The sequence below is a fragment of the Musicola paradisiaca NCPPB 2511 genome, from assembly GCF_000400505.1.
Lineage (GTDB): Bacteria > Pseudomonadota > Gammaproteobacteria > Enterobacterales > Enterobacteriaceae > Musicola > Musicola paradisiaca.
In genome coordinates this window covers 2,346,257-2,461,599 of sequence record NZ_CM001857.1, presented here as the reverse complement: position 1 = coordinate 2,461,599, position 115,343 = coordinate 2,346,257, and the positions used below count along the sequence as shown (strand labels likewise).

At 53.4% G+C, this 115,343-nt stretch carries 96 protein-coding genes, 6 pseudogenes, 1 riboswitch and 1 other annotated feature (1 of these 104 cut by a window edge); of the genes and pseudogenes, 45 read left to right on the top strand and 57 right to left on the bottom strand.

The genetic code is table 11. The features are described from left to right. The 3 genes from DPA2511_RS10780 to DPA2511_RS10770 form a co-directional block, all read right to left on the bottom strand. A protein-coding gene (locus DPA2511_RS10780; RefSeq protein WP_015853795.1) for a phage tail sheath protein crosses the window boundary here: on the bottom strand, positions 1–845 show its 5' portion. The gene continues 325 nt to the left of window position 1, outside the view; 845 of the gene's 1,170 nt are visible here — the first part of the coding sequence; its start codon is at positions 843–845; its stop codon lies off the left edge, out of view. A 209-nt stretch (positions 846–1,054) separates the two neighbouring features. Then, positions 1,055–1,669, bottom strand: coding sequence for a tail fiber assembly protein (locus DPA2511_RS10775; protein WP_015853794.1), 615 nt, complete (start codon positions 1,667–1,669; stop codon positions 1,055–1,057). Next, positions 1,669–2,220 carry a phage tail protein gene (locus DPA2511_RS10770; RefSeq protein ID WP_015853793.1) on the bottom strand — a complete coding sequence of 184 codons (552 nt, stop codon included), beginning with the start codon at positions 2,218–2,220 and terminating at the stop codon, positions 1,669–1,671. The genes DPA2511_RS10775 and DPA2511_RS10770 overlap by 1 nt, the downstream gene beginning before the upstream one ends. A gap of 421 nt (positions 2,221–2,641) precedes the next feature. Between DPA2511_RS10770 and smrA the strand changes: the two genes are divergently transcribed. Beyond that, on the top strand, positions 2,642–3,208 hold the full coding sequence (gene smrA, locus DPA2511_RS10765) for a DNA endonuclease SmrA (RefSeq protein WP_015853792.1): 567 nt from the start codon (positions 2,642–2,644) through the stop codon (positions 3,206–3,208). Between the two features lie 109 nt (positions 3,209–3,317). On the opposite strand, the pseudogene DPA2511_RS21565 reads toward smrA, so the two are convergent. The 14 genes and pseudogenes from DPA2511_RS21565 to DPA2511_RS10695 all read right to left on the bottom strand — a co-directional run bounded on the left by DPA2511_RS21565 (position 3,318) and on the right by DPA2511_RS10695 (position 14,154). Then, positions 3,318–4,660, bottom strand: a pseudogene (locus DPA2511_RS21565) (MFS transporter). Positions 4,661–4,866: 206 nt separating this feature from the next. Next, on the bottom strand, positions 4,867–6,222 hold the full coding sequence (locus DPA2511_RS10755; protein WP_015853790.1) for an esterase-like activity of phytase family protein: 1,356 nt from the start codon (positions 6,220–6,222) through the stop codon (positions 4,867–4,869). 367 nt (positions 6,223–6,589) lie between these two features. Next, positions 6,590–7,201, bottom strand: coding sequence for a phage tail protein I (locus tag DPA2511_RS10750; RefSeq protein WP_015853789.1), 612 nt, complete (start codon positions 7,199–7,201; stop codon positions 6,590–6,592). Continuing rightward, a complete protein-coding gene (locus DPA2511_RS10745) occupies positions 7,194–8,102 on the bottom strand; it encodes a baseplate assembly protein (RefSeq protein WP_015853788.1) in 909 nt (302 codons plus the stop codon). The genes DPA2511_RS10750 and DPA2511_RS10745 overlap by 8 nt, the downstream gene beginning before the upstream one ends. A 4-nt stretch (positions 8,103–8,106) precedes the next feature. Further along, positions 8,107–8,454: a GPW/gp25 family protein gene (locus DPA2511_RS10740; RefSeq protein WP_015853787.1), complete on the bottom strand. Its 348-nt coding sequence runs from the start codon at positions 8,452–8,454 to the stop codon at positions 8,107–8,109. Beyond that, on the bottom strand, positions 8,451–9,092 hold the full coding sequence (locus DPA2511_RS10735; RefSeq protein WP_015853786.1) for a phage baseplate assembly protein V: 642 nt from the start codon (positions 9,090–9,092) through the stop codon (positions 8,451–8,453). The genes DPA2511_RS10740 and DPA2511_RS10735 overlap by 4 nt, the downstream gene beginning before the upstream one ends. Positions 9,093–9,263: 171 nt before the next feature. Next, entirely contained in the window at positions 9,264–9,545 is a 282-nt protein-coding gene (locus DPA2511_RS24110) for a phage tail protein (RefSeq protein ID WP_264176036.1), read from the bottom strand. Positions 9,546–9,585: 40 nt separating this feature from the next. Beyond that, the gene (locus DPA2511_RS24105; RefSeq protein ID WP_264176035.1) at positions 9,586–9,732 is read right to left on the bottom strand and encodes a phage tail protein; all 147 of its coding nucleotides are present in this window, start codon (positions 9,730–9,732) and stop codon (positions 9,586–9,588) included. 45 nt (positions 9,733–9,777) lie between these two features. Continuing rightward, the gene (locus tag DPA2511_RS10725; protein WP_015853784.1) at positions 9,778–9,981 is read right to left on the bottom strand and encodes a tail protein X; all 204 of its coding nucleotides are present in this window, start codon (positions 9,979–9,981) and stop codon (positions 9,778–9,780) included. A 540-nt stretch (positions 9,982–10,521) separates the two neighbouring features. Continuing rightward, entirely contained in the window at positions 10,522–10,743 is a 222-nt protein-coding gene (locus DPA2511_RS10715) for a hypothetical protein (protein ID WP_015853783.1), read from the bottom strand. A gap of 98 nt (positions 10,744–10,841) precedes the next feature. Beyond that, the gene (locus DPA2511_RS10710; protein WP_026595176.1) at positions 10,842–13,061 is read right to left on the bottom strand and encodes a replication endonuclease; all 2,220 of its coding nucleotides are present in this window, start codon (positions 13,059–13,061) and stop codon (positions 10,842–10,844) included. Positions 13,062–13,161: 100 nt separating this feature from the next. Continuing rightward, complete coding sequence (locus DPA2511_RS10705) at positions 13,162–13,356, bottom strand: TraR/DksA C4-type zinc finger protein (protein ID WP_318842330.1); 195 nt, start codon at positions 13,354–13,356, stop codon at positions 13,162–13,164. Positions 13,357–13,367: 11 nt separating this feature from the next. After that, positions 13,368–13,556 carry a DUF2732 family protein gene (locus DPA2511_RS24255; RefSeq protein ID WP_226376659.1) on the bottom strand — a complete coding sequence of 63 codons (189 nt, stop codon included), beginning with the start codon at positions 13,554–13,556 and terminating at the stop codon, positions 13,368–13,370. 88 nt (positions 13,557–13,644) lie between these two features. Continuing rightward, entirely contained in the window at positions 13,645–14,154 is a 510-nt protein-coding gene (locus DPA2511_RS10695) for a hypothetical protein (RefSeq protein WP_015853779.1), read from the bottom strand. Between the two features lie 462 nt (positions 14,155–14,616). Between DPA2511_RS10695 and DPA2511_RS10690 the strand changes: the two genes are divergently transcribed. Beyond that, complete coding sequence (locus tag DPA2511_RS10690; RefSeq protein WP_015853778.1) at positions 14,617–15,480, top strand: phage repressor protein CI; 864 nt, start codon at positions 14,617–14,619, stop codon at positions 15,478–15,480. Positions 15,481–16,196: 716 nt separating this feature from the next. Beyond that, positions 16,197–18,203: a methyl-accepting chemotaxis protein gene (locus DPA2511_RS10680; RefSeq protein ID WP_015853777.1), complete on the top strand. Its 2,007-nt coding sequence runs from the start codon at positions 16,197–16,199 to the stop codon at positions 18,201–18,203. A gap of 233 nt (positions 18,204–18,436) precedes the next feature. Here the strand turns inward: DPA2511_RS10680 and DPA2511_RS10675 are convergent, their stop codons facing one another. The 4 genes from DPA2511_RS10675 to yebS all read right to left on the bottom strand — a co-directional run bounded on the left by DPA2511_RS10675 (position 18,437) and on the right by yebS (position 24,308). Then, positions 18,437–18,637 (bottom strand): YdfD/YebW family protein, encoded by a 201-nt coding sequence (locus DPA2511_RS10675; protein ID WP_015853776.1) that lies wholly within the window; start codon positions 18,635–18,637, stop codon positions 18,437–18,439. A gap of 231 nt (positions 18,638–18,868) precedes the next feature. Next, complete coding sequence (gene rsmF, locus DPA2511_RS10670; RefSeq protein WP_015853775.1) at positions 18,869–20,314, bottom strand: 16S rRNA (cytosine(1407)-C(5))-methyltransferase RsmF; 1,446 nt, start codon at positions 20,312–20,314, stop codon at positions 18,869–18,871. A 111-nt stretch (positions 20,315–20,425) separates the two neighbouring features. Continuing rightward, a complete protein-coding gene (locus tag DPA2511_RS10665) occupies positions 20,426–23,056 on the bottom strand; it encodes a PqiB family protein (RefSeq protein WP_015853774.1) in 2,631 nt (876 codons plus the stop codon). Next, a complete protein-coding gene (gene yebS / locus DPA2511_RS10660; RefSeq protein ID WP_015853773.1) occupies positions 23,025–24,308 on the bottom strand; it encodes a membrane integrity lipid transport subunit YebS in 1,284 nt (427 codons plus the stop codon). Before yebS ends, DPA2511_RS10665 begins: the two co-directional genes overlap by 32 nt. Before the next feature lie 254 nt (positions 24,309–24,562). Here yebS and DPA2511_RS10655 point away from each other — a divergent pair, with 254 nt between their 5' ends. The 8 genes and pseudogenes from DPA2511_RS10655 to pepT all read left to right on the top strand — a co-directional run bounded on the left by DPA2511_RS10655 (position 24,563) and on the right by pepT (position 33,169). Then, positions 24,563–25,069 (top strand): GAF domain-containing protein, encoded by a 507-nt coding sequence (locus tag DPA2511_RS10655; RefSeq protein ID WP_023638311.1) that lies wholly within the window; start codon positions 24,563–24,565, stop codon positions 25,067–25,069. Positions 25,070–25,153: 84 nt separating this feature from the next. After that, entirely contained in the window at positions 25,154–25,891 is a 738-nt protein-coding gene (proQ, locus tag DPA2511_RS10650; RefSeq protein WP_023638310.1) for an RNA chaperone ProQ, read from the top strand. A gap of 19 nt (positions 25,892–25,910) precedes the next feature. Further along, positions 25,911–27,934 (top strand): annotated as a pseudogene (gene prc / locus DPA2511_RS21555) (carboxy terminal-processing peptidase). Between the two features lie 294 nt (positions 27,935–28,228). Continuing rightward, positions 28,229–28,477, top strand: coding sequence for a FeoA family protein (locus DPA2511_RS10640; RefSeq protein ID WP_015853770.1), 249 nt, complete (start codon positions 28,229–28,231; stop codon positions 28,475–28,477). An 11-nt stretch (positions 28,478–28,488) separates the two neighbouring features. Further along, a complete protein-coding gene (locus tag DPA2511_RS10635; protein WP_015853769.1) occupies positions 28,489–28,716 on the top strand; it encodes a FeoA family protein in 228 nt (75 codons plus the stop codon). Positions 28,717–28,740: 24 nt separating this feature from the next. Then, a complete protein-coding gene (gene feoB, locus DPA2511_RS10630) occupies positions 28,741–31,065 on the top strand; it encodes a Fe(2+) transporter permease subunit FeoB (RefSeq protein ID WP_015853768.1) in 2,325 nt (774 codons plus the stop codon). Between the two features lie 21 nt (positions 31,066–31,086). Next, entirely contained in the window at positions 31,087–31,308 is a 222-nt protein-coding gene (locus DPA2511_RS10625; protein WP_015853767.1) for a FeoC-like transcriptional regulator, read from the top strand. A gap of 592 nt (positions 31,309–31,900) precedes the next feature. Next, entirely contained in the window at positions 31,901–33,169 is a 1,269-nt protein-coding gene (gene pepT, locus DPA2511_RS10620; RefSeq protein ID WP_023638309.1) for a peptidase T, read from the top strand. A gap of 234 nt (positions 33,170–33,403) precedes the next feature. Here the strand turns inward: pepT and DPA2511_RS10615 are convergent, their stop codons facing one another. The 8 genes from DPA2511_RS10615 to rluE form a co-directional block, all read right to left on the bottom strand. Further along, on the bottom strand, positions 33,404–34,525 hold the full coding sequence (locus tag DPA2511_RS10615; protein ID WP_015853765.1) for a ribosomal protein uL16 3-hydroxylase: 1,122 nt from the start codon (positions 34,523–34,525) through the stop codon (positions 33,404–33,406). A 227-nt stretch (positions 34,526–34,752) separates the two neighbouring features. Further along, a complete protein-coding gene (gene phoQ / locus DPA2511_RS10610) occupies positions 34,753–36,204 on the bottom strand; it encodes a two-component system sensor histidine kinase PhoQ (protein ID WP_015853764.1) in 1,452 nt (483 codons plus the stop codon). A gap of 19 nt (positions 36,205–36,223) precedes the next feature. Next, positions 36,224–36,895 (bottom strand): two-component system response regulator PhoP, encoded by a 672-nt coding sequence (gene phoP, locus DPA2511_RS10605; protein ID WP_015853763.1) that lies wholly within the window; start codon positions 36,893–36,895, stop codon positions 36,224–36,226. Between the two features lie 177 nt (positions 36,896–37,072). After that, complete coding sequence (gene purB, locus DPA2511_RS10600; protein WP_015853762.1) at positions 37,073–38,440, bottom strand: adenylosuccinate lyase; 1,368 nt, start codon at positions 38,438–38,440, stop codon at positions 37,073–37,075. Between the two features lie 111 nt (positions 38,441–38,551). Then, positions 38,552–39,181: a high frequency lysogenization protein HflD gene (gene hflD / locus DPA2511_RS10595; protein WP_015853761.1), complete on the bottom strand. Its 630-nt coding sequence runs from the start codon at positions 39,179–39,181 to the stop codon at positions 38,552–38,554. Between the two features lie 311 nt (positions 39,182–39,492). Continuing rightward, positions 39,493–40,605 carry a tRNA 2-thiouridine(34) synthase MnmA gene (mnmA, locus tag DPA2511_RS10590; protein WP_015853760.1) on the bottom strand — a complete coding sequence of 371 codons (1,113 nt, stop codon included), beginning with the start codon at positions 40,603–40,605 and terminating at the stop codon, positions 39,493–39,495. 122 nt (positions 40,606–40,727) lie between these two features. After that, on the bottom strand, positions 40,728–41,180 hold the full coding sequence (locus tag DPA2511_RS10585; RefSeq protein WP_015853759.1) for an NUDIX hydrolase: 453 nt from the start codon (positions 41,178–41,180) through the stop codon (positions 40,728–40,730). Beyond that, positions 41,173–41,799: a 23S rRNA pseudouridine(2457) synthase RluE gene (rluE, locus tag DPA2511_RS10580; RefSeq protein WP_023638308.1), complete on the bottom strand. Its 627-nt coding sequence runs from the start codon at positions 41,797–41,799 to the stop codon at positions 41,173–41,175. Before rluE ends, DPA2511_RS10585 begins: the two co-directional genes overlap by 8 nt. Before the next feature lie 132 nt (positions 41,800–41,931). On the opposite strand from rluE, the gene icd reads away from it, so the two are divergent. From icd to htpX, 3 genes and pseudogenes are all read left to right on the top strand, one after another. Further along, positions 41,932–43,185 carry an NADP-dependent isocitrate dehydrogenase gene (gene icd / locus DPA2511_RS10575; protein ID WP_015853757.1) on the top strand — a complete coding sequence of 418 codons (1,254 nt, stop codon included), beginning with the start codon at positions 41,932–41,934 and terminating at the stop codon, positions 43,183–43,185. Positions 43,186–43,929: 744 nt separating this feature from the next. Next, positions 43,930–46,085: pseudogene (locus DPA2511_RS21550) on the top strand (putative bifunctional diguanylate cyclase/phosphodiesterase). 329 nt (positions 46,086–46,414) lie between these two features. Continuing rightward, a complete protein-coding gene (gene htpX / locus DPA2511_RS10565) occupies positions 46,415–47,299 on the top strand; it encodes a protease HtpX (protein WP_015853755.1) in 885 nt (294 codons plus the stop codon). 47 nt (positions 47,300–47,346) lie between these two features. Here the strand turns inward: htpX and DPA2511_RS22820 are convergent. After that, positions 47,347–48,174, bottom strand: a pseudogene (locus tag DPA2511_RS22820) (IS4 family transposase); the annotation flags it as partial. 410 nt (positions 48,175–48,584) lie between these two features. On the opposite strand from DPA2511_RS22820, the gene ogl reads away from it, so the two are divergent. From ogl to ihfA, 11 genes are all read left to right on the top strand, one after another. Then, positions 48,585–49,751 (top strand): oligogalacturonate lyase, encoded by a 1,167-nt coding sequence (gene ogl, locus DPA2511_RS10555; RefSeq protein ID WP_015853754.1) that lies wholly within the window; start codon positions 48,585–48,587, stop codon positions 49,749–49,751. A gap of 209 nt (positions 49,752–49,960) precedes the next feature. Then, on the top strand, positions 49,961–50,752 hold the full coding sequence (gene kdgR, locus DPA2511_RS10550; RefSeq protein WP_015853753.1) for a DNA-binding transcriptional regulator KdgR: 792 nt from the start codon (positions 49,961–49,963) through the stop codon (positions 50,750–50,752). A gap of 180 nt (positions 50,753–50,932) precedes the next feature. Beyond that, positions 50,933–51,184 (top strand): YebO family protein, encoded by a 252-nt coding sequence (locus DPA2511_RS10545; RefSeq protein WP_404821625.1) that lies wholly within the window; start codon positions 50,933–50,935, stop codon positions 51,182–51,184. A 302-nt stretch (positions 51,185–51,486) separates the two neighbouring features. Then, positions 51,487–53,415, top strand: a complete 1,929-nt coding sequence (gene thrS, locus DPA2511_RS10540; protein WP_015853751.1) for a threonine--tRNA ligase — start codon at positions 51,487–51,489, stop codon at positions 53,413–53,415. Positions 53,416–53,418: 3 nt separating this feature from the next. After that, a complete protein-coding gene (infC, locus tag DPA2511_RS22815; protein ID WP_015853750.1) occupies positions 53,419–53,961 on the top strand; it encodes a translation initiation factor IF-3 in 543 nt (180 codons plus the stop codon). A gap of 93 nt (positions 53,962–54,054) precedes the next feature. Beyond that, on the top strand, positions 54,055–54,252 hold the full coding sequence (gene rpmI, locus DPA2511_RS10530; RefSeq protein WP_015853749.1) for a 50S ribosomal protein L35: 198 nt from the start codon (positions 54,055–54,057) through the stop codon (positions 54,250–54,252). A 40-nt stretch (positions 54,253–54,292) separates the two neighbouring features. Beyond that, complete coding sequence (rplT, locus tag DPA2511_RS10525) at positions 54,293–54,649, top strand: 50S ribosomal protein L20 (protein WP_015853748.1); 357 nt, start codon at positions 54,293–54,295, stop codon at positions 54,647–54,649. Between the two features lie 136 nt (positions 54,650–54,785). Next, positions 54,786–54,909, top strand: a sequence feature (Phe leader region). Continuing rightward, the gene (pheM, locus tag DPA2511_RS23445; RefSeq protein WP_133845469.1) at positions 54,791–54,835 is read left to right on the top strand and encodes a pheST operon leader peptide PheM; all 45 of its coding nucleotides are present in this window, start codon (positions 54,791–54,793) and stop codon (positions 54,833–54,835) included. Its footprint overlaps the feature before it by 45 nt. 99 nt (positions 54,910–55,008) lie before the next feature. Beyond that, entirely contained in the window at positions 55,009–55,992 is a 984-nt protein-coding gene (gene pheS / locus DPA2511_RS10520; RefSeq protein ID WP_015853747.1) for a phenylalanine--tRNA ligase subunit alpha, read from the top strand. 14 nt (positions 55,993–56,006) lie between these two features. Continuing rightward, positions 56,007–58,394 (top strand): phenylalanine--tRNA ligase subunit beta, encoded by a 2,388-nt coding sequence (gene pheT / locus DPA2511_RS10515; protein ID WP_015853746.1) that lies wholly within the window; start codon positions 56,007–56,009, stop codon positions 58,392–58,394. A gap of 4 nt (positions 58,395–58,398) precedes the next feature. Further along, a complete protein-coding gene (gene ihfA / locus DPA2511_RS10510; RefSeq protein WP_015853745.1) occupies positions 58,399–58,698 on the top strand; it encodes an integration host factor subunit alpha in 300 nt (99 codons plus the stop codon). 362 nt (positions 58,699–59,060) lie between these two features. Here the strand turns inward: ihfA and DPA2511_RS10505 are convergent, their stop codons facing one another. The 3 genes from DPA2511_RS10505 to nadE form a co-directional block, all read right to left on the bottom strand. Continuing rightward, complete coding sequence (locus tag DPA2511_RS10505; protein ID WP_015853744.1) at positions 59,061–59,456, bottom strand: nitrous oxide-stimulated promoter family protein; 396 nt, start codon at positions 59,454–59,456, stop codon at positions 59,061–59,063. A gap of 49 nt (positions 59,457–59,505) precedes the next feature. After that, positions 59,506–60,393, bottom strand: coding sequence for an aromatic amino acid DMT transporter YddG (gene yddG, locus DPA2511_RS10500; protein ID WP_015853743.1), 888 nt, complete (start codon positions 60,391–60,393; stop codon positions 59,506–59,508). Between the two features lie 79 nt (positions 60,394–60,472). Continuing rightward, positions 60,473–61,294, bottom strand: coding sequence for an ammonia-dependent NAD(+) synthetase (nadE, locus tag DPA2511_RS10495; RefSeq protein WP_015853742.1), 822 nt, complete (start codon positions 61,292–61,294; stop codon positions 60,473–60,475). Positions 61,295–61,619: 325 nt separating this feature from the next. Between nadE and osmE the strand changes: the two genes are divergently transcribed. Next, positions 61,620–61,952 carry an osmotically-inducible lipoprotein OsmE gene (gene osmE, locus DPA2511_RS10490; RefSeq protein WP_015853740.1) on the top strand — a complete coding sequence of 111 codons (333 nt, stop codon included), beginning with the start codon at positions 61,620–61,622 and terminating at the stop codon, positions 61,950–61,952. A 52-nt stretch (positions 61,953–62,004) separates the two neighbouring features. Here the strand turns inward: osmE and DPA2511_RS10485 are convergent, their stop codons facing one another. The 11 genes and pseudogenes from DPA2511_RS10485 to kduI form a co-directional block, all read right to left on the bottom strand. After that, a complete protein-coding gene (locus tag DPA2511_RS10485) occupies positions 62,005–63,396 on the bottom strand; it encodes an L-cystine transporter (RefSeq protein WP_015853739.1) in 1,392 nt (463 codons plus the stop codon). 148 nt (positions 63,397–63,544) lie between these two features. Further along, positions 63,545–64,129, bottom strand: a pseudogene (locus DPA2511_RS21540) (metal-dependent hydrolase). 154 nt (positions 64,130–64,283) lie between these two features. Further along, positions 64,284–65,229: pseudogene (gene paeX, locus DPA2511_RS21535) on the bottom strand (pectin acetylesterase PaeX). 205 nt (positions 65,230–65,434) lie between these two features. Then, positions 65,435–66,148 (bottom strand): oligogalacturonate-specific porin KdgM, encoded by a 714-nt coding sequence (kdgM, locus tag DPA2511_RS10470; RefSeq protein WP_015853737.1) that lies wholly within the window; start codon positions 66,146–66,148, stop codon positions 65,435–65,437. A gap of 449 nt (positions 66,149–66,597) precedes the next feature. Continuing rightward, positions 66,598–67,890: an ABC transporter substrate-binding protein gene (locus DPA2511_RS10465; protein ID WP_015853736.1), complete on the bottom strand. Its 1,293-nt coding sequence runs from the start codon at positions 67,888–67,890 to the stop codon at positions 66,598–66,600. 15 nt (positions 67,891–67,905) lie between these two features. After that, positions 67,906–69,033 (bottom strand): ABC transporter ATP-binding protein, encoded by a 1,128-nt coding sequence (locus DPA2511_RS10460; RefSeq protein WP_015853735.1) that lies wholly within the window; start codon positions 69,031–69,033, stop codon positions 67,906–67,908. A gap of 13 nt (positions 69,034–69,046) precedes the next feature. Next, a complete protein-coding gene (locus DPA2511_RS10455) occupies positions 69,047–69,949 on the bottom strand; it encodes a carbohydrate ABC transporter permease (RefSeq protein WP_015853734.1) in 903 nt (300 codons plus the stop codon). Next, entirely contained in the window at positions 69,942–70,832 is an 891-nt protein-coding gene (locus DPA2511_RS10450; RefSeq protein ID WP_015853733.1) for a carbohydrate ABC transporter permease, read from the bottom strand. Before DPA2511_RS10450 ends, DPA2511_RS10455 begins: the two co-directional genes overlap by 8 nt. 46 nt (positions 70,833–70,878) lie before the next feature. Further along, the gene (gene pelW, locus DPA2511_RS10445) at positions 70,879–72,510 is read right to left on the bottom strand and encodes a pectate disaccharide-lyase PelW (RefSeq protein WP_015853732.1); all 1,632 of its coding nucleotides are present in this window, start codon (positions 72,508–72,510) and stop codon (positions 70,879–70,881) included. Between the two features lie 258 nt (positions 72,511–72,768). After that, positions 72,769–73,530: a 2-dehydro-3-deoxy-D-gluconate 5-dehydrogenase KduD gene (gene kduD, locus DPA2511_RS10440; RefSeq protein WP_015853731.1), complete on the bottom strand. Its 762-nt coding sequence runs from the start codon at positions 73,528–73,530 to the stop codon at positions 72,769–72,771. 79 nt (positions 73,531–73,609) lie between these two features. Further along, positions 73,610–74,446 carry a 5-dehydro-4-deoxy-D-glucuronate isomerase gene (gene kduI / locus DPA2511_RS10435; protein WP_015853730.1) on the bottom strand — a complete coding sequence of 279 codons (837 nt, stop codon included), beginning with the start codon at positions 74,444–74,446 and terminating at the stop codon, positions 73,610–73,612. A gap of 320 nt (positions 74,447–74,766) precedes the next feature. Between kduI and DPA2511_RS10430 the strand changes: the two genes are divergently transcribed. Beyond that, positions 74,767–75,099, top strand: a complete 333-nt coding sequence (locus tag DPA2511_RS10430; protein WP_015853729.1) for a cupin domain-containing protein — start codon at positions 74,767–74,769, stop codon at positions 75,097–75,099. Between the two features lie 246 nt (positions 75,100–75,345). Further along, positions 75,346–75,894, top strand: coding sequence for a YniB family protein (locus tag DPA2511_RS10425; protein WP_015853728.1), 549 nt, complete (start codon positions 75,346–75,348; stop codon positions 75,892–75,894). Positions 75,895–75,943: 49 nt separating this feature from the next. Here the strand turns inward: DPA2511_RS10425 and DPA2511_RS10420 are convergent, their stop codons facing one another. Continuing rightward, positions 75,944–76,804 carry a fructosamine kinase family protein gene (locus tag DPA2511_RS10420; RefSeq protein WP_015853727.1) on the bottom strand — a complete coding sequence of 287 codons (861 nt, stop codon included), beginning with the start codon at positions 76,802–76,804 and terminating at the stop codon, positions 75,944–75,946. A gap of 1,152 nt (positions 76,805–77,956) precedes the next feature. Here DPA2511_RS10420 and DPA2511_RS22810 point away from each other — a divergent pair. The 3 genes from DPA2511_RS22810 to rlmA all read left to right on the top strand — a co-directional run bounded on the left by DPA2511_RS22810 (position 77,957) and on the right by rlmA (position 79,225). Then, positions 77,957–78,073, top strand: a complete 117-nt coding sequence (locus DPA2511_RS22810) for a DUF2627 domain-containing protein (RefSeq protein WP_071597672.1) — start codon at positions 77,957–77,959, stop codon at positions 78,071–78,073. A gap of 38 nt (positions 78,074–78,111) precedes the next feature. Further along, positions 78,112–78,321 (top strand): transcription antiterminator/RNA stability regulator CspE, encoded by a 210-nt coding sequence (gene cspE / locus DPA2511_RS10415; RefSeq protein ID WP_015853726.1) that lies wholly within the window; start codon positions 78,112–78,114, stop codon positions 78,319–78,321. A 79-nt stretch (positions 78,322–78,400) separates the two neighbouring features. Then, the gene (rlmA, locus tag DPA2511_RS10410) at positions 78,401–79,225 is read left to right on the top strand and encodes a 23S rRNA (guanine(745)-N(1))-methyltransferase (RefSeq protein ID WP_015853725.1); all 825 of its coding nucleotides are present in this window, start codon (positions 78,401–78,403) and stop codon (positions 79,223–79,225) included. A gap of 45 nt (positions 79,226–79,270) precedes the next feature. Here the strand turns inward: rlmA and mntP are convergent, their stop codons facing one another. The 5 genes from mntP to manX form a co-directional block, all read right to left on the bottom strand. After that, a complete protein-coding gene (gene mntP, locus DPA2511_RS10405; protein ID WP_015853724.1) occupies positions 79,271–79,843 on the bottom strand; it encodes a manganese efflux pump MntP in 573 nt (190 codons plus the stop codon). Between the two features lie 14 nt (positions 79,844–79,857). Next, a riboswitch (yybP-ykoY riboswitch) is annotated at positions 79,858–80,030 on the bottom strand. A gap of 196 nt (positions 80,031–80,226) precedes the next feature. After that, a complete protein-coding gene (locus DPA2511_RS10400; RefSeq protein ID WP_015853723.1) occupies positions 80,227–80,685 on the bottom strand; it encodes a DUF986 family protein in 459 nt (152 codons plus the stop codon). Positions 80,686–80,761: 76 nt separating this feature from the next. Then, positions 80,762–81,601: a PTS mannose transporter subunit IID gene (locus DPA2511_RS10395; protein ID WP_015853722.1), complete on the bottom strand. Its 840-nt coding sequence runs from the start codon at positions 81,599–81,601 to the stop codon at positions 80,762–80,764. Positions 81,602–81,614: 13 nt separating this feature from the next. Next, positions 81,615–82,412, bottom strand: coding sequence for a PTS mannose/fructose/sorbose transporter subunit IIC (locus DPA2511_RS10390; RefSeq protein ID WP_015853721.1), 798 nt, complete (start codon positions 82,410–82,412; stop codon positions 81,615–81,617). A 69-nt stretch (positions 82,413–82,481) separates the two neighbouring features. Next, positions 82,482–83,438 (bottom strand): PTS mannose transporter subunit IIAB, encoded by a 957-nt coding sequence (manX, locus tag DPA2511_RS10385; protein ID WP_023638305.1) that lies wholly within the window; start codon positions 83,436–83,438, stop codon positions 82,482–82,484. Positions 83,439–84,027: 589 nt separating this feature from the next. Between manX and DPA2511_RS10375 the strand changes: the two genes are divergently transcribed. Continuing rightward, positions 84,028–85,581, top strand: a complete 1,554-nt coding sequence (locus tag DPA2511_RS10375; protein WP_015853719.1) for a TerC family protein — start codon at positions 84,028–84,030, stop codon at positions 85,579–85,581. Positions 85,582–85,745: 164 nt separating this feature from the next. Here the strand turns inward: DPA2511_RS10375 and DPA2511_RS10370 are convergent, their stop codons facing one another. The 3 genes from DPA2511_RS10370 to pabB form a co-directional block, all read right to left on the bottom strand. Beyond that, positions 85,746–87,110: an L-serine ammonia-lyase gene (locus DPA2511_RS10370; protein ID WP_015853718.1), complete on the bottom strand. Its 1,365-nt coding sequence runs from the start codon at positions 87,108–87,110 to the stop codon at positions 85,746–85,748. Between the two features lie 195 nt (positions 87,111–87,305). Beyond that, entirely contained in the window at positions 87,306–87,917 is a 612-nt protein-coding gene (locus tag DPA2511_RS10365; protein ID WP_015853717.1) for a CoA pyrophosphatase, read from the bottom strand. Positions 87,918–88,047: 130 nt separating this feature from the next. Beyond that, positions 88,048–89,406, bottom strand: coding sequence for an aminodeoxychorismate synthase component 1 (pabB, locus tag DPA2511_RS10360; RefSeq protein ID WP_015853716.1), 1,359 nt, complete (start codon positions 89,404–89,406; stop codon positions 88,048–88,050). 145 nt (positions 89,407–89,551) lie between these two features. Between pabB and DPA2511_RS10355 the strand changes: the two genes are divergently transcribed. Further along, positions 89,552–89,737, top strand: coding sequence for a YoaH family protein (locus DPA2511_RS10355; RefSeq protein ID WP_015853715.1), 186 nt, complete (start codon positions 89,552–89,554; stop codon positions 89,735–89,737). 17 nt (positions 89,738–89,754) lie between these two features. On the opposite strand, the gene DPA2511_RS10350 is transcribed toward DPA2511_RS10355, so the two are convergent. Next, positions 89,755–90,102: a Rid family hydrolase gene (locus DPA2511_RS10350; protein ID WP_023638303.1), complete on the bottom strand. Its 348-nt coding sequence runs from the start codon at positions 90,100–90,102 to the stop codon at positions 89,755–89,757. A 199-nt stretch (positions 90,103–90,301) separates the two neighbouring features. Here DPA2511_RS10350 and DPA2511_RS10345 point away from each other — a divergent pair, with 199 nt between their 5' ends. The 5 genes from DPA2511_RS10345 to rnd all read left to right on the top strand — a co-directional run bounded on the left by DPA2511_RS10345 (position 90,302) and on the right by rnd (position 96,922). After that, complete coding sequence (locus DPA2511_RS10345; RefSeq protein WP_015853712.1) at positions 90,302–92,221, top strand: ATP-dependent DNA helicase; 1,920 nt, start codon at positions 90,302–90,304, stop codon at positions 92,219–92,221. 62 nt (positions 92,222–92,283) lie between these two features. Further along, positions 92,284–92,985, top strand: a complete 702-nt coding sequence (gene tsaB, locus DPA2511_RS10340) for a tRNA (adenosine(37)-N6)-threonylcarbamoyltransferase complex dimerization subunit type 1 TsaB (protein ID WP_015853711.1) — start codon at positions 92,284–92,286, stop codon at positions 92,983–92,985. 133 nt (positions 92,986–93,118) lie between these two features. Further along, a complete protein-coding gene (locus tag DPA2511_RS10335; RefSeq protein ID WP_026595172.1) occupies positions 93,119–93,685 on the top strand; it encodes a Slp family lipoprotein in 567 nt (188 codons plus the stop codon). Positions 93,686–93,909: 224 nt separating this feature from the next. Next, positions 93,910–95,586, top strand: coding sequence for a long-chain-fatty-acid--CoA ligase FadD (fadD, locus tag DPA2511_RS10330; RefSeq protein WP_026595171.1), 1,677 nt, complete (start codon positions 93,910–93,912; stop codon positions 95,584–95,586). A gap of 211 nt (positions 95,587–95,797) precedes the next feature. Further along, on the top strand, positions 95,798–96,922 hold the full coding sequence (gene rnd, locus DPA2511_RS10325; protein WP_023638302.1) for a ribonuclease D: 1,125 nt from the start codon (positions 95,798–95,800) through the stop codon (positions 96,920–96,922). Positions 96,923–96,966: 44 nt separating this feature from the next. On the opposite strand, the gene minE is transcribed toward rnd, so the two are convergent. From minE to minC, 3 genes are read right to left on the bottom strand one after another with little or no spacing between them, the layout of a single operon-like run. Further along, a complete protein-coding gene (minE, locus tag DPA2511_RS10320; RefSeq protein ID WP_015853707.1) occupies positions 96,967–97,251 on the bottom strand; it encodes a cell division topological specificity factor MinE in 285 nt (94 codons plus the stop codon). 3 nt (positions 97,252–97,254) lie between these two features. Further along, entirely contained in the window at positions 97,255–98,067 is an 813-nt protein-coding gene (gene minD / locus DPA2511_RS10315; protein ID WP_015853706.1) for a septum site-determining protein MinD, read from the bottom strand. 21 nt (positions 98,068–98,088) lie between these two features. Continuing rightward, positions 98,089–98,766 (bottom strand): septum site-determining protein MinC, encoded by a 678-nt coding sequence (minC, locus tag DPA2511_RS10310; RefSeq protein WP_015853705.1) that lies wholly within the window; start codon positions 98,764–98,766, stop codon positions 98,089–98,091. Between the two features lie 136 nt (positions 98,767–98,902). On the opposite strand from minC, the gene DPA2511_RS10305 reads away from it, so the two are divergent. The 7 genes from DPA2511_RS10305 to DPA2511_RS10280 all read left to right on the top strand — a co-directional run bounded on the left by DPA2511_RS10305 (position 98,903) and on the right by DPA2511_RS10280 (position 115,316). Then, positions 98,903–99,196, top strand: a complete 294-nt coding sequence (locus DPA2511_RS10305) for a YcgL domain-containing protein (protein WP_015853704.1) — start codon at positions 98,903–98,905, stop codon at positions 99,194–99,196. 414 nt (positions 99,197–99,610) lie between these two features. Next, a complete protein-coding gene (locus DPA2511_RS10300) occupies positions 99,611–100,267 on the top strand; it encodes a fumarylacetoacetate hydrolase family protein (RefSeq protein ID WP_015853703.1) in 657 nt (218 codons plus the stop codon). Between the two features lie 124 nt (positions 100,268–100,391). After that, positions 100,392–100,838, top strand: a complete 447-nt coding sequence (locus DPA2511_RS10295; RefSeq protein ID WP_015853702.1) for a YcgN family cysteine cluster protein — start codon at positions 100,392–100,394, stop codon at positions 100,836–100,838. 603 nt (positions 100,839–101,441) lie between these two features. Next, positions 101,442–103,091, top strand: coding sequence for a ShlB/FhaC/HecB family hemolysin secretion/activation protein (locus DPA2511_RS10290; RefSeq protein WP_015853701.1), 1,650 nt, complete (start codon positions 101,442–101,444; stop codon positions 103,089–103,091). 287 nt (positions 103,092–103,378) lie between these two features. After that, entirely contained in the window at positions 103,379–106,084 is a 2,706-nt protein-coding gene (locus DPA2511_RS24160) for a two-partner secretion domain-containing protein (protein WP_051122246.1), read from the top strand. Next, positions 106,072–114,966, top strand: coding sequence for a hemagglutinin repeat-containing protein (locus DPA2511_RS21530; RefSeq protein ID WP_051122245.1), 8,895 nt, complete (start codon positions 106,072–106,074; stop codon positions 114,964–114,966). The genes DPA2511_RS24160 and DPA2511_RS21530 overlap by 13 nt, the downstream gene beginning before the upstream one ends. A gap of 5 nt (positions 114,967–114,971) precedes the next feature. Continuing rightward, positions 114,972–115,316, top strand: a complete 345-nt coding sequence (locus DPA2511_RS10280) for an immunity 8 family protein (protein WP_015853699.1) — start codon at positions 114,972–114,974, stop codon at positions 115,314–115,316. Positions 115,317–115,343: the final 27 nt, after the last annotated feature.

Below are 115,343 nucleotides of genomic sequence, written 5' to 3'. Positions count from 1 at the left end.
TCAAACAGAAACAGTGCATCGTCGGAGCAGGTACGGTTGCCCCAGAAGCGGAACCCGTCTTTGCGAACCAAGGTGGTGACGCCGGCTTCGTTCAACAGGTCGGCATCGCTGCCGATGGTTTGCAGATCCCAGTACACGCTGGCAGAGATACCGGTGACGCCGTTGACGCCGACGTTGGACAAGGTTTTGTGCCAGCCCGTTTCCTGATCGATTTTGGCGCGTAAGCCCAGTGCACGGGCGGTGGCGTAAGCAGTGGTGCTGGCGTTGGCGGTGCTGTCCCAGGCGATAAAGTCCGGCCAAATCAGCATCAATTCGCGCTGGCTGAAGTTGTCGCGGTACTTGATAGCGTCGGACAGCGTTTTACAACCATAGGCGCTGATGTAGCCGAAGGCGCGCAGCGATTGACAGATGGACGCCAGCGCGGTGGCGACAGGCTGGGAATCCAGCCCGGGAACGCCCAGGATCCGCGGTTTGACGCCGGTAACGGCTTGAGCGTCCAACAGTGCTTTCATGCCGGTATACTTACCGTTGGCATCAGCGCCGCCGATAATGTTGGATACCGTTTCAGCTTCTGTGGCGCCTTCGGCAACACGTACCACGATAGTGACCGGTTTGGTCTGATCGCCGATGGCCTGCAAAGCGGCCGCCAGGGTGCCTTGGGTGCCGGCGTTGCCGACGGCGGTCAGGACATCGGTAATCAGCACCGGTGTGTTGAGTGGAAAGGTGGCGGCGTCGGCGTCGGGTCCGGTACAGACCATGCCGACAATCGCGGTAGATACGGTTGAAATGACGCGGGTTCCATCGTTGATTTCGACGACCTGCGTACCATGATGAAAGTCACTCATCAAGAAGTTCTCCTGTTGTGGGGTGCGAGTCATAGTGCCTTGGCGGCAAACGGAAGGCATGCGAATGGAGTTTGGTATGGGATGGCACAACAGTATCGCGATGAGCTTGTTTTTATTGGTATTAAAAACAATTGATTACGTAAAAATAAAAAACGGATGCCGCAGTGACGGCACCCGTGTCGGGGAACATACGATACGGCCTATACCGCTTAGGCCGGTATGGTTGGCCAATCAATCGACGGCGCTTCCGATACATCAACCCGATTTAGCAGAACCAGATAGGTTTTCCAGTCCGCCAGACGTTGGGTTTCCTGTTCGGTGGCGATATTCAGATCTACGGCATAGTGCAATACGGTAATTTGCTTTTCCGCCTCGGCGATATCATCGGCCAATTGCGCTTTAGCTACCTCGACCTGCGCCGTTTTCTGCGCCTGCGCATCAGTAACCCAGCCATCATCCTGCCAGACATCATAGTCGGTAGTGGGAGAGAGCAGCGTCAACTGATCAGACAGTTCCCCAGGCTGTGTGACAAGGACAGACTGTCGGGTTTGTTTATTGTAAGCCGTTTTCCCACGGTAATCGGGCGTGAACACCCAACTTACCCCGTCTTCGCTGCGGACAATCGCTTGTTTAGCCTCCGAATCCGGCGGAGTATCAATGAAACTGTATGCTGGAATACCCACGCCCTCCATGAGAAATTCTCGGGAGCTGCCAATATATTCCCGGGTCTGTGGCGCGATATGATAAACCGTAATATAACCTGCACTCATACTCAGCCCTTGGGTATTAAGCTGAATCTCTGTGTCGTTTAGGGTTGCCATCATTAACCTGCCTTAACAATATAATTGAAAGAAATATTACGAGGGCGAGTCACGCCCCAATACGTTGGCCCTGTCAGACGATCTGTTTTGGTCGCGGGTATCCAGTAAATCGAGCGGGCATTTGAATCAGGTGAATCCACATGACACTCTGTGATATTTCCAATTCCCTGAACGCTGGGTTGTGAATCACTATCACCGGTAATATACGTACCTGATTGAGCGGAAACTAACTCTCGACTCGTATCCACACCTCGTCCGTCATCCCAACCACGAATAAATTCGCCGCGTAAATCCGGTAAAGTACCGCTCGGGTAGCATTTCGCCAGTTCAGGATATTTGGCCGTATCAAACGCCTGCCCATTACATTTCAGCCAGCCTTCCGGAGCATCGGCTAACGGCCAGGGTTGGGGGATGCCGATAAGCGCCTTCAGGCTATCGACGGATTCATCAGCGCATTTGCAACAACACACTGAAATATTGTCGATACGAACCCGATTGTTTTTATAAAAATTCTCTTTACCTAACGTCAGATCAATAGCGTGACTTTTTTTCATGATTCCTCCAGAAATTAAAACCGGGTGTTATTTTCCCGATGTGTATTTTGCCGGGGGGAATGAAAATTTGTTTTTTCGCCTGTTGTGTGAGAAACGGCTAAACATGTTTTTTATTTTCTCTGCGTAAATAATGAAGGGGCATTGTTATTAGTCATAACGGTTATTAGTCATCACGGTTATCAGTCATGACCTTTATTAGCCATAGCATTCAAAATGTATTACGCGGCAATATCTGATAAATAAACCCTATTAGTTAACATGGCGCGCAGCCATTTTTATCGATGCGGGTTCGTGATGTCAGCGGATGGGGACAAGGTGATCGGTTAACCGCGGAATCGGGGAAGAACGCCGGTGAGCGGATGATCTTTCCCGGAGCTCTCGCTATAGTAGGCCGGTTGTTTCAGTAAAGGTGGGTGACACGATGACCCTTGACGAGAAAGACCTGTTTTTAAACGCCATGGATGATGTCAAACCGCTGAAGCCGTCTGCATCCGTTGTACATCTGAAGCCTTCGTCGACCAACGCTGCCCCGGTGGTATGTACCGAATCGGCAACGGATAATTTTCTGATCACCAGTTTCATTGACCCTATTCCCATCACGGCCCCGCTTGAATTCCGCCAAGAAGGTATTCAACAAGGGGTATTGGATAAACTGCGTCAGGGGAAGTACCCACTGGATGCCAGCCTGAATTTGCTGCGTCAGCCGGTGGCTAGCTGCCGGCAGAATCTGTTTGCTTTCATGCAGCAAGCACAGAAGGACAGCCTGCGTAATCTCCTGGTCATTCATGGGAAGTCTCGCGACGATAAATCGCATGCCAACATCGTGCGCAGTTATTTGTTCCGGTGGCTGCAACAATTTGAGGCGGTACAGGCGTTTTGCGTTGCGCAGCCGTTTCATGGCGGCAGTGGAGCCTGCTACATTGCGCTGAAAAAATCCGAACAGGCGCGCTGGGATAATCGTGAACGTCATGCCAAGCACAGCCGTTAGTTTAGTACGGCGCTCTGTCAATGAGACAACATAACAACGCCGCGAACCGGGCGTTGTTATGATTGTCATCCCCAAACCACTTGCCGGGGAGGCGGTAATGGTTCAGCGGTCAGTAGGCGGCCTCGAGTACGGCGGGACGAGTCTGGCTGAACTGGCCTTTGGCCAGAATCATCGCCGACGTGAGAAATGCCGGCAGCGACAGTATGGCGAACATAACCACCAACCCCCATCCCATATTCACCATCTGAGCACCCACGAAGGCGCTCATAATGGCGCCGAAACGCCCGATGCCGTGCATCCAACCGGCGCCGGTCGCGCGGGCTTCTGTCGGGTAATAGCGAGCCGAGAGAGCGTTCATCCCGGTGTTGGCGCCGTTGAGGCAGAACCCGCTGCCGAAGGCGATTAACGCCAGCAGGACGGTACTATTCGATATGCCGAGCAACGCCGTTGCCATGCCGCCGACGGCGTAGATGGCACCCAGCGCCAGATGCGGATTGATACGATCCATCAGCCAGCCGGCGAACAGGGAGCCGAACATGCCTCCCGCCTGATAGAGCGCGGTGATCACGGTGGCTTCGGTGACGCTCATGCCAGCGTCCTTGATCACTGTCGGCAGCCAACTGCCGAGCAGGTACACCATAAACATGCCGCAGAAATAGCCTCCCCACAGCATAACGCTGCCAAAACGATAAGACTTCGACAACACCAGTTGAACCGAGAACCCCGGTTTTTCTCGGATGAAGGCATGACGAACTGACTGTCCGCTGTGCTGACGCCGGGTGCGACTTTCTCGATAACACGATGAATGTGTTGTGATGAGGCGCGTCTGGTCACTAGGAAGCGAACGGACTCCGGCAGTTTCCACAACAGAAACGGCGTCAGCAGCAGCGGCAGAATGCCACCCAGCCAAAAGACGGACGGCCAACCCCAGTGAGGGATCATCCAGGATGCCGCGAAGCCGCCGCTGGCGGCGCCGAAACTGAAGCCACAGAAGACGACTGTAATAATAAATGAACGCCTTTTTTCCGGCGCGAATTCGGAGATTAACGTACCGACGTTCGGCATGGCGGCACCGAGCCCCAGACCGGTCAGAAAACGGAATATCACCAGGTGCTGTAAATTTTGCGAGTAAGCGGCCATCAGGGTCCACAGGCCGAACATCAACACGCTGAACACAATAATCGCCTTGCGGCCTTTCCAGTCAGCCAGCGGGCCTGAAACCATGGCGCCGACGGCCAGGCCGATCAGCGCCGAACTGATGACCACGGCCAGCTCGGCGTTGCTGATCCCCCAGGCGGCTTTCAGCGAGGGGCCGATAAACCCCATCAGTGCGATGTCCATGCCATCAAGGGCGATAATGCAAAAAGCCAGAAAAACAATCAGTTTCTGATAAGAACCAAGGGGGCGTTGATTAATCAACTGGCGAACGTCGATTGCGGTAGAACCCGTCACGCTTTATTCTCCAACAGTGCAGCAAGATGTTCATAATGGCTTACACTGTAAACAATAATTGCCGATAGGGAAATACGGTGATGGGAATAAATTTTATCTGTGCAGTGAAAGCAAGCCGTGATTGGTCAACCCGCCATTTACAACCTGGGTTAGGGGCGCCTAACCTCTCGTAGCCGCCCCGTTGGCCCGTCGCGTTAACTGATCAGTTATTTCAGCGGTTGGGGGAGGTGAATGATCCAGAGCTGGCTGGCGGCTTCGTCGCTGGACAGCGGTTCCAGTTCAACACCCGCCTGGGTGGCTTTGCCCTCCAACGATAAAGTGCCTTCAGCGTTGGCCTGGTAGCTGCCGATTTTCTTTACGCCATTCGCCGGATGCGTCAGGACGGATTGCAGGCCGAAGTCATTGTCATTGGTCACGGCCAGCGTACTGGCGTCAATCAATGCCAACCCTTCCGCTTTTTCCGGCTCCCAACCCAGTGCCCGCAAATCGACGATTTGCTGTTTGTCAGCCAGCCGAATTCCCCGACTGGCCAGGGTAGCGGCATCGTTCCATTCGGCAGGTTGCTGTTGATCGAAAGTGGTCAGATCGCTGGCATCGCCAAAATCAACCCGATAAATCAGGTTGTGCATGACTTTGTCCTTGTCGGCGCCCTGTTCGATAACCAGTATTTGATGATTCTTTAGCGCGACGATATCGCCGATTTTGGCGTCGCCCATCTTTTTCCAGTGGCTCGGATCCAGTGGGTAGCCGTACATGGCGGTTTTCCCCGTCGCCGGATCGAAGCTGACCAGCCGGGTAAACAGGGCTTTATCGCGCGTCTTCCCGTCGATATCCAACGTACTTTGCACCGCCGCCAAAATACGGCCGTCCGGCAGGCGAGTAACGCCTTCAAATCCACGATTGGGCTGACGCCATTTGATGATGTTGGGCAACCCGGTGGCGATGCCGGTTTCGCCATCAGCCGGAGTGGGCCCGAATTTCTGCAGAATGTTGCCGTCAGCGGCGATATGGAGCAGGAACGGGCCGTATTCGTCGGAGAGCCAAAAGCCGCCGCTGCCATCCGGCGTAATGGCCTCTGTATCCACGCCACGCGCGTCGTCCGGCAGTTTCTTTAATTGGTCGCTCAGTGCGACTTCGCGTGTGCTGCCCACCAGTGTTGCCGGCAGGGGCAGGCCGCTGACCGGCCCTTTTTCGTCATGTAAGGGATGCAGGGCGGACGCTGTCGCCTGATTGCCGTCGAGGGTGAGGGTCATGATGGATGGCGTAAAGTCAGGGGCGGCGAAGATCTTGCCTTCCTGACCTTGATAAGCGGGCGCATCGGCGTTTGGCCCGCGATCCGTGACGGTGACAAAGGTCAGCTGGTTGCCGTTCCGACCGGTAAACGTCAGCCCTGAGCCGATCCCCATCGGGAAACCGGTAGGAAATCGCGTTTTCCAGGCACCCTGATAGGCAACCCGATCCTGATTGGGGAATGCAATTTGGTAGTGTTCGGCGTGAATGTCGGCCGCTGGTGCGGCGGCGGTGGCGAAAACAGCGGAAAACAACAATGAGTGCAGACGCATAGTGGTAGTCCTGATGATGTAAAAATTGCATTTACATTAGGAAACCAATACGACAGTAACATGACAGCCGGATCGCCGGAGAAGCATTGCAGGCGGTGGGAAAAGCACCGTCTCAGCCGGCTGACACACCTGTCAGCCTTTATCAACCGGCGATATTGCGAGGGCGGGAGATGCTGCAACATGCAATTACTCATCAGATTGACGGCGTGTGGCGAGGCCCTTGACGGGAATAACCCGGCGCGGATGAGCCTCATCGGATGGTTTAATCCACGGGAATGAGGTTCCCCGCCGGCGTTTCCGGCAGTGACCGGTGCGCACAAGACGGGGAAAAGCAGCGCGGATGTTGTCTCTGTCGGCGGTAAGCCGCTTATCCGCTGACACTGATACTGTCGATGATATGCAGCGCGGCGCCGTTAACGTCCTCGCCGGAGACGATGACGGTTTCCGGGAAGTACGGGTAGATGGTCAGTTCGTCGCCGCTGTAACTGCTGGCCCCCAGGATAACGGTACCTTGACTATCCAGAGTGATATTCAGGCCCAGTAAATGCCGACTGACAGGTTTGGCATCGGCGATCAGGCGTTCCAGTTCACGAAAAGACTCTTCGGTAATTCCATTTTCCTGAACGCCGATGTCCAGCCTGAATGTCCCTGGGGCATCTCCGGTTTGCCACCACTCTTTGATGCGGATCAGATAGCCTTGCGGTTCGACCACCCGGCGCAGTGCGCCGACGGTGCCTTTGTGGCGATGAAGGAAAAAAGCGCTTTTGATAACCCTGCGTTTGGTCGCTTCGGGCCATGTTTCATCCCAACGATCGACCGATACCGCCCAGGCCAGATAGGGCAGTAGCCCAACCGGGCAGCGGTCTGGATTCCACAACTGGCGTAATGGCAGCGGGATGCTTTCCAGACTGGCTCCGGTGACGGCGACGTTGTGTTCCAGCGTCGACGAGCCCGGTGGTAAGAGGGGGCTGTTACTCATCCGTACCTCCCACCGTCAGCGTATATTGGGTGCAATATGATGCCTGCGTATCATCAAGCACGATATCCGCAGCCGGCTGGGTAAGCTCCACGCGCTGAACCCCTTCAACGTGCAGCGCTGCGAAAATAGCTGAACGGCGAATGTCACGGCCTAAGCGATGTTGCGTACTGATGTAACTTTGCAGTTTCTGCTCTGCCGCCGTGCGAATAGGTTCAGCTTCCGGGCCCGGATAAAGGAACAAGGAGGCGTCAACGGTGTAGTTCACTATTCTGGCGGATTGCACCGTAACCCGATCCGCCACCGGACGGACATCTTCGGCATTCAGCGCGGCGTTGACGATGGCGATCAGGTCGTCGTCGGCCGTCCCGTCATTTTCGCGCGATAATACGGAAACCAGCACTTGCGCCGGGCTGGGACTGGTGACGGAAATATCAGCGACCCGTCCATCGGCACTGCGGCCATGAAACTGATAGGCACCGATGGGGCCCGCTACGCTTAACCCCTCATATGCCTGTTGGATGCGTAACCGAAAATCGGTATCGGACTCCATGACTGCGTCGGTCGGTGGAACCGAAGTTGTATCTGCTGCGGTAATCGTGAGACGTGAAACGTTGACATTGGCGCCCAACTGGTCAAGGTCGCTACCGAGAGAGAAAGCCAACATGCCGGAAAGCGCCGCTTCGTTGATGCGCTGGCGTAGCAACAATTCACGATAGGCGTTTTCCTGTAGCAGTTTGGTCAGCGGCTCCGATTCCAGTGACAACGTGCGGGATATCGCTTCCAACTCGTCGTCGGCATAGAGCGACAACAGCGTGTTCTTGCGCTCGTCGTACAGCGTTTCATAATCCAGCGTTTCAACTACGCTGGGTGAGGGTAACTGGCTTAAGTCGATAATGGGCATGATGTCAACTCACTGAAATAGTTAATGAAAGCGGTGTATTGGCATCGGTGTAGGTGCCGGTGATGTCTACAAGCAGCTGACCGTCATAACGACTCTCCATGGAGAGGGATGTCAGGGTCAGGCGAGGTTCCCACTTCAGCAACGCGACATAACAGGCGGCCTGGACTTGCAACTTCAACGCCGGGGTTTGGGGTTGATCAATTAATGACGAAAGCAGTGAACCGTACTCGCGGCGCATAACCCGACTACCTTGCGGTGTCGTCAGGATATCGCGGACGCTCTGGCGCAAATGCTCCACATCGCTGCGACTGACGCCGGTATCCCAGTTCATGCCGCTATAGCTGCTGCTCATAATGGGCCTCCTGTTGTGCCGCCGCCGCTCTGGACGCCGCTGTGCTGGTGGGTATGCGCCACAATGCCATTAGACGTCAGGCTGCCGCCCGAGTGGGTCATATTGCCGGTGATGCTGCCGCCCTGCTGAACCTCAAGCGTTTGAGTGATCAGCTTGTGGGTGCAGACAACCTCGGGGGTAGCGAGCGTGATGCGTTCGATGGCATTGACGGTGACATTTTTGGTGGTAACGACCACAGATTCCGCCGCCGTTACGCTGGCTGTTTTGATGCCGGCGACTATGAGCGCGCCAGTGGCGGGCTCATATTCCATCACTGCGCCGTCCGGGAACTGGATATGGCAAGCATCAGCGGACGTCGAAGGCGCAGGATGCTGGTTGCTGTAGATACCCGGCAGTACGAATGCGGTGTTGAGCTCTCCACCGATGGCGAGCAAAAGCACCTGTTCACCGGTGGAAGGCGCCCACCATTCACGGGAGCTGCCCGCACGGCGGGATAGCCAGTTAAGCCACCCGGTGGTGATGCCGCCGGTTTGTACGCGGCAACGCGCCTGCTGGGTATCGACGTCCGTGACGACACCGATACGAATCAGGTTGCGTAGGGTGCGTTGGATCTCTGAAAGATAGTCGTATGTGTTCATAGGAGAAGCATGCGTTTTCGTTTTGGAGGAAACAATCGATCGGTATTGGGCTGACGATGGCACAACCGGGGACAAAGTTGGCGTGCCGCCACCGGCTCAATACGCTGTCCGTCATGGTGAACGGTGTATCGGGCTGGGTGGCGCGTGCCGTGTGCGTCGCCGGTTGCGAACTCAAGATGCCCATGTACTAACCCATTCGCCATTGATATACAGCGCCGTAGGACGAGTAACCGGTTCCGGCGGCGGCGGTTCGGGTAAGTAAGTGACGTGGAGCGTCTGATTCTCTTCACGCACCCGTTGGCGTTCCGTCAGGCGTAGCGATACGGTCAGATGAGTAGTGCCATCGGTATTGGGCCGGGTTTTAAAGCGAATTCCCCGCCGTTTGGCGCTGTCGCGCGTGAACAAATCCGGCTGGTTAGTCTGTAGCCAGGAGAGAAGGGTGACGCATAGCACATCAATATCGTCAGAGAAATTAACTATATTTATTAATAGGTTATATTGGATATTCGAACGTCAGTGATGGTGCCGGCGTGGTGACAACGCTTCCCTTTTTAATCCGCAATTGTAAGGCCTCGGGGGATGCCGCCAATGCAGGAAACGCTTGATTAAGCCGTTGCCGAAGGTCGATAGGTTTTTGCATGAGATATCCTGTGAAAGAGGGGGAAAACAGGTGTGGGCAGCGACGTTATTCCCAGAGATTGACGCTTTCTCGGGTGGACGATGTCTGAATAATCGGTAATTCGACCGCAGTCCCGTGCGGCAATAGTGGGCCCAGGTCGGCCAGACCCGGATTGGATGACAGTAAGGTTTCGACAATGCCTTGTGTTTTGCCGTAGTAGCGATAGCAGATTTGATCCAGCGTATCGTCCTGATGAGCGTAAATTTTCATTGGGTACCTTTACGTGATTGAGCAGTTCGGGATTCTGAAACCATATCCTTGCTGAGCCTGCCAATACGGGCAATCTCGGTTTGTTGTGCCATCGCTGGATAATCATCGGCGTCGGGAGTGAGGATATTTTTAGTGGCCTGAAGGCACCCGGGGGAAATGACCGGGTGCCTTGATGAGGTTGGTTTAATGCAGAGGAAGAGCAACAAGTCCATTTACATAAGGTAGTTCCTTAACCTTAATCGAAACGCCAACACGATTAATGGGGTGATTGTCGATCTGGGGTAATCGTGAAAATACAAACCGAAATCAATTGCCGTCAAAGGTTCCGTTACCACGGTTCTGCACCCGTCAGGTAAACGAGCCTGTGTGAAATCGTTAAAAATATGGCATTTGCTGTTTTATGTAAGCGTTCATGCAACCACTGGAAAAAGAGACTTACTGTGTTTGTCGACAATATAAAAAACGTGGAAAGAAATAATAAAAACGGCATTGATAATTCAGTGTGCACGGATCCTGATGGCTGCCACTCATTATTGCTCCTTACAACATCTGTTGGTCGAACCAGGTCCTCAACCGCTGAAGATCACCATATTCCTTCAGGATTTGTTGATAATCACTATCCGGAATTTCACCGTGCGATAAATCGGCGATCAGTGACATGGCGATTTTCATTTCTTCAGGATTACATTGTGAAATCAGTGACATATCAGAGATCAATCTAATCCTTGACAGGGTTAGCTCTTTTGTTTCTGTCTGTTCCACGGTACCTCTTCCATTACATCACTGTATTTATATACAGTATTTTGTATTCGGATATATTCGTCAACCTATAAGTGCAGAACCTGTGATGGAATGATGCGCTATTCATCAAAAGCAGATATCGACTTATTCTTAAATTCATCAAGGAGTTGGCTATCAATAATTACGTTGGCTCCTCGTGCCAGCGCTTCCCGTTCCCAGCGGGAACTATGTATGCCGCGCTGTTGCATCTGTGGCGCCAGTGATGCCAAATGGTTGCGTTGGTGGTAGCTCAATCTTGCCGATGGCGCTCGCGGTATATCATGAAAAACGGATACGTCAGGTGGTTTTTTATCCAGCGGCTTCTTGTCAGGCTGGGAAAACGTAAAAGACTGTATTCCGCCTTCCTTGTTTTCGTCTGCGCTTTCACGTTGTGTGGCATCCGGCACACCGCCTGATAGGTTGCCGAATGTTCGACGCCCACAGTTATTGACAGAACTCCAAGGCGTGCGCGTATCGCCTTCAGCATCGTGTCGAGGTTGTTTAGGCACGATACGCCACTCATCCGGTCGGGTGACGACAATATGCTGGCTGCCGCGATGGGATGAAAAAATGCCGACGGTTCGGGTAATCGTTTCATCATAGGCATTCAGGCGGTGACTATTGACTCTGGCAACGCGCACTGCCTGTTGTTGACGCGGGGTATTGGCGCCGCCCTGGGCATGGATGTATGCCGCAAAATCGCCGGCGTCCGCCGCGATTCTTACCGTTTCGGCCTGTTCATCCAACGGGTTGCTTAACGAACGGGCGCGGATTCGGCGGCATTCTCGATAAGCGCCCAAAGTCGGCAGGCCGATGAAGTGAAATTGAGGGATACGCCAGAGCGATGCCCAGGCGGATACGGCCGCAGCGACATCTTTGAGCGGCTTGCCCGTCTCATGGTCGGTTTCATTATCCAGTGCATAACCATCAATGTTTTTGGCCACATATTTGGCGATATAGGCCGCAGCACCGCCTTTATTCAGATGGCGACAGTTAAAACGGGCGTCGGCTTGGCGGGCGGTGAGGTTTTCTTCATCACGCAGAATGTAACGGCGCAGAATATCGACGATGACGGCTCGCTGTGCGGGATCGCAATAAAGCATCATATGCCAGTGCGGGGTGCCGTCGTGGTGGGGTTCCACGACACGCAATCCATAGAGAGGGAGCCGTCGGTCTTTCAACGCCGTCCGGATCTTTCCCCATAGGTTGACCAGATAACGCTGGGTTGCTTTGGGGGAGGGAGACTCGGGCAGCCACTGTCGGTTCATAACCACCTGATGACCGCCAGGTCGGGTACGGGTCGGATGGTATTTGCCTGGCGCGGTCAGTGTAATAAACATGCCGATATGGTTATGCGTGGCGGCATAACGTTCTATACCGGCGATGATCGTCATCAGTTCCATACGCCGAATATCTGGGTTAGCGACGCTGGACATTACCTTATCGAGCAGGTCGGTTCGTTCGCCGTTTTGAATGTTTTCCAGCTCACAGCGCTTCAGATAATCCATGGTCGCCAGACGACGGGCGCGAATATCTAATAGCGATTGTCGGCTAATGTAGGGGGTCGTCGCCCGATTAACCTCGCCGCAGGCAATGAACAGCGCTTCACGCCAGCGGTTGCGTTGTATTCGCAGTTGGCGTTCCCACCATCGGGGCGTGACCAGCCGGATAAGCCCGGCAAATGCCTGCGGCAACGTGAGGGTGCTCCGTTGGTAATGTGACCAGTTTACCGGCGTGATGTGCAGTGAGAGAGCCATGTGGGATAACTCGCCATAAAACGTTTGTTGCACGTCGTTACTGAACTGCTGTTGGTTCGCTGCTTCAGGATAGCGCTGCAGGAAATGTTCACTGAGCGTGTTATAGGCGTCATTGAATAACGCGGCGATACGGGCGGCGAACCGCCTCAGTCGGTTATCGGACATATCCGGCAATTGGTGATAATGCTCCGATTCACTTAACAGACGGCAGGACGCCGTCGTATCCAGGCAATACTGTCGCTGGACGGCGTGAATGCGTGGCCACAGACGGTCGTGAACGATATTCAGTAAATAACGGAAGGCACGCTGCAGGCCATGCTGTCGTTTCAGGTACTCAAAACGTTGCCGGAAACGGGCGGACAAGCAACGGGGCAGGCTGTTTAACTGAAACAGTACGGCTTGCCCTTGCCGCATCATATCCGTAGGCAGTTGACATAACTGCGCGCCGATAGCCTGACGGGGCACGTTCCAGTCATAACACCAGTCGTCGCTGGTTATATGCCGGTAGAGTCCCATGGGAGCGCGTGGCTCTGATGCTGTCATGCCATATCACCGGATTGGGCGTTGCACCCTCGGCAGAGAGGGAAATGACCGGCTGTCATGGTTTCAGTCCCGGCGAGATATCACGAGAATAAGGCATACCTTAACGCCGTCTGTTTTCGCGCCATGTCTGACAAGCGACGCAGCAGGTCACACCGGGAAGGGCTCTGCGACGCGCTTCAGGGATCAGGTCGTCACATTCTTCACAGCGGTAAGCCGAGGGTGTCGTGCTGGGGCGGCGGGCTTGTGCGATTTGCGCTGCCAGTAGGATATCCTGCTGTTCCTGTGAGAGATCCATGCTATCGGCCATCAGCATGTCTCCCATGATTGACGCTGAATATTCTCGGCTTCCTGACGCAGCAGTTCGATCATTTCAGTGGCAGAAAGTTGCTGTTCCTGAGCATGGTCGGCTAATTGCGTTAAGCGCTGTCGTATATTCTGCGGGGACGGCGTGTTTGAGGCTCGGAAAGGTGCTTCCGGAGGGAACCGATGGCGCATGCTTCGTCTGTTTTTCATACGATTTCCTTTTTTCAGGCAATAAAAATCCTGGCCAATGAGCAGTATTGGCGGTGCCAGGAGGTGTGGGTTAATAGGTCTCAGGTTTAATGCTGGTAAGGATCTCAGGCGCATCGGCGAACAGTTCGTGCAATTCACCCGTGGCGTTATACAGCGCCTGTCGCCATACACAGTCTGGTTCTTCAATCCGCCTTAGCGGCTGGTCAAACTCCCGGCTTGTCAGGCCGGCGTGAAAATAAAGTGTTCGCCGTTCGCTGATGGATAACATGCCGAGGTTCTTCCCGGGACATTGTTCCGATGGTCGAAAGCGCGGTTTTGAAAAGGCGCGTTGCAGTTCGCTCAGCGCATTGACGATCCTTTCCCGGGCGACTTCATCCATCTCTTGTAGCTGATAGACGCAGAGATTGCCTCGTAGCGCTGCGTGAAAACAGATCGTGCGACGATAGCGTTCTGACATCCGATTGTAGAAAGAGCAGGTCTGCAACCAGCGTGAATCGGCAAAATATTTTCCAATCACGGTTCGCAAATTCGGCGGTAAGTTACGCAGGTGATCAGCGGTAAAGGCATAATGCGTTTTCATGAAGGATCCCTGGGTGGCGGAAATGGGTCGACAACACGATTACTTAAAATTTTCGAATTATTAGTGTTCGGTTGCAAAATGGATATTGCGCTTTTGATTCCTCCGTGGATTGGAAAAACCGTCGGCGGAGTCAGCTATTCGATGGCATTTAAATTTGCAACCTGAGTTCTGTTGAATGTGCTTAGGGAGTGGTCGCGGCGATCGTCGTGTTGAAGACGTGAGTAAAGCGTCTACTCCCGCCATATCGGGTAACACTTTTTCAATAGCATGTAGAGCGGGTTCTGGCGGTGTGCTATGCACCAGATAGAGGCTAGGATTTTCCCCAGAAGATGGGGATCCAATTGAAATCTCACGCAACATAAAGCAATATCTCCCTCGGACAGAGTGTTCTATGGTGTGACATGTGGTATGTAGACACTATAAGACACGTAACGTGTATATGTAAATACTCGTGAGGTGTTTTTGAATACGAATAGCAGTGCCGTCTCTGCGGCCTCCGTACTGGAACGCATACTGTCGAGCTACGGAGTGAAAACACAAAAAGAGCTCAGTGATGTTACTGAAATACCAACAAATACAATCAGTAACTGGGTTCAGCGAGGTAATGTTCCCGGTAATATCATTCTGCGATGTGCACTGGATACTGGAGTGGATGCAGGCTGGTTGGTAACAGGTGAATTCGCAAAATCGAATATTGGTGCAGAAAAAACATCGCGCAAGGGAAAAACGCTGTATGAGCAAGTTCTGGCGTCTGGAGGAAAAGCTGTCCTGCGCCGTATGCTCGATGCATATGGTTTTAGCACGCAAAAGGAATTGGGGGATCTATTGGGCATCGCGCCGGGGACGATCAGTACCTGGATTCGACGGGATTTTTTCCCCGGCGACGTGGTGGTGACGTGTGCGCTGGATACCGGTGTTTCTCTGGAATGGCTGGCTACCGGGCAGGGTAAACCGTTTGGGGATGAAGCGCCGGTGGTCGATGATGGGGGCGACAGCGTATTGTCGATCCCACACATGACGTTGAAAGCTGGGAAGCTCGAAAATGTCGGGAGATGGAAAGCGGATCCGCTGTTTTTGCCCAAAGGGTTACAGGAGCCGTTATTGGTGGAAGGCGGAAGCGCTTCCTGGCTGGTGGATGCCGGAGTGACCAGCATCGGCAATGGTCGCTGGTTGCTGGACATTGATGGGAAAAGCGACATTTATGATGTATCGCTGTTGCCGGGGCGCAAAATTCATGTGATAGGCAGCGCATCGCCATTTCAATGCGGTGTGGAGGAGGTGGCCCCATTAGGATTAGTTGTGTTGACGATAACGCCAAGTTATTGATTGATGCAGCGTGTCATATCGGGAACTCTGGCGGCTCCGATGGGGACACCGTTTTTTTGCGAGCCCGTTTCTCGGGCGGTTTGCAGTTCGTCACAAAGGTAGCCGGCGTTGCCTGGTGAACGGCGGGCTTTGATCCGCACCGCTTTGTGCTTGTGGCGCGTCGGGCTCTTTCGCCGGACGCGCTACAACATGCCATTCAAAAGATGATAATCAATATCTAAATTATTTCTTAGCTATTGATTTTTTCATGGATTCAGCATTTATCTGAAAAACTGTGTTTATTCCTCACCACTATTTTATTGTGAAATGCTTATTCTTTATATGAAGAATGTTGGAATTGTTATTCCCTGCGTGATGATTATCATGATGGCTATTTATCATAAAAATACGCTGATGCTGATATTGATTGTTATTACTTTAAATATCTGACATGAGTTGTATGGGGCGGCACGCAAGGGCGTTTTTTATTGATGTGCTTTACTCATGTGAGTAGTGAACTGTGATATTTGTCATGATCTTTTTTTACTGATGGACTTCTCTTAATACGACGTTAACGATGCGGCGGCCTGTTGTTGCATGTCTGAACATCAGCGAGTCATTACATCGGAAATAAATCATATTTTTATTTGTGGTTTTTACAATGTCGGAATTGATGGTGGATGCTTGGACAATCTTGAAAAGCATCGTGGCTGCAGTTTATCTCAATGGGTGATGCTATGAGTATTCTGGGTGAAAAATACGACAATCTGAACGTTGGCACTAAACTTTCTTTAGGGTTTGGATCGGTTCTTTTGCTCGCATTGATGGTACTGATTGCTGGCATGATTGGGTTTGGTAATGTTGGAGAACGTAATAATAAAGCCGCGGTGAGTAATGAAATGTATTCCACGTTAGCACAGGCAAGAATGTTACGACTACAATTTCAGTTTACCCATGATTATAGCTATATCGAAAAAAATGGTGAGCTGATTAAAAAAATGACGTCTGTCTATGAGCAGATGGTGGGATTAAATTGGGATAAAGATATTTTGCTGAATGTGAAAGATATCGGTACTGATCTTAAAAACTATCAAGATACGAGAGCTGTATTTATTACCGCCAGCAAAAATCGTGATAATTCTGGAAAGTCTATTGGGCAGGATGAGAGTGAAGTTGTATTAGATGAACTCAAAGGGAAATGGATGCAGGCGCCCAATATAAGTGCGGAGATTCAGGTACGACTATATCGAATGATGGACGCAATGGCCGATATTCGGGATTTTGCTCATGATCTGCTTCTTGCTCCGTCGGATGACACGTTAAATCAAGTGCTTAAATTTATTGATACGGCGGAAAAGGAGGTTATGGCCGGCCGTGGCATGTTGAACCCAGAACAGCAAGTGTGGTTGGACAACGCTTGGGCTTATTTCTTGCAATATCGCAATACTGCACCAGCCTATCTGGCGTCGTTCCAGGTAGAGGCGGACGCCAGTAAAAATATGACTACCGCTGCGGAAAAATTGAATACGGATGTATCCGTACTGTTCGCTTCCCAATTGGATAAATCCACACAGGATATCCAGTCAGCCAGATGGCAGATGCTGGTGACTGGCGTGGTGGTCATTATTCTCGGCATGATCATGACCTGGCGGATTACCATTCAGATTACTACGCCGCTAAAACAAGGGTTGGGGGTGGCGGAACGTATTGCGGGTGGCGATCTCACCAGTGCGATCGCCACATCGCGTAGAGATGAACTGGGTATGCTGATTACCGCCATTGCAACGATGAATGGCAAACTGCGGCAGATTATTCATGACATTCGTGACGGTATCGACAAAGTAGCTAGTGCGTCGGCGGAAATTGCGGCCGGAAATAGCGACCTGTCATCTCGAACCGAAGAGCAGTCGGCAGCGGTGGTGGAAACGGCGGCCAGTATGGAGCAATTGACGTCAACGGTGCGGCAGAACTCGGAAAATGCGCATCATGCCTCGCAGTTGGCGGCGGAGGCGTCGCAGAACGCGGTCAAAGGCGGAGAGATTGTCTCTAACGTTGTACAGACGATGGAAGGTATTTCGAACAGCTCCAAACGTATTTCTGAAATCACGTCAGTGATTAACAGCATTGCGTTTCAGACCAATATTCTGGCGCTTAACGCCGCGGTAGAAGCGGCCAGAGCCGGGGAACAAGGGCGGGGGTTCGCCGTCGTCGCCAGCGAAGTGCGAAATCTGGCGCAGCGCAGTTCGCAAGCAGCCAAAGAGATAGAAACGTTGATCAACGAGTCTGTCGAGCGGGTGAATACCGGTTCGGTGTTGGTGGACGATGCCGGACGCACCATGCAGGAAATTGTACGCTCCGTGACCCATGTACATGACATCATGGGGGAAATCGCCTCGGCATCCGATGAACAGAGTCGCGGCATCAGCCAAATTGCCCAGGCGGTGACGGAGCTTGACAGCACGACGCAGCAGAATGCCGCGCTGGTGGAGGAGTCGTCCACCGCAGCCAATCAGTTGGAAGAACAGGCGCAACGTCTGGAACAGAGTATTTCAGCGTTCTATTTGGGTGATGCGCCTATTTCGGCTCACAGCAACCTTCATAAACCGCGTAATACCGGCGACATGCCGCGATTACCGGCGGGTAAACCGCAGCGTCAATCTCATCGAGCCGAACACAATAAAACGGTGAAAAATCAAGGCGAAACACGTCGACATTCCTCCGAGGATGAATGGGTGAAATTCTAATAACAACATGTTCTCCCTCTATTTGGGCAACATCCTGCAGCCATGATGTTGTCCTTTTTTATGCCATCGCGATCGATACAGGCGTTGTCTTTTGGGGAGGTCAGGATTGCGGCATGGTCGGTGAGCGGAAACTTACGTCGGTACTTGCGTACATTTATGCAGGAATAAGATTGAGAACAACATGAGTGAAAATGTTTTTATATCAGAGGGATAACTCGTCGCCACCCGGCGCTTCAGCGGCGCCATAAGTCGCTGTGTTCACGGGCGGGTTGCCAAAGGTCGTGGGTAAAGTCTTCGATGGGAAAACAACCGCCGTTACGTATGCGTTGCTCGTCCATAGCGCTGAGACACTGTGCTTCCGAGTCATAGGCGCCAGCGACCAGATTTTCACAACCACCGCCGAGATAGCAGACAAAGATCACCAGTGCAAACATACGTCCCTCAACCGGTTAGGCCATGCCTTGCCCATAAGTGGAAGTGTAGATGAAAAAACGGGAAGCGGGCGTCATGTCGTACCGGTAAACATGAGAGGACGCGAAAGCTTGCGAAGGCGGGGTTCCCGACAGGCGTTCGTCCCGTGGGTATTGAAGGGGAATTTTCAAGCATCGAACACAGACAGGCGAACCGGCGGCGTGGCATGCCGGCGCCTGATTTTGTCTGAGGTGTTAGCGCAGCCCGACGGCGCTGGCGCCATCGCGCACCAGATCGCGCGGCAATGTGTTTTTCAGCCGTGAGCCGACGCGCTTGGTCAGGCCAAGTGGCGTTTGCCGCCAGACCAGCAGAATATCGTCATGGGGCGGTAGCGCATCCGGGTAGAGATCTTTGCCCTGAAACCAAGCGCGCGCATTATCATCATCCAGCATAAATGCGTTGGCGCTTGATATGTCGCCAAGCGCGACAACGGACTCGTGTTGCCAGCGATAGCCTTTGGCGAAGCGTTCTGCCAGCCGAATGCCTGGCCGTGAGAAGCGGATTCGGCCAAACAGTGGGTGCAACTGTGCCGGGAACAGCCAGATTTCGTCATCACGCTGCCAAAGCTGCAGCTCGTCTTCCGACCAGACAAGCCCCAAATGATGGGCCGTCTGGATGAGCTGGCGCGCCTCTTTGGCGTTGATGGGGGAAAAAGGGAACTTCCCGGCCTTATAGCCGGATTCCGGCAGCCCTGAAACGCTGGCGGTTTTACGCAGACGGGCAATGAAAAAACCTTCACTGTCGTAGATTTGCGGAAAAACATGCAAAAAACCTTCGGCGGTGGCGGCATGGTGGGCTTCGGGAAACAGGTTATCAAGCGGTTCGATTTCGCAGGCATGGGGAAACTGGGTCAGCAGCCAGCGGCAAACATCCTGATTTTCCTGATGATTCAGCGTACAGGTCGAGTAAATCAGTACGCCGCCCGGTTTGAGCGCGTGAAAGGCGCTGAGAATCAACTCCCGCTGCGTCGCGGCGATATCGACAATGCTTTCCGGCGACCAGTGGCTCATGGCGGCCGGATCTTTGCGCACAACGCCTTCGCCGGAACAGGGGGCATCAAGCAGCACCGCATCGAAATGTTCCGGTAGCACCTCGCCGAAGATGCGGCCGTCAAAATGCGTCAGCGCCGTATTGCTGACACCGCAACGGTGCAGATTGGCGTGCAATACCTTGACCCGGCTTGACGAATATTCGTTGGCGACAATGCCGCCCTGATTGCGCATTCGCGCCGCCAACTGCGTGGTTTTTGAACCGGGCGCCGCCGCCATGTCCAGTACCCGTTCTGGCGTGATACCGCCGTGGAACAAGGCATTGACCGGCAACATGGAACTGGCTTCCTGGATATAAAACAGCCCGCCGAGATGTTCCAGCGCATTGCCCAGACGCAGCACGGCTTCGTCGGCATTGAGCAACCAGAAACCTTCGTCGCACCAAGGGATGGGCGCTAACCGCCAACCATAGGGCTCGACCAGCGCGAGGAAATCTGCGACGCCGATCTTCAGCGTATTAACACGGATACTGCGCCGCAGCGGGCGTTGGCAGGCAGCAACAAACGCATCCATGGATAAATGCGCCGGCATGATGTGCTGCATGGCGGCAAGAAATTCGACGGGGAGAGCGGCGGGAATGTGTTTAGTCACTGGCGATACCGTTTGCTGCAAGCGTTCAAAGGAGCGAGATAGTACCACAAAGCGGCGCCATCGAAACGGACGGCGCCCGCTCCACGGCCGGGAGACGGGCGCCCATACTGATCAGCGGTCGGGCAACGCGGTGCCCCAGTCACGCCATGTTTTGGGTTCTTCATTTTGCAGCAAAAAGTGCCGTCCGGGCTGCGCCTGAGGCGCCAGCGGGGTTGCCGTCGGCGTGGCGAAGGCAATACCGCCGCGGATAAATTGCTGGAACGTGCCGCTTTTGATGACCCCGCCGGTCAGGCCGAATTGCAGGTTATAACCGGAAGCCAGCCAGAACACTGAATTGTCCCGCACCAGATGGGCGTGGCGCTTGCTGATGCGCAACGCAACCGATACCCGATCGGACAATGGCCCCAGGTTCAACCCGGTGACTGTACCGACCTCAATACCGCGGAACAGCACCGGCGTACCGATTTGCAGGGAGCCGGCTTCCGCGGTATCCACGCTGATATTTACACCGTCCTGATAGCGGGAATCGGAAATGGTGGCTTTTTGTAATTCAAAGCTGCGGGTGGTCGCGCCGCCACCCGGTTCGACGTTGATATACGGCTGAATCAGGGTTTCCAGATGGTTAACGCCGGCGGCGGAAATTTCCGGCGTGACCACCGAAAACCGCGTGTTGGCACGGGCGAAATTATGTACATATTCCGGGTAAAGCACCGCCTGAATCTGGACTTCGTCGCGCTGGGGCGCCAGTTTTAACGACTCTATCTGGCCGATATCGATACCCAGATAACGGATAGGCATGCCGGTGGACAATTTGCTGGCGTCGTAGGTTCTTAGCGTAATGCGGCTGCCGATCGCCCTGGCGGCGGTTTCACTAGCGTAAAGCGGGCGTTTGCCGCCCTGGATGGCGTCGACGCCGTCAACATTGTCGAAGCTGATGGCGCCTTTCAATGCCCGACTGAGCGGCGATGCTTGCACTGTCAGCCCCGCGCCGTTCAACTGGACGCGAGCGCCGCCTTCTGCCCAGAACACGCTGTTTTCTGTCAATAGTTTGCGGTATTCCGGCCGGATATAGACCTCTACGTCGAAGCTCTCTGGGCGAGGTCGAATACGGGTGATTTCACCCACCTGGAATTTGCGGTACAGCACGGCGGAGCCTTCCTGAATATCCGGCAGATTGTCCGCCTGCAGCGTCAGGGTCGTCGGCAGCCCGTTTCCCTGAATGCCGGCCTCGGCGCGGGCGCGATCGCCATACAGCGGATAGTGAGACTGCGCGTCGCCGCGATTGCCGGCGAGGACGTCAATGCCGCCGGTGAGCCATTCATCGGCACTGGCGCCGGATACTTGCACGCCGTCCAACCCCAGTTTTATGCCGATCCGGCTGCTGGCGATAAATTTGCTGTCCTGATGCAGCAGTTGACGATAACGGCCGTCGATCACTGCGGTGAAGGTTACGCCGTCGTTGTTCAGCGTTCGCTGGATGACACGGCCAACCTGCACGCCGTGCAGTATCACCGGCTGCCCGCTGTCGACGCCGTAGCTTTGGTCTGCCGTGAGGGTGATGGTCAGCGCGCCGGGTTGTTGTTGCAGCTGCTGAGCGCTGTTCAGTACGGTAAAGCGTTGGCGGGGTTCGCCCTCGCCGGGCACCAGCGACAGCGTGGCGCCGCTCAGCAGTGCGGGGAGATTGGGATTGCTCAGCGACAGACTGGGCTCGTTAAGCGTAATCCGGGTGTCCGCACGCATCAGCGGAACGATCGACGGGGCGATAATTAATTCACCGGTGACGTGGTGATCGTCGCTCAGCGATAACCGTCGCAGCGTGCCGACCTCCAACCCCTGGTATAACAACGGCGTGCGGCCGGCTTTGAGCTTATCGCCGGAAGGCAGGTCAAGGGTGATCGCGACACCGCGCTGGCTGCTGGCCAGATCGGGATACAGCGAATAATTCTGATCCGGCGCGGCGGCGTTATCCTGTTCGGGGGAGTCGAAGGCAATCGCGCCGTTGACCATCGCGGAGAGATTCTGCATGTCGACGGTCGCGCCACTCAGGCTGACATCGGCCTTCAAGCCGGAGACGTTCCAAAAGCGACTGTTGGTCTTCACCAGCCCGGTAAAACGGCGTTCGATCAGGACATCCACTGTAACGCCGCCGCGATCCTGACTGATGCTATAGTCGTAGACTTTTCCCACCGGCATTTTACGGAAATACACCAGTGAGCCGATATTCAGCGAGCCCAGATCGTCGGCATGAAGGTGAATCAGCAATTCACCGGTGTTGACCCGATACTTGGGCTGGTTATCCAGCGCAGTGAAGTGGGTTTCGGGCGTACCGCTGCCGGGCATCATGCCGATGTAGTTCCCGCCGACCAGCGCATCAAGGCCGGAAACGCCGGCAAGTGAGGCTTTAGGCGTCACCAGCCAGAATTGAGTGCCGCTGCGCAACGCCTCTTTCATATCGCTGCGCACGTTGGCCACTACGCTGATGGTGCGCAGATCCTTGCTTAGCCTGATATCCCGCACGGTACCGATTTCTACGCCTTGATAACGCACCTGGGTTCGGCCGGGGACGATGCCGTCTGCGGAAAAAAAATCGATGGTGATGGTAGCGCCGCGCTCCTGTTGATTGGTGTAGAACAGCCAGCCGGCAATCATCAGCGCTACCAACGGTAGTAGCCAGAAAGGCGAAATACGGCGTTTGGTTTTAATGCGCGCCTCAGTTGGTGTCTTCGTCGTTTGGTCTTGCATTGTTGTCCCACAACAGTCGGCTATCCAGCCAGTCGACCGACAATATCGTCAAAAATACCGCCGCCCCAAAATAGAAGGCGGCGGGCCCCATAGTAAAAGCCAACAATTGATCGCGGTTAACCAGCGACATGGTCAGGGCGATCACGAACAAGTCGAGCATCGACCAGCGACCGACCCAGGCAATGGCCCGCAATAACCGCATTCTGGTCATCAAACTGTGGCTGACGTTGAAATGAATACTCAATAGCAGGGTCGCAGTGACCAATACTTTGGTGAACGGCACCAGAATACTGGCGATAAAAACCACCATGGCGACCGGAACGTTACCGTTCGCCAGCGATATGATGCCTGAGAAAATGGTGTCTTCCTTGCGGCTGCCGTTGACATAAATAATGGATATGGGCAGCAGGTTGGCCGGGAACAGCAGAATGATCGAAGCGATCAGCGCCGCCCAGGATTTTTGCAGGCTGTGAGAGCGCCGGGCGGTCAGCGGGACGTGGCAGCGATGGCAGCGTCCTCGGCTGTCCGGCGTTCCGGTAAACAAGCAGGAGAGGCAAACGATCGACGCCGTCTCCGACGAACCGGCTTGTGGCTGTGGGTAAAAGCGGCGCCATAGTTGTTGCGGATTGAGATGAATCAGCGTCAGCAGGCTGAGTAACATCAGCGCCAGAAAGGCGGCCAACCCGTAGCCCGGTTGGACATCGGAGAATTCGCGTACTTTGATGGCCGCCACCGCCAGCCCCACCAGATACACGTCCAGCATGATCCAGGCTTTCAGTCGTTCGAACAGCAACAGCACCGGTCGCAGATTCATGCCGATTCGGGGGGCGAAAAACAGATAAAGCAGGGCGCACACCAACGTAAAGGGGGCGCCGATGGTGCAGAACATCACCATGCTGGCGGTGAAAGGGTGGCCTTGCCGCGTCATCTGCCAGATGCCTTCCAGCAGGCTGGCATTGATGGAAACCCCCAGCAGTTGGATGTTGAGCAACGGCTCGGTGTAGGCAAAGGGCATCAGCACCAGCATCGCCGCGCCCATGGCGGCCAGCCGGGAGATGGACCAGTCTCGTCCTGAATCGATATGCGCCTGGCAACGGGGGCAGTGCGCGTGCTGATTGCGTTTCAGGCGGGGAAGCGCAAACAACAGATCGCACTGCGGGCAACGCTGTCGGCGTATGCCGGGCGCAGGCGATGACGCCGTAGTCACGTTGTTCTCCGGTGCGGTAGATGACGAGAGGTGATAAATTTTCATATTTCCTGCAGGCAGGTAGACAGGACAGGTATTATCATAGTGTAACTGGATGATGGATGACACAAAATTGCGTTTCGTACCATCCGATTCAGACCTTACGCGCGGGCGGCTTGCATCGACCACCGCGCGTTGCATTTTTCTGCATAAATGGGCATTTGTGCCGTAGCGGAAATCGAGTAGCATCCTCGGCGGGCTAGTTATTTAATGTGTAGCCAGGGTGTCGGTAGCTGAACTGTTTAGACAATATCCGGATGATGACAAAACAAGAATTTTATGACGATCTGGTGCGCGACCTTTCCTCGCTGATTGCGGGCGAGAATCGCTTTCTCACGGTGTTATCCAATAGCAGCGCTTTGCTGTTCGAACGGTTGGAGGGCGTCAACTGGGCAGGTTTCTATCTGCTGGACGGCGATACGTTATTCCTGGGGCCATTCCAGGGAAAGGTGGCCTGCGTGCGAATTCCTGCGGGCAAGGGCGTGTGCGGGCGGGCGGTTACGGAGAATCGGGTGCTGCGGGTGGACGATGTCCATGCTTTCCCCGGCCATATCGCCTGCGATGCCGCCAGTAACGCCGAGATCGTATTGCCGCTGATGATCAATGATCGGTTGATTGGCGTACTGGATATCGACAGTACCCATTTCCACCGGTTTGATAATGAAGATGAGGATGGTTTGAAAGCCGCAGTGGCGGTTCTGTGCAACCAATTGGCGCAGACCGATATCATGGTGTTCATCAATTCTCTCACGTTGCGACAAGGATAACGTGGCAATTGCCGATGGCGTCATTATAATGACGCCTGTTCATGCCTGCGCTGGTTGGCAAACCCGTTGTAATCAGGAAATTTCATGGAAAATCAACCTAAGTTGAGCAGTAGTAAAGAAGTTATCGCCTTTCTGGCTGAGCGTTTCCCGCTTTGCTTCACGACCGAAGGCGAAGCGCGTCCGTTAAAAATTGGGATTTTTCAGGATCTGGTCGCGCGCGTGCCGGATACTGAAAACGTCAGTAAAACACAGCTTCGTTCCGCATTGCGGCTCTATACCTCAAGCTGGCGTTATCTGTACGGCATTAAGCTGGGCGTCCAACGTGTCGATCTTGATGGCAATCCGTGCGGCGAGCTTGAGCAACAGCATGTTGATCATGCCCGCAAGCAATTGGATGAAGCGAAAGCGCGCGTGCAGGCACAGCGGGCCGAACAGCAGGCGAAGAGACGTGAAGCCGGGGAAAGCGACGAGCAACCGCGCAAACGTCGGGTTGCCGACAGGAATGCGCCGCGCCGCGAACGCAACGCCGCAGGCTCCGCTGCCGGCAAACCTCGCCAGCCCTCTTCCCGTCCCGTGCCGACAAGTTCTTCATCACCAGCCAAAGCGCAACCCCGTCAGCCTAAAGCGGCTAACGAGGCTCAGCAGGCGCCACGTCGTAGCGTTACGGATATTTCCAGCCTGCATATCGGTCAGGAAATCAAAGTCAGAGCCGGCAAAAACGCCATGGATGCCACTGTGCTTGAAATCGTTAAAGATGGAGTTCGGGTTCAACTGGCTTCCGGTCTGGCGATGATTGTGCGCGCAGAACATTTGCAGTTCTGATACGGAGGCCAACCTGGGCATGAACAAATTTGTAAAAGTAACGATGCTGACCTGGCTTCTGCTTTCCGGTGTTGCCAGCGCCAGCGAAAATATCACTCGCGCCGATCAGATCCCCCAATTGCAGCCTGAAGCGCAGCATGCCACGGTGAGTGAGCGAGTGACGGCACGCTTTTTTGAGGTCGCACTATCGTCAGTTCATGCTGGATAAAGAGTTTTTCCGGCAAGATCTTTGATCGCTACCTCAATATGCTGGATTACAGCCACAATGTGTTGATGGCGTCCGATATTGAACAATTCGCCGGCCGCAAGAGCGAGCTGGGCGAAGATTTAAAAAATGGCAAACTGGATTTGCCCTACGCCATGTATAACCTGGCGCAGAAACGCCGCTTTGAACGTTACCAGTACGCGCTGTCGTTGCTGGAAAAACCGGTCAATCTCAACGGCAACGATTACATCGATCTTAACCGTGACAAAGCGCCCTGGCCGAAGAACGCCGATGAACTGAATGCGCTATGGGATGCCAAGGTTAAATTCGATTGGCTTAGTCTGCGGCTGACCGGTAAGCCGGATCAGGAAATCAAGGAAACGCTGACCAAGCGTTATCAATTCGCGGTTCGCCGTCTGGTGCAGAGCAATAGCGAAGATGTGTTCCAACTGGTGATGAATGCCTTCGCCCGTGAAATCGACCCCCACACCAGTTATCTCTCTCCGCGCAACACCGAACAGTTCAATACTGAAATGAGCCTGTCGCTGGAAGGGATTGGCGCCGTGTTGCAGATGGATGATGACTACACGGTCATCAATTCCATGGTGCCGGGCGGGCCGGCAGCGAAAAGTAAACGTATCACCGTGGGCGATCGCATCGTCGGCGTCGGTCAGGCCGGCAAACCGATGACGGATGTTATCGGTTGGCGTCTGGATGATGTGGTGGCTTTGATCAAGGGGCCGAAGGGGAGCAAGGTGCGGCTGGAGATCCTGCCGGCTGGAAAGGGCACCAAGACGCAGGTGATCACGCTTACGCGCGAGCGTATTCGTCTTGAAGACCGTGCGGTTAAAATGACGATCAAAGAGGCCGGTAAGGATAAAGTCGGCGTGCTGGATATCCCCGGTTTTTATGTCGGCCTGACCGATGACGTGAAGGTGCAGTTGCAGAAGCTGGAAAAAGAGCATGTCAGCAGCATTATTATCGACTTGCGTGGTAACGGCGGTGGCGCGCTGACGGAGGCTGTCAGCTTGTCGGGCCTGTTTATCTCCAGCGGTCCAGTGGTGCAAGTGCGTGATAACAATGGCAAAGTGCGTGAAGACAGCGACACCGACGATACCGTGTATTACAAAGGGCCGTTGGTGGTGCTGGTGGATCGCTTTAGCGCCTCGGCATCGGAAATTTTTGCCGCAGCGATGCAGGATTACGGACGTGCATTGATTGTCGGCGAGCCCACCTTCGGCAAAGGAACGGTTCAGCAATACCGCTCGCTGAATCGCATCTACGATCAGATGCTACGACCGGAATGGCCGGCATTGGGCTCGGTGCAGTACACCATCCAGAAGTTCTATCGCATTAATGGCGGCAGCACCCAGCGCAAGGGCGTCACGCCGGATATCCTGATGCCGACCGGCAATCAGGCCGTAGACACCGGCGAGAAATTTGAAGATAACGCATTGCCGTGGGATAGCATCAAAGCGGCGACTTATACCCCGATGGGGGATATCAAACCGGTGCTGCCCGGATTGATCGATCAACATAATGCGCGCATCGCTAAAGATCCGGAGTTCCAGTATATCGAGCAGGATGTGACGCGGTATAAGGAGCTGAAAGACAAACGCAATCACGTATCTCTCAATTTGGCGCAGCGCCAGAAGGAGAACAGCGAAGAAGAAGCGATGCGTCTACAGCGGATCAATGATCGGATGAAGCGACAGGGTAAACCGGCGTACAAGTCGTTGGATGATGTACCGAAGGATTATCAGGATCCGGACGCTTATCTTAATGAGACGGTACAGATCGCCGAAGATTTGTCTCACATACCGTCGAAGCAGCAGTAATTCATTGCCATCAGGCCCCGGTCAGTACCGGGGCTTTTTTTGTCGCCATATCCTCCCTTGTCGCAAGCTGTTGAGCCGCTTTTTCTGCGTGTCGGTAAGGCGTCATTGCCGCTTCTCACACCAAACGCACCCGCGCCATTCGTTATTCCTTCCTGTCTTGATGTACGTCAAAAGATGAGTCGCAATCAGGAATATTATTGAGAATAGTTATTAATTATTTTTTCCTATGCACTCGCACTGCTGATTTGCATTTGGAAGCGATGATGTACCAAATCATTGGTGAAGGAACTCTGTATGGCCCTAAGTCTTCAAACTCTGCTTGAGCTGCCGCTCAACGTAAATGCTGTCGTCGCGCGCATTCGCCTGACAGGGGAACATCAACAGCGGTTAACGGAATTGGGGATCCGCATCGGCGGGACGGTACGAGTGATCCAGCGTGATGCCAATCAGCCGTTGATGTTGGCTTCCGGGGATTGCCGTGTGGCGATTAATCGCGATATCGGTCAGAAAGTCTGGGTTTCCTCGCAGCAGCACAATGCATAAGGACGATAGCCATGACACTGGAAACATTGACCGTAGGTTCGCGCTGGCGTGTAGTCGGCTTTCAAAAAGGTGAGGCGGATTACCGCAAACGGCTATTGGCGCTAGGGGTGACACCGGGCGTCGAATTCACCGTATCCCGAGTAGCGCCGTTAGGCGACCCCATTGAATTGCGCCTGCGCGGCGCCGCGATAAGCGTGCGTAAGGGCGAAGCACAAATCCTGATTCTGGAAAAATTTTAACTCCTGCGCAGGTAAGGATCTTCTATGGCTACACAACCGGTTATTTGCGTGGTTGGCAACCCAAACTGTGGAAAAACTACGCTATTCAACGTGTTGACCGGCGGTAAACAGACCGTCGGCAACTGGCCTGGCGTGACGGTAGAAAAAAAGGTCGGCACTTATCGTTATCAACAACAGCAGGTTATGCTGGTGGATTTGCCGGGCGTTTATTCACTCAACCCATCATCAGAAAGTTCGGAAGACGAACGGGTCGCTCGTGACTATATTCTGTCCGGCGAAGCCAATCTGGTACTGAATATCGTCGATGCCTCCAATCTGGAACGTAATCTGTACCTGACCTCTCAGCTGTTGGACATGAAAGTGCCGATGGTGGTCGCGGTGAATATGATGGATATCGCGGCGGCGCGTAAACTGGAAATCGATATCGACGGTCTGCAACAGCGACTAGGGTGCCCGGTTATTCCGATTACGGCAAGCCAGAAAAAAGGAATTGATGCATTAAAACAGCAGTGTCAGGACGCGGTGGCCCAACCCAGCAAGCCGACGGCCGAAGTGCCTTATGACCCTCCTTTACACGAGGCCGCGCTGGCGATTGCCGCGCAACTGGCGCAAACACCGGGCATCAGTAATCCGTACTGGCTGGCCGTGCAACTGCTGGAGGGGGATGCATCGGTTCGACCTGCCGCACCGCCGGCTGCGTTGCAGTTTGCGGATGAACAGGTTCGGCGGCTGGTCGCTGATTATGACGACGAACTGGATATTTTCCTGGCGGACGGGCGCTACCAGTTCGTGGGGAGCATCGCGCGCGAAGTGATCGTTCGGCGCGGGGAAGCGTCGGCCACACTAACAGATAAAATCGACCGCATTGTTCTACACCGTTTTTTGGGGATCCCTATCTTTTTGCTGGTGATGTATTTGATGTTTGTTTTCACCATCAACGTGGGGAGCGCGTTCATTGATTTTTTTGACAAGCTCTTCGGTACGCTGTTTGTCGATGGGCTGGGTGAATTATTGCTGGCCATCAATACGCCAGAATGGCTGAAAACGCTACTGGCGGATGGTGTCGGCGGCGGGATCCAGACCGTTTCCACCTTTATCCCGGTTATCGGGTGTTTGTATCTGTTTTTGTCCTGGCTGGAAGACTCTGGGTACATGGCGCGGGCGGCGTTTGTGATGGATAGGTTTATGCGCAGCATCGGCTTGCCGGGCAAAGCATTCGTCCCATTGATCGTCGGTTTTGGTTGCAATGTGCCGGCCGTGATGGCGACACGTACCATGGAAAAACATAACGACCGCGTCGTTACCGTGATGATGGCGCCGTTCATGTCGTGTGGCGCCCGGTTGCCGGTCTACGTGCTGTTCGCTACCGCGTTGTTTGTGGACGGTGGCCAGAATCTGGTGTTTGCCTTGTATCTGATCGGGATTCTGGCGGCGATCGTCACCGGCTTCCTGCTGAAAAACACGGCATTGAAAGGGGATGTGTCGGCGTTTGTGATGGAGATTCCGCCCTACCATTTGCCCAGTCTGCAGAGTGTGCTGATCCGTACCTGGGATCGGTTGAAGGGGTTTATTCTGCGCGCGGGGCGGTTGATTGTCGTGGTCGTCACGGTGCTGGGGTTCCTGAATTCGATGGGAACCGACGGTTCCTTCGGCAACCAGAACACACAGAAGTCAGTGTTGTCGGCCATCGGTCAGTCGATCGTGCCGATTTTTAAACCCATGGGCGTGCGGGAAGATAACTGGCCTGCCGCTGTCGGCGTGTTCACCGGCATTTTCGCCAAAGAAGCGGTAGTGGGAACCCTGGATTCACTGTATGGCGCAATGGCGTCCAGTCAGGACGGCGGGGCCAAGCGTGAGGAAAAAACGTTCAGCCTGACCGATGGCGTAACGGGGGCTTTGGCCACCATTCCTGAAAACCTTGGCAAATTAAGCGAGGCCGTACTCAACCCGCTGGGCCTCAACGTCGGCGATCTGTCTGATACGGAAGCCGTCGCGAAAGACAACAAATTTACCGTTACGTCGCTGACCATGATTGAACACATGTTTGACGGCCAGTTGGGGGCGTTCAGTTATCTGTTGATGGTACTGCTGTATATACCGTGCGTTGCGGCGGTATCGGCCATCTGGCGCGAGGTTGGCACTGCCTGGACGTTGTTCTGTGCGGTCTGGACGATCCAGGTCGGGTATGGCGCGGCGACGTTGGTTTATCAGGTCGGCACATTCGGTCAACACCCCATGTACTCGCTGGGCGCCATTACTGGCGTGGCGGTGATGTGGGGCGTGACGGTGTTGTTGCTGCGGCGTCATGGCCTACTGCGTCAGCAGATGCTGGTCAACGATGCGAAATAACCGTTTGGTGGGGAGTCGATCATGACACTGATGGAATTGCGGGATTTTGTGCGCGAGCGTAAGAAAGTGTCGCTGCGTGATATCAGCGTCGCTTTTCACGCTGAACCGGGCGTGATTGAAGGGATGCTGGATGTGTGGGTACAAAAGGGCAAAATCCGCTGTCACCAGGAAAAAATCGGTTCGCAATGCGGCAGTTGTTGTTCGTGTGATAAAAGTCTGGGGCAGTTCTACGAGTGGTTGTAATTCTGTCTTAAACACGTTCCGCGACGAGCATGCCGTTCAGTGGCCTTGATGTTATCGGGAAACGCAAGGGATATCCCCGGAGAGTCATCTCCCTTGCGTTCGCCCTGCAGGCGCTGAGATTAACGGCGAAGCGTCAGGTGTCGTGCGTGTTTTTCCATCCCGACCCGTCCGATATCTGATGTGTAACGTGTGTGGAAATTGATGACTCATTGATTGACGCCTCGTTGTTCAGGGCGATACCGGATACTTGTCTGCCACCCTTCGTTCTCGTCATACCCTTTATTCACTCTTTGCAACCTGACCCGTGTGTCGCATTCAGCCAGTGCGCATGCCGTGGCGGGCGGATTGGGCGTGGGCGACGAGCTGAGCGCGGGTAGAGCGTCGCGGTGATGTGGAACAGACGTTATCGGAAGGTTGCGCAATATCGTCGATACATGGTGCCGGAGGGTTAAATGGTCCGCATGCCGCATTGGGCGGGCTTCTCGTAATTATAACGAACGGTAACGAAACCAAACAAAAACTGACCTGACGCAATATCTGCCTATAACCGCCTCTCCATAATGAAACCAATCGTCCATCTGGGGGGTAGATGATGGAAAAATTACTCGATCGTTTTTTGAATTACGTTTCTTTTGATACACAGGCCAAATCTGGCGTTCGCCAAGTGCCGAGCACGGAAGGTCAGCTGAAACTGGCGCAGGCGTTGCAGCAGGAACTTGTTGAGCTGGGGTTTGAACAGGTATCCATCAGCAAGCATGGCTGCGTGATGGCGACGCTGCCTGCCAATGTGGCATGGGCTGTACCGGTTATCGGTTTCGTTTCCCATATGGATACGTCGCCGGATTATTGCGGCAAGGGTGTGAATCCGCAACTTGTTGAAAATTATCGGGGTGGCGATATCGCGCTGGGCATGGGCGATGAAGTGCTGTCGCCGGTGATGTTCCCGGTATTGCACCATCTGTTGGGGCAAACGCTGATCACCACCGATGGAAAAACCTTGCTGGGGGCTGATGATAAGGCTGGGATTGCCGAAATCATGACGGCAATGGTGCGTTTGAAGAAACGTCAGGTGCCGCATGGTGAAATCCGTATTGCGTTCACACCGGATGAGGAAGTGGGCAAGGGCGCACAGCATTTTGATGTGGCGGCGTTTAATGCCGAATGGGCCTATACGGTGGATGGCGGCGGCGTCGGAGAGCTGGAGTGTGAAAACTTCAACGCAGCATCGGTCACTATCAAGATCGTCGGCAATAATGTCCATCCGGGCAGCGCCAAAGGCGTGATGGTCAACGCACTAACGCTGGCGACCCGTTTCCATCAGGAAATCCCTGTTGATGAAACGCCGGAGCACACCGAGGGGTATCAGGGCTTTTACCATCTCCATAGCGCTAAAGGGTCGGTAGAGCGTGCCGAGCTGCACTATATCATCCGCGATTTTGAGCGTGAGCGTTTTGAACAGCGGAAACAGACTATGGTGGCCATCGCGGAAAAAGTGGGTAAAGGGCTGCATCCGGATTGCTATATCGAGGTCACGATCACCGATAACTACTACAACATGCGTGAGCAGGTGGAAAAACATCCGCATGTGATTGCGCTAGCGCAGCAGGCGATGCGGGATTGCGACATTGAGCCCATCATGAAGCCGATTCGCGGCGGTACGGATGGCGCGCAGTTGTCATTTCAGGGATTGCCGTGCCCAAATCTGTTTACCGGCGGCTATAACTTCCATGGTAAGCATGAATTTGTCACGCTGGAAGGCATGGAAAGCGCCGTTTCCGTGATTATGCGAATTGCTGAATTGACCGCGTTGCGCGCCAAAAACCGGCAGTCGGTGAGCGATACGGTATCGGCGCGAGTCTGAGTGATCTCAGCGGGCCCTTGTATCACGGCGGAATGGGCAGGGAACACCGCATGCCCGTTAGTTAAACCTCGGTGTCTGCGGAGTGAGCATCGAAAAGGGCATCCCGTCGGGAATACCCGTTTGCATTTGCCCAGCATAATCTTGTGCAACGGGCAACATAAGGGGGAGGCCCATTCGGCATCTCCCCCTGGTTTTTTTCGCATCAGACTGGGTCGTCAGCGGGCGGTATTGATGTCAGTCAGCGAAGTACCAGTAGCCGCTGTTGATAAACTCGGCTAGCTTCGCCAGAAATGCCGGGTCGTCAAGCGCATCGCCGAGCAGGGCGCTATCGAGTGTATAGTGCCGCGCCAGCGCCGACAGAGCGTTCTGATGGCGGGTTTCCAGCGCTTCGCCGTTCACGTAGCAAAGGCCGTCCAGGCACAATACGCGCAGCCCGCCAAGCCGCCGCAGGGATTCGCCCTGTTGTAGCAATTCGTAGATTTCTCCCGGTTGATAAGGCGGCTCCGGCGGCGCCAGATCCAGTTCATGGCGAGACTGAGAGACAAACTCCCCGAACCAACGATGAAACGACTCTTTATCCTGCACCAGCGCCAGCATCATCTGTTGAAGCTGATCCACTTCCTGCGGCAGGATTTCCGCCGGATGAGGGCGGGGCAGAATATCCGGATCGCTATAACGGCGGCTGCCCAGTTCCCGGGTCAGCACGTAATCGGCGAACCCGCTGACCAGCTCGCGTGCGCTGGGCGCACGGAAACCGACAGAAAAACTCATGGAGTTTTCCAGCGAGTACCCCTCGTGCGGAAATGCAGGCGGGATATACAGGATATCGCCTGGAGAGAGCGCTTCGTCGATGATGGCCTCGAAGGGATCCACCTGCAGCAGATCGGGATGCGGACAGTGCTGTTTCATGGGAACCTGCGCCCCTACGCGCCAGCGCCGCCGCCCCGTCCCCTGAATGATGAATACGTCATACTGATCCAGATGCGGGCCCACCCCGCCGCCGGGGACGGAGAAGGAGATCATCAAGTCGTCAATGCGCCAGTCAGGCAGGTGGCGGAAGGGGCGCATCAGTGCTGCCGACGGTTCATGCCAATGGTGGACAGCCTGCACCAACAGCGACCAGTTGGTTTCGCCCAGATGATCATAACTGTCGAACGGGCCATGGCTGACATCCCACCGCCCGTCCTGATGGCTGACCAGCCGGCTGTCGACCTCGTTTTCCATCGCCAGCCCGGCCAATTCATCCGGCGTGATGGGGTCGATGAAATGGGTGAACCCCCCTTTGATGATCACTGGCGATTTTTGCCAGTGACGGGCCATAAAGTCCTGCCAGTCAATATTAAGTTGATAGTTCATAACGCATTTCCAGTAACGGGAGGCTAACGGCAAGTATAACGGAAGCCGAATGGCGCTGTCCTTTTCTTCCACCAACATCCGGGGCGTATCACACTCCCGGATGAATTCGCTGCAACGGGAAATACCGGCCGGGCATGGGATGGTCAGTCACATCCGTGTAAGCGAAGCGAGCGTTGCCGCTCATCTCCCCCGCATTGCTCTACCCGCGTAATTTGACGGTATAACGCTCAGACATCGTTCTGATGAAGGTGCTGACGGGCGAAAATGGCTTCGACGCGCGCGCCGCCAAGCGTGCTGTTGCCGATCGCGATTTCCCCCTGATATTGCTCAATAATTTCCGCCGCCACGGACAAGCCGATCCCCTGACCGGGACGCAGGGTGTCGGCGCGTTGTCCGCGCTGGAAGATCACGTCCCGTTTACTGTCGGGGATGCCGGGGCCGTCATCGTCAATCACCAGGTGTAGTTTCTGGCCGGAATAGCAGGCGCTGATCTCGACAAACTCGAGGCAATACTTGCAGGCGTTATCGAGGATGTTGCCCATCACTTCCATAAAGTCGTTCTTCTCGCCGATAAAGGTGAGTTCGGGCGCGATATCCATGGTCAGTACCACCCCTTTGCGCTGATAGACCTTGTTGAGTGCGGAACACAACGCATCCAGCAGAGCGGGCACCGAATGGACTTCTCGGGGCATGACCAGGTGTTCGGTGCGAACGGTGGCGCGGTGCAGGTAGTAGCCGATCTGCTGAGAGATGCGACTAATTTGCGTCAGCATAATCGGCTCGGCCTGTTCGATAGTCAGCTCCTTGCCGGTACGCAGCGATCGTAACGTGGTTTGTAGTACCGCCAGCGGGGTTTTAAGGCTGTGGGTCAGGTCGGTGAGCGTGGTGCGATATTTGTGATAACGCTGGCGTTCATTGTTCAGCAACGTGTTCAGATTGCGCACCAGACTGGCCAGTTCCCGCGGCGGATTCTCGTCCAGATGCTCACGAGAACCGTTTTCCAGCTCCCGGATTTGCCGCACCAGATGTTTGATCGGCCGTAAACTCCAGTGCGCCGCCAGCCATAACAACGGCAGTACCAACGCCAGATGTGCGATAAATACGTAGCGGAACCATTCCCAGACCACATCCGCCTGTTGTAATTCTTGCGGCACCCGGTCTACCACCACAATCACCAACTTGGGCAGATGAGGGGTGGCAGGGTAAACGTTCACGGCGATGGAGTGGGTAAACGGCGTTTTGTCTTCCGTGTTGTAAGCGTGGAGTTTATCCAGTATCTGCGGGCTACCCTGCAATACCGCATTGCTGGTGCGCGTGTCGGCGTCTAATTCGTGGTAGTCGGTTTTTTCCAGCCATTCCGGTTTGATCTGCGATTCCAATTCCGGCACTGCGCGTTCCCGCCACAACAGTTTGCCGTGCTCGTTGTAGATAAACACCAACGTTGGATAGTTAATATCCAGTTCGGGCGGGGTAGCGATGGTGAGCTGGTTGTCGCGCCATTGCGCCAGGCTGTAGAACAGGTTGCTTTCTCCGCGCAGCAGGCGAAAAGAGGTTTTGTCAAAGCTGACGCTATAGCCTACGACCGCGACGATACCGTAGGAAAGCGACAGGGCCAGCACGATCGCCACGGTGGCGATCAAAAAGCGGAACCGGAGTGAAAACGGGGATTTTTTGGCCATGTCAGCCCTGGAATCATAATCAGCGGATGTCGAAACGATAACCCTGGCCGCGAACGGTAGTGATTACCTCATTGGTGTTGGCTGCTTGTAACTTCTTGCGCAACCGCCCCATCAGCACATCAATGGTATGGCTCTCACGCAGTTCGGCATCGGGATACAGTTGCAGCATTAACGACTCTTTGCTGACAACTTTGCCGATATTGCGAATCAACGTTTCGATGATGGTGTATTCGAACGCCGTCAGCTTGACCGGCGCACCATGTACCATCAATTCACGGCGGGAGAGATCCACTTCAAAGGGCGGCAGGCTGATAACCTGTGAGGCCAGGCCGCTGTTGCGTCGCATCAACGCCTGAATACGTGCCATGACTTCTTCCAGATGAAAGGGTTTGGTCACGTAATCATCGGCGCCGGCTTCCAGCACCGCCACTTTTTCCTGCCAGCTTTCCCGCGCGGTCAGTACCAGAATCGGCAGCTTTTCCTGCCTGGCGCGCCAGCGGCGGATCAGGCTGGTGCCGTCTTCAACCGGCAGGCCCAGGTCGACAATGGCGATGTCTGGGGCGTGCTCATGCAGAAAGTAATCCGCTTCTTTCGCGTCGGCCGCCGCATCCACCTGGTGCCCCAGTTCATTCATCTGAACCGTCAGGTGGTGACGTAGCAAGACGTTATCCTCAACAACCAGAATGCGCATGACTTTTTCCTCTGTCATTGTTTTTGATGAGCGTCTGCACGCGGATGAGGGCAGACCACTGCCAAATAATAGTGGCAGGTCGGTCAGAATTATCCACCATTGTTATCAACTGAGGTTAAACGGTTTAGCAGAATATGCGGGCAGATGCGGCGCGGCATCTGCCCGAAGGGGCGGAAGTTAAAGTTCGTCGACCAGTTTCACGGCACGGCCAATATAATTGGCCGGCGTCAGGGCTTTCAGCCGCACTTTTTCGTCTTCCGGCAGTGCGAGCCCGTCAATAAAGGCCCGCATACCTTCAGCATCCACACGTTTCCCCCGAGTCAGCTCTTTCAGCTTTTCGTAAGGTTTTTCAATGCCGTAACGGCGCATGACTGTTTGAATCGGCTCGGCCAGCACTTCCCAGTTATGATCCAACTCGTCCAGTAGGTGATTCTGATTGACTTCCAGTTTGCTGATACCCTTGAGGGTGGCCTGATAGGCGATCACGGCATAACCGACGCCTACGCCCAGGTTGCGCAGAACGGTGGAGTCGGTCAGATCGCGTTGCCAGCGGGATACAGGCAATTTACCGGCCAGATGCCCCATTACCGCGTTAGCCAGGCCCAGATTACCTTCCGAGTTTTCAAAATCGATGGGGTTGACCTTGTGCGGCATGGTGGAGGAGCCGATTTCACCGGCGATGGTTTTTTGCTTGAAGTGGTTCAGGGCAATGTAACCCCACATGTCGCGATCGAAATCGAGCAGGATGGTATTGAAGCGGGCGATGCAATCGAACAGTTCGGCAATGTAGTCATGCGGTTCGATCTGCGTGGTGTAAGGGTTCCACTGGATACCCAACGAGGTGACGAAGCTTTCGCTGAACTGATGCCAATCCACGGCTGGGTAAGCCACCATGTGTGCGTTGTAGTTGCCGACGGCGCCGTTGATTTTACCCAGGATGTCAATCTGCTGCAGCTGGCGATACTGGCGCTCCATCCGATAGGCGACGTTGGCGAATTCTTTGCCGATTGTCGACGGCGTTGCGGGTTGCCCATGGGTTCGGGACAGCAAAGGAAAGTCGCGGTACTGTCGCGCCAGCTGTTTGACGGCGTCGATGATTTGGCGCCAGAACGGCAGTACGACATCACGGCGTGCGGTATCCAGCATCAGCGCATGGGACAGGTTGTTGATGTCTTCGGACGTGCAGGCGAAATGGATGAATTCGTTAACCGCGTGCAGCGCGGGGACGGCGGCCACTTTTTCTTTCAGGAAATATTCCACGGCTTTGACATCGTGGTTGGTGGTTCGCTCGATGGTTTTGATGCGGGCCGCGTCCGCCTCGTTAAATTCGGCAATGATTTTATCAAGGAAAGCGTTTGCGTCGGCATCAAATGCAGGAACTTCCTTGATTTCTGCACAGGCCGCCAGTTTTTGCAGCCAACGTACTTCAACCTGCACACGGAATTTCAGCAGGCCGAATTCACTGAAAATGGTGCGCAACATGCTGACTTTATCGCCGTAGCGTCCATCAATGGGGGAAACGGCGGTCAGTGAGGATAATTCCATCGCAAGCAACTCCTGGGATTGTATTCAAAAAATAATGGTTGTTTTTACATTATCTCATGGCGGGCGCTGAACCGGAATAAGCCGCGCGGCGCCTGAGCCTGACGGTAGTTGTTAATGGCAGCGAGACAGAATGTCCTGCGCCTGTTTGATCAGCCGGGTTCGGGAAAACATCAGTTGCAGACGGCCGCCGCCGATTTGCTGCCACAGTACGGCAGCGCGGATGCCTGCCAGCAGCGCCGCTCTGACCCGGGCTTGCGTCTGTGAATTTTTCAGCACTTCCTGCGCGCCAGTGACCTGAATTCGAGGGCCCAGTTTACTGATGACATCCACATAGACCCCCGCCAGCACGTTGATGAAGGCATCCGACAGCAGCTCGTAGTGATCCAATTGTCGATCTAATTGGCTGATACGGTTGCCCAACTCGTTCATGGCGTCGGTATTTTTGTTCAGCCTCCGCTCCAGCGCCATCAGACTGAAGGTATAACGCGATAATTCGGCGCCCAGATTTTCATGTGCACTGCTCAATATGCCCAACAGTGTCTCCAGCCCGGCGCGAAGGTATTTTTCCGTATTGCCGAAAACGTCGAGAGTCGTGGCGGGGTTGACGATCAGGATGCTGCTCAGCGACGTTCTGAATGCGTCGGCGTCGCAGGTTCCCTGGTGCGCCAACTGCTGTACCAGCCGGGCTGATTGGCAGATGCCCGCCAGCGCCAGCGTGATGTCGTAATAATTCTTAGCCACAATTACTCCTGTTATCGTCATCCAACTGGCTGTGGAATGGCCTGTTTAAGCCCTCGCGATCAGCACCATGGACGCAGAGAAAAAATCAAAGCCGGGTAGACGTTACCCGGCTTTCTCATGCGTGCAGAATCATGCCATAAAAAGGGCGATGAACCCAGCGTGAAGCATGCCGGTCGATGCCATCAGTCTGTCGTCGAGTCGTCTGATATAAATGTTTTCAGTTTAGCGAAAAATCAGAAAAAACGACGGCATACCCCGCGACGAAATAGCATCGGGGGCGCCTGTAAGCTCCCCCTGAAGAGGTGTTCTTGTTATGCGGTCAGCCCAAAGCGCTCTTCAATGATGCCGCCGCCGAGGCACACTTCGCCCTGATAAAACACGGCGGATTGCCCCGGCGTTACCGCCGCGACGGGGGACTCGAAACGCACTTCCACCCGTTCTTCACCCAGCGGCGTCAAGGTACAAGGGATATCCGCCTGCCGGTAACGGGTTTTCACCGTGCAGGTTTGCGGTTGACTCAGCGGCTCGCGATCGACCCAGTGCAGCTGCTGGGCGATCAGGCCTTGCGACATCAGACGCGGATGTTCGTGCCCCTGGGCGACATACAATATGTTATTGGCGACATCTTTATCGACCACGTACCAGGGATCGTCGCCGCCGTCACGGACGCCGCCAATGCCTAACCCTTTGCGCTGCCCCAAAGTGTGGTACATCAGCCCCTGGTGTTCGCCCATTGTTTTGCCGTCGTCGACAGAAATAATGGCGCCCGGTTGCGCTGGCAGATAGCGGGCCAGAAAGTCACGGAATTTGCGCTCGCCGATAAAGCAGATGCCGGTGGAGTCTTTCTTTTTGGCGGTGGCCAAATCCAGTTCTTCCGCGATCCGCCTGACTTGCGGTTTTTCAAGTTCGCCGACCGGAAACAGGCTTTGCGCCACCTGCTCATGACTCAACGTATACAGGAAGTAACTTTGATCTTTGTTGTTGTCCAACCCACGTAGCAAGCGGCTTTTACCGGCAATGTCCTGCCGGCGCACGTAGTGCCCGGTGGCGATATAGTCTGCGCAGAGATCCTCTGCGGCGAACTCCAGAAAGGCTTTGAATTTGATTTCCTTGTTGCACAGGATGTCCGGGTTTGGGGTTCGTCCGGCACGGTATTCAGCAAGAAAATGCTCAAAGACATTGTCCCAGTATTCGGCGGCGAAATTCACGGTGTGCAGTTCGATGCCCAGTTTGTCGCAGACTGCTTGCGCATCGGCCAAATCGGCCGCAGCGGAACAGTATTCCGTATCGTCATCCTCTTCCCAGTTCTTCATGAACAGGCCTTCTACCTGATACCCTTGCTGTTGCAACAGGTAGGCGGAAACGGATGAATCAACGCCGCCGGACATGCCGACAATGACTTTTTTCTGGCTGTTATCTGACATGGAAAATCTCGCGAACTGAATACATGGAAGCCCTGAGGCGAAAAACAGGCGTTATAAGGTATCACAATCGGCCTGGCCCCGCACGATCGCAGCCCGAATCCCTTCGGGCATGGTGGGGAAAACTAGAGAGAATAGGGCCAGTTAAACGCCTCAAACAGACTGAGCGGGTAGCGTTGCCCACGCTGGTAGCAGCGCAGACTCTCGGCAACCAGCGGTGAGCGCAGGCAGGCTGCGTTCAAAATCTCTTCCGGCTTCAGCCAGTGGCAACAGGAAATATCGCTGTCACGTGGCGCCGTCGGCTGACGCTCCGGCAAATCAATCGCGAAGCTGAAACGAAGAAAAGGGGTACCGTCTGGTGCGATCCATTGGTGAACTTGCAGCAAACTCTGTGGTTGGGCGTGAATACCGGTTTCTTCGAGCAACTCGCGGCTGGCGGCCTGCAACAGTGTTTCGTCAGCCTCCAGGTGCCCGGCCGGCTGGTTCCACAGCATCTTGTGATTTATTTCTTCTTCGACAACTAAAAAATACCCCTCAGCCTGTACGACGCAGGCGACGGTTACATGGGGTTTAAACATGATCGATCTCCTTCCATTCCCCGGGTTGTAATCCATCTAACGTGTGGTTGGCCATACTGTAGCGAATCAGGCGTAGCGTTGGGAAACCGATGTGGGCCGTCATTCTGCGGACTTGCCGGTTACGGCCTTCATAAAGCGTGATTTTTAACCAGCTGGTCGGGATTTGCTTGCGTTCCCGGATCGGCGGATTTCGAGGCCATAACCACAGCGGTGCATCCACACGTTCTGCGCCCGCCGGTTGGGTCAGACCGTCGTTCAGTTGCAGCCCGGTGCGAAACGCTTGCAATGCGGCTTCGTCGGGTATGCCCTCTATCTGGGCATAGTAGATTTTGGGTGTTTTTTTACCGGGTTGGGTCAGCCGGGCCTGCAATTTGCCGTCGTTCGTCAGCAACATTAACCCTTCACTATCGCGATCAAGTCGACCAGCTGAATAGATGTCGCCAAACGGTATGTAGTTTTTCAGCGTTTCTCTTCCTGATTCATCAGTAAACTGGGAAAGCACATCAAACGGTTTATTAAACAGCACGATACGTCGTGCTTGTCCGATCGGTATGGATTTTACGCGCGAGCGTGAACTGAAACGGTTAAGTTTTTGATTTTTAACAGGGAATTTATTCATCTTAATACTGGCCGTAGGTGACAAAACCATTATACTCGAAAACGGTTTGTGATTGGCGCGGGCTGAATATTCAAGTAAAATTGACACCCATCTTACAAGTCATTAACAAAATGGCGCTCGAAGGAGAGGTAAATGGAAAGCAAAGTAGTTGTACCGACAGAAGGGCAAAAAATTACAGTTGACGCTCAGGGCAAACTGATTGTTCCTGATAACCCGATTATCCCCTTTATTGAAGGTGATGGTATCGGCATCGACGTCACTCCAGCCATGATTAAAGTCGTTGATGCTGCAGTGAAAAAAGCCTATCAGGGCCAGCGCACGATTTCCTGGATGGAAATCTATACGGGTGAGAAATCGACTCAGATTTACGGTAAAGACGTATGGCTGCCGGATGAAACACTGGATTTTATCCGCGAATATCGTGTTGCGATTAAAGGGCCGTTGACGACCCCGGTAGGGGGCGGTATCCGTTCGCTGAACGTGGCGTTGCGTCAGCAGTTGGATCTGTATGTTTGTCTGCGTCCGGTTCGTTATTATGAAGGTACACCCAGCCCGGTGAAACAACCTGAGTTGACCGATATGGTCATCTTCCGTGAGAACGCAGAAGACATTTATGCCGGCATTGAATGGAAAGCCGGTTCAGCGGAAGCAGACAAGGTGATTAAGTTTCTGCAGGATGAAATGGGCGTGAAGAAAATTCGCTTCCCGCAGCAGTGTGGCATCGGTGTGAAACCTTGTTCGGAAGAAGGAACCAAACGCCTGGTACGCGCAGCAATCGAATATGCCATTGCTAATGATCGTGATTCGCTCACGCTAGTGCACAAAGGCAATATCATGAAGTTTACGGAAGGCGCCTTTAAAGATTGGGGATATCAGTTGGCCCGTGAAGAGTTTGGCGGCGAGCTGATTGATGGTGGGCCGTGGGTCAGCATCAAGAATCCGAACAGCGGCAAAGAAATTGTCGTCAAGGATGTGATCGCGGATGCTTTCCTGCAACAGATCCTGCTGCGTCCTGCTGAATACGATGTTATCGCTTGTATGAATCTCAATGGCGACTATATCTCTGATGCACTGGCCGCCCAGGTGGGTGGTATCGGTATCGCGCCTGGAGCCAATATCGGCGACGAGTGCGCACTGTTTGAAGCGACTCATGGTACCGCGCCGAAATATGCAGGCCAGGACAAGGTTAACCCCGGTTCCGTCATTCTTTCAGCCGAAATGATGCTGCGTCATTTGCGTTGGTATGAAGCCGCAGATTTGATCGTCAAAGGTATGGAAGGCGCTATCAAGAACAAGACTGTGACCTACGATTTCGAACGTTTGATGGACGGTGCTAAACTGCGTAAGTGTAGCGAGTTTGCGCAAGACATCATCGACAATATGTAAGTAATGAGCGTCGCGCTTTGTGTTACGCCGAATGGTGTAACCATCCGCGGCGCTGTTTTTCCTTTTTAGCGTGTGCGCGTTACCTTCTTAACTCCCCACCCAGTCTTAAACAGTCAGTTTTGCTGCTTCTAGCTATATTTTTCTTTCCACCGGCTAAAATTATCTTTTTGCGGTTATGCAAAAATTTTTTTGCATGAAAAAACAGCGAGATCTGGCAATTCATATAAACACTTATTATTTAATTGGTATTTTTTGTTCAGTCGTTCGGATGTCTGAGGGAAAGAATGTCTGTATCGCAATCGGATGGGGAAATGAAGTCAATGGGATAACAAGTCGTCGTTAACCGGTGAGAACATGAATTTATAGTAATGGGTTATCAACTTGATAGTGGGTGATTGAAAATAGCGATCTATTAAGATAATTAACGACTTTTGACTACGTCATTGATATCGGAAAGCATTGTAACCTCAGAAAATATTGACCTAAGGTCTTCCTCATCGTCGGCATTTTGCTATTCTGTAAAATGCGGTCTGATAATTTGCATAATAGATATGATCCCGTTTGCAGGGGCGGAGTGCGACGAAGGATAGTAGCCAGCGAGCATTTTTAATTTCTTTGGGTGAGTTCGGTGAATTTATTCACCAACAATGATTTTTACGTAATAAAGTTACGCAAACACCGGTACTGCGATAGGCTACGAATTTTTGACGAAAAAAAACAATGGATAATGTGAGGGGAACCCCCATGAGTCGAGCCCCAACCAATAATGACGAAAAAACAGGCTTACGGCATTGAGTGAGTATGGCGTCAATGAACCGTTGTCTGATCCGGGTTTCGATAATCTGGTTCGTCTGGCGGCGAATGTGTTCAACGTCCCAATCGTGCAGATTTCTCTGCTGGAAGAAGAACGTTTACTGTTTGCCGCAAGTGTTGGCATATCCACGCATGAAGCGACACGGGAAGCGTCTTTTTGTACGTATGCGATTCTCCGAAAACGTATGTTGGTTGTTCCTGATGCCCGCAAAGATCCTCGTTTCAAGAATAACCCGATGGTAGTCGGTGAGCCGCATATTCGTTTTTACGCCGGAATTCCGTTACGTACAGTAAGCGGATATCCGATCGGCGCTCTCAGTATTATTGACAACAAACCTCGCGCATCCTTGAGTGCGCGTGATGCGCACAACCTGCAAGACCTTGCCACGTTGGTTATGGATCGTTTGGAAATGCGTCGTTTGGATCTGGCTCGGAAATCCAGTCAGGCGTGCTTTGAGTCCGTTTCAGAATCCTCTCCTGATTCCGTATTGTGCGTAAACGATAAAGGCATCATTACCTATTGGAATCAGGCCGCGGAAAAATGCCTGGAATACACCGGTGAGCAAATTATCGGTGAGCATATCAGCACTATTATTCCTGATATGTTTGTAGTTCAACTGCATCATCTGGCAACGGACAAAGTTTCGTTGTTCAGGAAAAGTGCGATGGAGCTTGAGGCCCGGACGTTAAGCGGCACGTTGGTGCCGGTTGAGCTGTCGGTTTCCATGTGGCAAAACGACAACCAAACCCGTTATGGGGCGATTCTGCGTGATGTGACGGATCGAAAACGTTATGAAGAGCGGCTGTTTCTGCAAGCGCATCGCGATCCTCTGACCGGTCTGGCAAACAGAACCCTGCTGGCTTCGACCCTGGATCACGTCTTGAAGAGTGATCTGGCGGTAGCGGTACTGATCATCGATCTGGATGGTTTCAAAGATATCAACGATAGCCTCGGTCATTCGAGTGGTGATGAGATTCTTACCAGCGTAGCCAAACGCTTACAGGCGAATGCCCGGCCCGAGGATCTGGTCGCCCGGATGGGGGGCGATGAGTTTGCCATGCTGTTGCCTGGTTTGAATACGGAAGAGCTGGTGGCGGACTTAGCCGAGAGAATCATTAATGATATTTCTCAGGCGGTACAAATCGATAATCAACAAATCAATATCAGCGCCAGTATTGGTATTGTCATGTCGCCTTCTCACGGAATGACTTCGCAAGATTTGCTCACTAGCGCGGATCTGGCTCTTTATAAAGCCCAATCTGACGGTCGTAACTGTTATCGCTTTTTTACCCGTGAATTGCGGGAAGTTTTTCAAGCACGGCATGCATTTCAGCTTGAGTTTATCAGGGCCTATGAGCAGAAGGAGTTCGAAGTTTTTTACCAGCCGCAAGTCAGTCTGATCAGCAATAAGGTTGTTGGTGCGGAAGCCTTGCTACGTTGGCGGCACCCCTACAAGGGATTACTGACGCCGGCTGTGTTTCTTTCCGCTTTGGAGCGGGGGCCTTGGGCCGAGCGCATTGGGGACTGGGTTGTTGAGACGGCTTGTCAACAGGCGGCGGAATGGTACAAGGGTGGGGCTGAAAATTTCCGGATCAGTATCAACCTGTTTGCCGCGCAATTCCGTTCCGGTATGTTGGCGCAGAAAATTCAATCAGTGTTGGCGAAATCAGGGCTGAAGCCAAGTTCACTCGAACTGGAGATTACGGAAAATATTATTCTGCGCTATGACGAAAATATGCTGAAGCCGTTAAATGAATTACGTAGCCTTGGTGTTGGCATTGCATTTGACGATTATGGTACGGGGTATGCTTCGTTAAGCATGTTGAAAAATTATCCGGTAACTCGGCTTAAAATTGATCAGACATTTGTCAGAACAATGTGTGACTCAGCACCGGATGCAGCGATTGTCAGGGCCATTTTGTATCTGGGTAAGAGTTTTGGTCTGGATGTTATCGCTGAAGGGGTGGAGACCGAAGAGCAATGTGAACGCTTGCGCAATAAAGGGTGTGAACAGGCGCAAGGTTATCTTTTTGGCCACCCGATGCCCTCTACTGAGTTTGAAAAGTTACTCGATCTGGGTGGGTAGTGTGAGAGTGAAATATCTGGGATGGATGGTATGTCAATAGCAGTCTGCATTATCGATTGATGATCTTTATTTTCCTCTAATCTTTGCGCCGTATTGGAATGCAATTTCAAACCGCTTGTACTGAAAATGGCCCTCTGGTTCTGTATTTCTGGCATGAGCGATATCTCTTTACTCGACGCCATATGTGTATCATTGGTGGTGAAAATGTAAAGTTATGTTTATCCGGTAACAAAAAGGTTATCAATGCTTGAAAATCGGTGCTTAACCCATACGATGTTCTTGCAAACAAACCATTGTTGCTTTCGCTGAATAGAGGAAATCAGATTTATATGATGCGTATCGCGCTTTTCCTGCTCACCAACCTGGCTGTCATGGTTGTTTTCGGTATTGTGCTCAGCCTTACGGGCATAAAATCCAACAGCTTATGGGGATTGGTTATCCTGTCTGGAATCGTGGGTTTTAGTGGTTCAGTGATTTCTCTACTGATGTCGAAATGGATGGCATTACGGTCTGTCGGCGGAGAAGTGATTGAACAACCACGTAATGAGACGGAACGTTGGTTGCTGGACACGATTAGCCGCCAGTCTCAGCAGGTCGGCATCGCCATGCCGCAGGTTGCTATCTATCATGCTCCCGATATTAATGCGTTTGCCACGGGCGCTCGTAGGGATGCTTCTCTGGTCGCAGTGAGTACCGGGTTGTTGCAAAACATGACCCGAGATGAGGCAGAGGCCGTTATTGCACATGAGATTAGCCATGTGGCCAATGGCGATATGGTTACCATGACGCTTGTTCAAGGGGTTGTGAATACCTTTGTATTCTTCATTTCACGAGTGATTGCCCAGATTGTATCGACGTTTGTTGCTGGAAATCGTGATAATGAAGAGGGCGATAGCGCTGGAAATCCACTGGTATACTTTGCGGTCGCCACCGTTCTGGATCTGGTATTTGGAATTTTGGCCAGCATTATCACTATGTGGTTCTCCCGTTATCGTGAATTCCATGCTGACGCAGGTTCTGCAAAGTTGGTGGGGCGTGAAAAAATGATTGCCGCGCTGCAGCGTTTGAAAGTGAGTTATGAACCTCAGGAAGCCAGCTCGATGATGGCATTTTGTATTAATGGTAAATCCAGGTCTTTCAGCGAATTGTTTATGACACATCCTCCGTTGGATAAACGGATTGAGGCATTACGAAATGGTGAATACCTGAAGTAATAGCAACCGAATGTCTCAAAGCCCCGCATTGCCGCAATGCTGATCATTTAAGCGGAGTGGCCTACCGGAAAGTGGGTTTTTGATATCGTCACCGCCCTAGGCCTCGATGGCCTGGGGCGTTTTTCTATGAACATGAGCTTGTGCTGCCCCGCAACTCCGCCAATCTCCATGGTGTGTGCGCTGGCGATAACGCACCCGTCATCACCGCCATCTGGTTTGCTATGAACTGACAGACAAACTTGAAGCTCACCTCATTGGCTGCTCTTTGATGGGCGATGGCTGCCTGACTCGCCTCACGCCTGACCAGATTGTATTCAAGCAGCACCCACAGCTTCTGATACACCCAGTCCACCTTCTTGCTCCTCAGCGTGATGGCATTGTGCTGCATCGGGCTTTTGATATCCCTGTATCCCAGCTCGATTTCCCAGCGCTCGTGGTACAGGGGCACCACCTGAGCTGCGCTGAATCGCGCCTCGGGGAGGGAAGTAAATACCGTTTTCTCCTTGCCTGCCACCGCATAGGTCACTGCGCGAACTTGCCAGTGCGTTGGCTGCGCTGGGTTTTTCTTGCGAGACCTTCATTTGCAACAGACGGTCGCTGTCGCCATAGCGCTCAAGTTCTGTATACACCAGCCCCTTGCGCTCTGGGATGAGCCAGTGGCGGTTAGTGGCTTCGGTCTGAATATGCAGCAACAGATCGGCACTGAAGAACCCCGTATCCAACAAGATCACTGAATTGTCCGGCAATGATTAGATGAACGCGCTGGGTAGGGGAATTTCCCCTTTGCGGTACGGTCTGCTCGCCGCATTGGCAATCACATGGGAGCGAACATTCATGAGCGTGACCAACCGTAGCATCGAGTAGGGGGTCTGCCGACATAAAAAAATCCGGAACCAATGAATGGTTCCGGATTGTCCTACAACAGAAGGATTGGTCAATGGATCCTTAACTGATCAGCATTGTGCGTAATAGCGGGCTTTTTTACATCCAGCGTATTCTGAATGGATATTGAATGCATCTTCTATGTAAGACAGCCAGTAGCGGCATAGTACGCGGGATACTTGCGCGATATATGCAGGACATGTGGTATCAGTCATCCGGGTGTTATAGCTTCAGTCAAAACAGTTAGTGAAAAATGGGATGATGTTTCATAAAATAAAATCGGGATCACAGAAAAATGAAACATTGTTTCTACAATGTTGACAAGATAAGGCGTTTAATTGTCTGTCAAAATGACGAAGGCAGTGGCGTCTGAATTTTCACGATAAGCACTAAGGATTTACGGATGGCTAAAGGTAAAAAGCTTTCTTTTACATTTCATACTTACCAGGATTCTGCGACCGGTACGGAAGTGGTTCGTCTCACTCCGCCCGATGTCATTTGTCACCGTAATTATTTCTATCAGAAATGTTTTACCAGTGACGGCAGCAAGTTGCTGTTTGGCGGAGCGTTTGATGGCCCGTGGAATTACTACCTGCTCGACCTGAAAACACAGCAGGCAACACAACTTACTGAAGGAAAAGGCGATAATACATTTGGGGGTTTTCTGTCTCCGAAAGATGATGCGCTTTATTACGTTAAGAATGTCCGCAATCTGATGCGAGTCGATTTGGAAACTCTGGAAGAGAAAACTATCTATCAAGTGCCGGATGAATGGGTGGGCTACGGTACCTGGGTCGCGAATTCCGACTGCACCAAGATGGTCGGGATTGAGATTAAGAAAGAAGATTGGAAACCTCTAACAGACTGGAAAAAATTCCAGGAGTTTTATTTCACTAATCCATGCTGCCGCCTGATTCGCATCGATCTTCAAACGGGCGAGGCCACAACCATCCTGCAAGAAAATCAATGGCTTGGACATCCGATCTATCGTCCGGGCGATGACAATACGGTCGCTTTCTGCCATGAAGGCCCGCATGATCTGGTTGATGCGCGTATGTGGTTTATCAATGAAGATGGATCGAATATGCGCAAAGTTAAGGAACATGCTCCCGGTGAAAGCTGTACGCATGAATTCTGGGTGCCGGATGGTTCTGCGTTGGTGTACGTATCCTACCTTAAAGGTGCAACCAATCGGTTTATTTGCAGCATCAATCCCGTCACTCAGGAGAATCACCAGGTAGCTGAGATGCCGCCATGTTCCCACTTGATGAGTAACCATGATGGTTCCTTGATGGTGGGTGATGGATGTAATGCCCCTGTTGACGTAAAAGACGACGGTGGTTACAAGATTGAGAATGATCCTTTCCTCTATGTTTTCAATATGAAAACGGGGCGTCAGCATCGTGTCGCACAGCACAATACGTCCTGGGAGGTTCTGGAAGGGGATCGTCAAGTAACACATCCACATCCGTCGTTTACGCCTGATAATAAGCAAATTCTGTTTACGTCCGACGTTGATGGAAAACCAGCGCTGTATCTGGCAAAAATACCGGAATCTGTTTGGCAGTAATTATTACGAAACCGCGCCATGGATGAGCGCGGTTTGTTATTTCCCGGGATTAGATATTCGTGTCTGGTAATGCCATAACTACGCAGAGTTTGTGAAGAATTGCGGGTTATGGCAATGCTTGATTGCTATCCCCAACACGTTCCCTTTATACTAGAACAAGCGTTCTATTTTTTTTAAAACAAGAAAAACTGAGTAGGGTAACCACAAAAATGGCTATTGCAGATTTAGATAAACAGCCCGATTCCGTGTCGTCAGTATTGAAGGTCTTTGGCATTTTGCAGGCGTTGGGGGAAGAGCGGGAAATTGGTATTACCGAGCTCTCTCAGCGTGTAATGATGTCGAAAAGTACAGTTTATCGTTTCCTGCAGACGATGAAATCCTTGGGGTATGTCGCTCAGGAAGGCGAGTCAGAAAAGTATTCTTTAACACTGAAATTGTTTGAACTGGGTGCTAAAGCGTTGCAGAACGTGGATCTGATTCGCAGCGCTGATATTCAAATGCGCGAATTATCCGCGTTGACTCGGGAAACAATCCACCTTGGTGCGCTGGATGAGGACAGCATTGTCTATATCCACAAAATTGACTCTATGTACAATTTGCGTATGTATTCACGAATCGGGCGCCGTAACCCGCTGCACAGTACCGCTATCGGCAAAGTCTTGTTGGCTTGGCGCGATCAGGAAGAGGTGCGGGGCATCTTGTCTAATGTCGAGTTTACACGCAGTACGCCTCGAACCATCAGCAATACTGAAGAACTGATGTCTCAGCTGGATCTGGTGCGCGAGCAAGGATATGGCGAAGACAACGAAGAGCAGGAAGAGGGACTGCGTTGTATCGCGGTTCCGGTGTTTGATCGTTTTGGGGTCGTTATCTCCGGGTTAAGTATCTCGTTTCCAACGATACGCTTCTCGGAAGAAAGCAAACACGAATATGTCGAAATGTTGCACACAGCAGCGCGGAATATCTCTGATCAGATGGGATACCACGACTATCCATTCTGATTTCATCTTCGAGTAGGAATCTATATAGCCTGTCATTATGACAGGCTTTTTTACCGTTATTGCCGACAGTGCTCCCATCAAAGAAGGCGGTTATCGAATTTTTCATTGTGCAAGTGATAGAATGAGCGCCTGGGTCAGTTAAGTGGCAGGTTTTTAGACATGAGTGGGTTGGTTTCAAGCATGCTTGAGATTGTATTTGTCGGTTTAGTCGTATTACTGGTTATTCTCGTGTGGTTTTTTATCAATCGTGCCAGCGTGCGCGCCAATGAGCAGATCAGGTTATTGCAAGAGATCGTCGAACAGCAGAAACAGCAGCTAGTTCTGTTACAATCATTGGTACCTACAACGGAACATACGGAAGAGGCTGAACCTCAGCAATCGGTTCCAAATGAAGCTGAACTTTATTTGGGCGGTATGATTCCCGAACGGTGAGTGTTTCATTTCATCCGCTGCAGAAAAAACCGCGGTAAGGCAACGCGGTTTTTTTTGCTATTGAGCTATCTCCATGTTTTATCCGTCTAGATTCTTATGCCGAGCGGTGGCGTGGCGTGGCGCAGAGTGCTACTCTACGCCGTCGGGTTATTGGCAGGATTGGAACGCTGTAACCTACGGATAGTCGGAATATTATTTAACAATTGTGGGTTAAATATTTTTTCGAACTGAAAAACTAAACAGAAATTATCTTTTGCATGTGATCTTTCGTGTGGATCACCACTGCAGATAAGGGAATTAACATGCCTGTTATTACACTTCCTGATGGTAGTCAGCGTCATTACGAGCGTGCCGTCTCTCCTTTTGATGTTGCATCGGATATTGGCCCTGGCTTGGCGAAAGCGTGTATCGCGGGCAAGGTCAATGGTGAGTTGGTTGATGCGCGCGATTTGATTGAAACTGATGCTCAGTTGTCAATTATCACTACCAAAGATGACGACGGACTGGATATTCTCCGTCATTCCTGTGCGCATCTGTTGGGGCATGCCATCAAACAGTTGTGGCCGGAAACTCAAATGGCGATTGGACCGGTTATCGACAATGGTTTTTATTATGACGTCGACCTAGACCGTCCCTTGACTCAGGAAGATTTGGATCTGCTTGAAAAGCGGATGCATGAGTTGGCTGAAAAAGACTACGACGTCATTAAGAAGAAAGTAAGTTGGCAGGAAGCGCGTGATACTTTTGCTGCGCGCGGCGAATCTTACAAAGTGGCCATTCTTGACGAAAATATTAGCCGTGACGATCGACCAGGCCTCTATCATCACGAAGAATACATTGATATGTGCCGCGGTCCGCATGTGCCGAACATGCGTTTTTGTCATCATTTCAAACTGCAGAAAACTTCAGGCGCATACTGGCGTGGCGACAGTAATAACAAAATGCTGCAGCGTATTTACGGTACTGCGTGGGCTGACAAGAAACAGTTGAGCGCATATTTGCAGCGTCTGGAAGAGGCGGCCAAGCGCGATCATCGCAAAATTGGCAAGCAGCTTGATCTCTATCATATGCAAGAAGAAGCACCGGGGATGGTGTTCTGGCATAACGATGGCTGGACGATCTTCCGTGAGCTTGAAGCTTTCGTGCGTATGAAGCTGAAAGAATATCAATATCAGGAAGTTAAAGGTCCATTTATGATGGATCGGGTTCTGTGGGAAAAAACCGGTCACTGGGAAAACTACAAAGAAGCGATGTTTACAACTTCGTCAGAGAACCGGGAATATTGTATTAAACCGATGAACTGTCCTGGTCATGTACAGATTTTCAATCAGGGCCTGAAGTCCTACCGCGATCTTCCCCTGCGTATGGCGGAATTCGGTAGTTGCCATCGTAACGAACCGTCTGGTTCTCTGCATGGGCTGATGCGTGTACGCGGTTTTACTCAGGATGATGCGCATATTTTCTGTACTGAAGAACAAGTTCGTACCGAAGTGAACAGTTGTATTAAGATGGTGTATGACATGTATGGCACCTTCGGTTTTGAGAAAATAGCGGTTAAATTGTCAACCCGTCCCGAAAAGCGCATTGGTAGTGACGAAATGTGGGATCGCGCCGAAGAGGATTTGGCGGCGGCTCTGACAGAGAATGGCATTCCGTTTGAATACCAGCCGGGAGAAGGTGCATTTTACGGCCCGAAAATCGAATTTACTCTACATGACTGCCTGGATCGCGCCTGGCAGTGTGGTACTGTCCAGCTTGATTTCTCATTGCCTGGCCGACTGAATGCATCCTATGTCGGTGAAAACAATGAGCGCCAGGTTCCGGTTATGATCCATCGGGCGATTTTAGGCTCCATGGAGCGCTTTATTGGTATTCTGACTGAGGAGTTTGCCGGGTTCTTCCCGACATGGCTGGCTCCCGTTCAGGTTGTGGTAATGAATATTACCGATAGTCAGTCTGATTATGTCAGCGAATTGACCAGAAAATTGCAGGATGCAGGTATTCGTGTCAAAGCAGACTTGAGAAATGAGAAGATAGGCTTTAAAATCCGCGAGCACACTTTACGGCGTGTTCCTTATATGCTTGTTTGTGGTGATAAAGAGGTCGAGGCAGGCAAAGTAGCTGTCCGTACCCGCCGGGGCAAGGATTTGGGGAGTATCGATGTCAGTGAAGTGATCAATAAGCTGCAGGAAGAGATTCGCAGCCGTAGTCTTCATCAGTTGGAGGAATAAGGTATTAAAGGCGGAAAACGAGTTCAACCGGCGCGTCCTAATCGCATCAACAGAGAGATTCGCGCTCAAGAGGTACGCCTGACAGGCGTTGATGGCGAACAAATCGGTATTGTCAGCCTGAATGAAGCGTTAGAGAGAGCTGAGGAAGCTGGGGTCGATTTAGTTGAAATCAGCCCGAACGCCGAACCGCCAGTTTGTCGAATCATGGATTACGGCAAATTCCTCTATGAGAAGAGTAAGGCCACTAAAGAACAGAAGAAGAAGCAAAAAGTTATTCAGGTCAAGGAAATCAAATTCCGGCCTGGTACCGATGATGGCGACTATCAGGTCAAACTACGCAACCTGGTTCGCTTTCTGGAAGACGGTGACAAAGCTAAGATCACGCTCCGTTTCCGCGGACGTGAAATGGCGCACCAACAGATTGGTATCGAAATGCTTAATCGCGTTCGTGACGATCTGATTGAACTGGCGGTTGTTGAATCCTTCCCAACGAAGATTGAAGGCCGTCAGATGATTATGGTGCTGGCACCGAAGAAGAAACAGTAAGGCTCTCAAGTAACAAACCGCGCTGCTTGTTCGGCGCGGTTTTTGTTCGCCTTATCTGATTCGTTTTATTAACAATGCGAAGTGGAAATAATAATGCCGAAGATTAAAACAGTACGTGGCGCCGCTAAACGCTTCAAAAAAACCGCCGGCGGTGGTTTCAAGCGTAAGCATGCTAACCTGCGTCATATTCTGACCAAAAAAGCGACTAAACGTAAACGTCATCTGCGCCCGAAAGCCATGGTTTCCAAAGGAGATCTGGGTTTGGTTGCAGCATGTCTGCCTTACGCATAAGTAACCTTTTCATTCAGAATAAGATTTTAGGAGAGAGCATATGGCTCGCGTAAAACGTGGTGTGGTTGCTCGTGCACGTCACAAGAAAGTATTGAAACAAGCGAAAGGTTACTATGGTGCCCGTTCGCGCGTTTACCGTGTTGCCTTCCAGGCAGTCATCAAAGCAGGGCAGTATGCTTACCGTGACCGTCGTCAGCGTAAGCGTCAGTTCCGTCAGCTGTGGATTGCACGTATCAATGCTGCAGCCCGTCAAAACGGCTTGTCTTACAGCAAGTTCATCAATGGCCTGAAAAAAGCCTCCGTTGAAATTGACCGTAAGATTTTGGCTGATATCGCCGTATTCGACAAAGTAGCGTTCACCGCTCTGGTTGAAAAAGCGAAATTGGCTCTGGCGTAAGTCAGATGAAAGAGGGGGCTTGTCTCCCTCTTTTCGTTTTCACTAGACTGAATTTATTGTTCTGATTCAGATTTTTGTCTTTCAGACAATGTAGAATAAGTATATCTTCAACCAGAATGATAACGACAAGGTAACGCAAGTATGAACACTGCTATTTTCCGTTTCTTTTTTTACTTTAGCGCCTGAACGACGGGGGCTTTGCGCGTAAGAAAAGAAACGAAAGATAGCGCCTGAGCCTCCTGAATGGAGGCTTTTTTATTGGAACGAGCCTCGGATCCCGCAACGGGGTTCCGGCGTACTGAAACCGTTATTTTCCCAATCATGATCGTTGGCCATACAGGCAGAAGAAGAGGAATGCAATGCAACATCTCGCAGAACTGGTTGCCAAAGCCAGAACAGCCATAGAACAGGCCGGAGACGTCGCCACGTTGGAAAACGTGCGTGTCGAATTTCTGGGCAAAAAAGGTCATTTGACCCTTCAGATGACCTCACTGCGCGAACTGCCTGCCGACGAGCGTCCTGCAGCTGGTGCGGTGATCAACCAGGCGAAACAGGATGTACAGGAAGCGCTGAACGTCAGAAAACTGGCGTTGGAAAGTGCGGAGCTGAATGCGCGTCTGGCCGCGGAAACAATTGATGTGTCGCTGCCGGGAAGGACCATGGAGAACGGTGGGTTACACCCAATCACACGTACTATCGATCGCATTGAAACGTTCTTTGGTGAACTAGGCTTCTCGGTTGCATCCGGGCCTGAAATTGAAGATGACTATCATAACTTCGATGCCTTGAATATTCCGGGTCATCACCCTGCTCGTGCCGACCATGACACCTTCTGGTTTGATGCAAAGCGCCTCTTGCGCACGCAAACGTCCGGCGTGCAGATTCGGACGATGGAAAAGCAGCAGCCGCCGATTCGCATTATTGCGCCGGGTCGCGTCTATAGAAATGACTACGATCAGACGCATACGCCGATGTTCCATCAGATGGAAGGGTTGATTGTTGATAAAAACATCAGCTTTACCAACTTAAAGGGAACGCTGCATGATTTTCTGCGCAATTTCTTTGAGGAAGATTTGCAAGTACGTTTCCGCCCATCCTATTTCCCGTTTACCGAGCCGTCGGCTGAGGTCGATGTTATGGGGAAAAACGGCAAATGGTTGGAAGTATTAGGTTGCGGTATGGTGCACCCGAATGTGTTGCGCAATGTGGGCATTGATCCTGAAGTGTATTCCGGGTTCGCATTCGGTATGGGCATGGAGCGTTTAACGATGTTGCGATACGGCGTGACGGATCTGCGCGCATTTTTCGAAAACGATTTACGCTTCCTCAAACAGTTTAAATAAGGCGGAATAGCAATATGAAATTCAGTGAACTCTGGTTAAGGGAATGGGTTAACCCCGCTATCAGTAGCGAAGCCTTATCTGAACAAATCACCATGGCTGGGCTAGAAGTCGATGGTGTTGAGCCGGTGGCCGGTGCTTTTCACGGCGTGGTGGTCGGCGAAGTCGTTGAATGTGGGCAGCATCCTAACGCCGATAAACTGCGCGTCACCAAAGTTAACGTTGGTGGCGAACGCCTGCTGGACATCGTGTGCGGTGCGCCCAACTGCCGCCAGGGGTTGAAAGTGGCGGTGGCCACGGTCGGCGCGGTATTGCCTGGTGATTTTAAAATCAAGGCCGCCAAGCTCCGTGGCGAACCGTCAGAGGGAATGTTGTGCTCTTTTTCCGAACTGGGTATTTCCGACGATCACAGCGGGATCATTGAGCTGCCGCTGGATGCGCCGATTGGCACGGATATTCGCAACTATCTGCAACTGGATGACAATACGATTGAAATCAGCGTGACGCCGAATCGTGCCGACTGTCTGGGTATCCTCGGCGTAGCGCGTGATGTGGCTGTGCTGAATGCGTTAGCGCTAAGTGAACCGGTTGTTAGCCCTGTCGCTCCGACAATCGAGGATCGGTTCCCGATTCAGGTTGACGCGACGGAGGCTTGTCCGCGCTATCTGGGACGTGTGGTTAAAGGGATCAACGTCAACGCGACGACGCCGTTATGGATGCGCGAAAAACTGCGTCGTTGCGGCATTCGTTCCATCGACCCGGTGGTTGATGTCACTAATTATGTGCTGCTTGAACTGGGGCAACCGATGCATGCTTTCGACCTTGATCGGTTGGAGGGCGGTATCGTGGTGCGTTTGGCTCAGGAAGGCGAAGTGCTGCGCTTGCTGGATGGCAGTGATGTATCGCTGAAACCGGATACATTGGTGATTGCCGATCATCAAAAAGCACTGGCGTTGGGCGGTATCTTCGGTGGGGAACATTCAGGTGTAAATGGTGCAACACAGAACGTGTTGCTGGAGTGCGCCTATTTTAATCCACTGTCTATTACCGGTCGCGCACGTCGTTATGGCCTGCACACCGATGCTTCGCACCGCTATGAACGCGGCGTGGATCCGGCGTTGCAGCACAAGGCGATTGAGCGTGCGACTTGCTTGCTGCTGGATATTTGCGGCGGGCAGGCCGGGCCGGTTATGGATGTCACCTGTGAGTCCACTCTGCCTGCGCGCGCCACGATTACTCTGCGGCGCGAAAAACTGGATCGTTTGATCGGCCATGTGGTGCCGGATGAGAAAGTGCAGGATATTCTGACTCGCCTGGGCTGTAGCGTGACGAAAATCGCCGAAGGATGGCAGGCAGTGGCGCCAAGCTGGCGTTTCGATATGGACATTGAAGAAGATCTGGTGGAAGAAGTCGCGCGCGTTTATGGCTACGACAATATCCCGAACATTGCGACGCACGCCCCGCTGAAGATGACGCAACATCGCGAGGCCGATTTGCCGCTCAAGCGCGTCAAGAACATGCTGGTGGATCGTGGCTTCCAGGAAGCAATTACTTACAGTTTTGTTGATCCGAAAATTCAGTCGCTGATCCATCCGGGACAGGACGCATTGATTCTGCCAAGCTCGATCTCTGTTGAAATGTCCGCGATGCGACTGTCGTTGTGGAGTGGTCTGTTGGGCGCGGTGGTTTATAACCAGAATCGTCAGCAAAGCCGTTTGCGTCTGTTTGAAAGTGGATTGCGTTTTGTTCCTGATGCAACCGCTGATCTGGGCATTCGTCAGGATACGATGTTGGCGGGTGTGATTACCGGTACACGGTATGAAGAACACTGGGATTTGGCACGTCAGTCTGTTGATTTCTATGATTTAAAAGGTGATTTGGAAGCCGTGCTGTCGTTGACAGGTAAACTTTCAGACATTGAGTTTCGGGCTGAGGCTAATCCGGCGTTGCACCCTGGGCAGAGCGCCGGCATCTATCTGGCGGATAAACGCATTGGCTATCTGGGCGTTATCCACCCGGAATTGGAGCGCAAACTGGACTTGAACGGGCGTACCGTGGTGTTTGAAGTGCTGTGGGATAAGCTTGCCGATCGTGCTGTGCCGGAAGCAACTGATGTTTCTCGTTTCCCTGCAAACCGTCGTGACATCGCTGTGGTAGTGGCTGAAAACGTGCCGGCAGGCGACGTTTTGGCTGAGTGCAAGAAAGTTGGCGCAAATCAGTTAGTTGGCGTAAACTTGTTTGACGTGTATCGAGGCAAGGGCGTAGCGGAAGGGTATAAGAGCCTGGCTATCAGTCTGGTATTGCAGGATACCTCTCGAACACTGGCAGAAGAGGAAATTGCCGCTACCGTTGCGCAATGCGTAGCTGCACTGAAACAGCGATTCCAAGCATCCTTGAGGGATTAAACCTATGGCGCTTACTAAAGCTGAAATGTCAGAATACCTGTTTGAAAAGCTAGGGCTCAGCAAACGGGATGCCAAAGAGCTAGTTGAGTTGTTTTTTGAAGAAGTTCGCCGCGCGTTGGAAAATGGTGAGCAGGTCAAGCTGTCGGGTTTCGGCAATTTTGATTTGCGGGACAAAAACCAGCGACCTGGACGTAACCCGAAAACCGGCGAAGATATTCCAATCACGGCTCGCCGCGTTGTTACGTTCCGCCCGGGACAAAAATTAAAGAGCAGGGTGGAGAACGCTTCCCCCAAGGCTTCCTGAGTAAGTGTAAAAGGCCGCGTCAGCGGCCTTTTTCTTTGGGATGATCCGTCCTGAATAGCGTTGACACGAGATGATGTCACGAGATGAACACCGCGCTCGTCTTCTGGCTCCGCATCAGTGTGCCTACCATCACGCCAAGAACCGCCATCAGTGGTTTTACTGACACCCCAATCGGTCAAAGAAAGGCGCGGCATGATGACAGTGACTTGTCAGCCTGGTCGCCGCCACATCGCAGCACAGAGTAATAGCCGCAGAGCGTCCTTCGGGGTACCCGTGTCGCAGCAGGTAGGGCACAGGGCGAACAATGTGGAAGAAAACGCAGGCTATCAATGAGGTTTCATCACGGGTGATACGCCATTGGTTTATCGCGACGGTTTTTCCGGTTTAGGCGGCACGGGCTTGTGATCGTCGATCAGATGACGGATAGCCAGAATCGGGTGATGGATCAGCATTCGTGGCCCCGACCAACGCATGACCGCTTTTATGGCTTCGCGTTTTGCGGGTTGATAGCAATGGATTGGGCAGTGCTTGCAGGCGGGCTTATTTTCGCCGTAATAGCATTTCTCCAGGCGTTTCACGGCATAAGCCAGCAACTGGGTGTATTGTTCTGGGCTATATTCAGGGGGTGGAAACGCCTTCTCATACAACGCCACCATATGCGTAATCGTTTGAATTTCCCGTTGAATCCGCTTGCCGGAAGGCGTTAATTTAGCCACGTCATTACGTCCGTCACAATAAAAAATGCATTTTACATGCATTTTATCGGCGGCTAACCCCCCCGCGTTTGTAAATGAATCCGTCGCTGCATTACTTTGCGGTTTCTCTCGTTGCCAACCAGGATAGCAAGGATCCGACAGTCACCATGATAACGCCTTGCCAGAAATTGAGTGTTGGCATGACCTGCAGCCAGACTGATGCCATCAACGTGGTCAACACCGGCGTAAAATAGGAGGCCGTCGCCAGCAACGCCATATTGCCGCGCTGGATGCCGATATCCCATGCCACATAAGCTGACGCCGTCGATGCACCAATGAACAGCAATTCCAGCAGGATCCGTGGTGAGAAAACCAATACCGGTGCGTGATTAAGCAGATATTGCAGCCACAATAGGCCGGAAACAGCGATAAAAAACAACACAACGCTGCTTTTTCCATCGCCGAATCGGCGAGAGACATTGCAATACAGCGCCCAGACAACGGCAGCGACCAATGCCATACCATAAGCGAGTGGATTAGTGAGAATATTCCGCCACATTAATGCGGGAGCCCATTCGCCATCGCCCTTCAGGACCCAAAGTATGCCGGCAATAGATAGCGCGATGCCGGGCCATAACCATATTCGGCTTCGCTGATGATTGATAAACAGCGAAAAGAGTATCGTCAGGCAAGGCCATAGATAGTTAATCATTCCCAATTCCATGGCTTGTATCCGGTTTTCCGCCATGCCGATAGCCAGTGAGAAACAGATTTCGTAACTGACAAACAGAGCGCCGCCTACCAGCAGGTAGATCTTCGATCGCGCGCGAATATGGGGACGATGGCCGGACAATAACAGACAGAGGGCGCTGGCTGTATAAATCATGGCCGCGCCCCCTAGCGCCCCCAATACTTCGGTCACACTGCGAATGATGCCGACGGATGTACTCCAAAGCAGGATGGCGAGAAGTCCGGCAAGGGTGGCTTTCTGTGATGTCATGCGGTATGCCGTGGTTGCGTCGTCGGAGAATAAAAAGCGGATGCCGCAGCATCCGCTCGATGTCTGTATCGGGTGATGTTTAGCGCCAGAAATCATCGAACACGGTGATGGGGGGGCGACGCTTATGCTCAGTTTTGCGATACCAGGATTCGATAATTGCAGCCTCTATCGGCTCAAGCTGTTTTCCTTCCAGGTAATCGTCGATTTTTTCGTAGGTAATGCCTAATGCGGCTTCATCCGGTAGCGCAGGGCGATCGTCTTCCAGATCGGCCGTCGGCGCTTTGGTATAGAGGTGAGACGGGCAACCCAGCAGCTTGAGCAGTGCTTTCCCCTGGCGCTTGTTAAGACGGAAAATGGGGTTGATATCGGTACCGCCGTCGCCATATTTGGTGAAAAAACCAGTCACTGCTTCGGCGGCGTGATCGGTACCGACGACAAGCCCGGCGTTCATTCCTGCGATGCTGTACTGGGCCTTCATTCGTTCACGGGCTTTTTCATTGCCTTTCACAAAATCAGAAAGTTCAATACCGATGGCCTGCAACGTGGCTTCACTGGCATCCACCGCCGGCTTGATGTTGACGGTCAAGACGCGATCAGGTTGGATGAAATTGATGGCATCCTGGCAATCCTGCTCATCCGCCTGAACACCATAAGGCAGACGTACTGCGATAAATTGATATTCCCGCCCGGTTTCCTGGCGGAGTTCAGTTATGGCCGTCTGGCATAATTTCCCGGTCAGCGTTGAATCCTGTCCGCCGCTGAGCCCCAGCACCAGACTTTTTGCAAACGGATTGGCCTTCAGATAATTCTTTAAAAAATCAACGCTCACGCGGATCTCATGAGCCGGATCAATAACGGGTTTTACTCCCATCGCGCTAATGATTTCTTGCTGTAGTGACATGCTACCCCCTCCTGAACCTGTTGATGCAACAGAATAAATATCTTAATTGACAGAGTGTAGAGTTTATTTTCGCGCGGTGAAAGCGCAAGTTTTGTCGTGGCGATCGCCGCGAGAATGAAGGCTTTATCACCAGCCATCGCCAATATCACTGCTTTGAAAAATAGAAAACGCATAGCTACCCTTAGGCCAGCGTCTTGCCACGGTTTGCATCGCTGACGCATTGCTGTTTGGCGGTTATAGATTCCGCAGAACCATGAGTATTTGCCGCTGTCGTCAAGATGGCAGCGCCTGCCTGGAAAGCGCGTAGAACCAACAAGAGGAATAAATGATGAAAAAGCATGGTTATCTGATGTGTACGGTAGCGGTAACGATAGGGCTGGCAGGGTGTACGGCTTACGATCGTGCCGAAAATTATTTCACCAAGCCGGTGGTAAAAGAGGTAAGCAAAGGCATGAGCAAGCAGGACGTGAATCGGATTGCCGGGCCGGCGTCCAGCCAATCTCAGATGATTTACGCGCGCGGAAGTTGCAATACCTATGTCCTTGGTACGCAGGATGGCAAAACGCAATACTATTTCGTCAGCTTTGATGAAACCGGCCACGTGATGAACAAAGGTTTCCAGAGCTGCCGGGAATACGATACCGCTCCCAAACTTTGATAAAAATGCCGATAGCGTAGGCCATCGGCATCCATGTGTTCGGCACCGGGCATTACTTGTGTGCTAGCGCTGAGTCAACCGGGCTGAGAAAGGCCTCTTTATTGGTTTGCTTCAATAACTGGCTGGTAATGGTGCCGGCTGTCATTGAGCCGCTGACGTTAAGCGCCGTGCGGCCCATGTCGATCAGCGGTTCGATGGAGATCAGCAAGGCGACCAGCGTAACCGGTAATCCCATAGCCGGCAGGACGATCAGTGCAGCAAATGTCGCGCCGCCGCCTACGCCGGCGACACCGGCCGAACTGATCGTCACGATGCCGACCAGTGTGGCAATCCATACCGGATCCAGCGGATTGATACCGACCGTGGGCGCAACCATCACCGCCAGCATGGTCGGGTAGAGTCCGGCACAGCCATTTTGTCCGATGGTTGTGCCGAACGAAGCTGCAAAGCTGGCGATGGATTCGGGTACGCCAATACGGCGGGTTTGCGCCTCGATGCTTAATGGAATGGTGGCTGCGCTGGAGCGACTGGTGAAGGCGAACGTCAGTACCGGCCAGATCTTGCGATAGAAACGCGCGGGATTCATACCGTTCAGGGCGAGTAGCAGGGCATGGACGCCGAACATCATCGCAAGCCCCAGATAGGATGCGACGACAAAACCGCCAAGTTTCAGGATATCCTGCAGATTGGAACTGGCGACCATCTTGGTCATCAGCGCCATCACGCCATAAGGCGTAAGACGCATCACCAGCCGGACCAGCTTCATTACCCATGATTGCAGCGTATCGATAGCGCCCAGTACCTGTTGGCCTTTCTCCGCATCATCTTTCAGCAGATGCAACGCAGCCACGCCCAGAAATGCGGCGAAAATCACCACACTGATGATGGAGGTAGGGTTGGCGCCGGTCAGATCGGCAAACGGATTTTTGGGAATAAACGACAGCAACAGTTGGGGAACGGACAGATCGGCAACCTTGCCCACATAACTGTTCTGGATGGCGCTGAGGCGAGCGGTTTCCTGTACGCCTTGTACCAACCCGGAAGCGGTCAGACCAAACAGATGCGTGACGAAGACCCCTACCAGTGCGGCAATCGCGGTGGTGAACAGCAGTATCCCCAACGTCAGCAGGCTGATTTTTCCCAGCGAAGAAGCGGAATGCAATCTTGCCACCGAGTTCAGTATCGAAACAAAAACCAACGGCATGATGATCATTTGCAGCAGTTGGACATAGCCATTGCCGACGATATTGAACCAGAGGATCGACTGTTTAACTACCGGGTTGTTGTCCCCGTAGATGAGGTGTAGCGCCAGCCCGAACAGAATGCCGACAACCAGCCCCGTCAGAACTTTTCTGGACAAGCTCCAGCGTTGACTTCCAAAGAAGCCCAGTGCGAACAGGAGCACACCAAAAACAATAATGTTGATTGTCAGTGGAAAATTCATCCCTTGTCTCTCTTTTTGGGTGGTAATGAGTAGTGCATCAAGCCGAATGATGAACCGATACGGCATGGCCGGTGCGCCAGAATAGCAGTTCTTTTATATCTTCGTTATGCATATAACTAAATGAATAATAGCCGATTGCTATATGTCTTCAGGACTGGGGCGACAGCAACTGATGAAGCTGTAAGCCCATGGAGTGCAACGTTTTGAGCGAGGGTGGGTAGCGCCAGTTTTCGAGTGGCTGCTGTGGTTGCCATAGCATGAACAGGATCAGGCCGACGCAGAGAACGCGCTCTAGCTGATTTCCTTTGTCGCTATTAAGGATCGGCAAGCGGAAACGCCAACGGCAGGGCCATAACAAAGGTACGCCGGCGGAAGTCAACATATCAGCGACGATATGGCTCAGGTAGCCGACGATCATCGCGTGATAGACATCCGGCGGGATCGGCCAATCGGCGGGCAAACGTGTACGGATGAAGTACAACCCGGCGACAATCGCCAGCAGGCTATGGGTAAATCCCCGATGGCCGCACAGCCTGGCGATCGGCGCAGAAATTCATTTTAGACGCTGACCCAAAACAGATTTGGGGTGGTCGATATCGGGCAATAGCGATGTCAGTATCGCGGCGGGAATGATATGCCACCAATCGCCAACCGCCAGTGATGGCGAGAGCTCTGCTTTTTTAGCGAAAATAGCGCTGGCTACAGCGAACAGGATGTGGCCTTCCGCGGTCATGAAATCTCTCAAAAACTGTCATTTTATACAGTATATGAAAACATCCCGGGCAGAAAAAGATGCGGGCGTGTAACCAGCTATATTTTAACCCTTATTTCGTTGATAACCGTCGTTGTTAAGGCGGGCCGGAACGGTGTTCAATGAGGTGGCCGTGTCAGTTTGTGTTTGTCGGCAGGGATTGGATCCAGTTATCGACCAGTTGGGGCCATGCGGCTACGGGTAATCCTTTAGTGCCGCGAATGCCGAAACCGTGTTTACCATGCTCAAACAGATGCAGTTCCACGGGAACCTGATGCGCACGCAGTGCAGAAAACATAACCAGAGTATTGTCGACAGAGACGGAGGGGTCATCCATGGCGTGAAGCAAAAACGTCGGCGGCGTATTGGCTGTCACCTGAGCTTCTGCCGAGTATTCACGAACACGTGCCGAATCAGGATGCTCGCCGACTACCGCTTGGCGGGATTGTGGGTGGGCGATCGATTCCTGCATCGAGATAACCGGGTACATCAGCACCATGAAATCCGGTCGTGCGCTGAACTTATCGATGTCATCCACAGGCGCATAAACCTGCTGTCCGAAGCGGGTTCCCAGGCTCGCGGCTACATGCCCCCCCGGCGGAAAATCCCATCACGCCGATACGATGAGGGTCGATATGCCATTTAGCCGCGTCAGCGCGTAGCGTTCGGATTGCGCGCTGTGCATCCGCCAGTGGGGCATCAGCGCCTTCTCGGTGGCCTTCATTGGGCATTCGGTAGGTCATGACGAACAAGGTGTAGCCTTGAGCATTGAATACCGGTGCCAGATCGCTACCTTCCTTGTCCAGCACGACGCGCTGATAGCTTCCGCCGGGTGTCACCAGCAGGGCAATACCATTGGGGTGTTGTGCCGGATAAACTGTGAGTTCAGGGCGCCGTATACCGGTGGCGGCCCGGTCGGGCAGGGCGGGATTTTTACTGCGATCCACTATTTGCGGTTGGGTGGAGGATGTTGCCGCGCCGGGCGCATCGCCCTGTGGCCAAACCGGAAATAGGGCGTGCGCCTGACTCATGCTGGTTAATAACATCACCAGTGCTCCGGGAATCATCATTCGAATAAGCATAAATACACTCCCTGTTACGTTTTATACGAGTAGAAATAATAGAGATAAAAAAAGGTAAACATCATTTTAATAATGTTTACCTGAAGAATAAATAATCTATATCCCTTGAGGGAGGACACACAAAAAATAATGACGAATTGATGGTATTTCAATTCCCATGAAGGGAATTTTCTGAGCGAAAAATAGCATCGCTCATCAGCAGCAATTAGAAGCTATATTGCACGCCTACGCGATAACGGGTCTGACGATTATCGGTCGTTTTACCTTCCGATACGTTGCCGACTTCAACATAGGGTTTCCAGTTTTTATCCCATTTGTACGACAGTTTCACGTTATGGGTAAAATCGTAATCATCGTTGTCAGCAAGAATGGTTTCACCGGCAGTGGCTTTTTTATATTCCAGTTCATAGCCGATGGTATAATCTTTCAAGAAGGTGTAATCGATATTACCGGTCAGGGTATAGCCTTTATCGGTGGTGCTTGAGGATGAGCCGATACTACCACTATTGCGTTTAAAATAAGGACGATAGCGGAGAGCAACGGACAAATCGCTGGTGACATTCGCACGGCCACGAATATATGGGCGATAATTGTTGCTGGTTGAACTTGATTCTAAAGAGAAACCTGGCTCGATAGAAAAGACGTTATTGAATTTATAAACATAGCTGGCGACAACTTCTGTGCCGTTGCTTACTTGCTCATTAAATGGTTTATTCGGTGTTGAATCTTTGGATGACTGAGCCCATTTAACTTCTGAAGATAATCCGAAGCCATTGGCAAAACGGTGAGAAATAGACAGGCGATCTTTATGACCCGCTTTTGCCGTGTCCTGCATTTCATGACGATAATCGATAGATACAGCTAACGCATTGACGCTTACCAGCGATGCCATCGCCAGAGTTAATAATTTAAGTTTCATTGTATCTTCCCTATATATACAGAAAAAAAGCACAGTAAGAAAATAAAATCGATGTGTTCTTTTAGAACAGTTCCTATTTTATGAATTATTTACTCTTATTTTGTGATCTTGATCTTTATGAACAATATTTTCTTCAAAATGATTTCAAATTGTGATGATGATCCGCTAAGTTCTTCATTCTGTTTCAAAATAAATAAAAAAGCCCCGAATCAAGACGGGGCTTAAAATAAACGAATATAGATACCCGTCATACGTTAAGTTGCAGGTACGTTAGCTGTATGATTCGACCCATCCCTGAGCCACAGCGGCAAGTTGCGTTCAAACCTCGGTAGATTGACCGCTTACCCGAATTGCTCACCGTAGCTAACGCATCGGGATTCATTCACTTGCTGCGTTGCAAGGCGCTTAACGCGCCTTGTCCTGTCACTCGACGTATTTAAGGTAAAAACTTATTCTTTCATCGCGCGTTTCAAAATACGGTCAGCCTGGCGTTGGAAATATTTAGCCGTTTCTTCAACTGACTTCTGATCGTAATCGATGTACTGAATAGAATCGCCGAACAGGGATACGATCTGCGGATCGTCAAAGTAAGGCGATACTTTGACATCATGCGGCAATGACAACGCCAGATTGAGGCCTGCTACGGCCGGATCGCTATCCTTGATGGCTCCATCGCTGCGCAATTGAGCGACGGCGGCCTTGCTCAACGGCACACCACGTTCCAGACCCAGAGCCTGAGTCCCTTCCTTGCTGTTCAGCAGATAGTTGATCAGCATGGCGGCTTCTTTCGGATGTTTAGACGACTTACCGATAGAGAACATTTGTGCAGGTTTAAAGAACAGACCGGCGTCTTTTGCTCCCGGCAGCATCGGATAGCTACCCAGCTCCAGTTTGGCTGGAGGCTGCAGGTTGTCGGAGTATTTGGTGATAGTTGAGTTCCACATATATGTGCCGCCCCAATCACCGGCGATCCACGGCTTCATTTCATACATGTTGCTCTTGCCGAAAGAGGCATAGTATTTCGCTGACGGCATGACGTGCGCATCAACCAGTTTTTTATACATCTGGAAGAATTCTTGCCACTGCGCATCGGTGTAGGAGAATTTTTTGTTCTTCTCATCGACGGCAGGAATGCCGTATTTCTGCACCATGTAGGAGTTCAGCAGCGCCAGCGAATCCTGGTGTTCCAGAACGACCGGGTAGGATTGATCGCCCAGTTTTTCCTTAAAGACTTTCCCGGCGTTGATCAGGTCATCCCAGGTTTTGGGATAGGTCAGACCGGCTTTCTTCCAGGTTTCCGTGTTGAAGTAGAACACACGGGCTGTCACGGAAATCGGCAGGCCGTTCAACTTGCCGTTCACGGTGGTCGCTTGCAGCTCTTTAGCATCAAACTGAGTCAGATCCAGCACATCTTTGACTTTGTTGAGATCGTAGAAGCCATCACCGTTCTTGGAGAAAATCGGCAACCAGTTCCAGTTGGTTTGCATCACATCTGGTTCAGTATTGCCCGCGATCTGAGTGGTCAAACGGGAGAGATGACCATCCCAACCGGTGTATTCCGATTTCACCTTGATATTCGGATATTGTTTCTGGAATTCATCAATGGCCTTCAGAGTGACCTGATGACGGCCATTGCCGCCCCACCAGGACATCCGCAGTTCGACCTGATCGGCCGCGAAGGATTGATGAGCCATCAACGCCAGAGAGGATGCAATTAAGGTACGTAGGATCACTTTTTTCATTGGTTATAGCTCCTTTCAGAGTGAGATATTTTGTTCTGTTTTTGCATCGAAAATATGGCATTTTTCCATTTCATACTGGAAATACACCTGACGATTCAGACCGTTGGCGATGATCAGACGCGCTTCGTCGGAAGGCATGCGACTGGTTAATTCAAAACCGTCAACTTTGATATACATGAAAAATTCGTGGCCCATGTTTTCAGCACGCACCAGTTCACCCTGGAAATGTTCGCCGTCGAACGGTGATTCGGAAACGGTGACGTACTCAGGGCGGATACCGAAGCAGATTTCCTTGCCGACATAGTCACGAACCTTGTCCTGCTTGCTCTGGTTGAGCTTCATGCTGCAATGGCCGACTTTCAGACTGATCTGGCCGTTATCTTCGGTCAACTGGCCCGGTTTGATGTTCATTTCCGGAGAGCCGATAAAGCCTGCAACAAACATGTTTTTGGGGTAGTGATAGAGATTGTCCGGCGTATCCACCTGCATGATGTGCCCCAGTTTCATCACGCAGATACGGTCGCCCATGGTCATGGCTTCGGTCTGGTCGTGCGTTACATAGACACTGGTGGCCGGATGGCCGCTCCTTTTCAGCTGTTTGTGCAAATCGGAGATGCGAATACGCATGGATGCGCGCAATTTGGCATCCAGGTTGGACAGCGGTTCGTCAAACAAGAACACGTCCGGTTTTTTCACGATGGCACGGCCTACCGCCACACGCTGAGCCTGACCGCCGGAAAGCTGGCGGGGTAGGCGATCCATCAGTTCATCCAGTTCGAGGATCTTGGCGGCTTCGTTGACCTGCGCCTCAATTTTGTCTTTGGGCAGCTTGCTGAGCTTCAACCCGAAGGCCAGGTTCTCGCGCACGGTCATGTGCGGATAGAGCGCATAGTTCTGGAACACCATGGCGATGCCACGATCTTTGGGCGCCAGATTATTGACGATTTTGGTACCGATACGAACTTCCCCGCCGCTGATAGTTTCCAAACCCGCCAGCATGCGTAGGGTGGTGGATTTTGCACAGCCGGATGGGCCGACGATCACCATGAATTCACCGTCTTTGATCGTCAGGTCGATACCGTGAACAGCTTTGAATCCGTTGGAGTAAACTTTTTCCAGTTTATTAAAAATGACTTCAGCCATGATAAATCCTCAATTAACCTTTAATTCCGCTGCTGGTCACGCCCTGAACGAAGTAGCGCTGAGCCATGAAGAAAATGATGATGGACGGCAGAATGGAGATACTCGCCATTGCCAGAATTTCGTTCCACGGTGCACCTTCCGTCACGTCGATAGACATTTTCAGGGCCAGTGCGATGGGGTATTTGTCGACGCTGTAGACGTAAATCAACGGACCGATAAAGTCGTTCATCGACCACATGAACTGGAACAGCGCAACGGAAATGATGGCCGGTTTCAGAATGGGTACCACGACGTACCACAGCACCTGCCAGGAGTTGCAGCCGTCAATCTGCGCCGCTTCTTCCATGTCGCGCGGAACGCCGCGCAGGAACTGGATCAGCATGAACACGAAGAATCCATGGGTGGCGAACGCTAACGGCAGATATAACGGCAGATAGCTGTTCAACATGCCCATTTCGCGGAACATGATGTACTGCGGGATCAGCAGTACGGTGCTGGGGAGCAGCATGGTGGCAATCAGTGTGGCGAACCAAAAGTTCTTCCATGGAATCTCAAACCGGGCAAAGCCGTAAGCCACGATAGTGGAAGAGATCACCGTCAGAACCACCTTCGGAATCACGTACTGGAAGGTATTGATCATGTAGTGACCGAAAGTATATTCGGTCCCGGTTTTCCAGCCGTTGATAAAACCATCCCAAGTTGCGTGCGTTGGCCACAGGCTCAACGTCGTGAAAATTTCGTGGTTGGGCTTGAATGAAGCTGAGAACATCCACGCCAACGGGTAGAGCATCAGGATGCCGACACCCAGCAGAATGACGTAGCGAATCCCGGCGTTGATTTTTTCCCGGCGCAATGTGCGGCGAACTTCTTCCGCAGCAATATCCTGCGCAGACATTGGTGAATGAATATCAGCCATTTTTCCCTCCCTTATCGGCGGAATAGAACACCCAGTATTTGGACGATTTGAAGGAAATCGCAGCAAAGACGGCAACAACCAGGAACAGAACCCACGCAAGGGCAGCGCCATAGCCCATATCGAAATACTTGAATGCCGTCTCGTAAATATAGAGCGAGAACAGATAGGTGTAATGGGTCGGCCCGCCGCCGGTAATAACGTAGGGTGCGGTGAACTCCTGGAACGCCTGTGTGGTTTGCATGATGAAGTTGAAGAAAATGACCGGTGTAATCAACGGTACAGTCACTTTCAGGAACATCTGCCATTTTGACGCGCCATCGATCATGGCGGCCTCATACTGAGACTGCGGGACATTCTGCAGTGCGGCGAGGAAAATCACCATGGCGGAACCAAACTGCCAGACGCGCAGCAAGGTGACGGACATCAGCGCCAGCGCCGGTTCACCCAGCCAGTTAATCGGGTCGAGCCCGAGCACGCCGATAAAGCTGTTGAGCAGCCCGTCGATGGCGAACAATGCGCGCCACAACACGGCGATCGCTACGCTGCTGCCGAGAATAGACGGTACATAATAAGCGGTACGGAAAAAGCCGATACCACGCAGTTTGAAGTTCAGTACAAATGCAATTAACAGCGCGAAAATCAGTTTAAGAGGTATGGTCAGGAATACATAAGCGAACGTGATTCCCATGGATTTCCAAAAAAGATCGTCCTCCATAAACATCCGGTGATAATTCTCAAGACCGGTGAATGTGGGGGGGCTCATTAAATCATACTCAGTAAAACTGAGCACAAACGATGAAATAAAGGGGAAAGCGGTAAAAACTATCAACCCTATTATATAAGGGGAGATATAGGCTAACCCCAGCATTCTGTTTTCATTCATAATGCCTACCTACTTTAGTAATGTTGAATCTTAAAAAATAAAAAAATCAATGAGTCAATAATTCTGGGTAAATAAACTCAACGTCGTATATGACCTTGCTTTGTCCATTGATGCGAAAATCGCCATGTACATATCCCCCCTGTGTCAGAATGGTGGGAAGCGTGCTCAATTTATTTCTGCAAGCAGCAATCAGTGTAAGCAGAATCGCTGGGAATGGATCGTCAAGCCGTATATAGCGATGATGTTCGGAACGCATCAGCAAGCCGTGATGGAAATAACGGTTAAACAGAATTTCCGCTAATTGCCAGGCATATTCCGCCCACTGTGCCGACTGTTTTTCTTCGGCGAGCTCAATAACCGCCAATAATAAAAATGGCGAAGCGGCTTGATGTATACCCTGCTTTTCCAACCGGGACAACAGTGTGGAGATCAGCGAGTCAAGCTCACTATCTCCGCTCAGACGCCAAGCGCGCACCAGCGGCAGCAAATAATCCCCTTCGATGGGGAAGGGCTTGAGCTCGGTGCCGGCCTTGCCGTAATAACCGTCACGCTGGAAACGATAACCCGTCATATCCTGACCGTTGTTCCACATAGGACGCAGCGTATTGGTGTCGGCATCATAGGCGTATTGGTAGTAGTTTTTGAGCCCGGTGATCACCCAGGTCAGCATTTCGTGATCCGGCTGGCGCCGCAGAATTTCCAGCATAGCGAGCGGGTTATCCGCCAGTAGCGGGTGCATATCGCGAAATAGTACGTTAGCCTCGCGGGCAATGGCGCCGAACTCCGGCCCGAACTGGCGCTGAGCGCGATCGCCGAACCAAGATTGTGTCTGGTTGTCATCTGCGGGTGCGGGCTGGCGTTGAATTGGCGAGCTAAATTGGTATACCGGCATGCCGGTTTCCGGATTACGCGCCAGTACATATTGACGATAAAGATGCTTGCCCCATGCTGCCGCTTGCGGGTCTCCGGTATGGCGCGTATAAGCGAAGGCTGCGTAAATCAGATCCGTGCCAGCATTGACGAACGTCAACCCTTTAGTCAGCGGCAGTTCCGGCCAGCGAGAGGGATCAACTACATCATGGCGCACATGGGTGAAGACGTTAGGATCGCGAACTTTTGCGTAATCGCCATGACGCCCCAGATCCAAGGATTCCCAGTTTTCCACATGTGCATTCCAGAACCCTTGAATAAAATTCAGCGTTTTTTCTGGTTCAAGATCTAATAGCAATTCGTAATAGGGCAAATGGTGTTTTAATTCATGCACCAGCGATTTTGATTCCGGCCCTTCGCTGCTTAATGTGTCAAGATTAATAAAACGGTGCCCGCCCCAGAAAAAAAGTCCGCTTTTATCATCAACGAAATGGTTGAGGAAATAGCGGCACTGTTCAAATGCAGATTGACGGTATTTTTCCGTTTCTGTGACTTCGCTCATGGAAATTAAAAGACGCAACCAATTTTGTTGACTGGCGAAATTAGATATAGGGGCGTCATGACCATCTGGAAATTTCCAGACGACCGGCGTCAATGTTTTGACATCAAAACCATCAGCAAATAATGGCGTTGGATTTACAACGCTTTGAGCGCAGGTTTGAACTTTTTCGATATGACTATTAATGGCAGATAACCATCGCTCTATTTGCCATTTTCTGCTGGTGTTTAAATCCGAAAAAATACTCATGGAGTACCTTCTTAGGAACCTTACGGTCAGTTCCTTATAAATAGAAACATTGTTTTGATTGATTATATTGCCCAACTAACTCTCTCGTCATGTGCTCAATATCGAAAGTGTGATCAGGGTCGGAACGTTGTTTTAAAATTTTTCAGAGGAATTTTGGAAACAGCGTGGAAAAAGAAGGAAATAGGTAACTTATTGATGAAAAAAGAAAAGCACAATCCAGGATTGTGCTTTCTATCACGAAAAAATATTGAAGCTAACTTAGCGAGCCAGCCAGCCACCGTCTACGGCAACGGTATAGCCGTTGATATAATCAGAGGCGCTTGATGCCAGGAATACTGCAGGGCCTTTAAGGTCTTGCGGCAAACCCCAACGACCGGCCGGGATGCGATCCAGAATTTCTTTACTGCGATCCTGATCCGCGCGCAGCTGCTGGGTGTTGTTGGTGGCCATATAGCCTGGCGCGATGGCATTGACGTTGATGTTGTGTTTCGCCCATTCGTTAGCCATCAAGCGGGTAATCCCCATAACCGCGCTCTTGGATGCGGTATAGGAAGGAACACGGATACCACCCTGGAAGGACAGCATGGACGCGATATTGATGATTTTGCCGCCGGTGCCTTGCTTGATGAACTGGCGCGCAACGGTCTGAGACATGAAGAAGACGCTCTTGATGTTAAGGTTCATCACATCGTCCCAGTTCTTTTCACTGAATTCGATAGCATCTTCGCGGCGAATAATACCTGCGTTGTTCACCAGGATATCCACTTTGCCGAATTCGGCGACAGCTTTTTCCACCAGAGCGGCATGGCCGGAGACATCGCTCATGTCAGCCGTCAGGCTGAGAAAACGACGGCCCAGAGCGGTGACTTTTTCAATCGTGTCTTTCGGCTCGACGATATTGACACCCACAATGTCACAGCCTGCTTCGGCTAGCCCGATCGCCATACCTTGACCCAGACCGGTATCGCAACCTGTGATCAGAGCAATTTTGCCCTGTAAATTGAATGAATCTAAAATCATAGCTTTAATCTCTCTGTGAACGACATTATTCGTCGCGTGCTGTTACTGTAGGGATTACCGGAGCTCCGGCTTATCACTGTTAGCGTAGTTCGCTAACGTTAAGGTGATCCATATCGCCAAAAACCTGATTTTCACCCACCATGCCCCAGATAAAGGTATAGCGTTTGGTGCCTACGCCTGCGTGAATCGACCAACTGGGAGAAATCACGGCCTGTTCGTTATGCACCAGAATGTGACGGGTTTCCTGAGGCTGACCCATCATGTGAAACACGGCGCTTTCTTCGTCCATGTCAAAGTAGAAGTAGACTTCCATCCGACGCTCATGCGTGTGACATGGCATGGTGTTCCAGAGGTTGCCCTCTGCCAGTTTGGTTAGACCCATAGTGAGCTGGCAGGTGGGTAAGACATCAGGAACAATATATTTGTTGATGGTTCTAAGATTGCTGGTGGCGTTATCGCCCAACGTTTGGGGTGACGCTTGCGCCGCAGTAATTCTGCGGGTTGGGTAGGTTGTGTGGGCAGGGGCGCTGTTGTAATAAAACCTGGCTGGTGAGTCCGGATTCAGGCTACGAAAATGAATATCTTTGGCTCCACGGCCGATATAAAGCGCTTCTTCGTGCCCAACGGCATAGTCCTGCCCATCAACGGTAACGATGCCGTCGCCGCCGATGTTGATGGTGCCCAGTTCACGTCGTTCCAGAAAATAGCTGACGCCCAATTGGCGTCCAACATCTTCTCCTAACGTTACAGCATGATGAACCGGCATCACTCCGCCGATGATGATTCTGTCGATGTGGCTATACGTCATGGTGCAGGCGTCGGCATCAAAAATCTTTTCTATCAAAAATTCACGGCGTAACCCGGCCGTATCAAGCTGACGGGCATGATCGCTGTGAATACTCTGACGAACTTGCATGATCGCTCCTTGCTTCCAGACTGAACCGGATGAGGGCTCGGGAAGGAAAGCCCCGGGCAGGGCAGGAAACATCGCGTGGCAGTGACAATGTCACCAGGCCCTGACTGCCCGGTTCTTTCGTATATGGCGCGATAGTAGTGTGGTTGAGATGCGAATTCAATAAAAATGAAATAATGTTTTATTTATTTCTTGAGGGGCGTCATGGTTTTACTTATTTTATGTTTCGTCTGGTCCTGATGTTACTAGAATGTCGGTACTTGTCTTGTCCTGTTGCCTGAGGGTATCAAGGCGAACACATAACACAATATTGAGGAGAAAAAATGAGAAGGTACTTTATTGACGACGATACGCCATGGGAAGAACTGGGCGGTGGCATCAAGCGTAAGATCATTACCTGGAGCGATGACCTGATGATGGTGTGCGTGCATTTTGCCAAAGGCGCGATCGGCACTCCGCACAAGCATGACATTCATGACCAGATAGCCTACGTGGCGGCCGGTAGTTTCGAAGTAGAGATTGAAGGCGAAAAACGCATTCTGAAAACGGGCGATGCCTATATGGCGGTGAAAAGCGAGATCCACGGTGTGGTTTCTTTGGAAGATGGCAGCGTGCTTATCGATACTTTCTCGCCGAAACGTGCAGATTTCCTCTGATTGATGTCAGAATACCGGCCGGTTAGGCCGGTATTTTCGCTATTCGTCTAATCTCGCCATTTCCTGTCTTTGTCCCCGGAACGCACACCAGGCTAGCGCTGATGCGTTGAGTGTCGAAGCCTATCTATAGTAGGAAAGAAAAGTTGACTCTTCATAAACCTGAAGTACCCTGCTATCGGGTTTGAATACACTTATTTTCTGTCTCGACCGGTAACGTTTCCACGACGTTGCGCACAAGGGGAACTCATGACGTATCAACAGGCTGGCCGCATTGCGGTGTTTAAACGCATCGCGGGTTGGATCCTTTTTATCCCGGCTCTGCTTTCGACAGTGATTTCATTGGCAAATCTCGTTCATACCTTTACTGAGAAAACGCAAGGCATCAATGGTGTCCTGCAGGATTTTCTGCACTTGGTAGTAGAGGTGCTGCGTTTTAATACGCCATTTTTGAATGTGCTCTGGTTCAATTCACCGGTGCCGGATTTTGGGCGTCTTTCCGCCAGCACAACACTTATGTTCTGGGCGGTCTATCTCTTGATTTTTTTGGGTCTGGCTTTACAAGTTTCCGGCGCGCGTCTTTCTCGTCAGGTAAAGCATATTCGTGAAGGGTTGGAAGATCAGTTAATTCTGGAAAAGGCGAAAGGCGAGGAGGGGAAAACTCGTGAGGAGTTGGAATCCCGTGTCGAGCTCCCCCGGCATACCGTTTTTCTGCAATTTTTTCCGTTGTACATCTTGCCGCTCGTTGTTGCGGTAGTCGGTTATCTGGTCTTGAAAGTCATCGGTTTGGTCGGCTGATAGTCAATCGGGGCGCTAACCCCGATTGGCATTTTCACTCCGTGCGTTTTCATTCTAATAGCGCTGACTCGATGGCTTGCTGTGCGGCAACAACGTGTTTGCCGCCAAACAAGTTGGCGCGATTGAGTAAATAGTAAAGCTGGTAAATGGGTTGACGTTCCACAAAGCCTTTATCCAGAGGCCATACGCTTTGGTAGCCGTCATAAATTTGCTTCGGTAGATCCGGGTACAAGGGCAGCATAGCCAGATCGCATTCTCTGTCCCCCCAGTAACACGCAGGATCGAATAAATAACATCCCTCGGACGTATTGACCCAATTTCCTGACCATAAATCACCATGCAGTAGCGCTGGTTGGGGTTGATGGCTAGCCAATCGCTGTTCGACTGTAGCGATCAACATACCGATGTCGCCAAAACTCAGGCCTTTTTCCGCCGCCAGTTGCAGTTGCCAGCCAATGCGCTGCTCGGCAAAAAATGTGGACCAACGCCGTTGCCAGGCATTAGGTTGCGGCGTGGTTGACAGATCATTGTCAAAATCGAGGCCGAATTGCGGCTGGTCACTCCATTGGTGAAGCTTGGCCAGATGTTGCCCAAGGCACCAGGCGCTGTGGGCATCCAATGGTTTGGTCGAGAGATATTGCAATAAGAGGAAGCTGTAGTCGCGGGTACAACCCACACCGTAAACGGCCGGGATCTGTACGGTTTTGCTTTTGGCCAGCAGTTCAAGCTGTTCCGCTTCAGCCCGGAATTTGGTCAACAATTCCCGGGAATCACTCTTGATGAACACATCGTGTTCACCATAGCGAATAAACCATGCAGAGTGGATTTCGCCTCCGGGCAACTCTCTACGTTCCTGAATCTCACCCGGCCCCAGATGTTCTTCCAGTAGTTGTGCGATCGTTTGCCACATAGGGCACCTCCCGTTGATGCAATCTGATAGATCATTACGTTAATGAATTATGCAGTATAAAAAATGAATCTGGCGCACAGCCGATGGTGTTGGTCATCCCCATCGAAACGAAGGGAGAAAGATACGTATTACGCTGCGGCCTTTCTCTGAAAAATGGTCTGAGTGACCGGCTATAACGGTGTGATAAAGAAACTGACGGGATGACAATAACGCTTAATTACTGTGCTTGTCACGACAGATGTTCAAAATATTGTCGCGGGTTCAGAAATCCCTGCAATGTCTGAAGGGTATGCGGTCGATTTGATATAAAAGAAAATCAGATGGATACTTGGTCTTCGCTGTTTTTGATCTGGATCTTATCGGGGGATTAGTTTCGCGCGTTAAAAATGCATGAAGGAAAATGAATGAGACATTAATCTCATAAAATAATCGTTGGACAAAACGTAATAGAAGGGTGATTGCATGAATTCGGCATAGTAATACATTTTTTCATGTAAATGCCCATCAATTCATCCTGAGGGCGCTCGCAGAATTATGATCCCTATCACTGACTTAAATAGAGTGGAAAGTATGCAGTTTGGTGGGAAGGTGCAATCTTTGACTTGGCGTTTTTTAACAATTCGGCGCTGTGTGTACAGAATGAATGTTAACAAATCATTTTTTGCAAAAAATAATACAAACATCTTTATAAGATGAAATTTATATATCACCTTTGTTTCATCATTATTGTATATTTAGATAATCACCATCAGAAATCGGTGTGTGCATCTTGTTGTATATAAAGTTTTTTTCTTATGTTTTTTACATTTTTTGCCAACTGTGTGAGAACACGATTACCGAAACTGTCTCTATCATGAAGAGATGGGAAACATGCGGGCAATATTGTTTTGTTATAGTGATGGATGCCGCCGTATTAATTAGGCGCCGCACCTTGCGTAATTATCATATCGTGCACATAATCAAACCGTTGGGAGTGTCATAGGGAATACTTCTGGTATGTCAATATAGCAGCCCTGAGCCGGTTGACATATTAACTGATACATTAAAGTCCCTAATTTGTGCGGCATGTCCATCACTGTAAAAAAATGGCTTGCCAATGATAACAGAGTGTGTAATAAACCTTTTTGGTAAAAACGAGGTACAGTTCTGTATATGAATGGCATTTTCAGTAAAGAAGTATTGAGTACAAACGTTAGCGTTGAATACCACTTCTCTGCCGATCCTTATTTTCGTGCCTCAATCAGTAACGACTCTGGTTTTTCTGTATAACGCACCTGTGCGGTTTAACTATTAAAGGAAATTTTGAAATGGCAAAGATTAAAGGTCAGGTTAAGTGGTTCAACGAGTCCAAAGGCTTCGGTTTCATTACTCCGGCTGACGGCAGCAAAGATGTGTTTGTGCACTTCTCTGCAATTCAAGGCACTGGTTTCAAAACGTTGGCAGAAGGCCAGAACGTTGAGTTTGAAATTCAGGACGGACAGAAAGGCCCGTCTGCGGTTAACGTTACCGCACTGTAACTGTCAGTTTATAGACTAAAACCCGCCTGGCGCGGGTTTTTTGCTTTGTTGATTTACACCTTCCGGTTGTCGGTTCTGTATGCAAACTCCTTTTTTTCCGTATCAATGCCCGTTGTGTCACCGTCCGTTGCAGCATGATTCTGGACGCTGGTCGTGCGGCCAACATCACTTCGACTGTGCCCGGGAAGGGTATGTCAACTTGCTGCCTGTGCAGTTCAAACGCTCTAAACAGCCCGGCGACAGCGCTGAAATGATGCAGGCCAGGCGCTCCTTTCTGGATGCCGGACATTACCAGCCGTTGCAGGCAAATGTCACCCGTCTGTTTGATGGGTGTTTAACGTTGCCCGGTAGTTTGCTGGATATCGGATGCGGGGAAGGGTATTACACGGCGGCATTGGCTGATGCGTTGACGAACAGAGGCATTCAGGTTTATGGGCTTGACGTTTCCAAGGCCGCGATCCAGCGTGCGGCTAGACGTTATCGGCAAGTTATGTTTTGCGTCGCATCCAGTCAGCGCTTGCCATTTCAGTCCTGCGGATTGGATGCAGTATTAAAGATTTATGCTCCCTGTAACAGCGATGAATTAGCTCGGGTGATCAAGCCTGGTGGTGTCTTGCTGACGGTATCACCAGGGCCACGGCATTTAATGGCGCTTAAGGCCCGTATATACCCAGAAGTTAGATTACATCCCGATATTGATGAAGTGTTTTCAGGGTTTCGGTTGGAGCAATGTGTGAAATTTGCCTATTCAATGCAACTGACAGGGAGAGAGGCTGCAGATTTATTGCAAATGACGCCTTTTGCCTGGCGCGCCAGCGAGGAGGTTAAAGCAACGCTGCGTTCGGAGCCGGTATTTGCTTGTGAAACGGATTTCCTGATACGTCTGCACCGACGCGAAGCATAATAGCGAAATAAATGGGCAACCGTGGGTTGCCCATTGTTATACGCATTAGGCCAGACTGCCCAGATGTTCGTAGAGAATGTTACAGCCAATGCCAATCAGTACCAGTCCCCCGACAATTTCGGCTTTTTTACCGAGGATAGGGCCGATATAGCGGCCAATCATCATGCCGAGCGTCACCATGATCATGGTGGCACTGCCAATCATCATGGCGGTGTGGAGTATATTGACTTGCAGGAAAGCCAGACCGACGCCGATCGCCATGGCATCTAGACTGGTCGCTATTGCGGTACAAACCAGAGTAACCAGGCTGTGTTTGCTGATTTTTTCGCAGTGGCAGTCGGTTTCACCTTTCAGGCCTTCCATGATCATTCTGCCGCCAAGAATCAATAGCAGACTAAATGCCACCCAATGATCCCATTCAATAATGAACTGGCTGGCATAGAAGCCAAGCGCCCAACCAACAAGTGGGGTAATCGCCTCGATGAGGCCAAAAATCAGCCCGGTTCTTAGCGCTTCGCTAAAACGAGGTTTGTGTAGTGCGGCACCTTTTCCTATGGATGCGGCAAAGGCATCCATAGACATGCCAAAAGCAAGGATGAGAGTTGCTGACAAATTCATTGTAAATAGCCTCGGCTGGGGCGGTTATCCATATCCACACAACCCACCCCCAACCAGACGATGGATCATGTGTCTATGGTCTCGCCTGCCTTTCTGGCCGTTCGCACCACGTTTTTGCAAACGAGTATGTTGATACGAACATTCCTGAAACTGCGTCAGGAATTGGCTACTCCCCAATGACTGCGCAACCTTATCATATTATTCAGGCATGAAACAACAAGTAATAACATGTTATTTATCAACGATATTGATAATTGTTTTCATTTAAAACAAAAAAGAAACAAATGGAGTAAATTGCATCAATAATAATGTGGATAAGGAAATAGCTTAATTATTGTAGGGATAGATTATTAATATTTTAACGCCATGAAATAAAATTCAATCTATTGAATTTCAATGATAAATTTATAGATTTTGTCAAGATCGTCTAATTTTTTGACCGCAATGAATATACGGCGTTGCTCAAGATCTATAACAAGAATGCCATCTTCCGATAAGTTCATGGCTTTTATTCGATGATAAGGAATATAGGTATTTGCGTAGAAAAAACCTTGCTCTTTGAATAACAATTTAGGTTGTCGAATGATCGACAAATATATAGCCATCATGACCAGGGTAAATAACAGGACTGTAGTAAGCAGGGTGCCTTGAGTGGTGACGTTTTTGTAAATCAGAATGGCCACGAGTACGACGAAGATGACGGCGTCGAGATAACTGGTTCGTCGCAGAAAGACTTTCAGACAGGTGTGTCCATATTGGCGATCCATGATGAATTCGTCATAAACCGCATACGCCAGTGCCAGCAGCAGACAGCCGCACAACGTTATATCGGTCAGGCTCATAGTCAGCTCCATGCTTTACAACGGGCGGGTGAACGAGATAGAAGCATGCCGGGTTTCCCCGACATGCTTACTGAGATTACAAACCGAGCAAACCGAGCCAATACCCGACAATACCGATAACGAAAAAGCCGATGATAAGCCAGAGTGCATTGATTTTGCGCCTCAGTAGCCACATACAGCCAAATGTCAGCAGGAGCGGCACTAAACCCGGCATCAACTGATCAAGGATCGATTGCACTGTGGTGACAGTGGTTTGCCCGTTCTGAGTGGTAACGCGGGAAACGACCAGCGGGATATTGACGTGCGTCCATTTGTTGACCAGCGCCCCCATGACGAATAACCCCAAAATCGAGGAACCTTCAGTCAGTTTTTGCAGGAGCCCGCCACCCATATCCTGAACGATATCAGCGCCTTTGCGATAGCCATATGCCACACCGTAGTAGCGAACCAGCAGACGTACCAGATTGAACAGCACGAAAAACAGAATCGGCCCCAGCAGGCTGCCGCTCATGGCTATGCCGGCGCCCAATGCCGCAAATACCGGCCGTGCCGTTCCCCAGAATATCGGGTCGCCAACGCCTGCCAGCGGCCCCATCAGGCCGACCTTCAGGCCGTTGATGGCACCGTCGTCAATCGCCGCGCCGTTGGCCCGTTGCTCTTCCATTGCCATGGTAACGCCCAGCACTGGCGCTGCGACGAAAGGTTGGGTGTTGAAAAATTCCAGGTGGCGCCTGATGGCCTGCTTGCGTTCTTCCGAGTTTTCCGGATACAGGCGGCGAATGACCGGTACCATGGAAAAACAGAAGCCCAACGCTTGCATACGTTCGAAGTTCCACGACCCCTGAAACAGGTTGGAGCGAATAAACACAGCGCGAATGTCGCTGGGAGTAAGTTTTTTTTGCGTGGTATCAACCATGATAGCTCTCCTGTCAGTCCAATTCGTTGTCGAGGTCGTTGCTGGCGGCGGCGGAAGCCGCGCCTTGCGCCTTGTTGTATTTGGGGCTGAGCTGGATATACAGAATTGCCATGACAACTCCGATAACGCCCAGAGCGACCAGATTGAAGTTGGTGAACGCGGCGGTGACGAAGCCCAGATAGAAGAAAGGCATCAGGTAGCCGGCACGCATCATGTTGATCACCATCGCATAACCGACGACGACAATCATGCCGCCGGCGATATTCAGGCCGGTGGTGACAACGTCGGGAATGGATGAAAGCAGGGCATGAACCGCTTCGGTACCGACCGAGACCGCAACGATTACCGCTGGAATGGCAATGCGCATGGCCTGCAGCAGCAGGGCGGAAACGTGGATCCAACTGATGGCGGAAAGGCTGCCGCGCTCGGCGGCGCTGTCGGCGGCATGTTGGAACGCCACGGTGATGGTTCGCACGATGATGGTCAGTACCTGCCCGGCGGCAGCCAGCGGAATGGCCAGCGCGATACCGGCGCCGACGCTCTGACCGCCGGCGATGACCAGAATAGTGGATATGATGGACGCCAGAGCGGCGTCTGGGGCCACCGCCGCGCCGATATTCATCCATCCGAGGGCGATCATTTCCAGCGTACCGCCGATGATGACCCCGGTTTTCACATCGCCGAGTACGAAGCCGATTAGCGTACAGGCAACCAGCGGACGGTGAAATTGAAATTCATCCAGAATAGAACCCATGCCGGAAATACAGGCGACGAGAAATATCAGCACAATTTGAAGCGTAGTGATCTCCATTCTATTTCTCCTGTGAGAATAGCGTATTGACACGTTGAATCGTCATTTAACCCGCTCATTTCTAATAGACTAACGCGCGGCCTTGTTGATCAAATCCATCATATTGAGCCGGGTATCGGTGGAAACCTTGCGAACTTCCAGTTCGATCCCACGGTCGTGGAGTTTGTTAAAGGCGACGATGTCTTGTTCATCGATGGATACAGCGTTGTTGACCTGGGTTTTCCCCTGCCGGTAAGCCATACCGCCGATATTGACCGATGTAATCTTGACGCCATCCTCTACCAGCCGTACCACATCGGTTGGGTTAGTGAATAACAGCATGACGCGGTCAGCGGCATATTTGGGATTGTTGTAAACGCGCACGGCCTTGGCGACATCCACCACATGGGCGGTAACGCCGGGCGGCGCCACCTGGGTGAGCAGAGTTTTGCGCACGGTATCCGCCGCGACTTCGTCGCTGACGACGATAATCCGGCTAACGTTGGTTTCTTTGGTCCAGCGGGTGGCGACTTGCCCATGGATCAGACGGTCGTCGATGCGAGCCAGTCCAATTTTCATATGCCCACCCGGCCCCGGAGGAGCGGCTTTGGGCGCCGCAGGCTGTTTACGAACCGGCGTAATTTCCGGCTCGACGGCTTTCAGCGCTTTTACACCGGCTCTTCCGGCTTCTACCGCGATGCTGACCAACTCTTCAAACGCGGGATCGTCATCCCGGGCCATAAAGGTCTCGGCCAGCATAGGAATGTTGACGCCGGCGACCACTTCATACCTTTGTTTGTTGTTCACCAGGCGACTGGCCGCGTTGAATGGGCTGCCGCCCCAGGTATCCACCAGAAAAAGAACCCCTTCTGATGTATCCAGTTCCGCGAGCTTTGCCTGATATTTCTCCATCAAAATCTCGACATTTTCCCCGGGAACAAAATCAATCCAGCCAACATTCTGTTGTTCTCCGAGAATCATTTCCGCTGTTTTTAACAGCGGCCCGGCTGTGGAGCCGTGAGTGCATAACATGATGGCTATACTCACTTGCTACCTCCCTCATTGTTGTCACTGTCTTGCTGCGCATGCGCATTATGGATAAATAGGCGGTGAATGTTTTTTATCCGTGATGATCTTAGGCGCTAACGCGCTTTCCTGCTCACTCCATGGCACGAAAAGCGCGACTTTGCCCGAAAGCGTGCGAATCGATTCAGAACACACTGACATTGCCGGCAAATGACGGGATTTATTTTAGGTGTCGAAAAAATAAATTATGTGACCCTGGTCGACAATTAATAGTAGGTGGTCATATTAGCTGCTCTTAAGTGTGAATTCGTCGACGTAACAGCAAGATGCGGGTACGCCTGCAAGATGAAATAAAAATTTTGTGAAACTGTTAGTCTACCTGTTAGAGTTAATGTCCTTTTAATTGCAAAGGAGTAACGGGCGAACGCCCTTCCCATGGACTGTCACCGACGATTCATATCGCTAACCCCGGCGCTGGCCGGCGGTATTTATTCTTCAGCCTCAGCGGGCCGCATCGGCCATCCATACTTCATCGCTGAACGTCTTTTTTCCTTACCGCGCAATGCTGATGCATTGTTGGCGTTTGCTCGTTCATTTTCCGGAGTCTGACATGGAATTTTTGCTGGATCCCTCAATCTGGGCAGGCTTACTGACGCTGGTGGTACTCGAAATTGTACTGGGTATCGATAACCTGGTGTTTATCGCCATCCTTGCCGATAAGCTGCCGGCTAAACAGCGCGATCGTGCTCGTTTCATCGGTCTTTCACTGGCGCTGCTGATGCGGCTCTGCCTGCTTTCGCTGATCTCATGGCTGGTGACGTTGACCCGGCCGCTCTTTAGCGTCTGGCAGTTCAGTTTCTCCGGGCGCGATTTGATCCTGCTAGTCGGGGGGATATTTCTGTTGTTCAAAGCGACGATGGAGTTGCATGAACGGCTGGAAAACCGTCCGCATGACCCCGACGGCAACCGTACACACGCTAATTTTTGGGCCGTGGTGGCGCAGATCGTGGTACTGGATGCGGTCTTTTCGCTGGATGCAGTCATTACCGCGGTGGGGATGGTCAACCATCTTGGCGTCATGATGGTTGCCGTGGTGATCGCCATGGGCATCATGCTGCTGGCTTCCAAACCGCTGACCAATTTTGTCAATGCGCACCCGACGGTGGTGGTGCTGTGTCTCAGCTTCCTGTTGATGATTGGTTTGAGTCTGATGGCGGAAGGGTTTGGATTCCACATTCCCAAAGGATACCTGTACGCGGCAATCGGTTTTTCGATCGTCATTGAATTTTTCAACCAGGTGGCGCGGCATAACTTCGTCAAACATCAATCGAAGCGCCCGATGCGTGAACGTACTGCCGAGGCGATTCTGCGCCTGATGGGGACGCGAAAGGCTCGCGATGAACAGCACGAAGCGGTGCCGGAACGGCGGCCGGAAGAGACCTTTGCTGAAGAAGAGCGCTACATGATCAGCGGTGTGTTGACGCTGGCTTCGCGGTCATTACGCAGTGTGATGACGCCTCGTACTGATATCTCCTGGGTGGACTGCGAACGTTCCGTAGAAGAGATTCGCCAGCAGTTACTGGGCACGCCGCATAGTTTATTCCCGGTATGCCGGGGATCGCTGGATGAATTGGTGGGTGTCGTAAGAGCCAAGGATTTGTTAGTGGCGCTGGAGTCTCATGCGGATGTCGAGCAGTTCGCTGCCGCCACGCCGCCGCTGGTGGTGCCGGAAACGCTGGACGTTATCAATCTGTTGCCGGTGTTACGGCGCGCGCGCGGCAGCCTGGTGATGGTCACTAATGAATTTGGCGTGGTACAGGGGGTGATTACGCCGCTGGATGTGCTGGAAGCCATTGCCGGCGAGTTTCCCGACGAGGATGAAACGCTGGATATTACCCTTGATGGCGACGGTTGGCTGGTGAAAGGCGGGACGGATCTGCATTCATTACAACAGGTGTTGAATGCCAGCGATCTGGTGGATCCGAAGGAGGAGTATACGTCGTTGGCGGGGTTGTTGCTGGCGCATTGCGATGAGTTTCCCAAAGCGGGGGATGAATTGGAACTCCATCGTCTCCGGTTCAGAGTCATGGCGGCGAGCGACTATCGTATTGAGTTGGTGCGCATCGAGCGTATTCCGGTCGTCGAAGATGAAAGCATCGCCTGAGTTGCATATCTCACTGTCGGTCAGGGCTATACCGGGTTAAGCACGGGTATTGTTCGCTGGCCGTGAAAGCAGAAAGCCCACCGGATGGTGGGCTTTCTGCATGCTAGACCGGGTGTTTTGTGGCGCAGAATATTAATCGCACTGCACTTTAATCACACGGTACTTTAATCACACTGTACTTTGATCGCCAGACCACCGCGCGACGTTTCCCGGTATTTGGCGTTCATGTCCTTCCCGGTTTCGTACATGGTTTCAATCACTTTATCCAGCGACACGCGCGGCTCGGATGTGCGGCGCATGGCCATACGGGATGCGTTGATCGCTTTGACGGTGGCGATAGCGTTGCGTTCGATACAGGGAACCTGTACCTGGCCGGCGACCGGATCGCAGGTCAGCCCAAGGTTGTGCTCCATACCGATCTCTGCGGCGATACACACTTGCTCCGGGCTGGCACCCATCAATTCAGCCAGGCCCGCCGCCGCCATCGAACACGCGACGCCCACCTCCCCCTGACAACCGACTTCCGCGCCGGAAATCGACGCATTCATTTTGTAGAGCGTGCCGATGGCGCCGGCAGCCATGAAATAGCGCAGATAGATACCGGGGCTAACCGGCTCGATAAAGTGATCGTAATAAGCCAGCACGGCCGGAACGATGCCGCAGGCGCCATTGGTCGGTGCGGTGACGACACGCCCGCCGGCCGCGTTTTCTTCACTGACGGCCAGTGCGAACATATTGGCCCAGTCGACCACGTTCATCGGATCCTTGGACAGTTTATCGGAAGCCACCAGCATGCGGTGCAGGGAGGATGCCCGGCGAGGAACCCGCAGTGGGCCGGGAAGAACGCCTTCGGTATTCATCCCGCGATCCATACAACTGCGCATGGTCTGCCAGACGGCAGCAAAATAGTCTTCAATCTCCTGCCGGTTGTGCATTGCCAGCTCGTTGCACATGACCATCCCGGACATCGACAACCCGCTCTGGCGGCAATGCTCCAGGATATCTTTGGCGGAGCGATAAGGGTGCGGCACGCTAACGGTGTCGGGCTGGGTTTGGCCGAAGTGCGCTTCATCAACAATGAAACCGCCGCCAACGGAGTAATAGGTGTTGCGAAAGAGTGGATGGCCGTCGTCGGCAAATGCGGTCAGCGTCATGCCGTTTTCATGTAATGGCAGGTTTTCGCTACGGAAAACCATGCCGCCTTCGCGCGGGAAAGCAACGTCCCGATGGCCTGCCAGCGTCAGGCGCTCTGATTGCGTAACCTGACGTATAAAGGTGGGAATGGCGTCAATATCCACGGTATCCGGCTGGTTGCCCGCCAGCCCGAGGATAATGGCGATATCGGTATGGTGGCCCTTGCCGGTCAAGGCCAGAGAGCCATAAACCTCGACGGAAATACGCTCGGTTCGTTCAAGCAATCCCTGCTCTTGCAGTTGATCGACAAATTGTTTACCGGCTTTCATCGGTCCGACGGTATGAGAACTGGAGGGGCCAATACCGATTTTGAACATGTCGAATACGCTTATCACGCTGAAACTCCTATAAACGCATCAACGTCAGCTTGACATTGATGCAAAGCATGGTGTGGCTAATATGGAATAAAATTCGATATAACGCGCTATTGTAGTGGGGGATATGCTGCCACATTCACATTTTCGCATGAAATAATCTTATGTTATGCCACAAAAGAATTCATGCAGGCCGTGATGCGACGAAGGTGGTTATCAATATTCGGCGACCTGTAGCGCCAGCTGGCGGATGATCGCGGCGGTCAGGCCCCAAACGAACTGCTGCTGGTACCAGGAGAGATAGACGCGCTGCGGCTGCCGTCGCCGTTCGATATCCAGTGCGTAGTAACGTTGCAGGGAAAACGCTTCCCGCAGCGGCATCTCGAACAGTTCAGCCACCTCAGCCTGATTGGGATGCAGTGGCGTGCTTTCCGGCAACAGTCCGACCACCGGCGTAACACGATAACCGCTGCTGCTATCCATCGGCGCAAGCGTACCCAGCACCTGCACGAATTCCGGCGGAATGGCGACTTCTTCCCGCGCCTCGCGCAGCGCCGTGACGATCAGCGAACCGTCTTCAGGGTCGGCTGCGCCGCCGGGAAACGCGACCTGGCCGGCATGTTTGCGCAAATCGGCGGAGCGGCGGGTTAACAACAGGCTGGGATCGCGACGGCGAATAATCGGAACCAGCACCGCCGCCTCACGCTGATTATGCGACTGACGGTAGCCGGGAAGCGTCTGCAACTGGAAACGGGTGATAAATCGGGACAAATCATATTCCGGTGCCTGAACCAGAGGCAACGGCGTGTCCAGTATATCGTTCAGCATGGTATCGATGTCGCTCCGTCAGGTATTCGCAGGTTGCGCCTCATCAAGTATATCTAGCGTTTGACGGCTTGCCGGAAATCCGTGCGTTTTCTCCATGAGGCCGCTGGATCCGTCTTGCCGCCGTTTCCGCTCAGACATCCAGTAACGGCAGGATTTTCGCTACTTTATCCAATGTTTCCTGGTACTCGGACTGTTCATCGCTATCAGCGACGATCCCGCCGCCGGCCCAGCAGTATAGGGTACCGCGGTCAGAAACCAGCGTTCTGATGGTGATGTTGGTATCCATGGTACCGCATATGCTCAGATAACCAATGCTGCCGCAATAGGCGTTGCGACGCTGCGGTTCCAGCTCTTCAATGATTTCCATCGCCCGGATTTTGGGGGCGCCGGTGATAGACCCGCCGGGGAAACAGGCGCGCAGCAGGTCCGTCGCGGTAAAACGTGTCGGCAGTAATGCTTCGATGGTGCTGACCAGATGGTGCACGGCGGGGAACGGCTCGACCACGAACAGTTCTGGAACCCTGACACTGCCGGGCTCGGCGACCCGTCCAATGTCGTTGCGCAGCAAATCGACGATCATCAGGTTTTCAGCGCGATCTTTTTCTGACGACGCCAACCGCCGGGCCTGAAGCTCGTCTTCTGCGCGGTCGGTTTTGCGCGGCAGCGTGCCCTTAATGGGGCGGGTCTGGATGCGGCGGTCATGTAGCCATAGAAACCGTTCTGGCGAGATACTGACGATTGCATGGTGCGGCAGGCGCAGGAAGGCGGAAAACGGTGCCCGATTACTGGCGGAAAGTTGCAAAAACGCTTGCCACTCATCCCCTTCATACTGTGCCTGAAAGCGCTGCGTCAGGTTGACCTGATAGCAGTCGCCGGCGTGCAGGTAGTCCTGGATACGGCGGAATTTGGCGCCGTATTCTTCGCGGGTCATGTTGGTCGTCCAGCGGCTGGTCAACCGGAACGCCGCAGTTTCTGCGCCCTGCTGTGCCCCAAGCCAGGCCAGACGCGCCGATGGTTCGCCATGCGTAATCAGCGTCAGGCGTTGCCGCTGGTGGTCGGCGATCAGCGCCCAGTCGTACAGGCCCACCGCCATATCGGGGAGAGAAATATCCCGCTCGGCAAGCGTCGGTAACGTTTCCACCCGGCGGCCGAGGTCATACCCGAACACCCCCAGCGCGCCACCCTGAAACGGGTAATCCGGGTGTGGAGCGACATTCAACCCCAGCGCGTCGATTTGCTGTTGCAGTAACGCAAAAGGATCGTCCGCACTCTGATGGCACTCGGCGCCGGCGGCAATCTCGGTAGATCCTTCCCGCGTTTGCAATGTGGCGATGGGGTCCGCCACCAGAATATCGAAGCGGTTATGAGGATGATCAGCAAAGCCGGAGTGCAGCAGCATGGCCCAGGGCTGTTGCGACAACGGCGCGAAAAGATGCAGCAGGGCATCCGGCTGGTAAGGCAGTGCGTGATAGACTATCGAAGTTCGCATGGGTTCTCAGCGGTAGGGTACCGGGTGACGTGTGTTGAACCAGCTGCCGTCGCGGCCGCTCTCTGGCGCGCAAGCGTACCATAAATCAGGGTGGCTGAAATCATTACCCCGGCGTTAATCGCCGGGCTTTGCAGGAGAAATAACGATGTTTGCAGGTATCCCGGCGCTGTCGCACGCACAGCAACAACAGGCGGTCGAACGAATCCAGCAGCTGATGGCGGAAGGCATGAGCAGCGGAGAGGCGATCGCGCTGGTGGCGGAGGAATTACGCCAGAGTCATCAAGGGGAGCGTATCGCCGCCCGGTTCGACGAAGAGGAGGCGGAGGAATAGCGCCTCCGCCCGTCCGCTTACGCGATCGCGGCGATCGCTTTGATTTCCACCTTGAAACGCGGGTTCATCAATGTGGCCTGCACCGTGCAGCGCACCGGCGCGCTGCCGGCCACCACCCAGGCATCCCAGGCGGCGTTCATAGCGGCGAAATCCGCCGCATCGGCCAGAAAGAGAGTCACATCCAGCAAACGGCTCTTGTCTGTGCCCGCCTGGTGCAGAATCGCATCCAAGGCGGCCAGCGCGTTTTCGGTTTGCGCGCGGGCGTCCTCCTCCAGATTCTCCGGCACGCTGGTGTAATACAGCGTGCCGTTGTAAATAACCGCGTCTGACCAGCGCGCTTCAGGGTTGATGCGGGTGATAGGCATCATGCAGTACCTCTTTAAATATGCAGCCATGAAAGAAAGACCCAGACGTTACCATATTCCGGCGCCAGTGTGTCGGCCGATGGGACGGGCATCGGGCGTGCCCGAATAAAGTAGTCGCGCGACGGCAGGCTTGGCATAATCGGCCTCCACTCAGACGGCAGACGCGCCGTGATGTATTGAGAAACAACAGTGAGGCAGCGTGGCAGCAAACAGTTCCCCCGACGATTTTGCCGAAGATGGCGCTCTGGCGCAGGCGATAACCGGTTTTCGTCCGCGTGAGCCGCAGCGACTGATGGCGGATGCGGTGGTTTCCGCCATCGCCGGGAAGAGGCCGCTGGTGGTAGAAGCGGGCACCGGCACCGGGAAAACCTATGCCTATCTGGCACCGGCACTGCGTTCCGGGCGCAAGGTGATCGTCTCTACCGGTTCGCGGGCGCTGCAGGATCAGCTATATAGCCGGGATTTGCCCGCGGTGGCGCAGGCGCTGAAATTCGCCGGCAAGCTGGCGCTGCTCAAAGGCCGCTCCAACTACCTGTGTATTGAACGCATGGAACAGCAGTCGTTAGCGGGTGGCGATCTGACGCAGGAACAATTACGGGATCTGGTGCGGCTGCGTGGTTGGTCGACGGAAACCGAAGAGGGCGATATCAGCACCTGCGGTGATGTGGCGGAAGACAGCCCGGTCTGGCCGTTGGTTACTAGCACCAACGACAACTGTCTGGGCGGCGACTGCCCGCATTATAAGGCCTGCTTTGTGGTGCACGCGCGTCGTAAAGCGATGGATGCCGATGTGGTGGTGGTGAACCACCATTTGTATTTGGCGGATATGGTGGTCAAGGAGAGCGGTTTCGCCGAGCTGATACCGGAAGGCGAGGTGGTGATTTTCGACGAGGCCCACCAGATACCGGATATCGCCAGCCAATATTTCGGCCAGCAATTGTCGAGCCGCCAACTGTTGGATTTGGCCCGGGACATTACCATCGCTTATCGCACCGAGGTGCGGGATGTCGCGCAGTTGCAAAAAAGCGCCGATCGGCTGGCGCAAAGTACACAAGACTTTCGGCTGGCGCTGGGCGACCCTGGTTTTCGCGGTAATTTACGTGACATTGTCACCGATACGGCGATGCAGCGCGCACTGGTGCTGCTGGATGACGCGCTGGAGCTGTGCTGCGATGTGGTCAAACTGTCGTTGGGGCGATCGACTTTGCTGGATGCGGCATTCGAGCGCGCGGCCCAGTATCGTAACCGGCTGAAAAGGCTGCTGGATGTGCAGCAGCCGGGTTACAGCTACTGGTACGAATGCAGCGCCCGTCATTTTGTGCTGGCCTTGACGCCGCTTTCTGTGGCCGATCGGTTTCGCGAAGTGATGAAAGAGAAACCCGCCAGTTGGATTTTTACATCCGCGACGTTGTCGGTGAACGAACGGTTGGATCATTTTGTCGAGCGCATGGGGCTGGAGGGCACGGGTACGCTGCTACTGCCGAGCCCGTTTGATTACACGCGGCAGACATTGCTGTGCGTCCCGCGCCATTTGCCCGAGACCAATCGTCCCGGCGCGGCGCGGCAACTGGCGCGGATGCTACGACCGCTGATTGAAACCAACCGGGGACGCTGCTTTATGCTGTGCACCTCCCATCTGATGATGCGGGAATTGGCGGCGGAATTTCGCGCCTCGCTGACGTTGCCGGTGCTGGTACAGGGGGAAACCGGTAAGGCGCAACTGCTGGCGCAGTTCCTGGCGGCCGGCAACGCATTGCTGGTGGCGACCAGCAGTTTCTGGGAAGGGGTCGATGTGCGGGGCGATGCGTTGTCCTGCGTCATCATCGATAAGTTGCCGTTTACCTCGCCGGACGATCCGTTGCTCAAAGCTCGGATGGAGGATTGTCGGCTGCGGGGCGGCGATCCCTTTGTCGAGGTGCAATTGCCGGATGCGGTCATTACCCTGAAGCAGGGCGTCGGACGCCTGATCCGCGATGTGGATGATCGCGGCGTATTGGTGATTTGTGATAATCGGCTGGTGACTCGGCCTTACGGCGAAGTGTTTTTGACCAGTTTGCCGCCCGCGCCGCGTACCCGCAATTTGCAACGCGCCATCGATTTTCTGACGTCTAAACCGTGACGGCGGTCAGGCGCGGCTGTTATGATGCGCGCCGTTAACTGTTTTCCCTGCCTGAGGTTGGCATGTCTACGCGAATTCTAGCGCTCGATACCGCAACGGAAGCCTGTTCTGTTGCGCTCTGGAATGAGGGTGAAATCCACTCTTTGTTTGAAATCTGTCCCCGTGAACATACGCAACGCATCCTGCCGATGGTGCAGCAGGTGCTGGCCGATCATGAACTGACTTTGGCGCAGTTGGATGCGCTGGCGTTTGGGCGTGGCCCCGGCAGCTTTACCGGGGTACGCATTGGTATTGGTATCGCCCAGGGGTTGGCATTGGGGGCGGATCTGCCGATGTTGGGGGTTTCGTCGTTAGCGACCATGGCGCAGGGCGCATATCGTCTGACCGGCGCCTCCCGCGTGTTGACGGCGATAGATGCCCGTATGGGCGAGGTTTACTGGGCCCAATATCAGCGCGATGCGCAGGGCGATTGGCGGGGTGATGACAGCGAAGCCGTATTGTCGCCCGAGCAGGTACAAACCCAGACGGCGGCGTTGTCGGGAGCGTGGACGACGGCCGGTACCGGCTGGCAGACGTATCCGGGGCTGGTTGCCTCTGCTGGTATCACTTTGAGTTCCAGCGAGATGCTGTTGCCGCATGCTGAGGATATGCTGCCGCTGGCCTGGCGGATGTGGCAGGCCGGAAACCGGTTGTCGGCGGAACAGGCTCAACCCCGCTATCTGCGCAACGAGGTGGCGTGGAAAAAATTACCGGGCCGTGCATAACCGCAACTTATTGTATTGTCCGCAGTCTAATCGCGTATTGAGCCCCTATGCGGGGCCAGCGTTGTTGAGCAGGGGGTGTGCGATGACAAGCGTATTTTTCGGCAAAAGGAACACCAGATCAGACGTCGGTAGGATGAGCCGAGCGGTGACGCGCTGCGGCGCCTTGTTGGGGATGCTGCTGCTGGCGGGGTGTGTTTCGGTGCCGGACGCGATTCGTGGAACGTCGGCGACGCCGCAGATGGATCTGGTGCGGGTCATGAGCTCACCGTCCGCCTATGTTGGCCAGGAATCCCGGTTTGGCGGGCGGGTGGTGGAGATCCGCAATGAGGCGAAGCGGACGCGGCTGGAGATCGCCAGTATGCCGTTGGATGATATCGGTCGCCCGCGTCTGGGGGCGCCCTCTGAGGGGCGCTTCGTGGCATATGTCGACGGGTTTCTTGAACCGACCGAATTCAGCAATCAGCTCATCACGGTTGTCGGGCCGATCAGCGGCGCTGAGCAGGGTAAGATTGGTGATCGTCCTTACCAGTTTGTCGTGATTCGTGTTCAGGGCTACAAGCGCTGGAATGTGGTTCAGCAAGTGATATTGCCGCCGCGCGCTTACGACCCGTGGTGGGATCACCGTTATCGCCGCGTGTGGGGGCCCGACTGGGACGGTTGGTATTCTCCCGCGCATGTCGAGACGATTGTAACGGAATAGCAAGCCTTTAACGCGGCGACGAAGGCGACGTAAGTCGCCTTATTTTTTGCCGGCCAGAGGGCGGCGGCGGGTTAACACGCGGGAAAATCCGTGTAATCAGTGATCGCCTTCGCAACCTGAAGATTGTTTATTTTCCCATGGCTTATCTGGGTTAAAATATTGTTAAAAATCACTCGAGTTGGGATGAAATCATGCCACTTAAAAAATATCTCGGGAGTGACGTTTTGGAAAAAATCTGGTTAGCACGTTATCCGGCGGATGTTCCCGCAGAGATCGACCCGGATTGCCATGTCTCGCTAATCGAACTGTTTGAACATGCGGTTGATCGTTACGCCGACCGACCCGCCTTCATCAATATGGGCGAAGTGATGACCTTCCGGCAGTTGGAAGAACGTAGCCGCGCCTTTGCCGCCTATCTCTTGCACCAGCTCAAACTGAAAAAAGGCGATCGGGTGGCGTTGATGATGCCGAATCTGCTCCAGTACCCCATCGCATTGTTTGGCATTCTGCGTGCCGGGCTGGTGGTGGTTAATGTCAACCCGCTCTATACGCCGCGAGAACTGGAACATCAACTTCGGGATTGTGGCGCCAGCGCGATTGTGATCGTCTCTAATTTCGCCCATACCCTGGAAAAGGTGGTGTACAACACGCCGGTGAAACACGTCATTCTGACGCGGATGGGGGATCAACTGGCGCTTGCCCGGGGGACGCTGGTCAATTTTGTGGTGAAATACATCAAACGACTGGTGCCCAAATACCATCTGCCACACGCGATTTCTTTCCGTCAGGCGCTGCAACAGGGGCGCAATCTGCCCTATGTTAAACCGGATGCTCGCGGCGACGATCTGGCGTTTTTGCAATACACCGGCGGTACGACAGGGATAGCCAAAGGCGCGATGTTGACCCACCGCAATATGCTGGCCAACCTGATGCAGGCGCGAGCGGCTTACAGCCCGGTGTTAAAAGAGGGCGAGGAGCTGGTGGTGACGGCGCTGCCGCTCTATCACATTTTCGCCCTGACGGTGAATTGTTTGTTATTCATCGAAATGGGGGGACAAAATCTGTTGATCACTAACCCCCGCGATATTCCCGGTATGGTGAAAACGCTGGCGCGTTACCCCGTGACCGCGATTACCGGCGTTAATACCTTGTTTAACGCACTGCTGAATAATGAGGCCTTTCACCAACTGGATTTCTCCACCCTACATCTGTCTGTTGGCGGCGGCGCCTCGGTACAGAAAAGCGTGGCGGAGCGATGGGAGAAACTGACCGGATGCAATCTGCTGGAAGGATACGGCCTGACCGAGAGCTCGCCACTGGTGGCGGGGAATCCTTATGACCTTAAACACTATAACGGCAGTATCGGTTTGCCGGTGCCTTCCACCGATGTCCGCATTGTCGACGAAAACGGCCAGGATGTGATGCCGGGCGAATCAGGCGAGTTGTGGGTGCGCGGCCCCCAAGTGATGCAAGGGTATTGGCAGCAACCGGCCGCGACCCGGGAAGTGTTGAAAGAAGGGTGGCTGGCGACCGGCGATATCGTTACTGCGGATGAGCAGGGCTTTCTGAAGATCATTGATCGCAAGAAAGATATGATTCTGGTCTCAGGGTTTAATGTTTATCCGAATGAAATTGAAGAAGTTGTGACTCGGCATCCCAAGGTATCCGAAGCGGCTGCCATCGGCGTGCCGAGCGACGTGTCCGGCGAAGCGGTGAAGGTGTTCGTCGTCTGTCGGGATAGTTCGTTAACGGTGGAGGAGTTGATCGCCCACTGTCGACGCAATCTGACTGGGTACAAGGTGCCGCGTCTGTTTGAATTTCGCAGTGAGTTGCCGAAATCCAATGTCGGTAAGATTCTGCGTCGTGAACTGCGCAATGAGCAACAGCCGTCCGCCGCATGAGTTTCTGCCGACAGTGTTTTATTGTTTGTCTTTGCTGCGGCAGGTATGGTGAGCGTCTCTGCGGCGGTTATGACGATGCCGCAAACCCTATTCAGGCCGCCGGCCTGCGCCCTGTTAACCGTGGATGAAAGCAGGCGTGGCGCCCAGCGGCCCTCTATTTTTTTCCCGGCTGTCATCCCGGCGCCGGAAAACCAACCAAGAGAAAAATGTGTTGAATTATCAGTTGATCACGACCGATGACGGTTTGTCCGAAGTGTGCTCGCAGGCACGTCGTATGCCGCAGGTGGCGCTGGATACCGAGTTTGTCCGTACCCGTACCTATTATCCGCAGTTGGGATTAATTCAATTGTTTGACGGAGAGCGGTTGTCGCTGATCGATCCTTTGTCTATCACCGTCTGGCAGCCATTTTGCGATTTGTTGCTGGATCCCGCCGTGACCAAATACCTTCACGCTGGCAGCGAAGACCTGGAGGTCTTTTTAAATGCGTTCGGACTATTGCCGACGCCGTTTGTGGATACACAAATACTGGTCGCGTTCCTGGGTAAACCCTTGTCCTACGGGTTTGCCGCGCTGGTGGCGGATTATATGCAGGTCACGCTGGACAAAAGCGAATCCCGCACCGACTGGCTCGCCAGGCCACTGAGTGAAAAGCAGTGTCAGTATGCGGCGGCAGACGTTTATTACCTGCTGCCGATGGCTATCCGGCTGGTCGAGGAGACAACGTCCGCAGGATGGTGGGAGGCCGCATTGGATGAGTGTCGGCAGCTCTGCCAGCGGAAGCAGGATGTGCTGGCGCCGGAACAGGCTTACCGTGAAATCGGCAATGCCTGGCAACTGAAAGGGCGTCATCTGGCTTGTCTGCAGAAATTGGCTGACTGGCGTTTGCGTAAGGCGCGGGAGCGTGACAGCGCGGTCAACTTTATTGTGCGTGAAGAACATCTGGGTCAGGTGGCGCGGTACCTGCCGGGGTCGTTGGGGGAACTGGGGGCGTTGGGGTTAAGCGGCCCGGAAATCCGCTATCACGGCAAGACGTTGCTGGAGCTGGTGGCGGAAACTCAGACGATGGATGCGGCGGAATATCCGGAACCTGTCATCAATCTGATCGATTATCCGGGATACAAAAAAGCGTTTCGCGAGATTAAAGATCTGGTGCAGCAACAGGCTGAACGTTCAGGGTTGTCCGCTGAACTGTTGGCGTCACGCCGTCAGATTAACCGGCTGTTGAGTTGGCACTGGAAACTGGCGCCGCAAACCCATGTGCCGGAACTGCTTTCCGGCTGGCGAGGACGCCTGTTCGGTGAGCCGCTGAAAGGGATTTTAGCTAATTATATCTAGCGGCCGCGTAGAGGCCTCCCCGATGCCGGGGAGGCGACGCGCGTCTATTTTGACGGTGACGACGGATGCGTTTCTTCCGTTTCCGGCAGCGTGACATTCAACTCCAGCACTGAAATGTCGTCGCCTTTCTGCTCCAAATGAACGTTCACCATTTCCGGGTCGATCTGCACGTATTTACAGATGACTTCCAGTATGTCCCGTTTTAACTGCGGCAGGTAATGGGGTTCGCTGTCCCCGCGACGTCGTTCCGCGACAATGATTTGCAGCCGTTCCTTGGCGATATTGGCTGTCGTTTTTTTACGGGACAGAAAGAAATCGAGCAATGCCATGATTTACCCCCCGAAAAGTCGTTTAAGGAAGCTCTTCTTCTCTTCCTCGATAAAGCGGAAAGGCCGCTCTTCGCCCAATAGACGATCCACGGTATCGGCGTAGGCTTTGCCGGCATCCGCTTCCTTGTCCAGAATCACCGGCTCGCCCTGGTTGGATGCGCGCAGTACCGACTGATCCTCAGGAATAACGCCGAGCAACGGCACCCGCAGGATTTCCAGTACGTCTTCCATACTGAGCATATCCCCCCGGCTGACGCGCCCCGGGTTGTAGCGGGTCAGCAGCAGATGCTCCTTAATGGGCTCTTCACCTTGTTCGGCACGGCGGGATTTTGAGGACAATATCCCCAGAATGCGATCGGAATCGCGCACGGAAGAGACTTCCGGGTTGGTGGTGATGACGGCTTCGTCGGCGAAGTACAGCGCCATCAGCGCGCCGGTTTCGATACCTGCCGGCGAGTCACAGATGATGAATTCGAAATCCATCCCATGCAGGCCGTTAAGCACCTTTTCTACGCCTTCTCGGGTCAGAGCATCTTTATCTCTGGTTTGGGAGGCGGGCAGGATGTAAAGGTTTTCGGTACGCTTATCCTTGATCAACGCCTGATTCAGCGTGGCATCTTCCTGAATGACGTTGACGAAATCGTAAACGACCCGACGTTCGCATCCCATGATCAAATCCAGATTACGTAGGCCGATATCGAAGTCGATAACAACCGTCTTTTTGCCTTTTTGGGCTAAACCGGTAGCAATGGCCGCGCTTGAAGTGGTCTTGCCAACGCCCCCTTTACCTGAAGTAACAACAATGATGCGTGCCATAAATGATTCCTTGTCCAGGGCCTAGTCTAGAGGTTGTATATTCAATTCGAGATCCGGTTGGCTGAGGCTTAGCCGCGCCGCTTTCCCGAAATAGGTTTCCGGTATCTGATCGCTCAGCCAGTAACGGCCTGCAATGGAAACCAGCTCTGCGCTCAGATGGGTGCAAAAAACCTGGCTGCCGGTATCGCCGGATACGCCAGCCAGTGCGCGGCCACGCATCATGCCATAAATATGAATATTGCCGTCGGCGATGATTTCTGCGCCGGCGCTGACCTGGCTCAGAACGATAAGGTCGCTGTCGCGGGCATAAATCTGCTGCCCGGAGCGGACGGGGGTTTTAACGACACGAGTTTTTATCGGGGCCGGCGGCGGTGGCGGCGTGATCCGACGCTCCTTGCCTTCCCGCAGTAATGGAAGCCCCGCTAGCGCAATGGTTTGTCTGAGTTGCTCGTCATTGCACCCGCTGATACCTACCACCCGTAATCCGGTAGCGGCGATGGCGCGTTGAAGCTGCACCCAGTCGGCATCCGCCGTCAGCGACGACACATTGATGACAACTGGCGCATTCTTGAGAAATGCGGGAGCCTGTTCGATTTTCTCCTGCAACGCCTGTTGAATTGCATCAGGTTGTGCGTCATGCAGGTGAACCACGGATAAGGTAAAGCTGCTGCCTTTCAACTCAATTGGCGTTTGTGACATCTGTCCTGACTCGGTTTCAGCATCTTTAAATCCCCAGAGTAACATTTAAGGCATGATATTCCAGAGCGCTGCAAGCATGTTATAGTCACACGAAAATACAGGCAAGACACCATTCCCATCAATCAGAGTAAAAAAGATGTATTGTGTGATCTACAGAAGTCCGAAACGCGATCAAACATATCTTTATGTAGAAAAAAAAGACGATTTTTCGCGTGTGCCGGAAGAACTAATGAAAAGTTTCGGTACCCCTAAACTGGTGATGCTGTTGCCATTGGACGGCAGTAAGAAACTGGTGGGGGCTGATAGCGAGAAAGTTAAGCAACATATTGAAGAAAAAGGGTTTTACCTACAGGTTCCGCCACCGCCGGAAAACTTGCTGGATAAAATGCGTGAGAGTGTAAAAAATAATACTCGTATTATTTCTGATTAATATCGAAATGGCGTGATGTATTTATGCTGTTTTTAAATACAGGTATGCGTCGGAAATGGCTTAAATATCGACAGTAAGTTTTCCATATACTGATTTATATACAGTTATATTGCGTATCGACATTAAATAAGGGGAGGCGTTGGCGCTTCCTTTTTTATTTATATCGGGTAGATACATTATTTACGCTGACGAATTATATGGGTTATTGCGTACTCATTGCGGAACCTGAAGAGTACCCGGCGTGACCATTCGCGAGAGTGGGGCTGGCGTTATCATTCTCTCTTTTTGGACGCATCGCGGAGATTGGGTGCTCCGACCTTGCATGTTTGGTTTTAACCCTCCAATATCGCGGATAGGGTTTCGCCGCAAAAGGCGAGCATGTGATAAAGCCTAGGACAGATCAGGAGAGGGTTCATGTATCAACACAGAGACTGGCAGGGTGCATTACTGGATTTCCCCGCCAACAAAGTGGTCTGCGTCGGCAGCAATTACTCCGAACATATCCGCGAGATGGGAAGTGCGACGCCGGTGGAACCCGTCGTGTTCATCAAACCGGAAACGGCGCTGTGCGATCTGCGCCAGCCAGTGGCTATTCCGAAAGGGTTTGGCGACGTCCATCATGAAGTTGAGCTGGCCGTATTGATTGGCACTCCCCTGAAACAAGCCAGCGAAGATCGCGTGGCGCGTGCCATTGCCGGTTATGGGGTGGCGCTGGATCTGACGCTGCGTGATTTGCAGGCCGGGTTCAAAAAAGCCGGGCAACCGTGGGAGAAGGCGAAAGGTTTTGATGGCTCTTGCCCCGTATCCGGATTTATCCCGGTGGCGGAGTTCGGCGATCCGCAGCAGACAGATCTGGGCGTTAGCGTAAACGGCGAGATCAGACAACAGGGCAATACGCGGGATATGATCACGCCGATCCTGCCGTTGATTGCCTATATGAGCCGTTTCTTTACGCTTCGCGCCGGCGACATTATTTTGACCGGAACCCCGCAAGGCGTCGGGCCGTTGCAATCCGGCGATATGCTGACGGTGTCCCTGGGGGACAAAACCCTGAATACCCGGGTGATCTAACCCCGGATATCACACCTATCCGGGGAGCGAACAGGTGTCGTTGCCCGGTGTTGCATGATTTCTCTTGCCTATCCCCTCGGGATGCCGTTATACAGAGCGCCCTGTTTATCACTGGAATTTCGCCATGAACCAAACCCCTTTCTGGCAGAGTAAAACGCTGGAAGACATGACTGATGACGAGTGGGAAGCATTATGCGACGGCTGCGGCCGTTGCTGTTTGCATAAATTGATCGATGAAGACACGGACGAACTCTATTTCACCAACGTTGCCTGCAATCAGCTCAACATCAAAAGCTGTCAGTGTCGGAATTATGCCCGCCGCTTCGAATTCGAGCCGGATTGCATCAAGCTGACGCGCGATAACCTACTGTCGTTCGACTGGTTGCCGGCAACCTGCGCTTACCGGTTGGTTCATGAAGGAAAAGGGCTACAACCCTGGCACCCGTTGATCGCCGGCGACAAAGCCGCGATGCACCAACAGAGAATATCCGTCCGTCATATTGCAGTCAGGGAAAGCGACGTCGTGGACTGGCAGGATCATATCCTGAATAAGCCTGACTGGGCGCGATAGTTATGCATATTTGAAACCACGCATCGGGGGTCACTTATTTGCTGCGTGTTTGCTGCGTAACAAGGCGCTGAATGCGCATTGCCTTACAGGACAGCGCCTGACGTTATTCAATACGCCAGGGTTTCCTGAAAGGTTGGTATAAATGCGCGATGAGTCTTTTTATTTGCACATTTTATTTGCACATTTTATTTGCACATAGGGCAATCCAGACAATGGGTTGCCCTTTCTTCGTCCGGTGTTGAATAAACCTGCGCCACAATCTGTTGTGGTGGCGTTGCCATCATCGCACCGCCGCTGCTATACGACGCTTCATTGTGTATCCCACTCACGCGGGAAACCGTCGGTTTTTGTAAGGATAGTTGTCGGTAAATTTACGCTTTATTCCAGTCTGATTATTACGATCTCATGTCATTGGCATTCATTTTAAAAAATAATATCAATTATTTTTGATATATCGATATTTATATTGGTATTTATTTCTCAATTTAATATATTTCTTTTTGTAATCATATGTATTGTTTTTGAAAAAATTGAGTATTATTATTTCCGAAAAAATGAGTCACGGATGGTTTGTTAATGTTTTTGCACCGCCAATGGACGGCTATGCTGTCTGGTTTCTTGCTATTTACACACGCCCCAATGCTATGTTCTGCGCCGCTGACGCCAGCTGATCGCAATGTCTTACAACAACAGCAATCGGACGTAATTGAACAGTCACGTCAACAGCGGGAAGCATTACAGCAACTTAATGATATTGTTCAGTCGCCCCTGCCGTCGGTAAGCGAAGAGGGCGGCCCGTGTTTCCCCCTGCATCGTATCGAGTTCCGTAACGGTACGCTGTTGTCGGCGGCGGATCAGGCCGCATTGAGCCAGCATTATCTGAACCGCTGCAACAATCTCGCCCAACTCAATCAACTGGTGCATGACGTCAGCAATTGGTACATCCAGCGTGGATATATCACCAGTCGCGCATTTCTCAGCGAACAGGATCTGTCCGGCGGCGTACTGCAACTGGAGATACTGGAAGGCCGGTTGGAAGCCATCACCATCAATCACGAGCCGGTGCGCATGACCGGCGTGACTTTTCCCGCACGCGCAGGGGATATTCTGAATCTGCGGGATATCGAGCAAGGGATGGATCAGATCAACCGCATGCCGACGCAGCAGGTGACGATCGACATAGTACCGGGCAGCCAGCCGGGATATTCAGTCGTCAACTTGACGCAGGCGCCGCATCTGCCGTTTACCCTCGACGTGGGGTTTGACAACAGTGGGCAGAGTAGTACCGGCGAACACCAACTGAGCGGCGGCCTGACGCTTGATAACCCTCTGGGGCTGGCCGATCAATGGTTCATCAACACCGGTCACGATAGTCGATTCGCCACCAGTCAGCATTCAACCAGCCTGCAATCTGGCGTCTCGATGCCTTACGGATACTGGACGCTGGGGTACGTTTACTCAGAAAGCCGTTACCGCAACGTATTCATTAATCGCGATTATCCCTGGCATTCGACTGGAGATACCGCTACCCATCGCTTTTCCTTGTCCCGCGTCGTGTTTCGTAACGGCACGATGAAAACGGCCGTGAACGGCAGTCTGTCGCGACGTATCGGCAGTAACTTCCTGAACGGAACGCGCTTGCCGTCAAGCAGCAGAACGGTAAGCAGCCTGACGTTAGGCATCAACCATAGCCAGAAAGTGGCCGGTGGTTTGGCCACGTTCAATCCCGCCTATAGCCGCGGCCTGCGCTGGCTAGGCGCCGAAACCGACACCGACAAAACGGATGACGATCCTCGTTCTGAATTCAACAAATGGGTGTTGTCGGCCAGTTATTACTATCCGCTTAGCGAGCAGGTGACATGGTTGGGTAGCCTGTACGGCCAGTATGCGGCGACGCGGTTATACGGCAGCGAACAGTTGACGTTGGGCGGAGAGTCTTCGGTTCGAGGGTTCAGAGAGCAATATACGGCAGGCAATCGGGGCGGTTTCTGGCGTAACGAGTTGAACTGGCAAGTGTGGCAGGCGCCAGTGCTGGGGAACGTCACATTACAGGCGGCGGTAGACGGCGGGCATCTGTACAACCACAAAAAAGACAATGACAGCGCCGCTTCATTGTGGGGTAGCGCGCTAGGCATCACGGTGGCAAACCGGTGGGCAAGCCAGCAGGTCAGCGTTGGCTGGCCGTTGTCCTACCCGGATGGGCTAAAACCTGATCCGGTGGTGGTGTATTACCGGGTCGGATTGTCCTTCTGATTTTTTTGTCCCCGGTGGCCGCCGCACACCCGCGTGCGTTGGTTGCCGGGGCGTGTCATCGCGACATCTGCGATGGGGTAATGCGATGTCGTTGAGCTTGATGTCGGCGGGGAAACCGTCAAGGGCGGCCAACCCACAGGCGCAGAGGGTTCACCGAGAGGCATGGCGGCGTCGGGTTTCTTCATCATCACAGCAAGGCCGGAGCAGGTTCCAGCCGATCGCGTTTGATAAAAATAAGTACCGGTGAAGCGTGTCTTGCCGGTGAGAGACAGGTCAGGAGTTCAGGGATGAAAACAGTAACCCCCCTTCAACGCCGGTTGAGCTATGTGCTGGTATGGCTGATCGGGCTGCAGCCGGTGATGCCGACGTTGGCGGCGGTCAACGTAGCATCGGGCAACGCCAAGGTGGAGGCTGCGGGCAATGGGGTGCCGGTCGTCAATATCGCGACGCCGAACAGCGCTGGGGTGTCGCATAACCTGTACCACAACTTCGATGTCGGCTCGTCCGGGCTCATCCTGAATAATGCCACCGGGCAGCTAAACGCCACGCAACTGGGCGGGCTTATCCAGAACAACCCGAATCTTCAGGGGACGTCCGCCTCCGTCATTATCAATGAAGTCGTTTCTCCCAATCGCAGCCAGCTCAATGGTTATCTCGAAGTCGCCGGGCCAGGGGCGCATGTCATGGTGGCCAACCCTTACGGCATTACCTGCGATGGCTGCGGGTTCATCAATACGCCGCGGGTGACGCTCAGCACCGGTCGGCCCGTGCTTGATGCACAAGGGCAGTGGCAAGGGTTGGACGTCCGCAGGGGCGACATCCTGATCACCGGGCAAGGGTTGGATGCCAGCAACAGCGACTACTTCAGTCTGATTGCACGCACAGCCAGCCTACAGGCCGGACTGAATGCCAAAGATGCACGGCTGGTACTGGGCGCCAACCAGGTAGACAGCGCGGGGAACGCGACGGCACAGTCCGGCGACGGCGCCGTGCCGTCACTGGCGTTGGACACCGGAGCCCTGGGCGGTATGTACGCCAATCGCATCCATTTGATCTCAACCGAACAGGGTGTGGGCGTCAACACCGCGGGACTCAGCGCGCGTAGCGGCGATATTCAGTTGTCGGCCGATGGGCGCCTGTCATTGGGCAACACGGTGGCGAGCGGGACGATACAGGCCAACGGGCGTGAAGTGGCGCTGTCCGGGAAGCAACAAGCCGGCGGAACGCTGACGGTGAACGGCACGCTGGGGGTTCAGCTACAGGGCAGCACGGTACGCGCTGGGCAGACGGTATCACTGTCTTCATCAGGGAAAATTACGCTGGTCGACAGCCAGATTGGCGCCGGCGTAGACGACGACGGCGCTGTCCGCTCAGGGTATCAAAGCCGTATTGAAGGTGACGGTGTCACATTTTCACGTTCGACACTCTCGGCCGATACGCTGTCTTTACAGGCAACGCAAGGCATTTCACAGGACGCTGACAGCCGTTTTCTGGCCGGTAGTCGGCTGGCGCTAAATAGCGCCGACGCCGTGCTGGATGGTGATGCCAGCGCGCAGAATGTTCATATCGCCAGCACCCGCTGGCTGAGCGGCACCGGCCGCTGGCAGGCGGAAAAAGACTTATCGCTGGGCATCGCGCAGGGCGATTGGGCAGGCAAACTGCTGGCCGGCGGAGCGTTGTCTGCTGACGGGGACGCACTCGTTCAACGGGGAATGCTGGCGGCCAGCACGATCGGGCTGAATCTGGGGGCGCTGGATAATCAGGGCGAAATCTCCGCAGAGCAAAGTTTGTCGTTTAATGGCGAGCGGTTCGCAAACACGGGACGAGTGTTGACCCATACGGCGCTGAACCTGCAGGCCACCAGCCTGAATAACGTCGGCACCTTGAGTGCCGGCGACACCCTGACGCTGGCGTTGCGTCAGGGGGTGGTCAATCAGGGATCGCTATTGGCCAGCCAGGACGTGGTGCTTGATGCGGCGAGCGTGGATAACGCAGGCACGATGAGCGGTAGTCGGCTGTCGGTGAATTCGGGGAATCTGAGCAACAGCGGCACGCTACAAGGCCGGGAGGCAGCGACGCTGACCGTGAGCGCAGCGTTCAACCAGTCCGCGACGGGGAGCGTCGTATCGGGCGGACGGCTGGGGGTGCAAAGCGGCAGTCAGCAAACCGCGGGGCGGTTGCAGGCCAATACGCTGACGTTGCATACCGGAAACTGGCTCAATACGGGCGACGTCAGCCTGAACGGTGACGGCACCATATCGCTGAGTTCGCTGGACAATGCGGGCACGCTGTTGAGTGCAGGAACCTGGGACATCCAGAGCGTCGGGTTCAACAACAGCGGTACGTTGCAGGGCAACCGGGTGTGGGTGGCGGCGACCGATATCCTAAACAGCGGCCGTGGTCAGAGCGTGGGCGCGATGCGTTTGAATGCGCTCGGTACCTTAACCAACCGCGGCGACTGGCTGAGCGGGGAGCAATTTACCGTCGCTGCGCCACAGTTGGTCAACCTCGGTAGTCTGCAGGCGCCGTTGCTGAGTCTATCCGGTCAGCAACTGACGAATGAGGGGCAACTCACCGGTATCGATCAATTCAACCTCTCGCTGTCAGGCGGGCTAACCAATCAAGGCACTCTGAGTGGCAATGACCTGGCTGTAAGCGCCGCCGACGCCAACAACACGGGCACGATACTGGGAAGCAACCAGTTAGGATTGACGATCGATCGTACATTGACCAACACCGGGAGCCTTCGCGGCAACCGGCTGTCGTTCGCTGTCGCTGATGTCGACAACCGCGCCGCAGGTACGCTGCTGGGTGAGACGGTGTACGGGAGCGGCCGTTCGCTGAGTAACAGCGGCGGCATCACCGGCACCGGGTCGCTGACGTTGCAACTGAGCGGCGCGCTGGATAACGGCGGCACGCTGGAAGGCCAGCAACTGGCGGTGACGGCGGCCACGCTGGATAACCGCGGCAACTGCTGGGGGTGGACGCGCTGACGCTGGCGATCACCGGCGGTGCGCGCAATCAGGGGCAGTGGCTGAGCCAGGGGGAATCCCGGCTGACGGCGGCAACGCTGGAAAATAGCGGCAGTTGGCAGGGCGACCGGGTGACGGGGGAAGCGCAGGCCATCGACAACGCCGGGCAGATCCTCGGGCTGTCGGCGCTGACGCTGACCAGCGGCGGTCGGCTGGACAACCAGCCTGCGGGCCAGTTGCTGAGCGCCGGGGCGGCGGTGTTGCAGGCGGCGACGGTGAACAATCAGGGCGCGTGGCAGACGGGCAGCCTGACGCTGCGGGCCAACGCGCTGACCAACGGCGGGCAGATACAGAGCGACGGCGACCTGAACCTGATTCTGCCCACGTCGGCAGCCCCCATCATGGCGAGTCTGGTGCGGGTCATGTCGCTATCCAGCCCGCTTACCACGGCGGCTTACGGCACGTTCAGCAATATCGGCACGGTGATCGCCGGCGGCCGCGGACAGATAACGGCGCGTGAGCTGAATAATCAGGGGACGCTCGGCAGCAGCGGTGATCTGAGCTTGTCGGGGCAGCAAATCGACAACAGCGGCAACCTGTTGACCAATGGCTTGATGACGCTGGTTGCGGAGAGCCTGGGCAATACCGGGCGCTGGCAAGGCCAAACGCTGTCCGTGACGGGCAACGCACTGAATAACCAGGGCACGGTTATCGCCAATAGCGGTGCGCAGTTGCAGCTCACCGGTGACTTGGCGAGCGGCGGCGGCAGCCAATGGTTGAGCAACGGGTTATGGCAGGTACGGGCGGGGGCGATCGACCACCAGGGGGTCTGGCAGGGTAAATCCCTCGACGTCACCGCCAATTCGTTAACCAATAGCGGCTCGCTGTTGGGCGTGGAGAGCGCCACGCTGTCGCTGGCGCAGCGCTATGACGGAGGAACCGGCAGCCGGCTGCTGAGCAACGGGGCGATCACGCTAAACGCGGATGCCATCAGTCAGTTCGGGGAATTGGGCGCCGACCAACTGACGTTAACCACGGGGGCGCTGGATAACGCCGGACGCATCGCCGGCCTGTCGCAACTGGCGGTATCCAGCCGTAGCGTGATCGCCAATCGCGGCGACGCACAGCTGCTGGGTAATGGCATCGCGACGCTCAGTGCGGCGACGCTGGACAATCAGGGCACTATCCAGAGCGATAACCTGACGTTGCAATCCGATATTTTCACCAACGGGGGCCGTGTTCAGGGCACATCGGCGCTGGCGCTGAACGACATGTCGCGTTATATCGGCACGCAAAACAGCCTGCTGGTGAGCGGCGGCGCCGTGACCGCGCATGTGACGGACGTGAATAACGCCGGTACCTGGCAGGCCAACCGGCTCGATGTCACGGGCAATACGCTGGTGAATAGCGGGCTGTTGGCCGGGGTGAGCGGGCTTACGTTGTCGGCTAACGGGATCGATAACCGTGGCCAGCTGTATTCGCAAGGGGCTGCCACGCTGACGGGGCGTCAGTTCGACAACAGCGGCACATTGACTGCGCTGAACGGGTTTAATGGGCGGTTTACGGACGGCGTGCTCAACCGTGCGACGGGGCAACTACTGAGCAACGGCCTTGGCGAGATCACCACCGGGGCGATGACCAATCAGGGGTTGTGGCAGTCGCAGACGCTGCAACTGACCAGCGGTGGGTTGGTGAATTCGGGGCGCATGCTTGGCGTCACGCAGGCGGGCCTGCAACTGGACGGCGACTATCAGGGCGACGTCAATAGCCAGTTGGTGAGCGGCGGCGCACTGACGGTGAATGCGCAGCAAATCGTTAATCCGGGATTATTGCAGGGGCAGACGGTGACGTTGCGTGCCGGGGCGCTAAATAACCAGGGCCGACTGAACGGTACCGGCACGCTGGATGCCGCGCTGGATAACGTCTTGAATAACCTTGCCGGTGGGCAGATCGGCGGCGGAAACGTCACGCTACACGCCGCGCAGTTGACCAATCAGGGCAACATCGTCGCCGATAGCCTGGGGCTCGGCGGCACCGATATTCGCAATCAAGGCCTGCTGCAAGGGCGTGACAACGTCACTGCTACCGCAGGCGGTGCGTTGGTCAATCAGGCGGGGGGGCAAATCCTCTCGAACGGGGACACCCGCCTGACGGCCAGACAGGTGGAGAACAGCGGCTGGCTGCAAGGGCAACTACTGGCCTTGAACACCGCGCAATTGGATAACAGCGGAACGCTGCGGGCGCAGGGCAATCTGACGCTGCGGCTGCCGGACTGGACCAATCAAGGCATGGTGCAGGCGGGCGAGCTGGATATCGGCGTAACCGGGACGTTGAATAATCAGGGCACGCTGTTAGGGCTGACGCGCCTGGCGTTGACCGCCAACCGACTGCTCAACGCGGCAGGCGCGCGGTTGTACAGCGCCGGTGATCTGCAACTGGGCACCGGGCAACTGGAGCAGAACGGGCAGTTAGTGGCGCTGGGCAACCTGCGGGCCGACCTGTGGAATCCGACCACCTTTACCAGCACGCTGGCGGCGGGCGGGCAATTGACGCTGAACGTGAATGGCGATCTGGTACAGGCCGGTCGCCTGCAGGGCAACGGCGTAACGGTGAACAGTACCGGCGCCTTGACGCAGCAAGGAACGATTGTCGCCGGCGGCGGCGACAGTACGTTGAGCGCCGGCGGCGATCTGTATCAGGCGGAGAGCGGCAACGTGCAGGCGGGCGGTAGCCTGAATCTGCTGGCAAGCAGCGCATTGACCAACCGCGGATTTATCGGTACCGCGTCGGACTTGCTGCTGCGCGCCGGCGGGCTGATCGATAACACCAGCCTGTTGTATAGCGGCGGCGATATGCGCCTGTTCTCCGATGCGCTGGCCAACCGTTTCGGCAATATTCTGGCGGGCGGCAGCCTGTGGGTGCAGCGCGACGACGCCGGCAACGCCAGCAGCAGCCTGTTGAACAGCTCAGGCACCATCGAAACCCAGCGCGGCGATATCTCGGTGCGTACCGGCACCCTCACCAATCAGCGCGAAGGCTTGACCGTTACCGAAAGTGGCAGCACGACGGCGGATATACCGTCATGGGCGGGCGGGACGGAGATACAAATTCCGATTAGCTGGTTCGGTGAAGGAGAAGTCGGCATTTATTATCATGAATCTAGAGTGGGAAATGATAGTAGTGATATATGGGCTGAGTATGCACCTTATAAAGAATATGTCGTCAAGAAGATAGCGGTAAGTAAGAACACTGTTGAGGTATCTTCGCAAGGTAGTATTGGGAAAATAAACTCTGGAAGAGATATCTCAATAAATACTCGGGAATTATCTAACGTTTCCTCATCTTTAATTGCAAATAATAATATTTATATGACAGGTGATAACTTGAGTAATACAAGTTATCAGTCGGGAAGCAGGGGTAGTTATTTAATATATAAATATACACAAGATGGAATTGAACCCAACGGATATGGTGAGGATTTTGTGCGCTCTAAGCATGTCGTGTTGGAGCCATACATCCATTATTCATTATCAAACGATGGGACAATACACGAATACACCCCCGGCCAGTCCTACAACGCCACTATTCAGGCGGGCGGTTCGATTAACGCTAATTTCTCGCAAAATATCAGCAACACGACTTTACAACCGGGTAGCGGCGGATTTATTCCGGCGATTGCCACCCCGACATTGACCGGCGTCGCGGCGCTTGCTGGCGTGGCTTCACAAGAAAGCCGTGGGCTGGGTAGCGGCATCAACGCACAAGATAGTCAAGGGGTTAGTCTGACTGGCGTATCGACGGTCGGGTTGGCCGGCGCGGCGGCGAATACTAGCCTGAGTGCCCTGTCGGTGAACGGATCCGATGTGGTTGCGCCCAGCACGGGAACTATACAAGCCCAGAGCGTGGGGTTGTCGGGGAATGGCGCTCAGCCGTCAGGCATCGAGGCGCCGACGATCGGGGTGTCGACCACGCCATTGGCGACATCGGGCAACAATCTGGCGCTCAGCGCTACTGCTGGGGCGGATGGGCATGTGGCCACGCCGTTGATGGGGGCGTCGTTAACGGCGTTGACCCAATCCATCAGCCGGGAACTGCAACAACTGGGGACGCAGACCACCACCGACTATCCGCTACCGACCAGCAGTAACGGGTTGTTTGTGGTCGATACCGGTGGGCGTTATCTGATACGCAGCAACCCGAAATTGTCCGGGTTGGGGCAGGTAGACAATAGCCTGTTTAACGATCTGCGTAGCCTGCTGGATACGCAGCCGACCACGCAGGCGCAGACGGAAACCAGCAGCCTGCTGACGGACGCCTCGCAGATCCTCGGCTCTTCCTATCTGCTCGATAAGCTCAATCTGGATGCGGATCACGATTACCGTTTCTTGGGGGATGCGGAGTTCGATACCCGCTATATCAGCAATGCGGTGCTGAGCCAGACCGGCCAGCGCTATCTGAATGGCACCGGCTCTGATCTAACGCAGATGCAAACCCTGATGGACAACGCTGCCGCCGCGCAGCAAAACCTGAACCTGCAACTGGGCGTCAGCCTCACGGCAGAACAGGTCTCGGGGTTGACCCAAAGCATCGTGTGGTGGGAGAACATCACCGTCGACGGCCAGACCGTACTGGCGCCGAAGCTGTATCTGGCGCAGGCGGATCGCAGCAATCTACAGGGCAGCCGCATTGTGGCCAACAACGTCAGCCTCAACGCCGGCGGGTCGATCGTCAACAGCGGCAGCACCATCCAGGCGACGAATACGCTCAGCGCATCCAGCGGCAATGAGATCGTCAATAACGAAGGCGGGGTGCTGAAATCGGACGGCAGCCTCAATCTGGTCGCGCTCAATAATCTGACCAACAGCAGTGCGACCATTCAGGGCAACACCGTCACTTTGGCGAGCCTGCAGGGCGATATTCTCAATACCACCACATTGAATACCTGGCAGACAGCCGCGCAGGCGGGGCAAGGCAGCGGTTCACTGGTTCGTACCGATCTTGGGCTGACCGGCAGCATCCTTGCCGATGGCGCGCTGACGCTGCAAGCCGGGCGCGATATCGTCCTGTCGGGTAGCTCGCTGAGTGCGGGCAGTGCGCTGTCGCTGGCGGCGGGCAATGACATCCGGCTGGAAGCGTTGCAGACGATGACGGATACGGTGGATCAGCGTAGCGGCGCGACGACGGAGCAGCGCAGCCAGGGGTTGGTTCAGAGTACCTTGGCCAGCGCGGGCGACCTGAGCCTGAGTGCCGGGCGCGATCTGACCAGTACGGCGGCGCAACTGAGTGCCACGGGAACGATGGCGCTGGCGGCGGGGCGCGATCTCAATCTGTTGTCGGCGACAGAGGAGCAGTTCAGTTCGAATGCGTGGAAACGGCATCTCGACTGGCAACAAACCATCAACCAACAAGGCACGACGCTGAGTGCGGGCGAGGGGTTGAGCCTGAGCGCAGGCCGGGATCTGACATTGCAGGCGGCGCAGGCGGAAACCAGCGGTGCTCTGACGGCGTGGGCCGGCAATGATCTCAACTTGTTGTCGGCCACCGAAAGCCAGCACGATTTCTTTGAAGAAACAACGGTGAAGAAGGGTTTCCTGTCGAAGACCACGACCCATACATTGCGGGAAACGCAGCAGACCACGGAACAGGGCTCGCTGCTGTCGGCGGGCAGCGTGACGCTGTCGGCGGGGCACGATATTAACGTGCAAGGGTCGTCGGTGGCGGCGGACGGGGATGTCTCGCTGGCGGCGAAGAACAACATCAACACCGCGGCGAGCGTGGAGACGTATCGACAATATGAGGAAATCAGTCGCAAGAAGAGCGGGGTGTTCAGCGGCGGCGGAATTGGCTTCACGATAGGCAGTACGTCGCTGCGCCAGACGCTGGATGCGGCCGGCACGACGCAAAGCCAGAGCGTCAGTACGCTGGGCAGTACCGGCGGCTCGGTACAGCTCAGCGCCGGGCAGGATGTTAACCTCGCGGGTACGGATGTGATAGCCGCACGGGATGTTCAGATTGAAGGCAGTAACGTCACCATTGATCCCGGTTATGACACGCGCCAGCAGGTTCAGCGGATGGAACAAAAATCGGCCGGGCTGACGGTGGCGTTGTCAGGGGTCGTAGGTTCTGCGGTGAACAGCGCGGTACAAGCAGCGCAAGCGGTGCGCAGTGAAAGCGATAGCCGGTTGCAGGCACTGCAAGGCATGAAAGCGGCATTGTCCGGTTATCAGGCTTATCAGGGCACCCAGATAGCGAGCAACGACAACGGCGCGTTGTCATTTGTCGGTATCAGCGTGTCGCTGGGGGCGCAACGGGCCAGCAGCAGCCAAAGCAGCGAACAATCGCAGAGTTTTGCCTCCACGCTAAACGCCGGCCATGATATCAGCGTAGTCGCCCGGTCGGGGGATATCACCGCGGTTGGCAGCCAACTGAAGGCGGCGAACAATGTAGAGTTGAATGCGTCCCGAGCGATCAATCTGTTGTCGGCACGTAATACCGAATCCATAACCGGCAGCAACAGCAGCAGCGGCGGGAATATCGGTGTAAGTGTCGGTCTGAGTAATAGCGGCGCAGGACTCAGCGTTTTCGCCAATATCAATGCGGCCAACGGACGTGAACTGGGCAGCGGCAATAGCTGGTCGGAAACTACCGTGGATGCCGGGCAACAGGTCTCGCTGAAGAGTGGCGGCGATACCCGCCTGATTGGCGCACAGGTCAGCGGTGAACAGATAACGGCCAATGTCGGCGGCGATCTGCTGCTGCAAAGCCAACAGGACAACAACCGCTATGATTCGACGCAGACCAGCGTGTCGGCGGGCGGTAGCCTGACCGTTGGGACGATGACCGGCAGCGGCTACCTGAGCGCGAGCCAGGACAAGTTGCGCAGCCGCTTCGACAGCGTGCAGCAGCAGACCGGGCTGTTTGCGGGCCAGGGTGGCTACGATGTGACGGTGGGGAACCACACCCAACTGGACGGTGCGGTGATAGGGTCGACGGCGAACGCGGACAAAAACCGGCTGGAGACGGGGACGCTGGGGTGGAGCGATATCGGCAATCAGGCGGCGTTCTCGGTGTCGCACAGCGGTATCGGGCTGAGTCTGAGCCCGTCACTCAGCATGATGGATGCGTTGAAAACGGCGGCGCTGACCGGCCCGTCGGCGCTGATGTCGCTGGGCCGCGGAGAGAATGCCAGCAGCACCACCTACGCGGCGGTGAGCGACGGTACGCTGATTATCCGCAATCAGGCGGAGCAGCAGCAGGATATTGCCGAGCTGAGCCGGGATGTGGAGCACGCCAATAATGCGCTGAGTGCGATATTTGACAAGGAGAAGGAGCAGAAACGGCTGCAGACGGCGCAGAGGGTGGGTGAACTGGGCGCGCAAGTGATGGATGTTATCCGCACCGAAGGGGAAATTCGTGCGACGCGGGCGGCGGAAGGGCTGGTGGATAAGCCGAATGAGGCGACGCTGAAGACGCAGGAAGAGAAGGAAAAGGCGTGGGAGAGTTACCGCCAGGCGCTGACGGAGACGGCGGAATACAAGGCGGTGATGTCGGATTACGGGGTCGGCAGCGACCTGCAACGTGCGGCGCAGGCGGCGACGGCGGCGATTCAGGCGCTGGCGGGCGGCGGCAACCTGCAGCAGGCGCTGGCCGGTGCCTCGGCACCGTATCTGGCGCAGTTGGTCAAAGATGTGACGATGCCGACGGATGAGAAGAAGGCGACAGCATCGGACATTGCGGCGAATGCGATGGGCCATGCGTTACTGGGCGCGGTGGTGGCGCAGGTGTCAGGGAAGGACGCGGTCTCGGGCGCGGTGGGGGCGGCCGGCGGGGAACTGGCGGCGCGGGCGCTGATGGAGGAGCTGTACCCGGGGCGCACGGTGAATGAGCTGACGGAATCGGAGAAACAGTCGCTGAGCGCGTTGTCGACGGTGGCGGCGGGCCTGGCGGCGGGGATAGTCTCGGGTAACACCACCGGTGCGGCGACAGGAGCGCAGGCCGGGAATAATGCGGTGGAGAATAACTATCTGAGCAACCAGCAGAAGGCTCAGAAGAAGAAGGAGCTTGAAGAGTGCCAGACTCAAGCCTGCAAAGTGCAGGCTGAGGCGAAGTGGACGGCGATAGATTTAGGGCAGGATGGGAGCTTTGCGGCCGGGATGGTTGCCGGGGTTCCGGCAGGTCTGTATGACACGATCGACGGTATCGTGAAAACGGCAAGCAGCCCGATGGAGACATATGAGGCGTTGAAATCGCTGTTTAACAGCGGTGATGTGCTGGGTAATGTGTCGGATGCGGTGAAGCAGTCGTATATAGACCGCATCAACAACATGGAAGCGGAATACCAGAAGGCCGGAGCCAGTGGCTCGTTCAATGCCGGTGTTGAAGGCGGAAAACTGGTTACGGATATAGCGGGTCTGCTTGCCGGTGGTACGGGTGTGGTCAAAGTGACCGCAGGCGTAACGGAGAAGATCGTTGCCAAAGTCGCGGGTAAAGCTGAATCAGCGGCGGTCAGTGCCGGCAAAGTCACCAGCGGCGCGGAGAACGTGGCAACCTATCCGAAGCTCAAAGAGGATCTAGTGCAGCAGAACCTGAACAATATTGCGACGCAAGATCCGAGACTTGCAGAAGTTGTTAAAGGTAGCGGTACAACAAACCCTAACTTCTCTGTAGGAATGGGAACGACGGAGGAGGCGGACAGATTAGGTCAAATATGGGTTGGCGATGGTTCCAGATTGCTTACTGATGGTAAAGGTTGGGTTAGTGCTGATGGTACAAGGGTATATCGCTTCCCTGCATCCAAGCCAAATACACCGGAAGATCTGAATCCAACTGGTGTACAGGCAAACTTTGAAACGCTGAAAGATGGTAAAAGAGTTAGTAATGGTCATATGGGGATTACTCAGTGAAAGGAATGCTTAAAAACTTGGGGGTTAACTCAGCGGATTTTAGCCCTGAAACTTATAAGCCTGAAGAAGGTGATTGTTTTGGCCTGTGGATTAACTTATGTATTGGCCCTGACGATCAGGAAGGTGGACACGATTATCAGTTATTTATCTGCACTCCCGAATGGCTCTGCAAGCACCGATGGCTGCCAGAGCTAATGCGGCACACGTTGCTGGTTCGTAAATACGATCTGGATGAGATTAAAAAGACCATCACAGACTATATCGATCAGTGCGAAGGTGAAGACTGGATGGAGATCGCACAGAAGCTCTCCCGTGTCTTTGCCTGGGAATATGAAGATTATCAGCCTTGAGCAAGATCCCGGCCCCGTGCCGGGATC

What these genes read in the sequence shown, in the direction of transcription:
- kdgR (WP_015853753.1), top strand. Translation starts at nt 49,961, where the DNA reads ATGGCTATTGCAGATTTAGATAAACAGCCCGATTCCGTGTCGTCAGTA.
- DPA2511_RS24105 (WP_264176035.1), bottom strand. Translation starts at nt 9,732, where the DNA reads ATGCAAAAACCTATCGACCTTCGGCAACGGCTTAATCAAGCGTTTCCT.
- DPA2511_RS24255 (WP_226376659.1), bottom strand. Translation starts at nt 13,556, where the DNA reads ATGCGCCATCGGTTCCCTCCGGAAGCACCTTTCCGAGCCTCAAACACG.
- DPA2511_RS10375 (WP_015853719.1), top strand. Translation starts at nt 84,028, where the DNA reads ATGGAATTTTTGCTGGATCCCTCAATCTGGGCAGGCTTACTGACGCTG.
- DPA2511_RS10355 (WP_015853715.1), top strand. Translation starts at nt 89,552, where the DNA reads ATGTTTGCAGGTATCCCGGCGCTGTCGCACGCACAGCAACAACAGGCG.
- rpmI (WP_015853749.1), top strand. Translation starts at nt 54,055, where the DNA reads ATGCCGAAGATTAAAACAGTACGTGGCGCCGCTAAACGCTTCAAAAAA.
- mntP (WP_015853724.1), bottom strand. Translation starts at nt 79,843, where the DNA reads ATGAATTTGTCAGCAACTCTCATCCTTGCTTTTGGCATGTCTATGGAT.
- pelW (WP_015853732.1), bottom strand. Translation starts at nt 72,510, where the DNA reads ATGAGTATTTTTTCGGATTTAAACACCAGCAGAAAATGGCAAATAGAG.
- smrA (WP_015853792.1), top strand. Translation starts at nt 2,642, where the DNA reads ATGACCCTTGACGAGAAAGACCTGTTTTTAAACGCCATGGATGATGTC.
- pepT (WP_023638309.1), top strand. Translation starts at nt 31,901, where the DNA reads ATGGAAAAATTACTCGATCGTTTTTTGAATTACGTTTCTTTTGATACA.
- DPA2511_RS10465 (WP_015853736.1), bottom strand. Translation starts at nt 67,890, where the DNA reads ATGAAAAAAGTGATCCTACGTACCTTAATTGCATCCTCTCTGGCGTTG.
- icd (WP_015853757.1), top strand. Translation starts at nt 41,932, where the DNA reads ATGGAAAGCAAAGTAGTTGTACCGACAGAAGGGCAAAAAATTACAGTT.
- feoB (WP_015853768.1), top strand. Translation starts at nt 28,741, where the DNA reads ATGGCTACACAACCGGTTATTTGCGTGGTTGGCAACCCAAACTGTGGA.
- htpX (WP_015853755.1), top strand. Translation starts at nt 46,415, where the DNA reads ATGATGCGTATCGCGCTTTTCCTGCTCACCAACCTGGCTGTCATGGTT.
- DPA2511_RS10400 (WP_015853723.1), bottom strand. Translation starts at nt 80,685, where the DNA reads ATGAGCCTGACCGATATAACGTTGTGCGGCTGTCTGCTGCTGGCACTG.
- proQ (WP_023638310.1), top strand. Translation starts at nt 25,154, where the DNA reads ATGGAAAATCAACCTAAGTTGAGCAGTAGTAAAGAAGTTATCGCCTTT.
- DPA2511_RS10750 (WP_015853789.1), bottom strand. Translation starts at nt 7,201, where the DNA reads ATGAGTAACAGCCCCCTCTTACCACCGGGCTCGTCGACGCTGGAACAC.
- DPA2511_RS24160 (WP_051122246.1), top strand. Translation starts at nt 103,379, where the DNA reads ATGAAAACAGTAACCCCCCTTCAACGCCGGTTGAGCTATGTGCTGGTA.
- DPA2511_RS10640 (WP_015853770.1), top strand. Translation starts at nt 28,229, where the DNA reads ATGGCCCTAAGTCTTCAAACTCTGCTTGAGCTGCCGCTCAACGTAAAT.
- DPA2511_RS10635 (WP_015853769.1), top strand. Translation starts at nt 28,489, where the DNA reads ATGACACTGGAAACATTGACCGTAGGTTCGCGCTGGCGTGTAGTCGGC.
- tsaB (WP_015853711.1), top strand. Translation starts at nt 92,284, where the DNA reads ATGTCTACGCGAATTCTAGCGCTCGATACCGCAACGGAAGCCTGTTCT.
- DPA2511_RS10625 (WP_015853767.1), top strand. Translation starts at nt 31,087, where the DNA reads ATGACACTGATGGAATTGCGGGATTTTGTGCGCGAGCGTAAGAAAGTG.
- thrS (WP_015853751.1), top strand. Translation starts at nt 51,487, where the DNA reads ATGCCTGTTATTACACTTCCTGATGGTAGTCAGCGTCATTACGAGCGT.
- DPA2511_RS10735 (WP_015853786.1), bottom strand. Translation starts at nt 9,092, where the DNA reads ATGAACACATACGACTATCTTTCAGAGATCCAACGCACCCTACGCAAC.
- DPA2511_RS10755 (WP_015853790.1), bottom strand. Translation starts at nt 6,222, where the DNA reads ATGCGTCTGCACTCATTGTTGTTTTCCGCTGTTTTCGCCACCGCCGCC.
- DPA2511_RS10770 (WP_015853793.1), bottom strand. Translation starts at nt 2,220, where the DNA reads ATGAAAAAAAGTCACGCTATTGATCTGACGTTAGGTAAAGAGAATTTT.
- rluE (WP_023638308.1), bottom strand. Translation starts at nt 41,799, where the DNA reads ATGAATAAATTCCCTGTTAAAAATCAAAAACTTAACCGTTTCAGTTCA.
- DPA2511_RS10655 (WP_023638311.1), top strand. Translation starts at nt 24,563, where the DNA reads ATGACAAAACAAGAATTTTATGACGATCTGGTGCGCGACCTTTCCTCG.
- DPA2511_RS10775 (WP_015853794.1), bottom strand. Translation starts at nt 1,669, where the DNA reads ATGATGGCAACCCTAAACGACACAGAGATTCAGCTTAATACCCAAGGG.
- minE (WP_015853707.1), bottom strand. Translation starts at nt 97,251, where the DNA reads ATGGCATTGCTCGATTTCTTTCTGTCCCGTAAAAAAACGACAGCCAAT.
- ogl (WP_015853754.1), top strand. Translation starts at nt 48,585, where the DNA reads ATGGCTAAAGGTAAAAAGCTTTCTTTTACATTTCATACTTACCAGGAT.
- DPA2511_RS10725 (WP_015853784.1), bottom strand. Translation starts at nt 9,981, where the DNA reads ATGAAAATTTACGCTCATCAGGACGATACGCTGGATCAAATCTGCTAT.
- ihfA (WP_015853745.1), top strand. Translation starts at nt 58,399, where the DNA reads ATGGCGCTTACTAAAGCTGAAATGTCAGAATACCTGTTTGAAAAGCTA.
- DPA2511_RS10545 (WP_404821625.1), top strand. Translation starts at nt 50,933, where the DNA reads ATGCTTGAGATTGTATTTGTCGGTTTAGTCGTATTACTGGTTATTCTC.
- DPA2511_RS10335 (WP_026595172.1), top strand. Translation starts at nt 93,119, where the DNA reads ATGAGCCGAGCGGTGACGCGCTGCGGCGCCTTGTTGGGGATGCTGCTG.
- nadE (WP_015853742.1), bottom strand. Translation starts at nt 61,294, where the DNA reads ATGTCACTACAGCAAGAAATCATTAGCGCGATGGGAGTAAAACCCGTT.
- pheS (WP_015853747.1), top strand. Translation starts at nt 55,009, where the DNA reads ATGCAACATCTCGCAGAACTGGTTGCCAAAGCCAGAACAGCCATAGAA.
- yebS (WP_015853773.1), bottom strand. Translation starts at nt 24,308, where the DNA reads ATGAAAATTTATCACCTCTCGTCATCTACCGCACCGGAGAACAACGTG.
- DPA2511_RS10460 (WP_015853735.1), bottom strand. Translation starts at nt 69,033, where the DNA reads ATGGCTGAAGTCATTTTTAATAAACTGGAAAAAGTTTACTCCAACGGA.
- rplT (WP_015853748.1), top strand. Translation starts at nt 54,293, where the DNA reads ATGGCTCGCGTAAAACGTGGTGTGGTTGCTCGTGCACGTCACAAGAAA.
- DPA2511_RS10395 (WP_015853722.1), bottom strand. Translation starts at nt 81,601, where the DNA reads ATGGTTGATACCACGCAAAAAAAACTTACTCCCAGCGACATTCGCGCT.
- phoQ (WP_015853764.1), bottom strand. Translation starts at nt 36,204, where the DNA reads ATGGCCAAAAAATCCCCGTTTTCACTCCGGTTCCGCTTTTTGATCGCC.
- DPA2511_RS22810 (WP_071597672.1), top strand. Translation starts at nt 77,957, where the DNA reads ATGAATGGCATTTTCAGTAAAGAAGTATTGAGTACAAACGTTAGCGTT.
- DPA2511_RS10585 (WP_015853759.1), bottom strand. Translation starts at nt 41,180, where the DNA reads ATGTTTAAACCCCATGTAACCGTCGCCTGCGTCGTACAGGCTGAGGGG.
- kdgM (WP_015853737.1), bottom strand. Translation starts at nt 66,148, where the DNA reads ATGAAACTTAAATTATTAACTCTGGCGATGGCATCGCTGGTAAGCGTC.
- DPA2511_RS10675 (WP_015853776.1), bottom strand. Translation starts at nt 18,637, where the DNA reads ATGTTTGCACTGGTGATCTTTGTCTGCTATCTCGGCGGTGGTTGTGAA.
- DPA2511_RS10705 (WP_318842330.1), bottom strand. Translation starts at nt 13,356, where the DNA reads ATGGATCTCTCACAGGAACAGCAGGATATCCTACTGGCAGCGCAAATC.
- DPA2511_RS10280 (WP_015853699.1), top strand. Translation starts at nt 114,972, where the DNA reads ATGCTTAAAAACTTGGGGGTTAACTCAGCGGATTTTAGCCCTGAAACT.
- DPA2511_RS10300 (WP_015853703.1), top strand. Translation starts at nt 99,611, where the DNA reads ATGTATCAACACAGAGACTGGCAGGGTGCATTACTGGATTTCCCCGCC.
- DPA2511_RS10365 (WP_015853717.1), bottom strand. Translation starts at nt 87,917, where the DNA reads ATGCTGAACGATATACTGGACACGCCGTTGCCTCTGGTTCAGGCACCG.
- DPA2511_RS10425 (WP_015853728.1), top strand. Translation starts at nt 75,346, where the DNA reads ATGACGTATCAACAGGCTGGCCGCATTGCGGTGTTTAAACGCATCGCG.
- DPA2511_RS10390 (WP_015853721.1), bottom strand. Translation starts at nt 82,412, where the DNA reads ATGGAGATCACTACGCTTCAAATTGTGCTGATATTTCTCGTCGCCTGT.
- DPA2511_RS10485 (WP_015853739.1), bottom strand. Translation starts at nt 63,396, where the DNA reads ATGAATTTTCCACTGACAATCAACATTATTGTTTTTGGTGTGCTCCTG.
- osmE (WP_015853740.1), top strand. Translation starts at nt 61,620, where the DNA reads ATGATGAAAAAGCATGGTTATCTGATGTGTACGGTAGCGGTAACGATA.
- phoP (WP_015853763.1), bottom strand. Translation starts at nt 36,895, where the DNA reads ATGCGCATTCTGGTTGTTGAGGATAACGTCTTGCTACGTCACCACCTG.
- cspE (WP_015853726.1), top strand. Translation starts at nt 78,112, where the DNA reads ATGGCAAAGATTAAAGGTCAGGTTAAGTGGTTCAACGAGTCCAAAGGC.
- yddG (WP_015853743.1), bottom strand. Translation starts at nt 60,393, where the DNA reads ATGACATCACAGAAAGCCACCCTTGCCGGACTTCTCGCCATCCTGCTT.
- DPA2511_RS10430 (WP_015853729.1), top strand. Translation starts at nt 74,767, where the DNA reads ATGAGAAGGTACTTTATTGACGACGATACGCCATGGGAAGAACTGGGC.
- DPA2511_RS10740 (WP_015853787.1), bottom strand. Translation starts at nt 8,454, where the DNA reads ATGAGCAGCAGCTATAGCGGCATGAACTGGGATACCGGCGTCAGTCGC.
- DPA2511_RS10450 (WP_015853733.1), bottom strand. Translation starts at nt 70,832, where the DNA reads ATGAATGAAAACAGAATGCTGGGGTTAGCCTATATCTCCCCTTATATA.
- DPA2511_RS10615 (WP_015853765.1), bottom strand. Translation starts at nt 34,525, where the DNA reads ATGAACTATCAACTTAATATTGACTGGCAGGACTTTATGGCCCGTCAC.
- DPA2511_RS10680 (WP_015853777.1), top strand. Translation starts at nt 16,197, where the DNA reads ATGAGTATTCTGGGTGAAAAATACGACAATCTGAACGTTGGCACTAAA.
- DPA2511_RS10305 (WP_015853704.1), top strand. Translation starts at nt 98,903, where the DNA reads ATGTATTGTGTGATCTACAGAAGTCCGAAACGCGATCAAACATATCTT.
- rlmA (WP_015853725.1), top strand. Translation starts at nt 78,401, where the DNA reads ATGCAAACTCCTTTTTTTCCGTATCAATGCCCGTTGTGTCACCGTCCG.
- purB (WP_015853762.1), bottom strand. Translation starts at nt 38,440, where the DNA reads ATGGAATTATCCTCACTGACCGCCGTTTCCCCCATTGATGGACGCTAC.
- DPA2511_RS10710 (WP_026595176.1), bottom strand. Translation starts at nt 13,061, where the DNA reads ATGACAGCATCAGAGCCACGCGCTCCCATGGGACTCTACCGGCATATA.
- DPA2511_RS10420 (WP_015853727.1), bottom strand. Translation starts at nt 76,804, where the DNA reads ATGTGGCAAACGATCGCACAACTACTGGAAGAACATCTGGGGCCGGGT.
- DPA2511_RS10695 (WP_015853779.1), bottom strand. Translation starts at nt 14,154, where the DNA reads ATGAAAACGCATTATGCCTTTACCGCTGATCACCTGCGTAACTTACCG.
- kduI (WP_015853730.1), bottom strand. Translation starts at nt 74,446, where the DNA reads ATGCAAGTTCGTCAGAGTATTCACAGCGATCATGCCCGTCAGCTTGAT.
- DPA2511_RS10505 (WP_015853744.1), bottom strand. Translation starts at nt 59,456, where the DNA reads ATGCATGTAAAATGCATTTTTTATTGTGACGGACGTAATGACGTGGCT.
- kduD (WP_015853731.1), bottom strand. Translation starts at nt 73,530, where the DNA reads ATGATTTTAGATTCATTCAATTTACAGGGCAAAATTGCTCTGATCACA.
- DPA2511_RS10290 (WP_015853701.1), top strand. Translation starts at nt 101,442, where the DNA reads ATGCTGTCTGGTTTCTTGCTATTTACACACGCCCCAATGCTATGTTCT.
- pabB (WP_015853716.1), bottom strand. Translation starts at nt 89,406, where the DNA reads ATGCGAACTTCGATAGTCTATCACGCACTGCCTTACCAGCCGGATGCC.
- mnmA (WP_015853760.1), bottom strand. Translation starts at nt 40,605, where the DNA reads ATGTCAGATAACAGCCAGAAAAAAGTCATTGTCGGCATGTCCGGCGGC.
- DPA2511_RS10745 (WP_015853788.1), bottom strand. Translation starts at nt 8,102, where the DNA reads ATGCCCATTATCGACTTAAGCCAGTTACCCTCACCCAGCGTAGTTGAA.
- DPA2511_RS10665 (WP_015853774.1), bottom strand. Translation starts at nt 23,056, where the DNA reads ATGCAAGACCAAACGACGAAGACACCAACTGAGGCGCGCATTAAAACC.
- minD (WP_015853706.1), bottom strand. Translation starts at nt 98,067, where the DNA reads ATGGCACGCATCATTGTTGTTACTTCAGGTAAAGGGGGCGTTGGCAAG.
- DPA2511_RS10350 (WP_023638303.1), bottom strand. Translation starts at nt 90,102, where the DNA reads ATGCCTATCACCCGCATCAACCCTGAAGCGCGCTGGTCAGACGCGGTT.
- pheT (WP_015853746.1), top strand. Translation starts at nt 56,007, where the DNA reads ATGAAATTCAGTGAACTCTGGTTAAGGGAATGGGTTAACCCCGCTATC.
- minC (WP_015853705.1), bottom strand. Translation starts at nt 98,766, where the DNA reads ATGTCACAAACGCCAATTGAGTTGAAAGGCAGCAGCTTTACCTTATCC.
- DPA2511_RS10455 (WP_015853734.1), bottom strand. Translation starts at nt 69,949, where the DNA reads ATGGCTGATATTCATTCACCAATGTCTGCGCAGGATATTGCTGCGGAA.
- DPA2511_RS10295 (WP_015853702.1), top strand. Translation starts at nt 100,392, where the DNA reads ATGAACCAAACCCCTTTCTGGCAGAGTAAAACGCTGGAAGACATGACT.